This window comes from Clostridiales bacterium, from assembly GCA_017569285.1.
In the GTDB taxonomy this organism is placed as follows: domain Bacteria; phylum Bacillota; class Clostridia; order Christensenellales; family Aristaeellaceae; genus Aristaeella.
The window spans coordinates 633154-748496 of record CP069419.1; the positions used below are offsets into that span (position 1 = coordinate 633154).

At 57.7% G+C, this 115343-nt stretch carries 82 protein-coding genes and 1 riboswitch (2 of these 83 only partly in view); of the genes, 32 read left to right on the plus strand and 50 right to left on the minus strand.

Annotated features, from left to right (window positions below):
* From iorA (JNO48_02830) to JNO48_02845, 4 genes are all read right to left on the minus strand, one after another.
* Window positions 1–541: the 5' portion of an indolepyruvate ferredoxin oxidoreductase subunit alpha gene (gene iorA, locus JNO48_02830; protein ID QTE68859.1), read on the minus strand. 1211 nt of this gene lie to the left of the window's left edge; the window shows 541 of its 1752 coding nt (coding positions 1–541); the start codon lies at window positions 539–541; the stop codon falls past the left edge of the window.
* Window positions 542–598: 57 nt separating this feature from the next.
* Window positions 599–2233, minus strand: a complete 1635-nt coding sequence (locus JNO48_02835) for an acyl--CoA ligase (GenBank protein QTE68860.1) — start codon at window positions 2231–2233, stop codon at window positions 599–601.
* A gap of 115 nt (window positions 2234–2348) precedes the next feature.
* Entirely contained in the window at window positions 2349–3239 is an 891-nt protein-coding gene (locus JNO48_02840) for an RluA family pseudouridine synthase (protein ID QTE68861.1), read from the minus strand.
* 28 nt (window positions 3240–3267) lie between these two features.
* Window positions 3268–4176 carry a cation transporter gene (locus tag JNO48_02845; protein ID QTE68862.1) on the minus strand — a complete coding sequence of 303 codons (909 nt, stop codon included), beginning with the start codon at window positions 4174–4176 and terminating at the stop codon, window positions 3268–3270.
* 200 nt (window positions 4177–4376) lie between these two features.
* Between JNO48_02845 and JNO48_02850 the strand changes: the two genes are divergently transcribed.
* The 7 genes from JNO48_02850 to JNO48_02880 all read left to right on the plus strand — a co-directional run bounded on the left by JNO48_02850 (window position 4377) and on the right by JNO48_02880 (window position 13235).
* Complete coding sequence (locus tag JNO48_02850; protein ID QTE68863.1) at window positions 4377–5561, plus strand: GTP-binding protein; 1185 nt, start codon at window positions 4377–4379, stop codon at window positions 5559–5561.
* Window positions 5558–6508, plus strand: a complete 951-nt coding sequence (locus tag JNO48_02855) for a GTPase (protein ID QTE68864.1) — start codon at window positions 5558–5560, stop codon at window positions 6506–6508. Before JNO48_02850 ends, JNO48_02855 begins: the two co-directional genes overlap by 4 nt.
* Window positions 6509–6643: 135 nt before the next feature.
* On the plus strand, window positions 6644–7849 hold the full coding sequence (locus tag JNO48_02860) for an AI-2E family transporter (GenBank protein ID QTE68865.1): 1206 nt from the start codon (window positions 6644–6646) through the stop codon (window positions 7847–7849).
* Between the two features lie 147 nt (window positions 7850–7996).
* Window positions 7997–9235, plus strand: a complete 1239-nt coding sequence (locus JNO48_02865) for an NAD(P)/FAD-dependent oxidoreductase (protein ID QTE68866.1) — start codon at window positions 7997–7999, stop codon at window positions 9233–9235.
* Between the two features lie 54 nt (window positions 9236–9289).
* Complete coding sequence (locus JNO48_02870) at window positions 9290–10291, plus strand: exonuclease domain-containing protein (GenBank protein ID QTE68867.1); 1002 nt, start codon at window positions 9290–9292, stop codon at window positions 10289–10291.
* A 19-nt stretch (window positions 10292–10310) separates the two neighbouring features.
* Window positions 10311–11960 (plus strand): nucleoside kinase, encoded by a 1650-nt coding sequence (locus tag JNO48_02875; GenBank protein QTE68868.1) that lies wholly within the window; start codon window positions 10311–10313, stop codon window positions 11958–11960.
* Between the two features lie 54 nt (window positions 11961–12014).
* A complete protein-coding gene (locus tag JNO48_02880) occupies window positions 12015–13235 on the plus strand; it encodes an endo-1,4-beta-xylanase (protein QTE68869.1) in 1221 nt (406 codons plus the stop codon).
* A 189-nt stretch (window positions 13236–13424) separates the two neighbouring features.
* On the opposite strand, the gene gpmI is transcribed toward JNO48_02880, so the two are convergent.
* Entirely contained in the window at window positions 13425–15032 is a 1608-nt protein-coding gene (gene gpmI, locus JNO48_02885; GenBank protein ID QTE68870.1) for a 2,3-bisphosphoglycerate-independent phosphoglycerate mutase, read from the minus strand.
* Between the two features lie 221 nt (window positions 15033–15253).
* On the opposite strand from gpmI, the gene JNO48_02890 reads away from it, so the two are divergent.
* From JNO48_02890 to JNO48_02900, 3 genes are all read left to right on the plus strand, one after another.
* Window positions 15254–16294 carry a hypothetical protein gene (locus tag JNO48_02890; protein QTE68871.1) on the plus strand — a complete coding sequence of 347 codons (1041 nt, stop codon included), beginning with the start codon at window positions 15254–15256 and terminating at the stop codon, window positions 16292–16294.
* 67 nt (window positions 16295–16361) lie between these two features.
* A riboswitch (FMN riboswitch) is annotated at window positions 16362–16482 on the plus strand.
* Between the two features lie 89 nt (window positions 16483–16571).
* The gene (locus JNO48_02895) at window positions 16572–17159 is read left to right on the plus strand and encodes an ECF transporter S component (protein ID QTE68872.1); all 588 of its coding nucleotides are present in this window, start codon (window positions 16572–16574) and stop codon (window positions 17157–17159) included.
* Between the two features lie 20 nt (window positions 17160–17179).
* Window positions 17180–18919: an NFACT family protein gene (locus JNO48_02900; GenBank protein QTE68873.1), complete on the plus strand. Its 1740-nt coding sequence runs from the start codon at window positions 17180–17182 to the stop codon at window positions 18917–18919.
* Window positions 18920–18999: 80 nt separating this feature from the next.
* Here the strand turns inward: JNO48_02900 and JNO48_02905 are convergent, their stop codons facing one another.
* Window positions 19000–19656 carry an HAD family hydrolase gene (locus JNO48_02905; protein ID QTE68874.1) on the minus strand — a complete coding sequence of 219 codons (657 nt, stop codon included), beginning with the start codon at window positions 19654–19656 and terminating at the stop codon, window positions 19000–19002.
* 178 nt (window positions 19657–19834) lie between these two features.
* Here JNO48_02905 and JNO48_02910 point away from each other — a divergent pair, with 178 nt between their 5' ends.
* The 4 genes from JNO48_02910 to JNO48_02925 are packed head-to-tail and all read left to right on the plus strand — an operon-like array spanning window position 19835 to window position 22410.
* On the plus strand, window positions 19835–20038 hold the full coding sequence (locus JNO48_02910) for a 4Fe-4S dicluster domain-containing protein (GenBank protein ID QTE68875.1): 204 nt from the start codon (window positions 19835–19837) through the stop codon (window positions 20036–20038).
* 15 nt (window positions 20039–20053) lie between these two features.
* Entirely contained in the window at window positions 20054–21130 is a 1077-nt protein-coding gene (locus JNO48_02915) for a 3-methyl-2-oxobutanoate dehydrogenase subunit VorB (GenBank protein QTE68876.1), read from the plus strand.
* Window positions 21131–21132: 2 nt separating this feature from the next.
* Window positions 21133–21870 carry a 2-oxoglutarate oxidoreductase gene (locus tag JNO48_02920; GenBank protein QTE68877.1) on the plus strand — a complete coding sequence of 246 codons (738 nt, stop codon included), beginning with the start codon at window positions 21133–21135 and terminating at the stop codon, window positions 21868–21870.
* 3 nt (window positions 21871–21873) lie between these two features.
* A complete protein-coding gene (locus JNO48_02925; GenBank protein QTE68878.1) occupies window positions 21874–22410 on the plus strand; it encodes a 2-oxoacid:acceptor oxidoreductase family protein in 537 nt (178 codons plus the stop codon).
* 64 nt (window positions 22411–22474) lie between these two features.
* On the opposite strand, the gene JNO48_02930 is transcribed toward JNO48_02925, so the two are convergent.
* From JNO48_02930 to JNO48_02980, 11 genes are read right to left on the minus strand one after another with little or no spacing between them, the layout of a single operon-like run.
* Window positions 22475–23695, minus strand: a complete 1221-nt coding sequence (locus JNO48_02930) for an SGNH/GDSL hydrolase family protein (protein QTE68879.1) — start codon at window positions 23693–23695, stop codon at window positions 22475–22477.
* A gap of 16 nt (window positions 23696–23711) precedes the next feature.
* Window positions 23712–24527, minus strand: coding sequence for a c-type cytochrome biogenesis protein CcsB (gene ccsB, locus JNO48_02935; protein ID QTE68880.1), 816 nt, complete (start codon window positions 24525–24527; stop codon window positions 23712–23714).
* An 8-nt stretch (window positions 24528–24535) separates the two neighbouring features.
* Window positions 24536–25564 (minus strand): cytochrome c biogenesis protein ResB, encoded by a 1029-nt coding sequence (locus tag JNO48_02940; protein ID QTE68881.1) that lies wholly within the window; start codon window positions 25562–25564, stop codon window positions 24536–24538.
* 45 nt (window positions 25565–25609) lie between these two features.
* Complete coding sequence (locus JNO48_02945) at window positions 25610–28534, minus strand: flavocytochrome c (protein ID QTE68882.1); 2925 nt, start codon at window positions 28532–28534, stop codon at window positions 25610–25612.
* A 34-nt stretch (window positions 28535–28568) separates the two neighbouring features.
* Window positions 28569–30044 (minus strand): FMN-binding protein, encoded by a 1476-nt coding sequence (locus JNO48_02950; protein QTE68883.1) that lies wholly within the window; start codon window positions 30042–30044, stop codon window positions 28569–28571.
* A 12-nt stretch (window positions 30045–30056) separates the two neighbouring features.
* Window positions 30057–30851: an RnfABCDGE type electron transport complex subunit B gene (locus tag JNO48_02955; GenBank protein ID QTE68884.1), complete on the minus strand. Its 795-nt coding sequence runs from the start codon at window positions 30849–30851 to the stop codon at window positions 30057–30059.
* Window positions 30852–30865: 14 nt separating this feature from the next.
* On the minus strand, window positions 30866–31444 hold the full coding sequence (locus JNO48_02960; protein QTE68885.1) for an RnfABCDGE type electron transport complex subunit A: 579 nt from the start codon (window positions 31442–31444) through the stop codon (window positions 30866–30868).
* Window positions 31441–32199: an electron transport complex subunit E gene (locus JNO48_02965; protein QTE68886.1), complete on the minus strand. Its 759-nt coding sequence runs from the start codon at window positions 32197–32199 to the stop codon at window positions 31441–31443. The genes JNO48_02960 and JNO48_02965 overlap by 4 nt, the downstream gene beginning before the upstream one ends.
* Window position 32200: 1 nt before the next feature.
* Window positions 32201–33745, minus strand: coding sequence for an RnfABCDGE type electron transport complex subunit D (locus tag JNO48_02970; protein ID QTE68887.1), 1545 nt, complete (start codon window positions 33743–33745; stop codon window positions 32201–32203).
* Window positions 33742–35091, minus strand: a complete 1350-nt coding sequence (gene rsxC / locus JNO48_02975; protein QTE68888.1) for an electron transport complex subunit RsxC — start codon at window positions 35089–35091, stop codon at window positions 33742–33744. Before rsxC ends, JNO48_02970 begins: the two co-directional genes overlap by 4 nt.
* Window positions 35092–35125: 34 nt before the next feature.
* Window positions 35126–37027 carry a GGDEF domain-containing protein gene (locus JNO48_02980; GenBank protein QTE68889.1) on the minus strand — a complete coding sequence of 634 codons (1902 nt, stop codon included), beginning with the start codon at window positions 37025–37027 and terminating at the stop codon, window positions 35126–35128.
* A 217-nt stretch (window positions 37028–37244) separates the two neighbouring features.
* Here JNO48_02980 and JNO48_02985 point away from each other — a divergent pair, with 217 nt between their 5' ends.
* Complete coding sequence (locus JNO48_02985; protein QTE68890.1) at window positions 37245–38654, plus strand: leucine-rich repeat domain-containing protein; 1410 nt, start codon at window positions 37245–37247, stop codon at window positions 38652–38654.
* Window positions 38655–38706: 52 nt separating this feature from the next.
* Here JNO48_02985 and JNO48_02990 read toward each other — a convergent pair whose 3' ends face one another.
* From JNO48_02990 to JNO48_03055, 14 genes are all read right to left on the minus strand, one after another.
* Window positions 38707–39630: a lysophospholipase gene (locus JNO48_02990; GenBank protein QTE68891.1), complete on the minus strand. Its 924-nt coding sequence runs from the start codon at window positions 39628–39630 to the stop codon at window positions 38707–38709.
* A 195-nt stretch (window positions 39631–39825) separates the two neighbouring features.
* The gene (locus tag JNO48_02995) at window positions 39826–40956 is read right to left on the minus strand and encodes a flippase-like domain-containing protein (GenBank protein ID QTE68892.1); all 1131 of its coding nucleotides are present in this window, start codon (window positions 40954–40956) and stop codon (window positions 39826–39828) included.
* Between the two features lie 52 nt (window positions 40957–41008).
* On the minus strand, window positions 41009–43084 hold the full coding sequence (locus JNO48_03000) for an alpha amylase N-terminal ig-like domain-containing protein (protein ID QTE68893.1): 2076 nt from the start codon (window positions 43082–43084) through the stop codon (window positions 41009–41011).
* Window positions 43085–43121: 37 nt separating this feature from the next.
* The gene (locus tag JNO48_03005) at window positions 43122–43943 is read right to left on the minus strand and encodes a glycosyltransferase (protein QTE68894.1); all 822 of its coding nucleotides are present in this window, start codon (window positions 43941–43943) and stop codon (window positions 43122–43124) included.
* Window positions 43944–44082: 139 nt separating this feature from the next.
* Complete coding sequence (locus JNO48_03010; GenBank protein QTE68895.1) at window positions 44083–45645, minus strand: endo-1,4-beta-xylanase; 1563 nt, start codon at window positions 45643–45645, stop codon at window positions 44083–44085.
* Window positions 45646–45794: 149 nt separating this feature from the next.
* A complete protein-coding gene (locus tag JNO48_03015; GenBank protein ID QTE68896.1) occupies window positions 45795–52589 on the minus strand; it encodes a Cna B-type domain-containing protein in 6795 nt (2264 codons plus the stop codon).
* 103 nt (window positions 52590–52692) lie between these two features.
* A complete protein-coding gene (locus JNO48_03020) occupies window positions 52693–54606 on the minus strand; it encodes a Cna B-type domain-containing protein (GenBank protein ID QTE68897.1) in 1914 nt (637 codons plus the stop codon).
* A complete protein-coding gene (locus tag JNO48_03025; protein ID QTE68898.1) occupies window positions 54581–57106 on the minus strand; it encodes a Cna B-type domain-containing protein in 2526 nt (841 codons plus the stop codon). The genes JNO48_03020 and JNO48_03025 overlap by 26 nt, the downstream gene beginning before the upstream one ends.
* Window positions 57103–60330, minus strand: coding sequence for a Cna B-type domain-containing protein (locus JNO48_03030; protein QTE68899.1), 3228 nt, complete (start codon window positions 60328–60330; stop codon window positions 57103–57105). Before JNO48_03030 ends, JNO48_03025 begins: the two co-directional genes overlap by 4 nt.
* A gap of 52 nt (window positions 60331–60382) precedes the next feature.
* Window positions 60383–63796 carry a hypothetical protein gene (locus JNO48_03035; GenBank protein QTE68900.1) on the minus strand — a complete coding sequence of 1138 codons (3414 nt, stop codon included), beginning with the start codon at window positions 63794–63796 and terminating at the stop codon, window positions 60383–60385.
* 760 nt (window positions 63797–64556) lie between these two features.
* A complete protein-coding gene (locus JNO48_03040; protein QTE68901.1) occupies window positions 64557–65381 on the minus strand; it encodes a sugar phosphate isomerase/epimerase in 825 nt (274 codons plus the stop codon).
* 123 nt (window positions 65382–65504) lie between these two features.
* Window positions 65505–67862, minus strand: coding sequence for a hypothetical protein (locus tag JNO48_03045; GenBank protein QTE68902.1), 2358 nt, complete (start codon window positions 67860–67862; stop codon window positions 65505–65507).
* Window positions 67863–67940: 78 nt separating this feature from the next.
* Complete coding sequence (locus JNO48_03050; protein ID QTE68903.1) at window positions 67941–69839, minus strand: Cna B-type domain-containing protein; 1899 nt, start codon at window positions 69837–69839, stop codon at window positions 67941–67943.
* Between the two features lie 193 nt (window positions 69840–70032).
* On the minus strand, window positions 70033–71088 hold the full coding sequence (locus JNO48_03055; protein ID QTE68904.1) for a glycosyltransferase family 2 protein: 1056 nt from the start codon (window positions 71086–71088) through the stop codon (window positions 70033–70035).
* 176 nt (window positions 71089–71264) lie between these two features.
* Here JNO48_03055 and JNO48_03060 point away from each other — a divergent pair, with 176 nt between their 5' ends.
* Together JNO48_03060 and JNO48_03065 are read left to right on the plus strand one after the other, a co-directional pair.
* Window positions 71265–72647 carry a potassium uptake protein, TrkH family gene (locus tag JNO48_03060; GenBank protein QTE68905.1) on the plus strand — a complete coding sequence of 461 codons (1383 nt, stop codon included), beginning with the start codon at window positions 71265–71267 and terminating at the stop codon, window positions 72645–72647.
* Between the two features lie 18 nt (window positions 72648–72665).
* Entirely contained in the window at window positions 72666–73307 is a 642-nt protein-coding gene (locus tag JNO48_03065; GenBank protein QTE68906.1) for a TrkA family potassium uptake protein, read from the plus strand.
* 62 nt (window positions 73308–73369) lie between these two features.
* On the opposite strand, the gene JNO48_03070 is transcribed toward JNO48_03065, so the two are convergent.
* From JNO48_03070 to JNO48_03140, 15 genes are all read right to left on the minus strand, one after another.
* Entirely contained in the window at window positions 73370–73804 is a 435-nt protein-coding gene (locus JNO48_03070; protein QTE68907.1) for a hypothetical protein, read from the minus strand.
* A gap of 32 nt (window positions 73805–73836) precedes the next feature.
* Complete coding sequence (gene efp, locus JNO48_03075) at window positions 73837–74394, minus strand: elongation factor P (GenBank protein ID QTE68908.1); 558 nt, start codon at window positions 74392–74394, stop codon at window positions 73837–73839.
* Between the two features lie 43 nt (window positions 74395–74437).
* Window positions 74438–75511, minus strand: coding sequence for an aminopeptidase P family protein (locus JNO48_03080; protein QTE68909.1), 1074 nt, complete (start codon window positions 75509–75511; stop codon window positions 74438–74440).
* A gap of 127 nt (window positions 75512–75638) precedes the next feature.
* A complete protein-coding gene (locus tag JNO48_03085; GenBank protein ID QTE68910.1) occupies window positions 75639–77117 on the minus strand; it encodes a threonine synthase in 1479 nt (492 codons plus the stop codon).
* An 80-nt stretch (window positions 77118–77197) separates the two neighbouring features.
* A complete protein-coding gene (locus JNO48_03090; GenBank protein ID QTE68911.1) occupies window positions 77198–77608 on the minus strand; it encodes a twitching motility protein PilT in 411 nt (136 codons plus the stop codon).
* 98 nt (window positions 77609–77706) lie between these two features.
* A complete protein-coding gene (locus JNO48_03095; protein QTE68912.1) occupies window positions 77707–80982 on the minus strand; it encodes a PD-(D/E)XK nuclease family protein in 3276 nt (1091 codons plus the stop codon).
* 78 nt (window positions 80983–81060) lie between these two features.
* Entirely contained in the window at window positions 81061–81945 is an 885-nt protein-coding gene (locus tag JNO48_03100; protein QTE68913.1) for an SPFH domain-containing protein, read from the minus strand.
* Window positions 81946–82153: 208 nt separating this feature from the next.
* Window positions 82154–83017: a DegV family protein gene (locus tag JNO48_03105; protein ID QTE68914.1), complete on the minus strand. Its 864-nt coding sequence runs from the start codon at window positions 83015–83017 to the stop codon at window positions 82154–82156.
* Window positions 83018–83085: 68 nt separating this feature from the next.
* Window positions 83086–83721, minus strand: a complete 636-nt coding sequence (locus tag JNO48_03110) for a DUF4867 family protein (protein QTE68915.1) — start codon at window positions 83719–83721, stop codon at window positions 83086–83088.
* 64 nt (window positions 83722–83785) lie between these two features.
* The gene (gene tgt, locus JNO48_03115) at window positions 83786–84913 is read right to left on the minus strand and encodes a tRNA guanosine(34) transglycosylase Tgt (protein ID QTE68916.1); all 1128 of its coding nucleotides are present in this window, start codon (window positions 84911–84913) and stop codon (window positions 83786–83788) included.
* 12 nt (window positions 84914–84925) lie between these two features.
* On the minus strand, window positions 84926–85654 hold the full coding sequence (locus JNO48_03120; GenBank protein QTE69666.1) for an RNA pseudouridine synthase: 729 nt from the start codon (window positions 85652–85654) through the stop codon (window positions 84926–84928).
* Window positions 85655–85703: 49 nt separating this feature from the next.
* Window positions 85704–86567 carry a class I SAM-dependent methyltransferase gene (locus tag JNO48_03125; protein QTE68917.1) on the minus strand — a complete coding sequence of 288 codons (864 nt, stop codon included), beginning with the start codon at window positions 86565–86567 and terminating at the stop codon, window positions 85704–85706.
* A complete protein-coding gene (locus JNO48_03130; GenBank protein ID QTE68918.1) occupies window positions 86567–87865 on the minus strand; it encodes a hypothetical protein in 1299 nt (432 codons plus the stop codon). The genes JNO48_03125 and JNO48_03130 overlap by 1 nt, the downstream gene beginning before the upstream one ends.
* Before the next feature lie 30 nt (window positions 87866–87895).
* Window positions 87896–91021, minus strand: coding sequence for an isoleucine--tRNA ligase (locus JNO48_03135; protein ID QTE68919.1), 3126 nt, complete (start codon window positions 91019–91021; stop codon window positions 87896–87898).
* Window positions 91022–91128: 107 nt separating this feature from the next.
* Window positions 91129–93771: an ABC transporter ATP-binding protein/permease gene (locus tag JNO48_03140; protein QTE68920.1), complete on the minus strand. Its 2643-nt coding sequence runs from the start codon at window positions 93769–93771 to the stop codon at window positions 91129–91131.
* Window positions 93772–93960: 189 nt separating this feature from the next.
* On the opposite strand from JNO48_03140, the gene JNO48_03145 reads away from it, so the two are divergent.
* Window positions 93961–94629, plus strand: coding sequence for a hypothetical protein (locus tag JNO48_03145; protein ID QTE68921.1), 669 nt, complete (start codon window positions 93961–93963; stop codon window positions 94627–94629).
* A 64-nt stretch (window positions 94630–94693) separates the two neighbouring features.
* Here the strand turns inward: JNO48_03145 and JNO48_03150 are convergent, their stop codons facing one another.
* From JNO48_03150 to JNO48_03165, 4 genes are read right to left on the minus strand one after another with little or no spacing between them, the layout of a single operon-like run.
* A complete protein-coding gene (locus JNO48_03150) occupies window positions 94694–95665 on the minus strand; it encodes a carbohydrate kinase family protein (GenBank protein ID QTE68922.1) in 972 nt (323 codons plus the stop codon).
* 41 nt (window positions 95666–95706) lie between these two features.
* Window positions 95707–97077 (minus strand): GGDEF domain-containing protein, encoded by a 1371-nt coding sequence (locus JNO48_03155; GenBank protein QTE68923.1) that lies wholly within the window; start codon window positions 97075–97077, stop codon window positions 95707–95709.
* Between the two features lie 38 nt (window positions 97078–97115).
* A complete protein-coding gene (locus tag JNO48_03160; protein ID QTE68924.1) occupies window positions 97116–99083 on the minus strand; it encodes an ABC transporter ATP-binding protein in 1968 nt (655 codons plus the stop codon).
* On the minus strand, window positions 99076–100839 hold the full coding sequence (locus JNO48_03165) for an ABC transporter ATP-binding protein (protein ID QTE68925.1): 1764 nt from the start codon (window positions 100837–100839) through the stop codon (window positions 99076–99078). Before JNO48_03165 ends, JNO48_03160 begins: the two co-directional genes overlap by 8 nt.
* 195 nt (window positions 100840–101034) lie before the next feature.
* On the opposite strand from JNO48_03165, the gene JNO48_03170 reads away from it, so the two are divergent.
* The 14 genes from JNO48_03170 to JNO48_03235 form a co-directional block, all read left to right on the plus strand.
* Entirely contained in the window at window positions 101035–102306 is a 1272-nt protein-coding gene (locus JNO48_03170; protein ID QTE68926.1) for an O-acetylhomoserine aminocarboxypropyltransferase/cysteine synthase, read from the plus strand.
* A gap of 39 nt (window positions 102307–102345) precedes the next feature.
* On the plus strand, window positions 102346–102807 hold the full coding sequence (locus tag JNO48_03175) for a Na+/H+ antiporter subunit E (protein ID QTE68927.1): 462 nt from the start codon (window positions 102346–102348) through the stop codon (window positions 102805–102807).
* A 35-nt stretch (window positions 102808–102842) separates the two neighbouring features.
* Window positions 102843–103169 carry a sodium:proton antiporter gene (locus tag JNO48_03180; protein ID QTE68928.1) on the plus strand — a complete coding sequence of 109 codons (327 nt, stop codon included), beginning with the start codon at window positions 102843–102845 and terminating at the stop codon, window positions 103167–103169.
* Window positions 103162–103530: a monovalent cation/H(+) antiporter subunit G gene (locus JNO48_03185; protein ID QTE68929.1), complete on the plus strand. Its 369-nt coding sequence runs from the start codon at window positions 103162–103164 to the stop codon at window positions 103528–103530. Before JNO48_03180 ends, JNO48_03185 begins: the two co-directional genes overlap by 8 nt.
* Window positions 103527–103799 carry a DUF4040 domain-containing protein gene (locus JNO48_03190; GenBank protein ID QTE68930.1) on the plus strand — a complete coding sequence of 91 codons (273 nt, stop codon included), beginning with the start codon at window positions 103527–103529 and terminating at the stop codon, window positions 103797–103799. The genes JNO48_03185 and JNO48_03190 overlap by 4 nt, the downstream gene beginning before the upstream one ends.
* Window positions 103796–104746 (plus strand): hypothetical protein, encoded by a 951-nt coding sequence (locus tag JNO48_03195; GenBank protein ID QTE68931.1) that lies wholly within the window; start codon window positions 103796–103798, stop codon window positions 104744–104746. Before JNO48_03190 ends, JNO48_03195 begins: the two co-directional genes overlap by 4 nt.
* Window position 104747: 1 nt before the next feature.
* Window positions 104748–105152 carry a cation:proton antiporter subunit C gene (locus tag JNO48_03200; GenBank protein ID QTE68932.1) on the plus strand — a complete coding sequence of 135 codons (405 nt, stop codon included), beginning with the start codon at window positions 104748–104750 and terminating at the stop codon, window positions 105150–105152.
* On the plus strand, window positions 105149–106639 hold the full coding sequence (locus tag JNO48_03205; GenBank protein ID QTE68933.1) for a sodium:proton antiporter: 1491 nt from the start codon (window positions 105149–105151) through the stop codon (window positions 106637–106639). Before JNO48_03200 ends, JNO48_03205 begins: the two co-directional genes overlap by 4 nt.
* 51 nt (window positions 106640–106690) lie before the next feature.
* Window positions 106691–108184 carry a proton-conducting membrane transporter gene (locus tag JNO48_03210; GenBank protein QTE68934.1) on the plus strand — a complete coding sequence of 498 codons (1494 nt, stop codon included), beginning with the start codon at window positions 106691–106693 and terminating at the stop codon, window positions 108182–108184.
* Between the two features lie 17 nt (window positions 108185–108201).
* Window positions 108202–109659, plus strand: a complete 1458-nt coding sequence (locus tag JNO48_03215; GenBank protein ID QTE68935.1) for a proton-conducting membrane transporter — start codon at window positions 108202–108204, stop codon at window positions 109657–109659.
* Window positions 109660–109732: 73 nt separating this feature from the next.
* On the plus strand, window positions 109733–111820 hold the full coding sequence (locus JNO48_03220; protein ID QTE69667.1) for a sodium:proton antiporter: 2088 nt from the start codon (window positions 109733–109735) through the stop codon (window positions 111818–111820).
* Between the two features lie 130 nt (window positions 111821–111950).
* Window positions 111951–113759 carry an indolepyruvate ferredoxin oxidoreductase subunit alpha gene (iorA, locus tag JNO48_03225; GenBank protein QTE68936.1) on the plus strand — a complete coding sequence of 603 codons (1809 nt, stop codon included), beginning with the start codon at window positions 111951–111953 and terminating at the stop codon, window positions 113757–113759.
* Entirely contained in the window at window positions 113752–114324 is a 573-nt protein-coding gene (locus JNO48_03230; GenBank protein ID QTE68937.1) for an indolepyruvate oxidoreductase subunit beta, read from the plus strand. Before iorA (JNO48_03225) ends, JNO48_03230 begins: the two co-directional genes overlap by 8 nt.
* A 20-nt stretch (window positions 114325–114344) precedes the next feature.
* Window positions 114345–115343: the 5' portion of a phenylacetate--CoA ligase gene (locus JNO48_03235; protein QTE68938.1), read on the plus strand. It continues 237 nt past the right edge of the window; only the first 999 of its 1236 coding nucleotides appear in the window; the start codon lies at window positions 114345–114347; its stop codon lies beyond the right edge, outside the window.

Genomic DNA, 115343 nt, shown 5'->3' on the forward strand with positions numbered 1-115343 from the left:
CCTTCACCGGAACGTCCTCCCGCTCCCCGATATCCACAACACACTGGCTGTGGGCAATACGCGTGCACATCCGCAGCAGCACAGGTGTGTCATATTCCTCGCTCAGGGCGAAAGCGCTCTTTGCGAATGCATATGCCTCTGCGGAGTCGGAAGGCTCCAGCATCGGAACCTTCGCTGCAATCGCATAGTGCCGGGAATCCTGCTCATTCTGGCTGGAATGCATGGCCGGGTCATCCGCCACACAGATCACCATGCCGCCGGTCACGCCGGTATAGCTCAGGGTAAACAGCGGATCCGCTGCTACGTTCAGGCCGACGTGCTTCATCGCGCAGGCAGAGCGCATTCCTGCCAGGCTGGCGCCAAAAGCGACTTCCGTCGCAACTTTTTCGTTCGGTGCCCATTCAGAATGGATATCATCGTGCTTGGCCAGGAACTCTGTAATCTCCGTGGAAGGTGTGCCGGGATAGCTGGATACCAGTCCCAGTCCGGCATTGTACAGTCCCCAGGCCACCGCCTCGTTACCGATAACAAGTTTTTTCATTTTCACAAGCCTCTTTAACCGTAATATCTGTTCATCAGGTGCGTACAGCCTGCTTTGTCAGCTCCTGTTCTGGCTGTCCACCAGACCTTCGCCGCCGTACATTTTCCGCAGCTTCGGCTTTTCGATCTTGCCGGTGGCGTTCCGGGGAACAGGCGCCAGGATGATCTTCCGGGGCCGCTTATACCGGGGCATGCCCATGCAGAATTCCTGGATATCCTCTTCCGTGCAGGTCGCGCCGGGAACCAGTTCCACGATCGCCGCCGCGATCTCGCCCAGCCGGGCATCCGGCAGGCCGATCACCGCCACGTCCTTGATCGGCGGATAGGCCGCCATAAAGTTCTCGATCTCGACCGGATACAGGTTCTCACCGCCGGTAATGACCACATCCTTCTTGCGGTCCACCAGGTAGATGAAGCCTTCATCATCCTGCTTGGCCATATCGCCGGTCAGCAGCCAGCCGTCCTTCAGGGTCTCTGCGGTAGCCTGCGGGTTGTTGTAGTAGCATACCATAACGCCGGGGCCCTTCAGGCACAGTTCGCCAACCTCGCCCTGTTTCACTTCGGAGCCGTCCGGGTTGATAATCTTGACCTGCCAACCATATCCGGGGATACCGATTGCACCGACCTTCCGCACATTCTCGATACCCAGATGTACTGCGCCGGGGCCGATGGATTCGCTCAGGCCGTAGTTGGTGTCATACTGATGATTCGGGAAATACTTCAGCCAGCGGTGGATCAGGCTCTGGGGCACCGGCTGCGCGCCGATGTGCATCAGCCGCCACTGATTCAGCTGGTAATCCTCCAACCGCAGTTCGCCGCTGTCCAGCGCAGTCAGGATATCCTGTGCCCACGGGACCAGCAGCCATACGATCGTGCACTTCTCGTGGCTTACAGCCTCCAGGATTGTCTGCGGCCGGGTTCCCTTCAGGATCACTGCCTTGCTGCCGGAAATCAGGCTGCCGAACCAGTGCATCTTTGCGCCGGTGTGATAGAACGGCGGAATGCACAGGAAGCAGTCATCCCGGGTCTGGCCGTGATGTGCCTGCTCCACCCGTGCGGAATGGATCAGGCTCCGGTGCTTGTGCAGGATCGCCTTCGGGAATCCCGTTGTGCCGGATGAGAAATAGATCGCCGCGTCATCATCCTCGGTCAGTGTACACGGCGGGAAGCTGCTGCTGCTTTCATTGATCAGCTCAGTCAGGTCGTCCGCGAAGCTCGGGCAGCCGGCGCCTTCATATACCAGGGAAACCTGGGGAATCCTGTCCGCGATTTCCTCCACACGGCCGATAAACTCCGGCCCGAAAATCAGCATGTTGCTTTCGGACAGCTTCAGGCAGTATTCAATTTCATTTGCGGCATACCGGAAGTTCATCGGCACCACCACTGCACCGGTCTTCAGCACGCCGAAATAAATCGGCAGCCAGTCAATGCAGTTCATCAGCAGGATGGCCACTTTTTTTCCCTTGCCGATGTTGTGGCTCCGGAGCATATTCGCCACCCGGTTGGCTTTTTCGTCAAAGACAGCCCAGGTGATTTCCCGACGGTAATGGCGCTGTTTCACGCTGGGTTCCACCAGCTCAAAGTCATGCCATGTAACCCGGCGGGTTTCCGGTTGGTCCGGGTTAATTTCAATCAATGCTGTATCGTCCGGCCATTCCCGGGCGTTTCTCTCCAGCAGTTCGATGATGGTCATCCTGTTGTTCATTCCTTTCGGGTGCTGCGGTATTCAGTGTTGTCTTCCGTGCGGAATGACAGGCATCTCCGCGGACGGACACTGTAAATAACTATACAAATTCAACCCCGCAAAGTCAATCAAAGTCCATTAAAAGAACATCCGTTCCCGCCCAGTCCGGCACGGATGTGAATTGCATCTGTTCCCCGGTCACCGGATGTTTCATTTCCAGGTACGCGCTGTGGAGGGCAAACCTCCCCGCAAACCGTTCCGGGTCCTCGGTTCCGTACAGGAAATCCCCGTGGACCGGGCAGCCGATTGCACTCAGGTGAACACGGATCTGGTGGGTCCGACCTGTCCGGAGCTCCAGCAGGATCAGCGCGCCGCCATTTTCGGTCCCGCGCAGTACCCTGTACCGGGTGATGCTCCGTTTTCCGTCCGGTGTAATGATCCGTTTCACGGATGCCTCCGGCGCTTTGCCGATCGGGAGGTCGATCACGCCCTCATGCTCCGCCGGCATGCCGTCTGTCAGCGCAAGGTAGCGCCGGATAAAGTCCGGTCCGTGCAGTTTCCGCTGCATCAGGTGCTGCGCATAGGGGGTTCGGGCAACAACCATCAGCCCGCCGGTTCCCTTGTCCAGCCGGTTTACCGGCCGGTACACGAAATCCGCCGGGCATCCGAAATAACTGAACAGGGCATTCTCCAGGCTGTCGTCCGGATGGTTCCGGCTGCTCTGGCTGGCCAGCGGGGACGGCTTCACAACCACCATCAGGTGCTCATCGATGTATGGAATCTCCAGCGGAATATCATACGGCTTCAGTGCATATACCGGCCGGTCCTCTGCCGGAATGAACAAAACCGTATCCCCGGCCTGTACCCGGGCATCGGTATGCACAGGCTCGCCGTTCAGCAGGATCCGCCCGTTCCATTTGGCGCTCTTCATTGCGGAGTAGCTGATCTCCATCGAGCGCCGCAGGATATCCCGGATCCGCCGGCCGTCTTCTTCTGTTTTCACCCGGTATTCCATACGCTGCAGTATATCCTTCCTCCCCCGGTCAGGTATGCTCGCCGGTCGGATTAACGTGAATCATAATATGTTTGACCGCAGGGAATGCCTGCTCAATATCATTGTGCACCGTTTCGGCAATCTCATGGGCCTGCTGCAGCGGCATGCTGCCGTCCACCGAGATCTCCAGCTCGATATAGATCCGGTTGCCGAACTGCCGCGTCATCATCTTGTCGATATGCGCCACGTCCGGATGGTCCAGTACATTCTGCCGGATCGCCCGGTCGGTTTCCTCATCGCAGCTGTGGTCCACCATTTTGTCCACCGCGTCGCGGAAAATATCATAGGCGGCCTTCCCGATCATCACACAGATCAGCAGGCTGGCAATCGGATCCAGGATCGGAAGCCCCAGCCGAGCGCCGCCGATACCGATCAGCGCGCCGATGGAAGACAGCGCGTCGGACCGGTGGTGCCAGGCATCGGCCATCAGTGCACCGGATCCTGTTTCCTTCGCCGCCGCCCGTGTATAGTGGAACATGCCTTCCTTCACGGCAATGGAGACCACAGCTGCGATCAGGGCGAGCAGCCCGGGCACAGACGGCGGTGTCTGCTCCGCATCTGCAATCGTCCGGATCCCCTGCCAGCCGATCATCAGTCCGGTTGCAAGCAACATGCCTGCCAGGATAATCGCCGCCACGCATTCCAGCCGTTCATGGCCGTACGGATGCTCCCGGTCGGATGCTTTCCCGGCTGCGCGCATTCCGATCATCACGATCACAGTACTCAGCACATCCGACGCGGAATGCACCGCGTCCGAAACCATCGCGCCGGAACGGGCAATCAGGCCGGCTGCCAGCTTTAATACAGACAGGCCCAGGTTGATGAACATCGTCACCCGCGCCACCCGCATCGCTGTATGGGAATCTCCCCGGAGCTCTGTTTTCTCCGTTTGCTTCATATCTCTCTCTTCTTTCCGGCTCAACACCTTCCGATATTATATCCCGCCCCTTCCCGCTTGTAAACGGGCGTCATCCGTTCCGATTGTGACGAAATCCGGAAAAAGAGTCCAAAACTGTTGACATTATCCCGAAAAGTGAGTTATATAAGGAAAGCCGCCGGTAAAACTGAACCGGCAGGCGGGAAAGAAGGATGAATCAAATGGTAAAAATCAATGTAATTTCCGGTTTCCTCGGTGCGGGCAAAACCACGCTGATCAAGAAACTGCTGACCGGCAGCCTCCGTAATGAAAAAGTGGTCCTGCTGGAGAATGAATACGGTGAAATCGGTATTGACGGCGGCTTTATGAAGGACGCCGGAATCACCGTAACCGAGCTGAACGCCGGCTGCATCTGCTGCACCCTGGCCGGTGATTTCCAGGCCGCTGTGGACCAGCTGATCGATACCTACCATCCCGACCGGATCCTGGTGGAGCCCACGGGCGTCGGCAAGCTCAGTGAAATTCTGTCCGCTGTGGAAAAGGCGAAGGAACGCCATCCGGAAATCGAAGTCGGCGGCAGTGCCACCGTGGTGGACGCCGGCAAGTGCCGGATGTACATGAAAAACTTCGGCGAATTCTTCCTGGACCAGGTTAAGAGCGCTTCCACCGTCATCTTCAGCCGCACCCAGCTGCTGGATGCGGACCGTGTGGAAAAGAGCCGCCTGCTGATTGCCGAAGCCCATCCGGATGCCCGGATTATCACCACCCCCTGGGATGATATGACTCCGGACTTCATGCTGGACGTCATCGAAAACGGCAAGCCGATTTATTTCGCGCCGCTTGAGGATGATGACGATGATGACGATGATGAGGAAGAGCATCATCACCACCATCATGACCATGATGATGACGATGATGATGGCGATGAGCACGAACATCACCACCATCACGATCATGATGACGACGACGATGATGATGACGATGATGAGCATGAACATCACCACCATCACGGCCATGATGATGACGATGATGATGACGGCGATGAGCATGAACATCACCACCATCACGGCCATGAAGGCCATGAACATCATCACCATCACCACCATCACGGTGCGGATGACCATGATGCCGACGAAGTCTTCGACACCATCGGCCTGGAAACAGCCCGCCGCTACGAGCAGGATGAGATCCGCGCCATGCTGGACCGCCTGTCCGATGAAGAAGAATACGGCCGTGTCCTGCGGGCCAAGGGCATTCTCCAGAATGCCGCGGGTGAATGGTTCCAGTTTGACTATGTCCCCGGTGAAACCGATATGCGGAATGACAGCGCGGATTATACCGGCCGCCTGTGCGTCATCGGTACCAGCCTGAACGAGAAAGCGATTACGGAGCTGTTTCAGTTATGATTCGCAAATTCGTACCGGTTTACCTGATTACCGGCTTCATTGAAAGCGGAAAGACCACCCTCGGCCTCACGATCCTGGGCAACGAACGCTTTACCAACGGCGGCAAAACCCTGGTGATCTGCTGTGAGGACGGAGAAGCGGAATGGGATGACAAATCCCTGGAGAAAAACAACGGCGTCCTGGTGATGCTCGACAGCTCCGAAGAACTGAATTCCCGGCTCCTGGCAGACCTGGAAAACGAGCATAAGCCTTCCTGTGTCATCATGGAATACAACTCCATGTGGGGACTGGAAAAGCTGGACACCCTGATTCTTCCCCGCCTCTGGGACTGGGCGCAGGTGGTCACCACTGCCGACGGCACCACTTTTGAAAACTATATGACCAACATGCGGAAGCTTCTGACCGATCCCATGAAGACTGCCGATATGATCACGGTCAACCGCTGCGGTCCGGATTTCAACAAGAGTTCCTGGCGCAAGCAGCTGCGCGCGATGAACAACGCCGCCACCATCTTCTTCGAGAATCTCGACGGTACGGTGGATGACGGAATCCGGGATGAAGACCTGCCCTACGATATGAAGGCGGAAACCATCTCCATCGCGGAGGACCAGTTCGGCATCTTCTATGTGGACAGTATGGACCATCCCGAACGGTATGACGGCAAGAAAGTCCGGCTGGTCGGCCAGGCCTGGAAGCGCCCCGGATTCCCGAAGGGCTTCTACTACTTCGCCCGCAACGCGATGACCTGCTGTTCCAATGATATTGCGCCCTGCGGCTGGGTCTGCAAGGGAGAGCGCACACCGGACAACAAAACCTACTTCACCCTCACCGCACGCTGCAAAATGGTGCAGTCGCCGGATGGGCAAGTCGCGCTGATGCTCAATGAACTGAATGCAGAGCGCGCCAAGACGCCCCGCGAGGAACTGGTGTCCTTTGTCAACCTGTAATCACTGTTCATCTCCGACCGGCCTTCGGGCCGGTCTTTCCCTTTTCTCCGGCGCGGAAATGCTTGCTTTCCCCCGGGAAAAGGAATAGAATGAAATTTACAGAAAAAGCCATCATCCGGGAAAGGAGGCTGCGGCATGCTGAGTGAAGAGAGAAAAGCGTTTGAACGCCTGTCGTTCAAAGTGCTCATTGTTGTGCTCGTCCTGCTGGCAGCCTACTTCCTCGTCCCGCAGGTATGGGACAAACTTTCTCCCTTCTTCATTGCGATTCCGCTGGCTGCGATGCTGCAGCCGGTAATCCGCTTCTGTTTCAGGAAGCTGAAGCTGAAAAAGAGCATTTCCTCTTTCATCCTGGTCATCCTCCTGCTGGGGCTGGTCATCGGTATCCTGGTATGGCTGATCGGCCTGGTAACCAGCATGGTCAACCCGTTCCTCACCCAGTCGGAGGATATCGTCACCACCACCATCGGCACCATCCGCCAGGCAGTCAACAGCCTGATGCAGTATACGTCCGACAACTTCAGCCCGGAAGTCCAGGCGCAGATCAGCAAAGCAATGAACGACATGATCGGTGACCTGACAAAGTGGGGCATTTCCGTTTCCACAACGCTCGGCACTTATCTCGTTAACCTGGCCACCGGCTTCCCCTATTTCATCGTCTACACCACCTTCCTGGCGATGGCACTGTATTTCATCGCCCGGGATTATGATGATATCCGCAGCTACCTGCCGGGCGGAAAGCGCCGTAACCAGTCCAGCAACACCACCCAGCTGACCAACTCTGCCATCCGCAGCCTGATCGGCTACCTGCGGGTGCAGGGCACCTTCTCCCTGATGGTGCTGGTCGTCAGCCTGATTGTCCTCAACGCGTTCCGGTTCCCGTATGCCAGCGCCATCGCGATTGTCGCCGGCATCATGGAAATGATCCCCATGGTCGGCAGCGGCCTGCTCTATATCCTCATGGGCGTCATCTACCTGCTCACCGGCAATATTGCCGCGGCAATCCAGGTGCTTGCGCTCACTGCGGTGCTCCAGCTGGCGCGCCGCCTGCTTGAGCCGAAGCTTATGTCCAACTCCATCGGCATCACTCCCCTTGAAAGCCTGATTGGTATGTTTGTCGGCCTCCGGGTCGGCGGGATCATCGGCCTGATCGGCGGCCCGGTGGCGATGGCCGTGCTGGTCGGTGCCTTCCGCGGAAAGATTTTCGAATCCATGAAGCGGGATTTCTTCTGCCTGGTCACATACCTTCGGAACCGCTGGCGCCCGGCCGTGCCGGATCCCGCCCCTGTGCCGGATGGGCCGGCAGAGCCGGAATCGCCTGAACCTCCGGTCAAAGAAGAGTAAACTTGCATCCTGCCGGACCTTCGGGTCCGGTTTTTTCATCCTTCTCTTTCGGTCTTGCAAAAAAACGCCGTTCCCCGTATAATCTTTCAGGTTGCGGGCAACTGCCTGTACGAAAACAGAGTACAGTTTTTCCCGGGAGGATTCAGGATGGCGGATATCGTGGTAATCGGCGGCGGCGCGGCCGGAATGGCAGCAGCCCTGTTTGCCGCGCGTGCCGGCGCATCGGTGCTCCTGCTGGAGAAAAATGAAAAACTGGGAAAAAAGGTTTACATCACCGGCAAAGGCCGCTGCAACCTTACGAACGACTGTGATACCGATGAATTCATGGCCCAGGTTCCGCGCAACCCGCGGTTCCTCTACAGTGCCCTGAATTTCTTCTCTCCGCAGGATATGATGTCCCTGCTGGAAAGTGCCGGCTGCCCCGTGCAGGTACAGCGCGGCCGCAGGGTTTTCCCGGTTTCTGAAAAAGCCAGTGATGTCACGCGGGCGCTGCAGTCCTGCCTGCGGAATGCCGGCGTTACAGTCCGTCTGGGTGCAGGGGTTCAGTCCCTGGAGTCAGAGGGCGGCCGGCTCTCCGGCGTCCGCCTGGAAGACGGTTCCCTGGTTCCCGCCAGGGCGGTCATTGTCTGCACCGGCGGCATCAGCTACCCATCTACCGGTTCCACCGGGGACGGATACCGTTTTGCGGAAGAAGCGGGCCACACAGTGGTCCCCCGGTCTCCGGTCCTGGTCGGTCTGGAGACAGAAGAAGCCTGGCCCCGCATGCTGCAGGGGCTCAGCCTGCGCAACGTCACGCTGACGCTCTCCCGTAAGGGCAAAACGCTGTATTCGGAGCTTGGTGAAATGCTGTTCACGCATTTCGGCATTTCCGGTCCGATTGTGCTGGAAGCCAGCTGTCATCTGCCCGAGCCGCCCGCAGGCGCTTCCCTGGAAATCGACCTGAAGCCCGGCCTGACCGCGGAACAGCTGGACGCACGGATCCTGCGGGATTTCTCCGTGGCCGGCAAAAAGCTCCTGCGGAATGAACTCACTTCCCTGCTGCCGTCCCGCCTGGCGGATCTGTTTCCCCAGCTGTGCGGCATTCCGGCAGCTCTTCCCTGCAGCCAGGTCACCGCAGTCCAGCGCCAGCGCCTGGTTTCCGTGCTGAAGGCGTTTCCGCTCACAGTCCGCGCCCCGCGCCCAGTGGAGGAAGCCATCGTCACCCGCGGCGGTGTCAGTGTCCGGGAACTGGAACCCGGAACCATGCGCAGCAAGCTCGTTCCGAATCTCTTCTTCGCCGGAGAAGTCATCGATGTGGATGCGCACACCGGCGGCTACAACCTGCAGATTGCCTGGTCCACGGGCGCCCTTGCCGGCACCGGTGCCGCGGAGCAGGTCCTGTCCTGATATTGTTCCCCGGCATCATGCCGGATTGATTACGTTTCATCCACCGGAGGTACCATGACCTATATTGTTCTTGACCTGGAATGGAATCAGCCGATTTCCTACCAAAGCAGCACCTTCCGCAAGGTCGGTGACAAGCTCATGTTTGAGATGATCCAGATCGGTGCCGTCAAGCTCGACGCCAACCTCAACCCTGGCGAAGCGATCTCGATTCCGATCGCCCCGACGCATTATGTCCGCATCCATCCCCGCATCCGCCGGATGACAGGCCTGGATTCCGAAACGCTGGCCGGTGCTCCCGCTTTCCGGGAAGCGCTGCAGCAGTTTGCCGCCTGGTGCGGGGACGATTACACCCTGCTGACCTGGGGCATCGACGATGTCAGCGTGCTGTACCAGAATATCCATTTTTTCCACTGCGAGGATATCGTCCTGCCGCCCCTGTGCGACATCCAGCGCCTGTTCAGTACGGTGCACAACCTGAAGGACCGTTCCGGCCTGAAAACCGCCATGGAGCTGGTCAACATCACGCCGGATGATACCATGTCCTTCCACAACGCGCTGAACGATGCGTGGTATACCGCCCTGGTCTTCAAAACCCTGCCGGATCCGTCCGCTGTCCTGAACTATCCCCAGGAGCCCCGTCCGCTGATCCATTCCCGCCATATCACGCGGGAAAAAACGGAAGGTGAAGCGTTTGCATCCGTCCGCGATGCGCTGGCCAGCGAAACGGCAATTCATCCGGTTTGTCCGCGCTGCGGAAGGGTTCTCGCACTCGACGGCGAATATATAAAGCAGAGTGCCGATAAGTATATCGCGGTGGCAAAATGCAGGAACCATGGCCGGATCCTGATCCGTCTCCGTTTCCGGATCGATGATGACGGGAAAAAGATCATGAGCCGCACCACCGCCCCTGCCACCAGTGCCAACGTGGCGTATATCCATACCAAGCAGCTGCAGAACCAGCAGCGGCAGGCGCAGTACCTCGAATCACACGGCTCTCTGCCCGATCCGGATGAAGAGCTGCTGAATGCCGATGTGTCCAGTATGCCCTTCGATTAAACCCGAAGGAGGACGCCGCATGTTAATCAGATCCATTGACAATCAGAAAGAATTTCCCGAGGGAACGACCGTACAGGCGTGCCTGACAGGGCTGGACAATTTTCCTGTCGGTACGCTTGCCGCTTTATCCGGCGGTATTGTACGTGAGCTGAACGAGCCGATCCGTACGGACTGCACGCTGATTCCGCTGACCCTGGAGCATGAGGAAGGGCGCCGGGTATACGAACGCTCCCTGCGCTTTGTCATGCTGCTGGCCCTGCGTCATCTGTATCCCTATCAGCAGGTCAGAATTGAATATTCTGTCGGTTATGGCGTGTTTGTCCGCCTGCCGGGAGTAACGCTCCACCGCCAGGATATCGTTCGGATTGAAAATGAGATGCGCCGCCTGGTGGAGCTGAACCTGGCCTTCACCCGGAAGCAGTGGACCCGGGAGGATGCGATCCGCTACTTCGAGGAGGAGAAGCAGCCCGACAAGGTCGATCTGCTCCGCCACCGTCCGGTTCCCTATATCAATATGTACTGTATCGACGGCATGTGGGAATACTTCTACGGCGCCATGACGGTATCCACCGGCTATGTTCCGGTATTTACGCTGTTCGAACTGCGGGGCGGTTTCGTACTGCAGCTCCCCGCCGGATCGGACTTTGACCACGCCGCACCGTATATCTACCGTCCCAAGCACCTGGAGGTTTTCAACCAGAGTGCGGAATGGTGCCAGATTCTGGGAGTAACCAACGTCACGGACGTGACCCGTATGATCGAGGAAGGCCGCCTGCGGAATTTCATCCGCGTCAACGAGGCGCTGCATGAAGCCGCGCTGGATGGTATCGCAAAAAAGATCCATGAGCAGAACAAGCATATCGTCCTGGTGGCCGGTCCTTCTTCCAGCGGCAAAACCACCTTCTCCGGACGTCTTGCCGTTCATCTTCAGATGTACGGTCATCCGTCCCGCCGGATTTCCATGGATGATTTCTTCATCAACCGGGAGGATCTTCCCCTGCAGATTGACGGAACGCGCGACTTCGAAACCATCGACGCGCTGGATATCAAGCTCCTTGCGGAAACGCTCAACGCCCTGCTGAACGGTGAAGAGGTTTTCATGCCGGAATACGATTTCGAAACCGGCGAAAAAGATTACCTCACTTCACCGACCTCACTGGTTCCCGGTGAGATCATCATCCTGGAAGGCATCCACGGCCTGAATCCCCAGGTCTGCGAAATGCTGCCCGCCGATGAAATCTACAAGGTATTCGTCAGTGCCCTCACCTGCCTGAACCTGGATGACCACAACCGCATCCGGACCACGGACGTCCGCCTGCTGCGCCGCATCGTGCGTGATCAGCAGTTCCGCGCCTATCCGGCCGAAAAAACGCTCGAAATCTGGCCCAGCGTCCGCCGCGGTGAGGAAAAGTACATCTTTACCTATCAGGAAAACGCGGACAGCATGTTCAACACTGCCCTGCACTATGAACTGCCGATCCTGAAGCATTATGCCTACCAGATGCTGAAGGAAGTACCGTCCGATTCCCCGAACTACCTGCTTGCCCGCCGGCTGATCAAAACGCTGAATTATCTGCCGGATGTGGATCCGCAGCTGTTCAACGAAATCCCGCCGCTGTCCCTGCTCAGGGAATTTATCGGCGGCTGCACCTTCGACGAAGAGGACTGATATTACATCCGTCCATTCGGAATATTACTTTTTGCTACAGGAGGTTCCTTTCCCATGCACCGTTTTCTTTCCGTTGTCCTCGCCCTGGTTCTCTGCCTGATGCCCGTCCTTTCCTCTGCCGAACTGGCCGGTACGGTTTCTTCGGATTATGAGCCGCTATACCAGTTCGCTGAACCCTACGGTTTCAAACTCGGCGGTGCCTTCGGCTACTGGGATATGCGGAACACTGCCTTTATGGGTTTCCTGAATGACCATTTCAATTCCCTCACCTGCACCAATGAGACCAAAGCTTATTCACTTCTGAAGCAAAATCTTTGCAGGACAAGTCCGGATGGTATGCCCCGCATGGATTATTCCCAGGCCGACCAGATGCTCAAGTGGTGCCAGGCTCATGGAAAGTCCGTCCGCGGCCACGTGCTTGTCTGGGATGCAGTTATGCAGTATCCCTGGTTTTTCCATGAAGATTATAATGAGTCAAAGCCATTTGCCTCCCAGGAAGTCAACCGTGCCCGCCTGGCTTCTTATATCGACCAGGTCATAACCCACTTCGAGGAATCCTTTCCCGGTGTCATTTACTGCTGGGACGTGGTGAATGAGGCAATCGGCGACAGCTCATCCGACTGGCGCGCTTCTGATCCCCGCCATATCCGGATTGTCCGGGATGGCGGTCCGAACTACTTCCAGGCTTATGTGGGCGATGATTATGTGGAATATGCTTTCCTCTGCGCCCGCAACACCGTGGAAAAGCTGGGCGCTGATATCAAACTCTTCTATAATGACTACAATATGTTCATGACCGAAAAGCGGAATGCCGCGGTGGAGCTGATCAAAAGCATCCAGTCCTATGATCCCGACGGTCGTCCCCTGATCGACGGTCTCGGCATGCAGGGATATATCGGCGGATACGGCACCCAGTCCGGCTGCCTGCAGGAATCCCACATTTCCGATATCCGTACCTCCATCCGCACCTACAGCAGCCTGGGACTGGAAGTCCAGCTCACCGAGATGGCCGTTCGGAATTTCGATCAGTCCAAAGCAGCGGAGCATGCCGAATACTACGGCCGCCTGTTCTCCGATGTCTTCATGAAGGCCAACACGGAAGAAAACGCGCCGCTGACTGCCGTATGCATCTGGGGCCTGGTCGATGCGCCGGAAAACGACAAGAACTCCTATACATACAAGATGAACAGCCCTTATGGCTGTTTCCTCAATACGAAATACCAGATCAAGACCTGCTTCGATACCGTGTATCACGTCCTGAAGGGCGATCAATAATCATCCGGAAAGCACAGAAAGACCGCCTGCCATCTGGCAGGCGGTTTCGTTTGTACCAGAATATTTTCAGCATGCTCGTGCAAACCCATGTACCGAAGGGTTTCAGGGGCGATCGGAAAGCCCCTGAACATATTACATTATCGATGAAAAAACCGTCTGCTGCAGCAGACGGTTTTTTCCATCAAATAATTACTTCAGCATGCTCTTTTCCCAGCACTCATAGGGCTTCAGGCCCAGCAGCTCGACAACCGTCGGGGCGACGTTCGCCAGGCCGAAGGGGCTTTCGGTATCCATCTCGTGGCGGGCATCCTTGTCATGGATGATGAAGGGAACGGGATTCAGGCTGTGCGCGGTCCGTACGGAAACCTCACCCTTCTTGTTCTTCTCCAGCATCTGGTCGGAGTTACCGTGGTCCGCAGTTACCACCAGGATGCAGCCGTTCTCATCGCAGGCCTTCCGGATCCGGGTCAGGCACAGGTCCACGGATTCCACCGCGATTTCCGTCGCGTACAGGTTGCCGGTATGGCCGACCATGTCGCCGTTCGGGAAGTTGCAGCGGATGAAGCCGTACTTGCCGGATTCGATCGCGGCGATCACCAGGTCGGCAATCTCCGTGCCCTTCATCCAGGGGCACTCATCAAAGGAGCGCACATCGGAGGGAACCTCTTCCCAGGTCTCCAGCTCCTCGCTCACTTTTTCACTGCGGTTGCCGTTCCAGAAATAGGTCACATGGCCGTACTTCTGGGTTTCGGAGCAGGCATATTCGTTGATGCCGTTCTCCACCAGCAGTTCCGTCAGCGTGTGGCGGATCTGGGGCGGGCTGACCAGGTACTTGTGCGGGATATGCAGGTCGCCGTCGTACTCCAGCATGCCGGCGTATTTCACCTGCGGAACCACGCCGCGGTCAAACTTGTCAAAGGACGCATCGCCGTCAAACGCCATGGAGAGTTCCAGGGCACGGTCGCCACGGAAGTTGAAGAGGATTACACTGTCGCCGTCCTGCATGGCACCGACCGGCTTTCCGTTCTCCCCGATGACGAAGGCGGGCAGATCCTGGTCGATCACGCCGGGCTGTTCATTGCGGAAGGTCTCGATCGCTTCCCTGGCGCTGCTGAAGAAGGCGCCTTCTCCGTTAATTACATTGTACTGGCTCTTGCCGTGTACATGCACGTCCCATCCGGCCTTTACCATGCCCCAGTTGGCCTGGTACCGGTCCATGGTGATCTGCATGCGGCCGCCGCCGGAGGCGATCCGTCCGTCAAAGGAGCCATCGTTCAGTTCCTTCAGGGCATTCTCCAGCTGGTCCACATACTCCAGCGCGGAAGTGGCAGGCACATCGCGGCCGTCCAGCAGGATATGCACGCGGGCTTTCTTCACACCCTCCGCCTTGGCTTCCTTCAGCATCGCGATCAGGTGGGAGATATTGCTGTGTACATTGCCGTCGGACAGCAGGCCGATGAAATGCAGAGTGTTGCCGCCGGCGATCACAGATCCGGTCAGGTCCTTCCAGGTCTCGCTCTGGAAAATAGAGCCGGATTCGATGGACTCATTCACCAGCTTGGCGCCCTGGGAATAGATCTGGCCGCATCCCAGTGCATTGTGGCCCACTTCGCTGTTGCCCATATCGTCATCGGAGGGCAGGCCCACTGCGGTACCGTGCGCTTTGATAATCCGGAAAGGATCGTTGGCTTTCAGATCATCCAGGGTCGGCGTGGTCGCCTGCTTAACCATGTTGCCCAGCTCGGAAGGGGTTTCTCCGACGCCGTCCATCACAACCAGCACTACGGGTTTCGTCATGTTTTTCATCCTCCTGAAAAAAGTCAGTCGTTTCTTCTGATTCCGTCGGAAAGGATACCGCAAACAGGGGCAAATGTCAATCGGTTCAACGTTTTGCATCAACAGCAGGACAGGATTTCCCGGCACAGTTCCCCGGGTTTTCCGATTGATTCTTCACACCATGTGGGATACAATACCGGTAACACGATGAAATCAGGCTGCTCATGAATGGAGGCTGCTTTATGAATGCGATTCCCATTTCCTCAGATAACCCGAAGCTGCGTATCCTGGGACGTCTGGACCGTTCCCGCACTCCCCTTGCGCTGGACTGGACCGGCAGCGGCATCGAGGTACAGTTCCGCGGTTCTGATCTCTGGGCGGAGCTGGAAGCACCGGTGATGTCCCCGGTGATGTGGGTCGCTGTCCTGGCGGATGGCTGCCCGGTTGCCCGTTTCCCGGTGGAGCCCGGTATCCGCTTTTATCCGCTGGTACTTGGTATGGAGCCGGCCAACAGCCGGACGGTGACGCTGGTCAAGGAAACCCAGTGCATGCCGGACAATCCGGCTGCAACTGTCCTGGTGCACAGCCTTCGTATGAACGGCAGTCTCGAGGAGCTGCCCGCCCGGAATCTGAAGATTGAGTTTATCGGGGACAGTCTCACCAGCGGTGAAGGCGCGCTGGCCCCAAACGGAAATGATGAATGGATTCCGCTCTGGTTTACCGCCTGCGGCAATTATTCATTTATCGCCTGCCGGGCACTGAATGCAGAGCGCAGCGTGCTTTCCCAGAGCGGCTGGGGTGTCTGCTGGGACTGGGAGCATAATCCCGCCCACACAATGACCGAATTCTACGAACAGACTGCCGGTGTGCTGCAGGGGCCGGAAGCGGAAGCCCGCGGATGCGGAAAGCCCTGGGATTTCGCTTCCTGGCAGCCGGATATCATATGCATCCGCCTGCTGACAAATGACTGCGGCGGTATGAACCAGAAAAACAGCTTTGAACAGGACCGGGATACCGTTGTCCGCGGAGCGGCAGATTTCCTGAAAATCGTCCGCCGGAATAACCCGGCCGCGAAAATCGTCTGGATCCTGCCCGGTACCGATGTCCATCCCGAGCTGGCGGAGGAAGCCGTTGCCCTCGCCCGTCGGGAAGGGCTGGAGAACCTGTTCACCTTCGCGCTTCCGGATTACGGACCGGAGGATATGGGCGCCCGTTTCCACCCGAATGCTGAATATAACCGGAAAGTCGGCCTGCTTCTGGCTGAATTCCTGAAGGAGATATAATTCTTCTTCGGGATTGACGAAGCGGGATCGGGGGAATATAATACCACCGTACACAGCGTACCACTTAAAGCTTCTTCGGGGACGGGTGCAATTCCCTACCGGCGGTACAGCCCGCGAACTGAGCACAGCTCAGCCGATCCGGTCAGATTCCGGAGCCGACAGTATAGTCTGGATGAGAGAAGAAACGGTTATGCGTCCGGTGCTTTTGTGCCGGCCTTCCGCCCCTCAGAGCGAAGCTGCTTTGAGGGGCGCGCGCATTTTAAAGGAGGGGTTCATTATGAACACTACGGTAACTACCCGGAAATTCCTAACGGTCGGTAACATGACGCGTATCGCTATGCTGACCGCACTGGCCTGCCTGCTGGATCTGATTCCAGGAATCCCGATTGTCGGATTCTACAAGCTGGATTTCAGCCTGCTGCCTGTGATGCTTGGTAATTTCTCCATGGGACCTGTCGCCGGGACCGTCATTCTGGCGCTGAAATGCCTGATCGGCTGGGCCCATTCCACAACGATGGGAATCGGAAAGCTGGCTGACTTTATCATGGGTCTTGCCCTGATCATTCCTGCCGGGCTGATCTACGCAAGAAACAAAACACGGAAAACAGCCCTGATCGGTATGCTGATTGGGACCCTGTGCATGGTCGTTATCGGGGTGTTTGCGAACAAATTCATCCTGATTCCCTTCTATGCCCAGATGATGCCGATGGAGAAAATCCTGGCCATGTGCGGCGCAGACAGCGAATGGAAGCTGCTGCTGATTGCAACCGCACCTTTCAACCTGCTCAAAGGCGTTGTCCTGAGCCTGATTACCGGGATTATTTATAAGCCGCTGAGCCCCCTGCTTCACGCAAAAATCTGCTGATTTAAGGAGAGAAACAACCTATGCCGATGGACGGACTGACGGTAGGATTTGCCGCCAGGGAGCTGAACCGGATCCTGCAGGGCGGCCGGGTGGATAAAATCACCCAGCCGGAACGGGATGCGGTGATTCTGGTGATTCGTGCGGGAAGCGAAAATCACCGGCTGCTGCTCTGCGCCTCCCCGAATAATGCCCGCTGCCATCTGACAAAGGGTTCCTTTTCCAACCCGCTGGAACCGCCGGCGCTGTGCATGCTCATGCGGAAGCAGCTGACCGGTGCCCGTGTCACAGGGATCCGCCAGGTCGAAGGCGACCGGGTAATCCATGTGGACCTGGATGCCGTCAACGAAATGGGCGACCATGTGCTCCGCCGGCTGGTACTGGAAATCATGGGCCGCCATTCCAACCTGATGCTGCTGGATGAGAACGGCCGCATGCTTGAAGCCGCCCGCCACGTCAGTCCGGATATGAGCCGGGTGCGCCAGGTGCAGCCGGGCATGACCTATCTGCCTCCGCCCTCCCAGGGCAAGCTGAACCCGGAAGACCTGACCGGCGAAGCGCTTTATGAACGCCTGCGGGCTCTCGAGCCCGGGCGCTTCAGCCGTTCGATCGCGGATCATATTACGGGCCTCAGCCGTCCTGCGGCGGAAGAGCTGGCCATGCGCGTCCTGGCGCCGGGAGATACCTGGCCGGAAGACCTGCGCACTGCCTGTGACCGGCTGGCGGATCTGATTCACCGCCTGCCGGATATGGCGGATCCCCGCGTCCTTTTCAACCCCGACGGTACCGCGGAAGAGGTTTTCGCGTTCCCCTATTTCACCCGTGACCTTTCCGCACAGAAGGCGTATCCCACCCTGAGCGAAGCCATGGAGATCTGTTTCGGCAGCCGGGATGCCAAAGACCGGCTGAACCAGAAAAGCGCTTCCATGCTGCGGACGCTGAAAACGCATGTGGAGCGCTGTGAAAAAAAGCTGGCAATGCAGGAGGAGGAATTGGCCTCCGCTGAGCGCATGGAAGAATACCGGATGATGGGCGAAGCCATCAACGCGAACCTGTACCAGCTGAAAAAAGGCATGACCGAAGCGGTTCTCCCCGACTGGTTCAGTGCCTCGGGCGGTGAAATCACCGTACCGCTGGATATCCGCCTGACTCCCAGCCAGAATGCCCAGAAGTATTTCAAAAAGTACCAGAAGGCACGCTCCGCCCGGGAAACAGCCGCAGTACAGAAGGCAAAAACGCTGGAGGAACTGGATTACCTGGAGGGCATGCTGCTGGACCTGGACAAATGCACCGGTGAAAGCGAGCTCGAGGAAATCCGCCAGGAACTGGTGCGCACCGGTTATATGAAGCGGGTTACCAACCGCCGCCAGCAGCGCCAGCTGCCCCAGAGCCAGCCGTACCGTTTCCGTTCCGCCGACGGTATTGAAATCCTTGTCGGTAAGAATGCCGCCCAGAATGACCGCCTGACGGCGTCCGCAAAGCCAGACGAAATGTGGCTTCATGCCAAGGATATGCCCGGAAGTCATGTCATTATCCGCGCTGAAGGGGAAATTCCCCGCGATACGCTGATGCAGGCCGCGATCCTCGCCGCCTGGTACAGCAAGGGACAGCGCAGCTCCATGGTTCCCATTGACTACACCCGGAAAAAATACGTCAAAAAGCCTTCCGGCGCAGCGCCCGGAAAAGTGATCTACACGCATCACAAAACGGCCTACATCACAGCGGAAGAGGATGACGTCCGGAATATCCCGGTAATATCCTGATACATGAAGACGCCCGGTTTTCACCGGGCGTCTTCTTTATCCGGAACGCTGCCTGCGAAAAAGCGCAGGCGGTATCCGGGTTATTGATCCAGCAGCGGGATCAGTTCCATCGGTGCGGAAATCAGGTGCTCCGCACCGTTTTCTGTCAGTTCCTCCGCTGTGCGGAATCCCCAAAGTACGCCGATCGGGTGCATTCCTGCGTTTACAGCGCATTTCATGTCCACCGCCGTATCTCCCAGGTACATGAAGTGGTCCGGGGAAATCCCGATCTCCTGTGCAATTGCAATGGCTCCGGCCGGATCCGGCTTAATCGGCAGCTCCGTCTGTCCCAGGACTTTCGCGAACCGGATATCCGGGAAATAATGGGCAATCACATTCTTTGTATCCGGATCCGGTTTGTTGGAAAGGACGCACACCGGAATTTCCCGCGCGTTCAGTTCCCGAAGCAGTTCCGGTATCCCTTCATACGGACCGGTCTTTTCCTGGTTGTGCGCCTCGTACCATTTCTGGTACTCAGTGCCGACTTCCTCCGCCAGTTCCTGCTGGTCACGTACCGCCCGCTGGGCCAGGATCCGAACCCCGTTCCCGACCAGGTAACGATACTCATCCGTTTCCCACTCCGGCAGTCCGTACATTCGCAGTGCCCGGTTCATGGCATTCGCGATATCCTCCAGCGTGTTGGTCAGCGTTCCGTCCAGGTCAAAAACAACCGCCCGCTTTTCTTCCTGTTTCAGCATGTTCCCTCTCCAATCCTTGTTCTGCCTTCCGGCTCCGTATATTATAGGCATCTGTGCACGGGGATGCAAGCACACGGTGGATTGCATTCTTTCCGTCCTTTTGATTGTTCTGATGTTGACGAACAAAACCCGCAAAATTATAATGATCGTTAGCAATTACGTAAGGAGGCGGAACACCTTGGCCAAACTGACCATTGACCGGGAGACCTGCAAGGGCTGCGGCCTGTGTGCTGACGTATGTCCGAAACATCTCCTCGCCCTGAGTAAGGACATTAACGCCAAAGGGTATCACCCCATTGGCATTACGGAGCAGGATAAGTGCATCGGCTGCGCGTTCTGTGCCCGCATGTGCCCGGACGCCGTGATCAAAGTAGAAAAATAAGGAGGAAGCGTATCCATGGGTCAGAAAATGCTCATGAAGGGGAACGAGGCCATCGCTGAAGCCGCCATCCAGGCCGGATGCCGCTTCTTCTTCGGCTATCCGATCACTCCCCAGAACCAGGTTCCTGAATACATGTCCAAGCGGCTGCCGAAGATTGAGGGCGGCTGTTTCCTGCAGGCGGAAAGTGAAGTTGCCGCCATCAATATGGTCTACGGTGCGGCCGGTGCCGGTGCCCGTGTCATGACCTCCTCTTCCAGCCCGGGAATTTCCCTCAAGCAGGAAGGAATCAGCTATATCGTCGGTGCGGAACTGCCCTGCGTGATCGTCAACATGGTGCGCGGCGGCCCCGGCCTCGGTTCCATCCAGCCCGCCCAGAGCGACTATTACCAGTCCACCCGCGGCGGCGGCCATGGTGACTACCGGATGCTGGTACTGGCTCCCGCCTCTGTGCAGGAAGCCGTCGAGCTGACGATGGACGCCTTTGACCTGGCGGACCGTTATCGCAACCCGGTCCTGATCATGGGGGACGGCCTGATCGGCCAGATGATGGAGCCCGTTGAAATGCCGGAGCACAAGGTGCCTGCCGACCTGCCTCCCAAGACCTGGGCGGCTACCGGCTGGACCCCGCAGTCCGACCGCGAGCGCGCGATCATCAACTCCCTGTATATCGACCCCGCCGTGCTGGAAAAGCACGTCAATCACCTGTATGAAAAGTACGCCGTCATGGAACAGACCGAATGCCGCTGGCAGGAGGAAATGACCGATGACGCGGACTATGTCATCGTTGCCTACGGCACCACCGCGCGTATTGCCCGCAGTGCCATGCGCAAGCTTCGCGCGGAAGGCATCAAAGCCGGCCTCATCCGGCCCATCACCCTGTGGCCCTTCCCCAATGCGCCGATCGCCAAGGCTGCGGAGCATGCCAAGGCCTTCCTGACAGTGGAAATGAGCATGGGCCAGATGGTGGATGATGTCCGCCTGGCCGTGGACGGCAAAAAGCCTGTTCACTTCTTCGGCCGTACCGGCGGTATCGTCCCCACCGTACGCGAGATCATGACCCAGGTGGAAACGCTGGCAAAGGAGGGCAAATAATCATGGCTGTTGTGTATGAAAAAACCAAGCTGCTGACCGACAAGCCGCTGCATTACTGCCCCGGCTGCACCCACGGCATCATTCACCGCCTGGTGGCGGAAACGATTGACGAGCTCGGTATCCAGGGCAAAACCATCGGTATCGCGCCTGTCGGCTGCGCCGTATTCGCCTACGACTACTTCAACTGCGACATGATGGAAGCCGCCCACGGCCGTGCTCCTGCGGTCGCCACCGGCTGCAAGCGCGTGAACCCGAACAACATCGTCTTCACCTACCAGGGCGACGGCGACCTTGCCTCCATCGGTGCTGCGGAAATCACCCACGCGGCTACCCGCGGTGAAAACATCACCGTCATTTTCGTCAACAATGCCATTTACGGCATGACCGGCGGCCAGATGGCGCCCACCACCCTGCCGGGCCAGGTGACCACCACCTCTCCCTACGGCCGGGATCCCAAGCTGTGCGGCTATCCCATCCGGATCAGCGAAATGCTGGCCACACTGGATGGTCCCGCCTATATCTCCCGCGTTTCCGTCCACGATGTAAAGCACATCATGGAGGCCAAGAAAGCCATCCGGAAAGCCTTCGAGATGCAGATTGCCGGAAAAGGCTTCTCCCTGGTGGAAGTCCTCTCCGCCTGCCCCACCAACTGGGGTATGACGCCGCAGGAAGCGCTGAAGTGGCTGGAAGCCAACATGATCCCCCAGTATCCGCTGGGTGTGAAAAAGGAGGTTGAGTAATCCATGGAAGCTCAATTTCTGATTGCCGGTTTCGGCGGCCAGGGCGTCCTGCTCATCGGCCAGCTGCTGGCCAAGGCGGCCATGCATGAAGGGATGAACGTTTCCTGGATGCCGTCCTACGGTCCGGAAATGCGCGGTGGCGAAGCCAACTGCGCCGTGGTCATCTCCGATGAGCCGATCGGTTCTCCGCTCGTTACGGAAATCCCCTTCGCCGTCATCATGAACAAGCCCAGCATGATCAAGTTCACTCCGGCCATGGAAAAGGGCGGTATCATGCTGTACAACTCCTCCCTGATTGACATCACTCCTGACCGCGATGACATCGTCGCGATCCCGGTGGACTGCAACGGTATTGCGGAAGAGCTTGGCAATTCCCGTACCGCCAACATGGTTATGCTTGGTGCGATCCTGAAGAAGACCGGTGTGGTTTCCATCGATTCCGCCATGGAAGCCCTGAAAGCCACCTTCGGCCCGAAGAAGGAGCACCTGCTTCCCATCAACCGCCAGGCGATGGAACGCGGAGCGGCTGCTGTTGAGTAATTCTGTACTCTGTAAAAATACCCGTGGACGTTTCGTCCACGGGTATTTTTTATATCATCTTTTCTTACTTCACTGAAATTGCGGTAATCGTGAATTTCTTGCCGGGCTCCTTTACCTTGATCAGCACGGTATGCTCTGCGGCATTCTTCCCGTTCAGCACCAGTGCCACCTCACTCTGGTTCCATTTCCCGGGACCGCCCCGCAGAGTGACTGAAAGTTTGCCATCCACATATACCTCTGCTGCGCCAAAGCCGGCATCCGCCGAAGCCTTCCACGAAATCAGGCACTTCGAGAATACACCGGTCACCTTCAGCGGTTCATCCGGATCCTTGATGTCGTGGAAATAGTTTTTCCCGCATACCCAACCCACCGGCGTGTTCCGGTACGTCTGCAGGTCAATGCTGGCGAAGCCGCCGCGTTCCACAGTGATTCCTTCTTTGGTTTCCTCATCCGCATACAGCGTCTTCAGGCCCATAAAGTCCGTGCCGTATGCCGGCCAAACAGTCAGGTCAATATCCGCTGCGTCAGGTTCCTTTGCCGCGGCATCCGCGATAGCCTGCATCAGGCATTCCGCCATCATGCGGTGGCCGGTGGAGTTCGGATGGTACTCGTCGTGGAAGAAATCCTTCTTCTCCATTTCCTTCCCGACATGGCTGAACAGTCCGTCCGGAATCGATACCATCAGCAGGTCATACACGTCGCCGATTTTCCGCAGGTCACCCTGCAGGTTCCAGCCGTCATCCCGCATGGAGAACAGCAGGATCACAACCGGCTCATTGGGATACTCCAGCACTTCCTTCACCATCGACTCAAAGCAGTGGTGGTTGGTCGGCTCGCCCCAGTCATTCACAGCGAATTCAATAATCACCAGGTCCGGGTATCCGTCCGGATCCTTTTCACTGACCCGGCTGTTGATATCCCGGTTGAAGCGCATATAACCGAAAGCGGAAGGCGTTCCGCCGACGCCGGCATTCACCAGCTCCACATTGCTTCCGTTCGATACCCCGTAGGTGTTCCCGAAGCGCAGAGCAAAGCGGCTGGCCCAGCATTCTTTGTAATTGGAGGCGCCGGCGCCTTCGGTGATCGATCCACCCATGGTACCGATGGTGATATGCTCACCGGCCCTGGCCCGCTCAATCAGTTTGATCAGGCGGACATTGTTTCCCAGCCGCATTTCAGAATCTTTCAGTGCAGACTGGTACCATTCTTCCTTTGCGAATTCGCCCATTGCCGTTCCTCCGATAATCATAGTCAGTATCGCCAGAATCGCCAGAAAACGTTTCATTCAGGTTTCTCCCTTCTTATGCGTAGCTGTGAAGCCCCGGCAGGAATGTATTCACCCCGATATAGGTGAAAATCACACAGATAAATCCGACAACCGCGAATATGGCTGCCGCTTTTCCCTTCCATCCGCGCATGATCCGCAGATGCAGGTATACCGCGTAGATGATCCAGGTTACGAGCGACCATGTTTCCTTCGGGTCCCAGTTCCAGTAGCTTCCCCAGCATTTCTTGGCCCAGAAGGCTCCGGTGATAATCGTAATCGTCAGGAACAGCAGGCCCAGGCATACGCTGCGGTATTCAATCACATCCAGCTTGTCCCGGTCCGGTATATGCTGGTCCATAAATCCGTCCTTCCGGATTTTTTCCCGCACCAGGAAAATGAATCCCAGCACAAAGCTGACACCGAAGGCTCCGTAGCTCAGGATGGCCGTGGAAACATGGAATACCAGCCAGTTGCTCTGCAGGGCCGGCATCAGCGCGTGGATCTCCCGGCTCTGCATGGCGGCATACCCCATAATCAGGAAAACCACCGGCGCGGCAAACACGCCGAGAAAACTGAACCGGTACTTCGCGATGAAGATCAGGCTCACAAGGCACAGTGCCCATGCGAAACAGGTGGCGAACTCATACTGGTTGGTCATGGGAACCCTGCCTGCCGCAATTCCGCGCACAATCAGTGCCGCCGTATGGGCAACCAGGCCGCCGGTCTGGATCAGGGAAGCTGCTTTTGCCGCTGCGTTTTTCTTCAGCCCGGCAAACACAAAGTACAGCAGCATCGCCAGGAAGTATCCGGCCATGGCAATCGTAAACAGGATATTCTCCGCCTGTTCCATTCACATCGTCACCTCTTTCGCAGATAGAAAGCCATTACCAGCCCGGCCATCACGATGGCGGCACCCAGCATGGCCAGCCAGGAAAACCGGTCCCGTTTCACCATCAGCAGCGTGTAGTTGGATGGATTTCTGAACCGTACGGTGTATTCCTGGTCAATGGTTATCTCGTCATCCGCCTCCAGCACGTTCATCCCCCGGACCTCTCCCTGGTAGAAAACCATATACAGGTATCCGGGTTTCTCCGGACGGGTGGATGCCATCGGGGATACAGCTCCCGTCTCCCCGTCATAATTCGGATAAAAGTTGTAGAACATCACCACAATATCGGGGTCATCCGCCAGCGGCATATATTCCTGCACGCACAGGGTTTTCTGCTGCAGGATCTCCCCGTTCTTCTCCACGGTCACGTCTGCTGCCCATCCGGCGGAATTCTGGAAAAATTCATATCCGCAGAGTTCCGCGGGATGGTTCACGCTGGCAGTCCCGTGCTCCTCTGTTCCGTCAGCACCGCATACTGTCAGCTCCGCGGTATACTGCCCGGCTGTTCCGTCTTCACGCCAGTCGATCGTAAAATCATCCACCGTTACCTGCAGGCCGGTTTCTGCCAGCGGTACAGTGTTCCCGGGCAGCCCGCTGATCGTATATTCCTCCTGGGTCATCTGCCCCATCGCAAATCCGATAATCAGCAGCAGGATTCCCAGGTGGCACACCCAAGCGCCCCAGATTCCGGCGAAGTTTCCCGGTTCCTTCCGGGTACGCCGGATCAACGGCCTGATCCGGATCAGGTTGCACATCAGCAGGCTCAGGCAGAGGAATCCGCTCAGGGTCAGGAACCACCAGCTGTGGTAAGCGTCATCGGCATGCAGGGCAGTAATAACTGCTGCCATTCGCTCACCAAACTGGCCGGAATACCACTCAAAAGTCTGTCCCTGGGGCACTGCTGAACTTAAAGCGCATGCCGCTGCGAGCATCACCAGGAGGGTGATGGCCAGCGGCATGGAGCCCAAGATCATTCTGATTTTTTTGAGTATCTTCATACTTCTCCGTGTTCAATACGGCAGGGGGCTTTCGCCCCCTGTTTTTCAGGTGTCCTGTTTTTCTCCGAGCAGCGTCAGCGCCTCGTTAATCTTTGCCTCGGAAGTCTCCAGGCAGGACAGCGACAGCGCAGAGTTGTGCGCTCCTTCGGAGTTTTCCACATAGCAGAAGTCAAAGAACCATTGGGCCTCCCGATGCAGTTTCCGCACCGCGTCCAATTCTTCCGCTCCAAGCTTTCCATCTGCCGCCGCGGCAGTCAGGGCGTCCTTCAGCCCGCTCAGCTTATTGCCGACCTCGGTTTCCCGGGCTGTAACCTTTGCCTGGATCGTCTGCACAAGCGAAATCACGTTGTCTGCACTGCCATGGCATTTTGCGCAGGAATTCAGCAGAACCTCATTCTGCAGCGGACTGACAAAGTAGTGGCTTCTGTATTCAATACCGTCATCCGTAGTTGCCTGCGGCATATGGCAGTCCGCACATGTCAGGTTAAAACTCGCCGCGTGTTTTCCGCCCAGTACTGTCTCCATTTCCGGATGCTGGGCTTTCAGCATTTTTGTTCCGGTTCCCGGCTGCTCCCAGTCATAGAATCCCATGGCATCATAGTAGGCCAGGATCGCCTCCGGGGTCATCTCAGCTTTGCTGTGATAAGGCATCATAGTCTCGCTGTCCGACGGCGTGAAATAATACTCGATATGGCACTGCCCGCAGGATAGAATCGCAGCGGGAATCTCGGACACCGCGTCTCCCAGTGCAGTATTCACATAGCTGTGGGTTACCGCCAGCTGCCCATCCATCCCCATACCGTCGCCATGGCAGGTATAGCAGGAAATGGTGTTTTTCATCTGGGGCATCACTTCGTCAAATGCCATTGAATAAACCCCAATGCCTTCCGTATTGACGAGCCGGGCAAAATCATCTGTCTTGCAGGTAATGCAGTTTGCTTTCGGATGAGGCCGCAGCGTCTTGGATACGTCCTCCAGGGTGTAGGTATGGCCGCGGGCGCTGCCGTAATCCTTCGCGAATCCGAATCCCTCATAAATGTTCTTCAGGTACGGATCCTGCTCCAGGTAGTCGGTCACAATGTTGTTTTCAGTATTCTGGCCCATGGTTACCGCAATACCGGAGACCACAGATGTCGGAACCTTGGATGCTTCAGCCGCAGCCGTTTCGCCGGCTGCTTCTTCCTTTGCTTCCGCTGCAGGCATAGCTGCGGCATCATTCATTTCAGCCAGTGCGGTTTCCGCCGCAATCCGGCCGAAGATCACGATATCCGCCACCGCGTTGCCGCCCAGTCGGTTTCCGCCGTGCACACCGCCGGTCACTTCGCCCGCCGCATACAGTCCGGGAATCACTTTCCCTTCAGTATTGATCACATGTGCGGATGTGTCGATCTTCACGCCGCCCATCGTATGATGAATACCGGGAGCGATCTTGATCGCGTAATACGGAGCGGTTGTCAGATCTGCATTCATACCGGTCGTCCGGCCGAATTCCGGATCCTCCTGTTTCTTCACGCACTCGTTCCAGTCTGCCAGCGTCTTGGCCAGCACAGCGGGATCTACGGAGATCAGTTCCGCGAGTCCTTCGATGGTATCTGCCTGGACGGTAATCCCCGTCTTGACGTATTTCTCGACCGCCTTCAGGTGATCCCGCAGGTTCTGGTCGAAGATAATATAGGCATAATGGCCTTCCTGTGCCAGTTCCGCGGCGGATACCGCATCCCGGGTCAGCAGCTCGTTGGTGAAACGGACACCGCTCTGGTTCACCAGGATCGCGCCGTCACCCCGAACGGATTCGGTAATCAGCATGGAAGTCGACTGCTCCACGGTGGGATGCAGCTGGATCTGCTCGATGTCCACCAGATCCGCACCGAGCGCCTGGGCCATCACAATACCGTCGCCGGTAGCGCCCGGGGCATTGGTAGTCACCGTACCCTTCAGATCCGGCCGGTACTGGGTGTACATTTCCTCATTGGCGCCGAAGCCGCCCGTCGCAAGGATGACCGCTTTGCAGTTGAATACGTAGTTGCAGTCCTTACCTTCCGCCTTTACGCCGCAGACCTTTCCGTCCGCGTCTGTCAGAAGTTCAGTTGCTTTCGTATTGTACATGGTCTCCACGCCCAGCTCATCCAGCTTGGCGCTGAAGCGCTCCACCAGGAACTCACCCACACCGGAACCGTCCGCCGGGGCATGAATCCGGTTCACGGATGCGCCGCCGGAGAAGGAAATCTTCGGCAGTTCCGCGCCGATGGAATCCAGCCAGTCAATGGCATTGGCGGATTCTTTCGCCATCACTTCCACCAGGGCCGGATCATTCAGGTCATGGCCGCCCTTAATGGTATCCGCAGCGAACAGTTCAACCGAGTCTTCAATTCCCTGTTCCTTCTGGTAATGCGTTTCCGCCGCGTTCATGCCGCCGGTTGCCTTGGTGGTGTTGCCGCCCGCATAGGGCATCTTTTCCAGCAGCACGAAATCCTCGCCCGCCTGCTTCACCATGATAGCCGCGGTCATTCCGGCGCCGCCGGCACCGATGATTACAATCCCGGTGTCAATAACTTTTTCTTCCTTGCTTCCCTTTTCACCGATATCCCTGCGGTTTGCGTCCAGCACGGCAATATCCGCGCCCGCCGCTGTCAGGGCCTCCGTTGCGGCCTTGATCACGGCGTTGCTGGTAACCGTCGCGCCGCTCACAGCGTCCACATTCGGGGTCTGGGCTTCCACAATCTTTGCGGACAGCATACCTGCTGCCACACCGCCCAGCGTTTCAGTTTCGTCTGTAGCGTCAATCAGTACGGTGGTAATTTCTGTTTCGTCCACTGTGATCAGAACCTTCACGGTGCTCAGCATTCCCTGTGCTTCAGCCTGATAGGTTCCAGGAGTAAACAATGTTTCCGCGGGCGCCGATTCAGCCGGTGCGGATACGGCGAACAGCATGACTGTCATGGCCATCAGCAGGCAGATCAGTTTTTTCATGATGGTCCCCCTCCTCGTGGGTTCAGGTCGTCACTTACTGGATTCTTCCCAGGATTTCATTCACCGCGTCAACAACCGCTCCTGAAGAAATCTTCAGCGTCGCGCCTGTGATCGCGTCAACATCAGCTGTTCCGTTTTCAACAATTGTTTTGGCCCAGGTATCTTTGATCTCGTCTGTCAGGAAATCGCTTCCTTCCATTTTTGCTTCAGACGTAATCTTGCAGTCGGTGATCTTGCCGCCCTTGGAGTTGATCATCACCTTGATGGTGCTGAAATTGGTCTCCCGCTTCGCCGTATAGCTGCCGTAATATACACGGCCGGCTTCCTCAGCAGGCTTTGCATCTTCCTTCTGCTCTTCCGCGGCGGGTTCCGCACCGGGGAACGCCTGGTTCAGTGCCTTCAGCACCGCGTTGGAGGTCACAGTCGCGCCGGAGAGCGCCTCAATGCCATTTTCACCATAGGTGAACGGGCCTTCTTTGCCGATAAACTGGCTGGTGAACGCTTCCTCGGAAGCCTTCTGGCCCAGGCCAGCGGTTTCATTCGGAGTATCGATGGACAGGGCTTTAACCGTCGTTCCATCCAGCGTTGCCTTGACCGTCACTTCACCGCCGAAGCCCTGTTCGGACTTCTCAATCTCGGTTCCGGCAACTGGTTCGGCAGCCTTCTCCTCCGCCGCAGGCGCTTCTGCGGCAGGTTCCGAAGCCGTTTCAGCGGGGAATGCCTTGTTCAGGCCCTCCAGCACCGCAGTTGAGGTCACGGTCGCACCGGTAATCGCTTCAACGCCGTTCTCGCCGTAGGTGAACGGGCCTTCCTTGCCGATAAACTGGCTGGTGAACGCTTCCTCGGAAGCCTTCTGGCCCAGGCCGGGTGTTTCATTCGGAGTATCGATGGACAGTGCCTTGACTGTCTTTCCATCCAGCGTTGCCTTGATCGTCACTTCACCGCCGAAGCCCTGTACGGTTTCTTCTACGGTCGTGCCGGCAGCCTCCGGTTCAGCGGCGGATTCCTCCGCTTTGGGGTCTTCCGTTGTTTCCTGGACAAGCTCTTCCTTCACTTCCGCTTTGGGTTCTTCCGCCGGTTCCGCGGCATCCTCGCCGGTGATTGCTCGGTTCAGGGCTTTCAGCACCGCATTGGAAGTCACAGTCGCGCCGGAGAGCGCGTCAATCCCGTTCTCTCCGAAGGTGAACGGGCCTTCCTTGCCGATAAACTGGCTGGTGAAATCTACTTCGGATGCCCGCTGACCCAGCCCGGGCGTTTCGTCCGGTGTTTCAATGGTCAGTGCCTGTACGGTCGACCCGTCCAGTGTTGCCTTCACCGTCACCGTACCGCCGAAGCCCTGTTCGGTTTCTTCGACAGCGGTTCCGTTCACCGCCGGGCCGTTCGCTTTTTCCGCCAAGTTATAGGTCATGTGTTCCCCGCCGATGATCCCCGTCAGAAACAGGGAAACGGCAATCAGTACCAATGCGCAGAGTATCAACCGGACCCACTGTCTCTTTTCAAAGTTATTCATGGCCATCTCTCCTTATACGGCGGTCGTGGTAATTGCTTTCACCGGGCATTTCGCCGCGCACTTTCCGCACAGCGTGCATTTGTCCGGATTGATCCGGGCAAGCGTTCCGTCAAATTCGATCGCGCCGAATTCGCACTGTTTCGCGCACAGGCCGCAGCCAATGCATCCGGCAGTGCAGACTTTCTTCACCTGGGGTCCCTTGTCCTTGTTCGAGCACTGCACCCGGATGATCCGGCTTTCCGGAATCAGGGTAATCAGTCCCCGCGGGCAGGTTTTGGCGCACAGGCCGCAGCTGACACAGCGGTTCCGGTTCACAACGGCAACACCGTTCCGGATGGAAATCGCCTGTTCCGGGCACACATCCACGCAGGAGCCAAAGCCCAGGCAGCCATAGTTGCAGTCGGTGATATTGATGCCGGCCATCACAGCAGCCCGGCAGTCCTTGATTCCGATATAGTTCCCCTGGTTGTGCGTGACGTCGCAGGTGCCTTTGCACGCAACAAAAGCGACCTTGCGTTCCATGGCTCCCGCCCGGGTACCCATGATATCGCCGATAGCTTCCGCTGCGGCTGCACCGCCTACCGGGCAGGCATTCACCGGGGCTTCTCCCTTGGCGATGGCTGCCGCCAGCGCGTCACATCCCGCGTATCCGCAGGCGCCGCAGTTGTTGCCGGGCAGTTTGGAACGAACCGCTACTTCCCGTTCATCCACTTCAACAGCGAATTTCTTCCCTGTGAAAACCAGACCCGCACCGACGCAGATTCCGATGACCGCAATGACCAGTGTGGTTGCCAGAATGATATTCATTCGTTCACACCTCCTCAGTGCGGCAGCCCGCCGAAGCCCATAAACGCGATGGACATCAACGCGGCGGCAATCATGACAATCGGGGCGCCCCGCAGCGGGGCCGGCAGGTCCTTCTCATTGATCCGGGTACGGATTCCGGCCAGCAGGATGATGGCAATGGTGTAGCCCAGTGCCGTACCAAAACCGCTGGTAACGCATTCAATGAAGTTGTACCCATCCTGCACGTTGTTCAGGGCAACGCCCAGCACTGCGCAGTTGGTGGTGATCAGCGGCAGGTAAATACCCAGCGCCTGGTACACCCCGGGGGACTTCTTCTTCAGGAACATTTCCACAATCTGGACCAGCGCGGCAATCACCAGGATGAAAATGATGGTTTTCATGAAGTCCATGCCCAGCGGATTCAGCACATAGTCATACAGCAGGCTGGCCACGGCGCTGGCAATGGTGATAACGAAGATGACAGCCACGCCCAGGCTGGCGGAAGCCTTCATCTGTTTGGAAACACCGAGGAAGGAACAGATTCCCAGGAACTGGTTCAGCACGACGTTGCTGATCAGGGCACTGCCCACCATAATCATGATCAGTCCGTTCACTTCACCTCGCCTCCTTCCTTCACGGCGGCCTCAATGGCCTTGGGTGCCTCCTGCAGCGCTTTCGGCTGCTCTTCCGCACCGGCGGTTTCTTCCTTCCGGTCACTGCACACGGTGGAGCACAGTGCGCAGTTGCCGTCGCATCCGCTCTCCACCAGCTGGCGCTGGCGGGTTTTGATGCCGATGGCGTTCATCACAGCGATGATCAGTGCGAATACCAGGAACGCTCCCGGAGGCTGGATGAAGATCGTCATTCCGAAGCCTTCCGGCAGGAGCTGGAAGCCGAAGATCTTTCCGGCGCCCAGCAGTTCACGGATCGCACCGGCAATCGTCAGTGCGACTGTAAAGCCGATACCCATGCCGATACCGTCCATCACGGAGAGCAGCGGCGTATGCTTGTTGGCGTAAGCTTCCGCACGGCCGAGGATGATGCAGTTCACCACGATCAGCGGAATGTAGATGCCCAGCGCTTCATAAATGCTGGGGATATAGGCTTTGATCAGCAGTTCCGTCACCGTCACCAGGCTGGCAACAATCACAATATACGCGGGCAGCCGTACCTGGTCCGGAATCACCTTCCGCAGCAGGCTGATCACCAGGTTGCTCAGCACCAGTACCGCCAGGGTGCTCAGGCCCATGCCGATACCATTCATCGCCTGGGTGGATACCGCCAGGGCCGGGCACATGCCCAGCATCAGGACCAGTACCGGGTTTTCCTTGACCAGGCCGTTCCAGAGGCGCTCGAAATACTTTTTCATCTCAATTGCCTCCCTTCGTTGCTTCTTCGCAGAACGCAAGTCCGGCGTTCACACCGTTCACCACAGCCGTGGAGGTAACCGTCGCGCCGGTCAGTGCACTGATTTCCTGTTCTCCTGATGCAGTACCCTTGATCAGGTTCAGCTCTCCGCTCCTGCCGGTAAACTGATCCTTGAAGGGCGCTTTGTCCGCCTCCATGCCCAGGCCGGCTGTTTCATTCAGTTCCGTGAAAGCAATCTTCCGGACCGCGCCGTCGGGCGTCAGGCCCAGCGCCATGGTTACATCCCCGCCGAATCCCTTGGCGGTTACGCTCGCGGCATATCCGGCCACCTGGCCGTCCGCAGTCTTGCCAACGTAGAATTCGTTGATCTTCGGGGAAGCTTTCTCATCCTGCTTCGCAATCAGTTCCTCCGCCGCGTCCACCAGTTCAAAGGTTTCCGCTTCCGGGCACACTTCCTTGTATGCGGCAGTCTTCTTCTGCAGCTCCTGCAGGTCGATGGTTCCCTTGGTCATGGAGTAAACGCCGCTCAGCGCCACACCGGCGATTGCCGCAATCAGCGTCAGGGCGATCACAGGTTTCGGAATCCGGAACGGCTCCCGCTTTACCGGGCGGGTCCTGCCGATCTTCCGGTAAGCCAGCGGCTTCTGGACGATGTAGGTATCAATCAGGGGCGTGCATACGTTGCCGATGATGATCGCGTAGCTGAAGGAGTCCGCCGTGTTGCCGTACAGCCGGAACACGCCGCCCAGCACGCCGATCAGGCAGCCGTAGATAAACTGTCCCAGCCGGCTGACCGGGCTGGTCACATAGTCGGTCGCCATGAAGAACGCGCCCATCACCACGCCGCCGCCGCACAGGTGCGCCAGCAGGAATTTGATGTCGAAGCCCTGTCCGCCGAACAGCGCAAGAAACAGGGTAAATCCGCCCAGCACGGAGAAGCAGCAGATCTGGCCGTGGATGATGTCCATGCTCCACAGCACCAGGCCGCCGATCAGCAGCGCCAGGATGGAACTTCCGATTACGCCGTCCGCGGTGCCGAGGAACATCCGGGTGATGTCCACGGTTCCGTTCATCCTCAGCACGCCCATGGGGGTCGCGGAAGATGTCGCGTCCAGGATCGGGGAAATGCTCATCGCGTTGGCAAAGGAGATCAGCAGGAAGCAGCGTGCCGCCAGCGCCGGGTTGATGAAATTCTTGCCCAGTCCGCCGAAGCAGCCCTTGACAACCGCGATTGCGAACACGGAACCGATCACCGGCAGGTACAGAGGCGTCCGCGGTCCCAGGGACAGCGCCAGCAGCAGGCCGGTCACAGCTGCGCTGCCGTCCCAGATCGTATTCGGTTTATGGACGATCTTGTTGAATACCCATTCGGTCAGTACAGCTGAAATCACAGCCAGCGCGACAATCGCGAATGCCTGCCAGCCGTATGAAATGATTCCGACACAGGTGGCCGGCATCAGGCTCAGCAGCACGACCCGCATGATATACGGGGTTGTCCATCTGTCCCTTACATGGGGAGAAGAGGAAATATTCAGCGCCTCGCTCATTTCTGGTTCCCCCCTTCCCGCTTTTTCGCGGCGGTAATTTCCGCCTTGGCTTGTTTGAACACCTGCATCAGCGGCCGTTTCGCCGGGCAGATGAAGGTGCAGCTGCCGCACTGGATGCACTCCAGTCCGTACAGCTTCTTCTCATACCGGGCCAGGTCCCCGGCGATCGCCGCGTCGGCCATCAGCTGGGGCATCAGCCCGACCGGGCATACCGTGGTGCAGCGTCCGCAGTGCAGGCAGGCGGTCATCAGTTTCTCCGCGTCCTCCACCGGGTCTTCCGCCATCACGGTCAGTCCGTTGTTCTGCTTCTGGATCGGAATATCCAGGCTTCCGATCGCAACGCCCATCATCGGGCCGCCGGCCAGCGCCTTGGCCGCTTTGCATTCTTCCTTGATGCCGCCGCATTCCTCCAGCAGCTCCGCGTAGCTCGTGCCGACCCGTACAAAGAAGTTGCCGGGTTCCTTCACCGCATCGCCGCTCACCGTGAAGCACTGGCTGAACAGCGGTTCATGGTACAGCACCGCGCGCTGGATCGCGTACAGCGTCCCTACGTTCTGCACAATGCATCCCACGTCCGCCGGCAGCTTGCTGATCGGGAAATCAACGCCCGTCACCGCCTGGATCAGGCTGCGTTCACCGCCCTGCGGGTACTTTGTGATCATTTCCTGCACCCGGATCTTCGGCTTGCCGGAAACGGCAATCTGCATCGCGTGGATCGCTTCGGGTTTGTTTTCCTCAATGCAGATTACGCCCTCCGCGTTCGGGAAAAGGCGGAGTACCAGCTCCAGGCCTTCCGCGATCGCCGTGGACTGGGTGCGCATCAGCTGATCATTGCAGGTCAGGTACGGTTCACATTCCGCGCCGTTTGCAATGATGTACTGGATTGCGTCCGGATCCTTGGGCTTCAGCTTAACATGCGTCGGGAATCCAGCGCCGCCGAGACCTACAATACCTGCTTCCTGCACACGGCTGATGATATCATCGTTGGACAGGTGGGACGCGCTCTCCTTCTGCGTGAAATCCGCAAAGGGAGTAAACTGCCCGTCGTTGTCAATCACGATGCAGTCAATCATGCCTCCGCCAAGCACCCGGCGCTTCTCGATCGCCTTTACCTTGCCGGAACAGCTGGAGTAGATATGGGCGGAAACAAATCCGTCCGCCTCCGCAATCTTTTGTCCTGTCAGCACCTCGTCTCCCCGTTGGACCAGCGGCTTTGCGGGCTTCCCGATATGCTGCTGGAGCGGAAATACCATTTCCCCTTTCGGGTCAAACAGGCGCAGCCGGGCCTCACGGCTCAGCTCCTTCCGCTCCTCCGGGTGCACCCCGCCGCGAAACGTGTTTCTCACTGTGATACTGGCTCCTTTCCATTGCGATTTTGATTTATCTTCCGGCTTTCCGCTCGGTTTTGACTTCGTACATCCGGGCGTCGGCGACTTTGATACAGTCGTCCATCGTCTTTCCTTCCGAAGCCTCCGCACTGCATGTGCCGATGGAGAATCCAAGCTGGAACGGCATTCCGGAACTGCGGTTATAGTCATCCGCAGCTGCCAGGATCCGTTCTTTCAGGTCTTTCTCGTCCCATTGGGCAATGATCACAAATTCGTCGCCGCCATACCGGATAATAACGTCTTCCGGATCACAGCACTCCGACAGGATCCACGCGGATGCTTTCAGCGCCTCATCGCCCGCGTTATGGCCGTACAGGTCATTGGTCAGCTTCATGTCATCCATATCCGTGAAAAGAACCTGGGCGCCGCCGTCCCGTTCCATCAGCCAGTCAAATGTCTCCTGCCCGAAGCGTTTCAGTCCGAACCGGTTATACAGGCCGGTCAGGCTGTCCCGCACGTACAGCTCATCCAGCGTCTCATTGAACTGGCGGAGAAGTTCCTTCTTCCGCACGTTTTCAATGGCGATTTCCAGGAAGTTGAATATGCTTTCATGCAGGTTCATCTTCGCTGCGTCGCTGATTCCGTCCAGTGCGATATATCCGATGGAATAGGTGTTGTAGTGCAGCGGATAGAACATCATGAACCGTTCCCGTTTCAGCAGGGTTTCCGGCAGGAGTTCCCCGGTCGGGAAGCGGATAAATTCGTAATTTTCGTTACCGTTTCCGCACGAATGTCCACTCTTCCGGACCGCCAGGATCATTTCCTCGCCGAAGGGCTTCTCCTCCTCCGGCCACTCGCTCTTGTCAAAATGGTCGAAGTAATAGTCGTTGAAGCACAGGTAGATATCCTGGCATCCGAAAATCCGGCGGTTCTTGCCGACGGTTTCCACCAGTTCCTGCAGGTTATTGGCTTCGAACAGGTCTTCAGCCATCTGCCCCTGCAGGTTGTAGAAATCCTTCAGGAAGCGGGTCTGCTGGAAATACAGTTCCCGGATCGTCCCCGGCCGCGCCGTTTCGGAACATCCGCAGGATTCGGAACAAACCACATGAAAGTCGGTAAGGATTTCCTTCCGGGAATCCTTCCCGTCAATCAGGCTGATCAGCAGATCCATCGCCTGGTAATTCTGGGCCTGGTTGTCCCCGCCCACCGTGGACAGGCGGGGGCTGGAAAGCTCCGAGCTGGACAGATTGTCAAACCCGGTTACAATCACGTCCTGCGGAATCCGGATTCCGCGGTTTTTCAGGGCAGTCATCAGGCCGATGGCCATTTCGTCATTCGCGCAGATAAACGCGTCCGGCATTTCCCGTTTTTCCCGAATCCAGGTGTCCGCAAGGTCTGTACCGTCGCTCGTGCGCCATGTGGCGGGAACAATCTGCACGTCCTGCTTCGGGATCCTGTTTTCCTCGCATGCGTCTTCAAACCCGTCCAGTCGTTCCCGGGCTTCCGGGCTGCCGTTGTCGGTATTTCCGGTCAGGTAAACCAGCCTTTGTGCGTGATGATCGCGGATCACATGGTTTACAATTGCCCGCTGGGCGGCGCGGTTGTCAAAGCGGATTAAAGAGCACCCTTCCATCGGTGCCCCGATGCTGACCGCCGGGACTCCGGCTTCCACAATCCGGCGTTCAATGGCATCCCGTACCCGTTTCAGCACAATCTGATTTCCCTGCACCAGTACCCCGTCAAATTTGCGCAGGTCCGGCAGGTCAAAAATGATGTATTCGCTTCTGTCCTTTGCGTTGTCCAGGTCCTTGCCCAGACAGTCAAAAATATAGATATATACGTTCTCATGGTCATCCGCATACCGCTTCAGGCCATGCAATGTGCTTTCAACCAGTTCATAATTCCAGTCAACCGTAAAAAAGGCGATCCGGTACTGTTGCTTGCCTGGACCCATGCTTCAGTCTCCTTTTTGATCTCCTGTTTTTGGGACCCCTGTTCCCGGTTGAAAAGGGGATGTCCGGAATATATTTTACGGTCTATTTATTGTAAGATGAATTGCCCGCAATGTCAATATTTGATTAGGGTCCTGCCCTGTTTCCGGGAGCGGAAATCCATTGACGGAACCATCAAAAACCGATATCATAATGATGCTTAATTGTGAGGTGAAGACCATGCGGAAACTTCCGGCATTGCTGCTGGCATGTATGCTGTGCCTTCTTTCCGTATGCCCTTCTGCCGGGGCCGCTTCACCGGATAACGGGATCCTCATCAGCGGGGATTACGAATACATTCTCCAGGGCAACGGAACTGCCATGATTACGCGTTTCACGGGAGACGCGGATGTGGTGGTTGTACCTGCCCGGCTGGACGGTATCCCGGTCTCCTCCCTGGGGGAAAAATCCTTTGCATGGTGTCCTTCACTGCTGGATGTCACAATTCCCGAGGGCATCACATCCATCGGCGATTATGCTTTCCTCTACTGCACCGGCCTCGCGGCCGTCTTCCTGCCGGATACCCTGAACGATATCGGCCGGAACCCGTTTACCGCGTGCGGCATGCTGGCAGATATCATTGTTTCGGAAGATCATCCGGCGCTTCTGTGGGATGACGGTGTGCTTTTCAGCCGCCAGGACCACCGGCTGGTCACCTTTACTGCGGTGCGTCCCCGCGGATCCTATACCGTTCCGGTTGGTATGACCACTATCGGGGCGTCCGCATTCTATGCGTGTGATAACCTCACAGAGCTGATTCTGCCGGATTCCGTTACCACCATCGGGCAGAAGGCTTTCGGCCTCTGCACCGGCCTGCGTTCCGCCGTACTGCCGGACAGCATTGATTTCATCGGCGCATCTGCGTTTTACGGCTGCCATTCCCTGCGTTCACTGATCATTCCGGAGTCCGTCACTTCCATCGCGGAAAAGACATTCGAGGACTGCACAGGCCTCCGGGAGCTTCTCCTTCCGAGGTCTGTCAGAACCATTGGGGAGCGTGCCTTTTACAACTGTTCCGCACTGGAAACAGTCGAACTTCCTCCGCGCCTGAAAGTCATCAGCCGGAGCGCCTTCGCCGGGTGCCGGAGTCTGGTCCGCGTCACCCTGCCGGGGAAGGTCACCCGGATTGAAGACGGTGCTTTCCTGAACTGCATCGGACTGGAAGGCATCGATCTTCCCGTTGGCATTCGTTCCGTCGGCGCTAATGCGTTCTCCGGCTGCTACAGCCTCCGGGAAGTCATCCTGCCGCCTGAATGTGCGGAAATCGGCACCGGTGCATTCCGGAGCTGTTTCGCACTCACCTCTTTCAGGGTTCCGGAATCTGCGGAAGAAGTCCCGGATGAGCTGTTTGCCGGATGCACCGGCCTGACTGAAATCCTTTTCCCATCCGGTCTCCGTTCCATCGGTGCCCGCGCGTTCCTGGCCTGTGGGCAGCTTGCGGAAGTCATCATCCCGGACAGCGTGCGTTCCATCGGTCCGCAGGCATTCCTGGGCTGCCGGAACCTGTTCCGCGTCTCGCTGCCGGTTCCGTCCGCGGATATTGCGCCCGATGCATTTGAGCAGTGTGACAGCCTGGCCGGGATTCCGTAAATAACTTCTTCAGAAGTACAGGCGCCTGCCATTCCGGCAGGCGCCTGTTTTTTTATTTTTCCTTGATCCATGCGGCAATATCGGCCATGACTTCGTCCCGGTTCAGTTCATTCAGGACCTCATGCCGGCATTCCGGATAGATTTTGGTGGTCACGCGCGTATGTCCGCTCTCCTTCAGCATCTCCGCAACCTTCTGTACTCCGGCTCCGTAATCCCCCACCGGGTCCAGCCCGCCGCTGATCAGCAGGATGGGAAGTTCCGGCGGAATTCCCCTGGCCCATGCCTCTGTGTTGGAAGCAGCATTGACCCGAACCAGGTCGCTCATGCCCTGTACCGTAAACAGGAATCCGCAGTATGGATCCGCCATATATTTGTCCACGATTTCCCGGTCACGGGTCAGCCAGTCAAACGGGGTCCGCCCTTCAAACTTTTTCCCGTATGTGCCGAACGCCATGGTGTTCATCAGATTGCTCTTATGCTTTTTCCCGCGTACCGCACCGATCACGGCAGCCGCCGCTTTTCCCGCACCTGCTGCCGGATTGGGGCCGCCGGTTCCCATAAAGATCGCGCCTGTAAATCCATCCTGCGGATAGCGGGATACATACATCCGCACGATGAATGAGCCCATGGAATGCCCCATCACAATGATCCTGCAGGACGGATGCTCCTGCTTTGCGCGCAGCACCATTTCCCGGTAATCCTCAATCAGCGCATTCCAGCCATTCCGCTTTCCGAACCAGCCCTTCAGTTCCGGGTCCTGGTTGGATTCACCGTGGTTGGCCATGTCATGCATGTATACCGCAATCCCGTGATCACACAGGAATCGGATGTATCCCTCATATCTTTTCTGGTGTTCCGCCATGCCATGGTGAATCACCATCACGGTTTCGAAATATCCGTCTTCCGGCGTATAGATATGGGCGCTGATTTCACACACACCCGTCTTGGACGGAAAATGAAACGGTATGTTCTTCATGGCTTGTCCCTCCCCGTTATGGGTTTTATGGTTTTTGTCTCTTGCCCCATTTGTACCATATTTTGCCGGAATGCGCAACCGTTTCTGCTGCTTTCGTCCGGTTCGCAGCGTCCCATCATGCCCGGGTGTGGAAAAACGGATGCCCCGCTGATCCGGGGCATCCGTTTCGTTGGCATATTTACTGCCGTTATATGTTCATTCCTGGGTTTCGTCTTCCGTTCCGCCGGCCGTTTCCGGGGCTGCGTTATCCGCTTCCCCCGGAGTATCCGCCGCTCCGGACAGGCGCTCTTCCGCCTGTTTCCTTTTCTTCTCCTGCCGGATCAGGCGCTTGTCGTTCAGCACGGTCCCTACGCCCACAATCAGGAACATATAATAGGTGAAGAACCGCCAGATCAGCAAGCCGACACCGATTGTACCGTCCGTAAAGATCCCGGCGAAATAGGCCATGAAACCGCCTTCCTGGGCGCCGCTCGCACCGGGCAGGGGCGTATAGCTGGCCGATACAAACAGCAGGCAGCTCATCGTCAGGATCTGGTACCACGGTGTTCCGCTCAGCCCGAACGCATAATAGGTAAATACAATCGATCCGGTCATTCCCAGCATGCTCAGCGCACTGAACAGGATCTGCATCAGGATCTGCCCGGGGGAATGGATCAGGGCAATCATGGCGGCATGATAGGAATCCAGGATCTCGGTGATTTTGGCAACGGTGGCTTCCTTGTCCCGTACCAGGTGCATTTTGTGCAGAAGCGAGATCAGCCACTCAATCACCGCCTGGATCAGGTTCCGTTTGAACGCGGCAAGCAGCACCAGCGGAACCGCGATAAAGTTAATCGCCCAGCCGATCCGTGCCGCCCAGATCAGGCCGCCCAGCTGATTGTAGGCAAATGTCCGGTTGGCAATCAGGAGGCCGAGGGTCATCATGCAGATGGTCAGCTGGTTGGAAACAAAGCGGATTGTCACTGCAGTGGTGCCGTAGGCCACCGGAATTCCCGCCTTCCGCAGGCTGTTCACCTGCATCGGCTGTCCGCCGGCAGCGCTGGGGGTAATATTGCTGTAGTAGAATCCGATCAGGGCCACGCCGATAACCCGGCCGAGGTTGATCTTATATCCCTTGGACCGCAGGTAGCTCCATGTACCGCAACCTTCAAATCCGGCATATGCTGCCCAGCACAGGAACAGACCGAGCACCCACTTGAGATCCATGGAAGCAAGCGCCTTCCAGGCGTTCTTCATCTCGGGGTTGCTGAAAGCGATAATAATCACTGCAGTGATGGAAATAATAATCACCAATGCACTGAGTACCCGCTTGATCGTGCGATTCATGTCTGACTCCTTGCTGTTATTGTTCCATTTATAGCATATACCGCTCTTCGCCTTATTCCCGGTTCGAGATAACGGCTGCGGAATACGGCGGTATGTTGAATGCCAGGTAACCGTCCGTCACGGTTCCCAGCGGTGCACATTCCGTCTCGTGCGCTTCCTGGGTGGTCAGGATCCGGCGGAAGTAAGCCTCCCCTTCCTCCGCGCCTGCGTCCCGGACAAACAGGCGGAAATCGGTCCATCCGCCCGTGTTGTTCACGGCGGTAATGCACCGGCAGTTTCCGTCAAACCGTGCGTACGCGATTCGTCCGTAATCCGCCAGCAGCGGTTTCAGGCTGCCGTGTGCCAGTACGGGCAGATCCTTCCGCAGGGCAATCAGGTCCCGGTGAAGATCAATCAGGCTCTGATCCTCATGCCCCCAGGGATATGTCCGCCGGTTGTCCGGATCGGTCCAGCCCACCTGGCCCGCCTCGTCCGCATAATATACGGTCGGTGCGCCCGGCCAGGTCATCTGGATCGTTACCGCTTCCCGGAAAATGCCCTTGTTGATTCCGGCAGCAGCCGCGCCGGATCCGACCGTTGTCATCCGGCCGACCATCCGGTTGGTCCGTGTCAGGAACCGGGAATGGTCATGGTTGCTCAGCTCATTCATTGCGGTAATCAGGCTCGGATACTTCAGGTGCGCCATCTTTTCCCGCATAATGCCAAAGAACGCGCTGCCGTTCTGGTACAGGTCATCCCGGTAGGAATCGGAATGTTTTTCCATCCCGGTCAGGAACCAGGATACCGGTTCCATGAATGCATCGTAATTCATCACGGTATCCCATTCCCGGCCGTTCAGCCAGGGGGTGGGATCGCCGTAGTGCTCCGCGATAATCAGGGCATCCGGATTCACCGCTTTCACCCGCTTCCGGAAATCCTGCCAGAAGCTGTGGTTGCATTCCTTGCTGTGTCCCAGGTCCGCCGCGACATCCAGCCGCCATCCGTCGATGCAGTACGGCGGTGCCATCCACTTCTCGGCAATCTTCAGGATCTGCTCCCGCAGTTCCGGCGATCCCTCGTAGTTCAGCTTCGGCAGGGTGGAATAACCCCACCAGCCTTCATACGCGGGCGACCGGCCGTTGCCGGATTCGTTGAAGTGGAAGTAGCTCCGGTAGGGGCTGTGAACGCTCTGGAACGCGCCCGGCAGGAAACCGGCTTTCCCCAGGTAAATTCCCTCGTGGTCCATCCATTTGTTGAAGGATCCGCAGTGATTGAACACGCCGTCCAGGATGATGCGCATCCCACGCCGGTGCAGTTCCTCGCACAGCCGGGCAAACAGCGCATCGCTCTTTTCCAGGTTTTCGGTGGAGGTCACCCGCCGGATATACCGGGGGGCGTAGCCGTTATGCTTCTCCCACAGCTGCATCTCATGCTCAACATCGTCGGTAATCACACCGAAATGGGGATCCACATGTTCGTAATCCTGGGTATCGTATTTGTGGCTCGAAGGCGAAACGAAGATCGGGTTCAGGTAAAGCACCTCAATCCCGATTCCCTGCAGGTAATCCAGCTTGTCCATAATCCCCTGCAGGTCTCCGCCGTAGAATGAACGGATATCCGTGTCGGTCGGCAGCGCATCCCAGTCGCTGATATGCTTCGCGTGCCCGATCGTATAATAATACTCATTGTCCGTCACGTCATTCGACGGATCCCCGTTGAAGAAACGGTCCGTGAAGATCTGGTACTGTACGGCGCCCTTGGCCCATTCCGGCACATGGAATCCGGGAACAAAACGGAAGGCGTATACCGGGTTAAAGTCCAGCGTGGTGCCTTCTTCCACCCGTGCGCCGCTCTTGTCATAGGCAATTCGGCCGTCATCATGGCACTCAATCAGGAACCGGTACATTACCTCCTGGTCATTGCAGACCAGGCTGGTTTCATAAAAATCGAAATAATCATCGCTGCGGGTTTTCTCCATCTGGGTACCCACGTTCATGGAATCAAAAAGGATAATCACCCGTTTTGCGCTGTTTTTGGCCACCCGGATCCGGATGGTAACGGAATCTTCCGGATCCGGCTCAGCCGGAAACCGGTAATCCGGCGTTTCATCGCTGAACACAGCGGATAAAACGTTCTGACTTACAACCATGAATGCCTGCTCCTTGTAATCCAAATCTGTACAGCCGTCACTTGTCCAGTCCGACCTTGAACAGATAAAGCCACAGTTTCTTTTTGTATTTCCCGTACTCATTCCGGAAGATGTACATATCCCGCATGGAATGGTACAAGCGGATCTTGGTATTGATATTCCGCAGCGGATGCGTTACGCAGCTGAATGCCTGCCGGAACGTCATGCTGCCCATGGACCGATGATAATCGTACAGGTACTCCTTTACAAAGGAAACCCGCTCCGCTTTCTTCAGGTAGGTAACATGGAACACAAAGTCTTCCCCGTATGTCAGTCCGTCCTGGAAAGCCAGCCCCATATCTTCAATGATATCCCGCCGGAACAGCTTGTTCCACAGTACGCCGTAAAAGTATGTGTTTGCCTTCCGGCACAGCATCGGCAGCATATCCGTCACGCTCATCGTGTCGTCCCGGTTTTCCAGGTTGAATCGGAATTCGCGGGTTCCCAGGCATTCCTTGTACCCGCCGATCACCAGGTCAGCGGCCTCTTTTTCCGCTTTGTTCACCAGGATCTCGGTGGATTCCGGCGGCAGGGTGTCATCCGCGTCCAGGAAGCGGATATATTTTCCCGTACAGAACCGCATCCCGGTATTCCTTGCCTGGGACACACCCCCATTTTCCTGGGTATGCACCTGGATCCGGTCATCCCGTTCCGCAGCCTCACGGGCAATCTGCAGGGTATTGTCCCGGCTGCCGTCATCCACCAGGATAATCTGGATATTCCGCCAGGTCTGGCCAATAACGCTGTCCAGCATGCGTTTCAGCGTTTTTTCCGCATTGTACGCCGGAATCACAATACTGACAAGCGGCTGTCCTTCCAACTTCGCGCACCTCTCTGATAAGGGATCGTGTGCAAATGCATACAGGTTATTGTACCATGGTTTTCCGGGAAAAGGAAGTGCAAATAAAACAGCAGGGGCCGGATGCCCGGTCCCCGCTTTCTGTTGCAGATGTCGCTTCTCAGTCTTCCAGCCCGGCTTCGATCACGCCGAAGAATGCAGGTTTCGGATTCATGTTCTTGTCAAACAGCAGCGGATATCCGTCCCTGCGCCAGCTCATGATGTCCGTCACGCCCCACACCTGGACCGCTTCGGTCTGGTCCTTGAACCGGAGCATCAGCTTCATCACCTGTTTATACTTGTTCTTCTGGGATTCGAAGTTTTTCTCCGTCGCCTTTCCGGCGTTGATGTCCAGCTCGCTCACACGCAGCCGCAGCCCCAGCGATGCTATTTTCTCCACCGCCCGGGTAATCATATCCATGGACGGTTCACCCAGGCTGTGGTGCATCTGGAATCCGTATCCGTCGATATTGCCCTCGGCAATCAGGCTCTCCAGCAGTTCCACAATCCCGTACAGCTTGCCGCCGTATGCGGTATTGTAATCATTGTAGTACAGCAGTACGCCTTCCGCCGCGTATTTCCGGGCATATTCAAACGCGCGTGCCAGGTAATCCGGTCCGACGGTCTTGTACCAGTTGGCACCGGTCCGCAGCTGGTTCGTCCCGTCGTCGATTGCCTCGTTCACCACATCCCAGGATACGATCACACCCGGGTAATTCTCTTCGGTCCAGGTCAGCACTTCGCGGATGTAATTTTCCATCCGGCCCAGCATCACTTCCCGGCTGGCCATCGGCTTGGTGGTATCATAACCTTCGTGGAAAAGGGCTTCCGGGGTCTGGTTGTGCCACAGCAGTGTGTGGCCGTGCACCTTCAGGCCGTTGGACTGTGCAAACCGCAGCAGCGTCTTGCATGCTTCAAACCGGACAGCCACCGCTGTCTCGTCCTTCTCCGCCAGTTTCTTGCTGCCGTACACATCCAGGATTGCATCCGGCTTCATCTCGTTTTCCGGCGTCAGGATGTTGAACTGGTCCTTTACCAGTCTCAGCAGCTGGATATCATTGAACGCATTCCGGGGCAGCGCCGTACCGAAATCGAATTTGCCTGCGTACACATCCTTCAGGGAAGGCATTTCTCCTTCCGGAACAGCCTGTGCGGCCGGTGCGGCTGTGGGCTGCACATCCGGCACTCCGTCCGGTGCCACCACCCGGAAATTCCGGATTTCATAGCTCAGCTCCGGTGCCCCGACGGTTTCCACATACAGGATATATTCGTCGGAAGGATCCGGCGTGTAGCTGCCCGCCAGGGTGGTCCACTCGCCTTTCTTCGCTTCTCCCTTGAAGAGGTTCTTCCAGTCCGGTGATCCGTCTTCTTTGGTCACCTGGGCAGAAACCATCAGCGTGGCTGTTTCCGCGTCATTCTGGAGCACTTCAACGCTTATGTCATATTTGGTCCCGGCAGCCAGTTCAAAGTTCCGTCCCGGGGAATTCCAGTCGCTGGTCCGTCCTTCGGTCCGGAGGGTTGCCTCCGTTGTGTGGTAAACCTTCTGGGCGCCCCTGGCATACCAGAGATCTGTTCCGGCTCCGAAAGTGGAGGCATATACCAGTGTCTCCTGCCCGGCCTGGGCAGCGGTCATTCCCGTCATCATCAACATCATGGCTGTCAGTATGATCCCGATCCTTCTCATCGGTCGATCCTTTCTCCGGTCAATCCGGCTTTTGTATATCCATATGATACACGGAATCTCCATCCGAATCAAGATTTGTTCGTACAAATTTTTTCGAAAAAAACAGTCAGAAAAGCCCCTTTCCCTGCGGAAAGGGGCCTCGGTTTCTGTTAGTCGAAGCAGTCGCCCACGTGGTTGATAATCGTCTGTACTCCCAACGGGGTATCGTACTCTTCGAATCTCTCCCATGTGCCGTCCGGAACGGTCGGCTTCTTCGGGAGATCCGGAACCTTCGGGATCTGGGTGAAGCTGTTCGTGAAGATCGTGGTGTTGCCCTGCTGTTCCACCTTGCTCTGCTTGTAGGCAATCACCGTCTGCTCCGTCCATGTATAGGTGACGGGCTGGCCGTTCACCCGGGTGGGCAGGTTGTTGATCGTCGCGGTCCAGCCGTTCTCCTCGCTCAGGAGTACGGTGGTTCCGTTGCTCAGCATCACATGGATGCTGGACGGTCTCATCTTCTCGGCGTTGTTGTTGTCATCCCATACCTTCCGGACCGTTGCGCTGGTCACTTCCGGCACGTAATTGTTCCGGATGTTGAATCCGTTGATCTCAGCCGTGTACCAGGCTACCGGATCTTCGGTGATGGTGTAGTGGATCTTCTCCTCGCCGTTGTAACGCGGCAGGCCGGTGAATACCGTACCCCATCCGCCGGCGGCGGTCAGCTCGGCGCTGGCGACTTCCGTTCCGTCAGCCAGCAGGCGTACCGTAATGCTCGCCGGCCGGTTGCCGTCCTTGTTTCCGTTGTCATTCCAGGTCTTGGTAACCGGGATATCCATCGGAGTATTGTCCGGCTCATCGGGTTCGATTTCGCCAAACTGGAAGTTCTTTTCGATGATCAGTTTGCCGCGTTCCAGCACGTTCCGAATCACAAATCCGGTCTTGGCATTGCCGCTCACAGCTGCCTGATAGCCTTCCGGCACTTCCAGCTCTTCCACCGTGTAAATGATTTCCTTCGCGTGCCCGGTCTGGCAGTCTTCATTGACGAACTTGTCCAGTCCGGTCCATTCAGCTTTCCAGCTGTTTGCCGCGTTCAGCGCAACCGCGTCACCGCAGGCTTTACCGTCCGCGTACAGCTGGACTTTGATCTCGGCAGGTCTGGTCTGGTAGGCATTGTTGTCATCATCCCAGGTCTTCTGCACGCTCAGTCCGGTTGTCTCCGGCGGCAGGCTGTTGGTAATGGTGGTCAGGGTACCCTTCTTCTCCTGGCTGGTCAGCGTGTATCCGTTGCCGGGTGCTTCTTCTGCCCAGGTGTATTCGATATCCTTCTGTTCACCGTCCACCATCGGCAGGTCATTGATCACTGCCATCCAGCCATTCGCCATGCTCAGCACAACGCTGTCAACCTTCACACCGTTCGCCAGCAGGTTCACTCTCACGATGAGCGGCCGTACGCCGTCCTGGTTGTTCCCGTCGTTCCATACCTTCTTCACCGCGGCAGGAACTTTAAACATGGCGTCTTCCACCAGCAGAATACCGTCTTCGGTCACCGTACCGGTCGAGGTCACATTGCCCAGTTCGTCAATGGTGAATGTGGTGTCTGTCGCGATATCGTATCCGTTCGGAGCTACAGTCTCGCGCAGGATATACTCGGTACCCGTCAGCAGGCCTTCGATCACGTGGGTGTTGTCCTTCTCGGATGTCCACTTATCCACGACTTCATAGGTCTTGCCTTCGATTTCGACGTATTCCTTGCCGGCCTCCTTCTCCTCGTCGCCCTTGACTTCCTTCAGGATCTGGATCTCAGCGCCCGGCAGTTCCTCGCCGTTCGCGATGTCGACCTTGCTCACTTCGATATGGGTCTTCGCGTCTTCCACCAGCAGGATGCCATCTTCGGTCACAGAGCCAGTGGAGGTCACTTTGCCGTTCTCATCAATTGTGAAGGTGGTGTTCGTCGCGATGGTGTATCCTTCCGGAGCCACCGTCTCACGCAGCGTATACTCGGTATCTGTCAGCAGGCCTTCGACCACGTGGGTGCTGTCCTTCTCGGATGTCCACTTGTCCACGACTTCATAGGTCTTGCCTTCGATTTCGACGTATTCCTTGCCGGCCTCCTTCTCCTCGTCATCCTTGACTTCCTTCAGGATCTGGATCTCAGCGCCCGGCAGTTCCTCGCCGTTTGCGATGTCGACCTTGCTCACTTCGATATGGGTCTTCGCGTCTTCCACCAGCAGGATGCCATCTTCGGTCACAGAGCCAGTGGAGGTCACTTTGCCGTTCTCATCAATTGTGAAGGTGGTGTTCGTCGCGATGGTGTATCCTTCCGGAGCCACCGTCTCACGCAGCGTATACTCGGTATCTGTCAGCAGGCCTTCGACCACGTGGGTGCTGTCCTTCTCGGATGTCCACTTGTCCACGACTTCGTAGGTCTTGCCTTCGATCTCGACGTATTCCTTGCTGTCGTCCTTCTCCTCGTCGTCCTTGACTTCCTTCAGGATCTGGATCTCAGCGCCTTCCAGCTCTTCGCCGTCGGCAATGTCAACTTTGCTCACTTCGATATGGGTCTTCGCGTCTTCCACCAGCAGGATGCCATTTTCGGTCACAGAGCCAGTGGAGGTCACTTTGCCGTTCTCATCGATTGTGAAGGTAGTGTTCGTCGCGATGGTGTACCCTTCCGGAGCCACCGTCTCACGCAGCGTATACTCGGTATCCGTCAGCAGGCCTTCGACCACATGGGTGCTGTCCTTCTCGGACGTCCACTTGTCCACGACTTCGTAGGTCTTGCCTTCGATTTCGACATATTCCTTGCTGTCGTCCTTCTCCTCGTCGTCCTTGACTTCCTTCAGGATCTGGATCTCAGCGCCTTCCAGCTCTTCGCCGTCAGCAATGTCAACCTTGCTGACCTCAATGTGGGTCTTGGCATCCTCTACCAGCAGCACGCCGTTGTCACTGACCGTGCCCGTGCTGGTGACTTTGCCGTTCTCATCGATTGTGAAGGTCGTGTTCGTCGCGATGGTGTACCCTCCCGGAGCCACCGTCTCACGCAGCGTATACTCGGTATCCGTCAGCAGGCCTTCGACCACATGGGTCTTGTCCTTCTCGGACGTCCACTTGTCCACGACTTCATAGGTCTTGCCTTCTATTTCGACGTATTCCTTGCTGTCGTCCTTTTCCTCGTCGCCCTTGACTTCCTTCAGGATCTGGATCTCAGCGCCTTCCAGTTCTTCGCCGTCAGCGATGTCAACCTTGCTGACCTCAATGTGGGTCTTGGCATCCTCTACCAGCAGCACGCCGTCTTCGGTCACTGTACCGGTGGAGGTTACCTTGCCGGTTTCGTCAATCGTGAAGGTCGTCGTTGCTGCGATCGTATATCCATCCGGAGCCACTGTCTCCTTCAGCTTATACTCAACGCCCGTCTTCAGGCCCTTTACAACATGCGCTTCCTTCGTGGAATCCCATTCTGTGACTACCTTGCCTTCGCTGTCCAGAATCTGGATATGCGCACCTTCAAGCTCGGCACCGCCGGCAATGTCTACCTTGCTGACCTTGATGCTGGTCTTCGCATCTTCCACCAGGATGACCGTGTTTCCATCATCATCGATGATTGTCTTTGCTTTTGTTGTTACATTACCAGCTTTGTCAACTGCAAAAGTGATATCCGTTGTGACTGTGTACCCATCTGGAGCTATTGCCTCACGCAGTGTGTATGTCGCGCCTGCATCCAGGTTCTTGATGATGTGGTCGCCTTCCGCCTTGCTCGACGTCCAGCTGTCTACGACCTTGCCGTCCTTATCCAGCACGATCAGTACCGCGCCTTCGACTTCTTCGCTGCCCGCGATGTCCGTCTTCCGCACTTCGATATCCAGGAGCGCATCCTTCACCAGGATGACCGTGTTCCCTTCTTCGTCCGTCGTGGTGGATCCCTTTGTCGTTACACTGCCATCCTTGTTCACCGTGAACTCGATGTCTGTCGCATACGCATATCCGGTCGGCGCCACCGTCTCACGCAGCGTGTAGCTTTCGCCCGCGTTCAGGTGCTCGACCACATGAGTCTTGCCTTCCTCGGAGACCCAGCTGTCGACTACCTTCTCGTCCTTGTCCAGAACAACCAGTGTCGCGCCTGCAACTTCTTCGCTGCCCGCAATATCGGTCTTCTTCACCTCAACATGGATGAGAGCATCCTTCACCAGAATGACCTGGTTTCCGTCTTCATCATGTGTCAGTGCATTTCCGGCATCTACTGTGCCGTCTTTCTTCACCGTGAACTCGATATCTGTCGTGTACGCGTAGCCTTCCGGCGCCACTGTCTCACGCAGCGTGTAGTTTTCGCCTGCGTTCAGGTGCTCGACCACATGAGTCTTGCCTTCCTCGGAGACCCAGCTGTCGACTACCTTCTCGTCCTTGTCCAGAACAACCAGTGTCGCGCCTGCAACTTCTTCGCTGCCCGCAATATCGGTCTTCTTCACCTCAACATGGATGAGAGCATCCTTCACCAGAATGACCTGGTTTCCGTCTTCATCATGTGTCAGTGCATTTCCGGCATCTACTGTGCCGTCTTTCTTCACCGTGAACTCGATATCTGTCGTGTACGCGTAGCCTTCCGGCGCCACTGTCTCACGCAGCGTGTAGTTTTCGCCTGCATTCAGGTGCTCGACCACATGGGTCTTGCCTTCCTCGGAGACCCAGCTGTCGACTACCTTCTCGTCCTTGTCCAGAACAACCAGTGTCGCGCCCGCGACTTCTTCGCTGCCCGCGATATCGGTCTTCTTCACCTCAACATGGATGAGAGCATCCTTCACCAGAATGACCTGGTTTCCGTCTTCATCATGTGTCAGCGCATTTCCGGCATCTACTGTGCCGTCTTTCTTCACCGTGAACTCGATATCTGTCGTGTACGCATAACCTTCCGGCGCCACTGTCTCACGCAGCGTGTAGCTTTCGCCTGCGTTCAGGTGCTCGACCACATGGGTCTTCCCTTCCTCGGAGACCCAGCTGTCGACTACCTTCTCGTCCTTATCCAGAACAACCAGCGTCGCGCCCGCGACTTCTTCGCTGCCCGCGATATCGGTCTTCTTCACCTCAACATGGATGAGAGCATCCTTCACCAGAATGACCTGGTTTCCGTCTTCATCATGTGTCAGTGCATTTCCGGCATCTACTGTGCCGTCTTTCTTCACCGTGAACTCGATATCTGTCGTGTACGCATAACCTTCCGGCGCCACCGTCTCACGCAGCGTGTAGCTTTCGCCCGCGTTCAGGTGCTCGACCACATGGGTCTTCCCTTCCTCGGAGACCCAGCTGTCGACTACCTTCTCGTCCTTATCCAGAACAACCAGCGTCGCGCCCGCGACTTCTTCGCTGCCCGCGATATCGGTCTTCTTCACCTCAACATGGATGAGAGCATCCTTCACCAGAATGACCTGGTTTCCGTCTTCATCATGTGTCAGCGCATTTCCGGCATCTACTGTGCCGTCTTTCTTCACCGTGAACTCGATATCTGTCGTGTACGCATAACCTTCCGGCGCCACCGTCTCACGCAGCGTGTAGCTTTCGCCTGCGTTCAGGTGCTCGACCACATGGGTCTTCCCTTCCTCGGAGACCCAGCTGTCGACTACCTTCTCGTCCTTATCCAGAACAACCAGCGTCGCGCCCGCGACTTCTTCGCTGCCCGCGATATCGGTCTTCTTCACCTCAACATGGATGAGAGCATCCTTCACCAGAATGACCTGGTTTCCGTCTTCATCATGTGTCAGCGCATTTCCGGCATCTACTGTGCCGTCTTTCTTCACCGTGAACTCGATATCTGTCGTGTACGCATAACCTTCCGGCGCCACCGTCTCACGCAGCGTGTAGCTTTCGCCTGCGTTCAGGTGCTCGACCACATGGGTCTTCCCTTCCTCGGAGACCCAGCTGTCGACTACCTTCTCGTCCTTATCCAGAACAACCAGTGTCGCGCCCGCGACTTCTTCGCTGCCCGCGATATCGGTCTTCTTCACCTCAACATGGATGAGAGCATCCTTCACCAGAATGACCTGGTTTCCGTCTTCATCATGTGTCAGTGCATTTCCGGCATCTACTGTGCCGTCTTTCTTCACCGTGAACTCGATATCTGTCGTGTACGCATAACCTTCCGGCGCCACAACTTCATGCAATTTATAAGTTTTGTTTGTCACAAGGCCTGTGATCTTTTTAGGTTCGTTACCAGAAATCCATTCCTTGAACGCATTGCCTTCGGCATCCAGAATCTGAATTTTCGCACCAGGCAATTCTTCGCTCTTTGCGACATCCTGCTTACTAACGCTGATTTCTGTCTGGCTGTTTGTGATGGTATATGCCCATATGTCTTCAGAAATCTTATGAACAACAGGCGTCTTATAACCCGGAACCTGTACTTCGGACACCGTATACTCGATCTCCGCGCCGCCTTCGTACTTGTTCAGGCCAGTCCACACATGCTTCCACTCATTACCCGCGTTCAGCGTCACTTCGCCGGCTTCCTCGTTATTCGCCAGCAGTTTTACCGTCACGCTCGCCGGACGGAAGCCGTCATGGTCCTCACTGTCGTTCCAGACCTTCACAACAGACGCTTCGGTATGCTTCACGTCATAGCTGTTCGTCAGCGTCGTCACCGTGCCGTTCACGCTCGTGTCGGTCAGGCTGTAGCCTTCCGGCATATTGCCTTCAGCCCAGCTGTATGTAATTTCCTGGCCGCCGCTGTACTTGTCCAGGCCGGTAATCGTCTTCTTCGCCCAGTTGTCTTCAGACGTCAGCGTCACGCTCTTGTCCGTCGCCTTGCCGTTCGCCAGCAGCGTCACGGTCAGCGTCGCCGGACGGAAGCCGTCATGGTCCTCACTGTCGTTCCAGACCTTCACAACAGACGCTTCGGTATGCTTCACGTCATAGCTGTTCGTCAGCGTCGTCACCGTGCCGTTCACGCTCGTGTCGGTCAGGCTGTAGCCTTCCGGCATATTGCCTTCAGCCCAGCTGTATGTAATTTCCTGGCCTGGCCGCCGCTGTACTTGTCCAGGCCGGTAATCGTCTTCTTCGCCCAGTTGTCTTCAGACGTCAGCGTCACGCTCTTGTCCGTCGCCTTGCCGTTCGCCAGCGCGTCACGGTCAGCGTCGCCGGACGGAAGCCGTCATGGTCCTCACTGTCGTTCCAGACCTTCACAACAGACGCTTCGGTATGCTTCACGTCATAGCTGTTCGTCAGCGTCGTCACCGTGCCGTTCACGCTCGTGTCGGTCAGGCTGTAGCCTTCCGGCATATTGCCTTCAGCCCAGCTGTATGTAATTTCCTGGCCGCCGCTGTACTTGTCCAGGCCGGTAATCGTCTTCTTCGCCCAGTTGTCTTCAGACGTCAGCGTCACGCTCTTGTCCGTCGCCTTGCCCGTCGCCCCGAGGGTCACGGTCAGCGTCGCCGGACGGAAGCCGTCATGGTCCTCGCTGTCGTTCCAGACCTTCACAACAGACGCTTCGGTATGCTTCACGTCATAGCTGTTCGTCAGCGTCGTCACCGTGCCGTTCACGCTCGTGTCGGTCAGGCTGTAGCCTTCCGGCATATTGCCTTCAGCCCAGCTGTATGTAATTTCCTGGCCGCCGCTGTACTTGTCCAGGCCGGTAATCGTCTTCTTCGCCCAGTTGTCTTCAGACGTCAGCGTCACGCTCTTGTCCGTCGCCTTGCCGTTCGCCAGCAGCGTCACGGTCAGCGTCGCCGGACGGAAGCCGTCATGGTCCTCACTGTCGTTCCAGACCTTCACAACAGACGCTTCGGTGTGCTTCACGTCATAGCTGTTCGTCAGCGTCGTCACCGTGCCGTTCACGCTCGTGTCGGTCAGGCTGTAGCCTTCTGGCATATTGCCTTCAGCCCAGCTGTATGTAATTTCCTGGCCGCCGCTGTACTTGTCCAGGCCGGTAATCGTCTTCTTCGCCCAGTTGTCTTCAGACGTCAGCGTCACGCTCTTGTCCGTCGCCTTGCCGTTCGCCAGCAGCGTCACGGTCAGCGTCGCCGGACGGAAGCCGTCATGGTCCTCACTGTCGTTCCAGACCTTCACAACAGACGCTTCGGTATGCTTCACGTCATAGCTGTTCGTCAGCGTCGTCACCGTGCCGTTCGCGCTCGTGTCGGTCAGGCTGTAGCCTTCCGGCATATTGCCTTCAGCCCAGCTGTATGTAATTTCCTGGCCGCCGCTGTACTTGTCCAGGCCGGTAATCGTCTTCTTCGCCCAGTTGTCTTCAGACGTCAGCGTCACGCTCTTGTCCGTCGCCTTGCCGTTCGCCAGCAGCGTCACGGTCAGCGTCGCCGGACGGAAGCCGTCATGGTCCTCACTGTCGTTCCAGACCTTCACAACAGACGCTTCGGTATGCTTCACGTCATAGCTGTTCGTCAGCGTCGTCACCGTGCCGTTCACGCTCGTGTCGGTCAGGCTGTAGCCTTCCGGCATATTGCCTTCAGCCCAGCTGTATGTAATTTCCTGGCCGCCGCTGTACTTGTCCAGGCCGGTAATCGTCTTCTTCGCCCAGTTGTCTTCAGACGTCAGCGTCACGCTCTTGTCCGTCGCCTTGCCGTTCGCCAGCCGCGCCACGGTCAGCGTCGCCGGACGGAAGCCGTCATGGTCCTCACTGTCGTTCCAGACCTTCACAACAGACGCTTCGGTATGCTTCACGTCATAGCTGTTCGTCAGCGTCGTCACCGTGCCGTTCACGCTCGTGTCGGTCAGGCTGTAGCCTTCCGGCATATTGCCTTCAGCCCAGCTGTATGTAATTTCCTGGCCGCCGCTGTACTTGTCCAGGCCGGTAATCGTCTTCTTCGCCCAGTTGTCTTCAGACGTCAGCGTCACGCTCTTGTCCGTCGCCTTGCCGTTCGCCAGCAGCGTCACGGTCAGCGTCGCCGGACGGAAGCCGTCATGGTCCTCGCTGTCGTTCCAGACCTTCACAACAGACGCTTCGGTATGCTTCACGTCATAGCTGTTCGTCAGCGTCGTCACCGTGCCGTTCACGCTCGTGGTCGGTCAGGCTGTAGCCTTCCGGCATATTGCCTTCAGCCCAGCTGTATGTAATGTCCTGGCCGCCGCTGTACTTGTCCAGGCCGGTAATCGTCTTCTTCGCCCAGTTGTCTTCAGACGTCAGCGTCACGCTCTTGTCCGTCGCCTTGCCGTTCGCCAGCAGCGTCACGGTCAGCGTCGCCGGACGGAAGCCGTCATGGTCCTCACTGTCGTTCCAGACCTTCACAACAGACGCTTCGGTATGCTTCACGTCATAGCTGTTCGTCAGCGTCGTCACCGTGCCGTTCACGCTCGTGTCGGTCAGGCTGTAGCCTTCCGGCATATTGCCTTCAGCCCAGCTGTATGTAATTTCCTGGCCGCCGCTGTACTTGTCCAGGCCGGTAATCGTCTTCTTCGCCCAGTTGTCTTCAGACGTCAGCGTCACGCTCTTGTCCGTCGCCTTGCCGTTCGCCAGCAGCGTCACGGTCAGCGTCGCCGGACGGAAGCCGTCATGGTCCTCACTGTCGTTCCAGACCTTCACAACAGACGCTTCGGTGTGCTTCACGTCATAGCTGTTCGTCAGCGTCGTCACCGTGCCGTTCACGCTCGTGTCGGTCAGGCTGTAGCCTTCCGGCATATTGCCTTCAGCCCAGCTGTATGTAATTTCCTGGCCGCCGCTGTACTTGTCCAGGCCGGTAATCGTCTTCTTCGCCCAGTTGTCTTCAGACGTCAGCGTCACGCTCTTGTCCGTCGCCTTGCCGTTCGCCAGCAGCGTCACGGTCAGCGTCGCCGGACGGAAGCCGTCATGGTCCTCACTGTCGTTCCAGACCTTCACAACAGACGCTTCGGTGTGCTTCACGTCATAGCTGTTCGTCAGCGTCGTCACCGTGCCGTTCGCGCTCGTGTCGGTCAGGCTGTAGCCTTCTGGCATATTGCCTTCAGCCCAGCTGTATGTAATTTCCTGGCCGCCGCTGTACTTGTCCAGGCCGGTAATCGTCTTCTTCGCCCAGTTGTCTTCAGACGTCAGCGTCACGCTCTTGTCCGTCGCCTTGCCGTTCGCCAGCAGCGTCACGGTCAGCGTCGCCGGACGGAAGCCGTCATGGTCCTCACTGTCGTTCCAGACCTTCACAACAGACGCTTCGGTGTGCTTCACGTCATAGCTGTTCGTCAGCGTCGTCACCGTGCCGTTCGCGCTCGTGTCGGTCAGGCTGTAGCCTTCTGGCATATTGCCTTCAGCCCAGCTGTATGTAATTTCCTGGCCGCCGCTGTACTTGTCCAGGCCGGTAATCGTCTTCTTCGCCCAGTTGTCTTCAGACGTCAGCGTCACGCTCTTGTCCGTCGCCTTGCCGTTCGCCACGCGCGTCACGGTCAGCGTCGCCGGACGGAAGCCGTCATGGTCCTCACTGTCGTTCCAGACCTTCACAACAGACGCTTCGGTATGCTTCACGTCATAGCTGTTCGTCAGCGTCGTCACCGTGCCGTTCACGCTCGTGTCGGTCAGGCTGTAGCCTTCCGGCATATTGCCTTCAGCCCAGCTGTATGTAATTTCCTGGCCGCCGCTGTACTTGTCCAGGCCGGTAATCGTCTTCTTCGCCCAGTTGTCTTCAGACGTCAGCGTCACGCTCTTGTCCGTCGCCTTGCCGTTCGCCAGCAGCGTCACGGTCAGCGTCGCCGGACGGAAGCCGTCATGGTCCTCGCTGTCGTTCCAGACCTTCACAACAGACGCTTCGGTATGCTTCACGTCATAGCTGTTCGTCAGCGTCGTCACCGTGCCGTTCACGCTCGTGTCGGTCAGGCTGTAGCCTTCCGGCATATTGCCTTCAGCCCAGCTGTATGTAATTTCCTGGCCGCCGCTGTACTTGTCCAGGCCGGTAATCGTCTTCTTCGCCCAGTTGTCTTCAGACGTCAGCGTCACGCTCTTGTCCGTCGCCTTGCCGTTCGCCAGCAGCGTCACGGTCAGCGTCGCCGGACGGAAGCCGTCATGGTCCTCACTGTCGTTCCAGACCTTCACAACAGACGCTTCGGTATGCTTCACGTCATAGCTGTTCGTCAGCGTCGTCACCGTGCCGTTCACGCTCGTGTCGGTCAGGCTGTAGCCTTCTGGCATATTGCCTTCAGCCCAGCTGTATGTAATTTCCTGGCCGCCGCTGTACTTGTCCAGGCCGGTAATCGTCTTCTTCGCCCAGTTGTCTTCAGACGTCAGCGTCACGCTCTTGTCCGTCGCCTTGCCGTTCGCCACCCCGGTCACGGTCAGCGTCGCCGGACGGAAGCCGTCATGGTCCTCACTGTCGTTCCAGACCTTCACAACAGACGCTTCGGTATGCTTCACGTCATAGCTGTTCGTCAGCGTCGTCACCGTGCCGTTCACGCTCGTGTCGGTCAGGCTGTAGCCTTCCGGCATATTGCCTTCAGCCCAGCTGTATGTAATTTCCTGGCCGCCGCTGTACTTGTCCAGGCCGGTAATCGTCTTCTTCGCCCAGTTGTCTTCAGACGTCAGCGTCACGCTCTTGTCCGTCGCCTTGCCTTGCCGTTCGCCAGCAGCGTCACAGTCAGCGTCGCCGGACGGAAGCCGTCATGGTCCTCACTGTCGTTCCAGACCTTCACAACAGACGCTTCGGTGTGCTTCACGTCATAGCTGTTCGTCAGCGTCGTCACCGTGCCGTTCACGCTCGTGTCGGTCAGGCTGTAGCCTTCCGGCATATTGCCTTCAGCCCAGCTGTATGTAATTTCCTGGCCGCCGCTGTACTTGTCCAGGCCGGTAATCGTCTTCTTCGCCCAGTTGTCTTCAGACGTCAGCGTCACGCTCTTGTCCGTCGCCTTGCCGTTCGCCAGCAGCGTCACGGTCAGCGTCGCCGGACGGAAGCCGTCATGGTCCTCACTGTCGTTCCAGACCTTCACAACAGACGCTTCGGTATGCTTCACGTCATAGCTGTTCGTCAGCGTCGTCACCGTGCCGTTCACGCTCGTGTCGGTCAGGCTGTAGCCTTCCGGCATGCTGCCTTCCTTCCAGGTGTACACAATCTCCGTACCCGCTGCGAACTTCTCCAGGTTTTCAACTGTTTCTTCCCAATTGTTATCTTCGCTCAGCGTAACGGTTGTTACCTTCGTCTCGCCGTTCATCAGGTCGACGCTCAGCGTCTCAGGACGTATGCCGTCCTGGTCATTCGCATCGTCCCAGACCTTCTTCACTGTCGCAGACGTCTTTTCCGTTGTACGGCTGTTCGTCAGGGTTGTGATCGTGCCTTCCTTATCCGTGCTGGTCAGGCTGTAGCCTTCCGGCATGCTGCCTTCCTTCCAGGTGTACACAATCTCCGTACCCGCTGCGAACTTCTCCAGGTTTTCAACTGTTTCTTCCCAGCTGTTATCCTCGCTCAGCGTAACGGTTGTTACCTTCGTCTCGCCATTCATCAGGTCGACGCTCAGCGTCTCAGGACGTACGCCGTCCTGGTCATTCGCATCGTCCCAGACCTTCTTCACTGTCGCAGACGTCTTTTCATTTATGTGCGTGTTCGTAACAGTCGTTTTACTTCCAATCGTTGTAGCAGCAGTTGAGTATGTTACTGTATAATTGTCATTCAGATCACCATTGTTTTCTATTGGATTGCCAATAACATCCAGTTCTTTTACTATATAGACAATTTCAACACCGCCAAAGGCATTCTTGTCCAGATTTTCCCACTTATAATACCAGTTGTTGGCAGAATTCAGTGTGACAGGAGCTCCATGTGTGACAGTGCCTTCATAAAGTTGTACCTGAATGCTTCCGAGCCGCTTTCCGTCATTGTTATCAGAGTCATCCCATGCCTTCTCAACTTCAATATTTGTTTTCTTTTTATTATGTGTATTTGTTATTGTGATCTTTTTGCCATTTTCTGTAGTAGCAGTAGAATATATAACCTTATAATCATCATTCAGGTTATTATTGTTATTTATAGAATTGCCGTTGCTGTCCAGTTCCTTTACCGTGTATACAATCGGAGTACCGTCAGACTCTTCTTTTTCCAAATTTTCCCATTTGCAATACCAGTTGTTGCTCTGGTTAAGCGTCACAGGATCCCCTTTGGGTGCAGAACCTTCATACAGCTGAACCCGGACACTCGTCGGACGCAGATTGTCATGGTTGTTCGCATCTACCCAGACCTTTTCCACTTCGATGGTAACATCTGCTTTTTTCGTATTTGTAAATGTACCAACATTGGCTTCCGTTCCGGAAATCTGTGTCCAGCTGGATGCATTCGACGGTGTCGTCGTCTTTTCCAGTTTCATGGTAACATCCTGCTGGTGTCCTTGTGCGGTTAATCTAATATAAATGTAATGATCATCAGGAATTATGTTGCTGTCGTTGCATTCTTCCTGAATTCTGTAATATCTGGTAATTGTCTGCCAGCCGCTAATATTACCATTAGATTCAGTTCTGAAGTCCGCTTTACTGATATGGAACGCTTTTTCAAAAGTAATAGTACCTGCTGTACCCTGTGCTGTGGCAAACAGCTCTGTCGGCTCCATTGTTCTTTCATCAAGCCGGTAAATTTTGAAAGTAAATGTTTTTTGCAGATCTGATGAAGATACCTGGCTTCCATCCTGCTTAACAAATCTCTTGGTGATACTGACACCCGTTTCAACATGAGCATCATAAGGTCTAATACGGCGATAAAAATGGAACTCAATTTCGGGTGAATCAAATGTTTTCCTAGTGACAACCCAACCTGCACCCGCTCCGTTTACCTGCTTGACATTTGCATTTGGCGCAAGAAATATGCCTGCAGCTGTATCAATCTGCAATTCACCTCGAAAATTATACATATTGAAAACGATACGGCTGAGGATATATGTATCAACATCTCTGTTATGGTCTTTGTTCTGATCCTTTTGCGAGGTAGCACTCTTCACGGTAATCTTGTGAGAGCCATCAGGATTCTTTACGTCTACCTGAAGCTGTTTAATCAGATATGTTCCATTTGTGTCACTGATATTAAATACAACAGTTTGATCTTCGTACTTTATTATCGTCCACCCATCCTGCTTCATAACATTTTTCATGTTTCTGCAGTCTACATAGATGGTGCCCGACGTTGGAAATCCAGGTGCAGTCAGGTCAATTGTCTTATCCCATTCTGACGTGAATGTTGGAGTACATGTTGCAGTTTTGCCATTTAGAATTCTTGATGAATTCTCGGCATAATCCAGAAGGTAATCCACATATGCGTTTATTTCTTCCTTTTCACGTCCATACACATTTGTTGCATGATCCAGATCCGAATACTGGATATACGGCGCATCATGGATATCTGGTCCTGGATTCTTATGGTCATCCTGCTTAAATCCTTTATGCGTTTGATCTTTATTAATATAAATATCAAAGTCGATATTCGTATCTTGACCATTCCAGAATACAGTATTGTTAACCAGTTCTCCGATATAGAAAGGAATGGAATCTGTATCTTCAATAAAAATCTCAATGGCTCTTCTGTCCATTTCGAACTGTTTTACGGCAAAATTAGTTTCTGTATGTCCTTTTTGCTTATATTTATTTGCGATTACGCCAAAGTTGACACCAGGCCCCAGAATTGCTTCTGGCGACAACGCTCCTTCCGGAAAATCCACCGGAAGTTCACTTTGATATACCGCTTCATTGCCGTCGCTCAGAGCGCCGGCGGGCAACATGACGTTCAATATCATTAATACTGCTGACCAGAGTGAAATGATTCTCTTTATGCTGCGATTCATAATGAAACTCCTCTTTTCGTCAATTTAGGCACAAGGTTTAGTCTCATTTCGTTCATTCTCTGGCAGTTATCAGTTTAACGATGACTTTCCAGAAATAATTCCCGTTTTCAGTGTCGACCACATAGCTGAATTCAAGATCATTTGCATCTTCTATTTCTTTGTATTCTTCGCCATCCGGACTATACTGCCAGCTGACTTCATACTGATCATCTTCAGTGAAGTTGACCAGTTCAGCTGTAAGCTCAATCTTTGTCCCGACAAACAGCATGTTCAGGATCGTTCCGTCCATATTGGAGTGGATGACAATTTCTCTTGTTGGCAGTTCTTCCATTCCTTCGGGCTTCAGCGTTGCAATAATATCTACCAGGTTAATATAACGGGCTGGTACGCTTTCATCAGGATCGAAGATGAAAGCACGTTCTGCGGCTTCAATCAGTTTCACCCACAGGTCGGTGCCAACATCCAGATGAGCAACAACATCATCTCCGTCAATGCTTCCGTACACATTCGCACCGATATCGATAGCCGCGTACACTTTGATATAGCCCATCTCAAGCATTTCTTCATCGGAAAGCATCTGCTTCTCAATATCAGCCAGAAGGATGTACTGCAGGATATCGTCACCAGTATAGATCTCAGCCCAGCCTTCAGCTTCGGTATCCTTAATCCAGAGTTCACTTTCAAAGTCAGCATGGCCGGCTACGGCTGCTTCTTCTTTAGTGCCGTCGTAGAAATCCACGCCGTTCTGGTTCAGGATCTGAATCTTCCGATATCCCAGTTCGATCAGCTGTTTTTCTGTCAAAGGCTGCTTTTCGGTCTCAGCAGGTTTGAGGAATTTCTGAACTTCATCTTCAGTATAGATCTCAGCCCAGCCTTCTACTTCGGTATCCTTGATCCAGAGTTCAGCACCGGTTTCAGCAGTGCCGATCACTGTGGCTTCTTCTGTGGTGTTGTCATAGAGATTGGTACCGTTCTGGTTTACGATCTGGATCTTGCGGTATCCCAGTTCAATCAGCTGTTCCTCGGTCAGGGGTTTTGCTTCTTCCTCTTCGGTTTCCTCTTCGGTTGCTTCCTCTTCTGCTTCTTCAGTCTCTTCTTCAGATTCAGTTTCTTCTGCTGTTTCCTCTTCTGCCTCGGCTTCTTCTTCAGTCACTTCGGTCTCGGTCGCTTCTACGATCACTTCGGTTTCAGCAGCAGCTTCTTCCGTTTCTTCCACCGTTTCTACTACTTCTTCGGAAACAACCGCTTCAGTTTCAGCAGTTTCTTCAGCAACTACTGCTTCGGCTTCTTCAGTGCCTACATCAGAAGCGGTTTCTTCTTCGGTCTCTTCAGAAACAATCGTCTCTTCTTCCGCTTCGGTTTCCGCGGGGATTTCTTCAATTACTTCTTCGGTTTCTTCTTCCGCCGCCTTCACAGTCGCGTGGATCTGGTACTCGGGAGAGAATTCTCCGTCAGCCAGTTTGAAGCGGAAGAAGTTGTCCGCGTTTTCTTCCGTTACTTCTACCGTCAGTTTCAGGCCGTAGCCGGCTTTCTTCCATTCCTCGCTGTCTGCGGAACGGGTCTGCCAGACAATCTGGTTATCCAGTTCGATATCCGCATTGGCGTAAACGGTGACGGTTCCTTCTTCTTCGTTATTATTGGCAGTTACCCAGGTATTGATTTTCGGCTTGCTTGTTTCTGCCGGTTTTTCTTCAGCAGGCTCCGTATTTTCATTGCTTGCTGTTGCTTCTTCTGCATTGTTTTCAACGGTTTCTGCGATTACCGCCTGGGTATTTTCCGTATTTTCGACTTCGGTCTGTTCCGTTTCAGTGGTGCCATTTTCAGACGGTTCGGCGGGTACTTCCGCATCTGTGGCGGGCACTTCGTCAGTCGTCTGTGCAGGTTCGTTGTTCAGGCTTTCGTTATTTTCCGTATTTCCATTCGTTTCAGTAGTCTCGGTGATTTCTTCAGCAGTTTCACCTTCGACTACAGGCGCTTCATTCTGCTCATCGACTGTTTCGGTTTCTTCGTCAATTTCTTCTTCGATTTCTTCCGGTTCTTCAACGACCTTCACCTCAGCGCTCAGCTGGAAAGCGCCCTGGCCGGAAATCCCAATGATGTAGGTTTGATCATACTGAACCTTCATCTCATAGGATTTGGTTCCGTCTTCATTATCGATGAAGTTCACAGCGCGCTCATTGATCCGCACCTGGATATTCCCGTTTGTCTGCAGAACCAGAATGATGTTCTGGGTCCGGGCGGCTTTGATGTAATACAGGGTCTCGTCCACACCCGCAGATCCGGAGACCGTGGAGCCGACCTTCATCTCAGTAATATTCTCATATTTCATTTCCGGGGTAATTTCCGGGAAATTCTCCGCGATGTATTCCGGGTCAATATATCCGCCATTGTCTTCCAGTTCTACCAGTTCATCTTCACTGTAGTTCGCAGGTTCATTTGCAAGCTCATCAATTCCATCTGCAGGTGTATTTTCTTCAGTAACGACGGCTTCATCACTGTTCGCATTGTTTTCTTCGGCAGGAGTAGTGTCTTCCTGAACGGGGGCAGCATTCAGGTCGGCAGCATCTTCCTGGGCAGGAGCAGTTTCCGCAGCAGAACCATCGTTCTGTGCAGGTGTTTCTTCCACGGTTTCAGGACTGGTTTCCTGCGCGGGAGCTTCTTCCGTGGTCACAGGAGTGGTCTCCTGGGCAGGAGTTTCTTCCACGGTCACAGGAGCAGTCTCCTGGGCAGGCGCTTCTTCCGTGGTCGCGGGAGTGGTTTCCTGGGCAGGAGTTTCTTCCGTCGTCACAGGAGCGGTCTCCTGCGCGGGAGCTTCTTCCGTGGTCACAGGAGCGGTCTCCTGGGCAGGGGTTTCTTCCGTGATCACGGGAGCGGTTTCCTGGGCAGGAGTTTCTTCCGTGGTCACAGGAGCGGTCTCCTGCGCGGGAGCTTCTTCCGTGGTCACAGGAGCGGTCTCCTGGGCAGGCGCTTCTTCCGTGGTCACGAGAGCAGTCTCCTGGGCAGGTGCTTCTTCCACGGTCACAGAAGCGGTCTCCTGGGCGGGAGTTTCTTCCGTGGTCGCGGGAGCGGTCTCCTGAGCGGGAGCTTCTTCCACAGTCGCGGGAGCTTCTTCCACAGTCGCGGGAGCAGTCTCCTGGGCGGGAGCTTCTTCCACGGTCGCAGGAGCGGTCTCCTGGGCCGGAGCTTCTTCCACAGTCGCGGGAGCAGTCTCCTGGGCCGGAGCTTCTTCCACGGTCGCGGGAGCGGTCTCCTGGGCCGGAGCTTCTTCCACAGTCGCGGGAGCAGTCTCCTGGGCGGGAGCCGCTGCTGCTTCAGTATTGTCGGTCGCATTCGCTTCCGCCGCAGGTTCCTGTACTACGGGCAGTTCCGCTTCAGGATCCCCGTTCGCAAACACCGTCGCAATGCTGGAAACCAGCAGTGCGATAATGCACAGCGCGGAAAGCAGTTTCTTGAACCGTTTTGTCATGTTGCCTACCCCTTTTTCCGTCGTCCTGGTAATAACTTCTTCCGGTTACGCTTTTCAGGCTCTCAGCCTGGGTCCGTTACATAAAAGTTACATTTTGGTGGTTTTTCGTGTTTCATCATGCCTAAAAATGGGCATACTGAGCCACTGAAATCATACCATATAAATAAACGATTTGCAACCATTTTGCCAGTATATATTGTATATGTGGCGTTCTTATGCGGTTTTTGCCCGCCAGGCTTTGGTTCTCAAGGGTTTGAAAATTGCATTTGCTCGTTTACTCTTGCTGTTTGCATTTATTTTTCATGTAACCGTTTTGTAGCCAAAATGCGCAAATGTCATTCAAAGTTTGTCTTTGGTGTAACTGAAAAAAGGTGATTTATGGTCCGTTTTCTCCTGTTTTTCGACATCTTTTGGGCAAGTTCTGCTATGTCTGAAAACGTTTGAAAATTGAAGAAACCTTGATATTCCGTCATTGGTATCGGTTCCATAATTTTCGTTTCAATTCTGTTGCTTTTCAAATTGCAATATCTGTTCAAGTGTTGCATATCGTGCGAAATGAAACTATTTCCTGTAAAAGTTGTACGTATGATAAAAAACAACTCCGAACCTTTGAATATCAAGGGTTCGGAGCATTGGGGAAAATTGTTTTTTCTTTGTTTTCATCGGGCGTGAATGGAAAAAGTTGTTCGTCTGTTTTGCTTTGTTCATTCTATGTTGTATCAAATGTTTTTTGCCGCGTGTTTTCTATGCCGACAATCGTTTATGTCAGCCGGCCCAGGCGGGCATGCGCCCACTCGAACTGCTCATTCAGCATATCCGTGTGGACCGTTCCCTCTTTGTCGAAACCCGTTGCTTCAAATGTAAATGTGTCCCGGTATCCGATCTGCTCAATGAATGCAAAGAAACGGTCAAAGTCTATATGTCCTTTCCCGGGCGCAAGGACCTTCAGGTTGCTCCAGTCCATATATCCGCCGCCGTAATCATTGATATGATAGTGGCGGATATGGTTCCCTTTCCATAGCCAGTCATATTCCGGCAGGTAGAGCAGATCCATCTGGCGGTGGAAATCCGCCATCTTCGTATCATATATAAAATGGATGTCCGGATATTCCCGGTACAGCTCCACCCAGTGGCTCATGGGATCCTCCAGGCAAACCACATTTTCCACCAGCAGGTCGATCCCATATTCCTCGGCTGTCTTTCTCAGGCCGCCGTAGGCTGCCAGGTTGTTTTCAAAGCGGGTATCCGAAATCAATCCGTTCCAGAGATGAAGTACCATCTTCTTTGCGCCAAGGCCGGCCGCCATACGGCAGTTGAGATGGAACAGGCGGAAAGCTTCCTGCAGTTCCTCTTCCCCACCCCTGGAGATGTGCTCCGCCAGCGATTTCTCACAGTGCAGAACCGGAATATTCAGCCGCAGTCCCTGCAGGTAGGGCAGCATTTCATCGATCTGCGGATACCAGGTATCGTACATCATGAATTCAAAGCCATCGCAGCTGAGTTTCGGTGCCAGGGTTTCCAGCAGATGGTAATCCCGTCCGTTCGGACGGCCGATCAGCGCACCGGTGGAGCACAGAATCTGCATGTGTTTCTTCCTTTCGGGACTGCCAGGAGGCAGTTTGATCTGGACCTGGAAAAAGATTCACCGGGCGAGGCTTCGCCCGGTGAATCTGAATGTGTTTTTTACTGCTTGCCGTCGGTTTCCGGATCAATCAAAGACTGCTTCGTCCTCTCCGATTGCTTCCACCTCTTCAGCAGGCGCTTCCGTCTCCGGCAGACCGAAGTATGCCAGCAGGATTGCCTGGGACCACGTCACCTGGGCGGTGATCACGTAGTTCTGCAGGTAGGGAGTGTAGAAGTCGTAGTAGATGTTCGAGTAGACCGGGATGGTCGGCAGCACCTCGTTATAGCGGCGCTGGAAGGACATCCACTTGCTGACATACTGGAACACATCGCCGGGCTCTGTCTTCCGCATGTCCACAGCCAGGTCGAACAGGTACTCGTCATCGGAATACGTGTTGTTCCACTGCATATGGCCGACGGTCTTGTCCGTGCTGTAGGTGATGGCCGGGTCCACGATCACATGGAAGTTCGTGGCCAGGTAGATCATATCCGTGGTGCGGTCCGCTTCGCGGTAGTAGGACTTCAGCAGTTCTTCCATGGCGGTGGGCACCAGTGTCAGCTTGATGCCGACCTGCGCCAGGTTGTCCACGAAGTTGCCTTCCTCAGACATGAAATCCGCCATATGGTTGCCGGCCGGATACATCATCTTCAGATCCAGGGCAACCAGCTCATCGCCGATCATCTTGCAGCGGACGTCGTCCGTCTCGGGATTGAATGTTTCGCCGTTCCGGTTCAGTGTCCAGCCGGCACGGTCCAGCAGTTTCCGGGCCTGATCCAGGTCCACCGTGTACTTGGTCAGCAGGCTTGTTTCACCGTCGTCCCACTCATCCGCCAACGCGTCCCATGCCTTGACAGCCGCTTCGTATTCGGCTTCAGAGCGGACCCAGCGGTTCTTGAGCTTCAACATCCGGTCCAGTTCGTCTTCTTCATATTCGATGGGTGTTCCGATTGCGTCGACCTCCGGCAGGAAGTTCACCGGGAATCCGATCCGCCGGGTCAGCAGCTGATATTCCCACTGTTCCAGTCCGAAATAGCCGTCCACGCGCAGGCCGTTCGCTCCGCAGTATTCCTCAGTCAGCAGATCCCGGTCCATGCACCAGGCAATCGCCTGGCGGACTTCCTTCTCATTGACGGTCTTCCAGTCATAGGTAAAGGTCAGGAAAGCCAGACCGATCCGCGGATAAGCCTGATACTCAACAGCTCCTTCGCCTTTTCCGGCAAGTCCCTTTTCAACGGTTTCCTTATAAGTCACCTTGTTTACCAGGTGCTTTTCACCCGCGGCGATCTCTTCGATCACCGTGTCGTTGTCCGCAACGGTGAAAGCGATCTTTTCAATGGAGGGAAGGACCAGTTCAATATCATTGCCTTCCGCGTCCTGTACGGGATTGCCGAAGGAATCCGTATCCTGCACCACACGGCCCTGTTCCCGGGCCTTTTCCCACGCGTTCGCAAGCGCGCCGCCGGGCAGGTTGTTGACCATCCAGGCGCCCTTGAATTCGGGGTTGATCTCAAAGTGGCCGGTCACACCGTCCCAGGATTTGATCACATAGGGTCCGGATACCTTGGAGGGGAATGTGTTGTACCCGGTTTCAGGATCCAGGATCGTCTTCTTCAGGAGGTCCGCCGTATAAATGGGAGCGGATTTCTCAGCGATCCGGTAGCCCACGGTCTCACCCTGCTCGTTCAGCACGGGTTCTTCCACGGAATCTTCCGCGTTGACGATCTTGATGCCCAGGGGGTTGTCCTCCAGGTCCTTGAAGCCGTAAACCACCTTGCATCCGGGAGCGATTACGTCGATCGGATACGGGACGGTCATCAGCAGGCCGATCTCAAAGAAGTAAGGAAGAAAGTCCGGATCCAGCCAGATCCGCAGCTGGTAATCGCTCAGCACGGTCACCGCGGTCAGGTAATCCAGGTCCTTGTCGGGATCCAGGGTTTCCCCGGCCATTGCCTTGCGGCGGGCCGCAATATATTCATCGTAATCCACCAGGTGCTCAGCCCGGTAGATTTTTCCGCCGATTTCTTCAATTTCGGGGCTCATCATGAGCAGGAAGGAGAAGGCATAATCCCACGCGGTGATCGGCGTTCCGTCGGAATACTTCAGGTTGTCCGCAATCCGGAGCGTGTACTGCCGGTAACCGTCATTGTCCGTTCCGACGATCACTTCCCGTACCACGCTCGGATCAAACACATAGGTGCCCTGGTTCTGGTCCCAGTTGACCAGGTTGTATCCGTGAATCAGCGCACGGACGTCGATATCCGCGGTATCATTGCCGAACATTTCGGTGAAGAAGTCGCCCTTGGTAATCGTCGGATGGGAAACGATCAGCTCATCCGGAAACTCGATTTCCTCCTGCGTCTCTTCCGCAGCCGCCAGCGGCAGGCAGGACAGCAGCAGCATGGCAGCCAGCAGCATGCTCAGGATTTTTTGCAGCTTGTTCACGTTAATCAGACCCTTTCTAATATATTGCGTCGGAAAAAAGAAACATCTTCTGGAATCCAGCCGGTTCTTCTCCGGGAATCAGTCGAAGCAGTCGCCCACGTGGTTGATGATCGTGTTGATACCCAGTGCGGTGTCGTATTCTTCAAAGTAGGCGAAATTGCCGCCCGGAACAGTCGGCTTCTTGCCGCCGTTCGGGGGTTCGGGAATCCGTGTGATCCGGTTGGTGAAAACGGTCGCATTTCCGTTGATCTGCGTGTTCTCGAGGACATAACCGACCGATTCCTGTTCTTTCCAGGAATACTCCACCGGTTCTCCGTTGATCTTCACTGGCAGTCCAGTCGCTGTAAACGTCCATCCGTTGGTTTCATCCAGCACATAAACCGTGCCGACCGGCTGCAGGATCATCGCCAGGGATTTCGGCCGGATCCGCTGGAAGTTGTTTCCGTCATTCCAGACCTTGCTCACCGTGGCGGTGGTTGTTTCCGGTGTATAGTTGTTCGTGATGTTGTATCCGTTCACCTCAGCGGTATACCATTCGACCGGATCCTCGTTCACGGTGTACCGGATCTCGTTGCCGTCCGCGTAGTAGCGGGGCTTTTCCGCAAAGGTAGCCACCCAGCCGCCGTTCGCGGTCATCACCGCGGAATCGACCTCTGAGCCGTCCGCATACAGCCTCACCGTGATGGACTGCGGGCGGTTGCCGTCCTTGTTGTTGTTATCGTTCCAGGTCTTGGTCACCGGGATGTCAATGATTTCGATTTCCGGTTCCGGGGTCGGGGTGGGTGTGTAGCGGTTGAACAGGACGGCAGCCGCCGTTCCGGTGCCGACCGTAATGCTCATGCCGGTCACGCTGTCGCTGGTCAGGGTATAGGCCTGCACCAGGTTTTCGGCATTCCGTTCCACTACGTAATAGGTGCCGGGAACCAGGTTGTCCAGGGTATACTGGCCGCCCGTAAACTGGCTGTAGGTCACCGTCATCGGCATCCGGGGGTCTGGTCCGTTGATTTCAAAGCTCAGCGCGCCCGTGGAAGCCATCGGATCCTCGTTCGGTTCCGCGGCCACCGGCTCACGGTAGGCATAGCGGAAGGAAAGCGTTGCGGACTCCCCGCTCTTCACCAGTACGGCATCACCGACACGGCTGTTCGCGGGATCCATCTCATAGCCTTCCACCAGGGAATCGGCGTTCTCTTCCTGCACCACATAGGCGCCGGGCAGGACGCTGCCGAAGCTGTAGGTGCCGCCGGAGATCTGTCCGTAGGTCAGGGTCACCGGCATTTTCGGGTCGGGGCCGGTCACCGTCAGCTTCAGTCCGCTGACGTCCGCACCCGCCGGGGCACCGGAAACCGCCGCCTGCAGGGACAGGGTCCCGGTCTGCAGGGTGTTCACAATCGTCAGTCCGGAAACCGACGCGGTATATCCGTCAGGAATGGTTTCCTCCACGGAATAGGCAATCGCGTTCGTTTCGCCCTTCTTCGTCACAGGAAGGTTTTCCCAGGTGACTTTCCAGCCGTTGCCGGCGTTCGCGGTCTTCTCCGCGCCGAAGGGCTTCCCGTCCGCCAGCAGGCGCACCTGCACGGAGGTCGGCCGCACTGCGGCAGCGTTTTCATTGTCGTTCCAGGTGACCGCCGCGGCCGCGACGGTCTTCTTCACCGCGTGGGTATACGTGACCACGGTGATATCCTTACCAGAGGAAGACTTGACATATCCGGCAACATCGGGGATTTCCCATTCGCTGCCGGCCGGGGCGGAAGCCTCGCCTGTCCAGCTGTTCGCGACGTTCAGGACAACAGCCTGCCCGCCGAGCGACACCGATACGTCTTTCCGCAGGTTATCGTAATTGTCCTCATCCGCCCACTCCACGGTGATGTACCGGGTTACGTTGTCCGTGCCCTCCGCCATGGAAGAGCAGACTCCGCAGCCGATCATCAGCGCAAATGCGCACACGACAGACACAATCCTCTGCAGCTTTCTTTTCATCTTTTTATCTCCCTTCGGTGATACTCCGAAAAGCATTGATGGATAAACAGACACTCATTATGGATATACAAACTCGAAATTAATTATATGCGAATGAACCGCAAAAAGCAAGTACAAAAGAAACAGCTCCCGGCACATTCCGGCAACCTTTTTGGCCGGATTGCACCGGGTGCTGCATCTGCAAATTGTTTGTTTATTGTTTATTCTCTGTTTCTTCAGGGGATGAAGCTTTCCTTCCCCGCCGGCTTCCGCTGTTCTGCCCTGCGGCCGCCTGCTCAATCCACCGCCGTCCGGAAGCTTCCCAGGTACGCTCGGAAATGATGTACCGGGGCCGGTGTTTGGTTTCCATATAGGTCTTCCCGATATACTGTCCGATCACACCCAGGCTAATCAGCTGGATGCCGCCCAGCAGGCAGATAATGCAGATGGTGGAGGCCCAGCCGGCCACAGCATTCCCGGTGGCCGCCTGGATCACCGCCCAGACCATCAGGATCAGGCCGATCACGCTGAAAATCAGGCCCGCCCCGGTGATCAGGGTGATCGGTTTCACGGACAGGCTGGTAATTCCGTTGAAGGCCAGCGCGATCATCTTCCGCAGGGGGTAATGGCTTTCGCCGGCCAGCCGGGCCGACCGCTCGTAGTACACCTTCGTGGACGGGAACCCGACCAGCGGCACCATGCCGCGCAGGAAGATGTTCACTTCCTCAAAGTCCGCGAATTCCGCGAGTACGCGGGCGGAGATCAGCCGGTAATCCGCGTGGTTGAACACCACCTCGGCCCCCATGGTCGTCATCAGCTTGTAGAATCCCTCGGCGGTCACCCGCTTGAACCATGTGTCGGTATCCCGCTTGGAACGGACGCCGTAAACCACCTCATACCCGGCCAGGTACTGATCCACCATCTCGTCCATCGCATTGATATCATCCTGCCCGTCGCAGTCGATGGATATTGTGATATCACAGCGGTCCTTCGCTTCCATCAGCCCGGCCAGCACCGCGTTCTGGTGTCCCCGGTTCCGGCTCTGGCTGATGCCGATGCAGCGCTCGTCCGTCTTCGCCAGCTCCCGGATAATCTCCCAGGTCCGGTCAGAGGATCCGTCGTTCACAAACAATACCCGGCTGTTCCGGCTGATCCGGCCGCTGTCTGCCAGCTGGGTCAGCTTCTGGGTAAACACGGGTGCTGTCAGCGGCAGCACCTTTTCTTCGTTATAGCAAGGGATAATCATCCACAGAATCGGTCTTGCTTCCATGTTTCCGGTCCATCCTTCCGGGCAGCCGGGAAACCTCCTGCGGCTTCCGCGCCCTGTTTCTTTCCGGTTATATAACGTCCCGGATATTATATTCCATCCCGGCCGGGGATTTCAAGCCCGCTTGATTCCGCGGGCCGGTATAGTGTATACTGTTTTCCCGGAAGGAAGGGAAAACAATGGCCACAGGAAAGCAGACCCGTCGCCCGAAAAAGCAGTGGAAGCACCGCCGTGCTGTCAGCATCAGCCGGATCATGGCGTTTGCCTTCCTGGGCATTATCCTGGTGGGCACGCTGCTGCTGAACCTCCCGGCTGCTTCCCGTTCCGGCCGTTCCGCAGGGATCATGACCTCCCTGTTCACCGCCACGTCCGCCACCTGCGTAACCGGCCTTGTGCTGCGTGATACCTGGACCCAGTGGAGCCTCTTCGGCCAGCTGGTGATCCTGCTGATGATCCAGGTCGGCGGCCTCGGCTTTATGTCCGCGGCTTCCCTGGCCTACATGACGCTCCGCCGGAAGATCGGCATGCGGGAGCAGATGGTCATGGCGGAAGCCATCGGATCCAGCAGCATGAGCAACATCGTCGGCCACCAGCGCCGCCTGCTGGCCCGCGCCTTTGCCGTGGAGGGCATCGGTGCCGCCATCCTGACCGCGCGCTTTTCGGTGGATTATCCGTTCGTCCAGGCGCTGAAGCTGGGCGTTTTCCATTCGATATCCGCTTTCTGCAACGCCGGCTTTGATATCCTGGGTTTCCGGGAACCCGGCGTCAGCTTCATGCAGGTGCATACCGATCCGGTCATCTGCGTTACCGCCGCCGCGCTTGTGATCCTCGGCGGGCTCGGTTTCCTCGTCTGGGATGATGTGCTGCGGGAGAAGAATCCCCGCCGCTGGAATGTATATACCCGCCTGGTCCTGGTCACCACCGGTGTCCTTCTCCTCGGCGGCATGCTTTCTGTCTGCCTGCTGGAGTGGAACAATCCGGCCACCCTTGGTCCCCTGCCCCTCGGGGAGAAGCTGCTGGCCGCCTTCTTCCAGTCCATGACGCTCCGTACCGCCGGGTTTGCCGGGCTGGACCAGTCCCTGCTGACTCCTGCCGGAAAAGCGGTCTCCATCTTCCTGATGCTGATCGGCGGTTCCTCCGGTTCCACCGCGGGCGGCCTGAAAACCGTTACGTTCGTGGTCCTGCTGATGTTCCTGTGGAACCGGATGCGCGGGCGGTACACCGTCAGCGTTTTCCACCGGACCATTTCGGACGATCATGTGCTGAACGCCATCACGATCTTTATCCTCATGATCACGCTCAGCTTTATCGGCGCCACCGTGATCTGTGCCACCTCTGAGGTGGATTTCGGGGACGGCCTGTTTGAAACCGTATCGGCGCTCGCGACCGTCGGCCTGTCCGCCGGGGGAACTCCCCGCCTGAGCCTGCCGGCACGGATCATGATCATCATCTTTATGTACTTCGGCCGGGTCGGCGTACTGACGCTCAGCGTCGGCTTCCTGAAGAAGAAACCGGCCGGCGAGAAATATACCTATGCCCATACCGATCTGCTGATCGGGTGACGGAAGGAGTTTTAGCAAATGAAGTCCTACATTGTCATTGGCCTGGGCCGCTTCGGCGCGGAAATGGCCGTCAAGCTCTATGAATGCGGCGAGGATGTGCTCGCGATCGACACGGATGAAGCGCTGGTCGACAAGATCGCGGACCGGGTCACCCGGGCGGTCGCGGCGGACGCCAAGGATGTGGATGTGCTGAAAAAGCTCGGCGCCGGCAATTTCGACCGGGCAGTCGTGGCCGTCGGATCGGACCTGGCGGCTTCCGCCCTGATCACCATGAACCTCAAGTCCCTGGGTGTGCCGTACATCCTGTGCAAGGCCCATGATGACACCTACCGGGAAATCCTGGAAAAGCTCGGCGCCACCCGCGTTATTATCCCCGAGCGGGAAATGGCGGACAAGCTGTCCCTGGGCCTCACCTCCGCCGGCATCATGGAATATATTGAGATTTCGGACGAATACGGAATCGTGGAAATGGCCCCGCCGGAAGCCTGGATCGGAAAATGCATCCGGAACCTGGACCTCCGCCGGAAATACAATGCCAACGTCATCGCCCTGCGGCAGGGGGATGACCTGTGCATCCCGCCGGATATCGACGCAGAGCTGGATGAAAATACCACCCTCGTCATGCTCGGCAGCTATGATATGATCAACAGCCTGAAGTAATTCTCCCGGAAGCAGGAAAAGAGCGGAAGCATCGCTTCCGCTCTTTTGCTTTGTTCAGTCAGTTAATCTTCGCCTTCGTTGTCCTGCTCTTCTTCCGCGTCATCCGGGAGCTCCGGGAAAAGCTCTTTCCCGCATTCCGGGCACAGGCATTCCTCGTCGAAATCCACGTCGTCCGCGTCGATCTGCACAGTTGCGCCGCAGTGGGGGCATTCATACTCGATGAAGCCTTCCCCGAATTCCCCGTCCTCTTCTTCGGCCAGGTCTTCGTTCTCGTCGTCGTACAGGTCCGCTTCCAGGTCCGCCAGATCCTCGTCGATGCTCTCCACGTAATCGCTCAGTTCGCCGTGGGATTCTGCCAGGGCTTCAAAGGAATCCCCCACCTCGCCCAGCACGTCCAGAATCTCCAGGATCAGCCGGTTGGAATCCTTCTCGGGATTCAGCTTCATTCCTTCCGCAAGTCCCTGCAGGTAACTGATTCTGTCTGTCAGCTTGCTCATGGTTCGTTTCCTCCGTATCGGGTGTCGGTTGCTCAGGCGCGCTTCAGGTATTCACCGGACCGGGTGTCGATCTGGATCTTGTCGCCGGTGTTGATGAACAGCGGCACCTGCAGGCTGAAGCCGGTCTCCAGCGTGGCGGGCTTATAGGTGTTGGAGGCGGTGTCGCCGGCGAAGCCGGGCTCGGTGTCCGTCACCTCAAGCACAACGAAGTTCGGCGCTTCCACGGAGAAGGCGCTGCCCTTGAAGAAGCGGACGGTCACGTTGGTGCCTTCCTTCACGAAGGGAATGGCGTCTTCCACCTGGTCCTTGCTCAGGGGCAGCTGCTCGTAGGTTTCAACGTCCATGAAGTAGTACAGGTCGCCGTCGTTGTATACGTACTGCATTTCCTTGGTCTCGATCATGGCCTTGGGCATTTTGTCCGTGGGGTTGAAGCTGCGCTCCACCACGGCGCCGGTCATGACGTTCTTGATCTTGGTGCGGACAAAAGCCGCTCCCTTGCCGGGCTTCACGTGCTGGAAGTCCACGATGTTCCATACGCCGCCGTCCCACTCAATGGTGATGCCCTTTTTGAAATCTCCCGCTGTAATCATTCGCTCTTTCCCTCCGTTTTAATATTCGTTCTTTCCCTTTATGTTACAGGATGATCAGATGCTTATCCGCCGTCGTCAGCGGTACGCAGCCGTTTTCCTTTACCAGGCATGTGTTCTCAATCCGCACGCCGCCGAGTCCCGGAATGTAGATACCGGGCTCCACCGTGATGACCACCCCGGCCTTCAGCACGTCGCTGCAGGCGGTGCTCAGGCGCGGCTCCTCGTGGATGTCGATTCCGACCGAATGGCCCAGCCCGTGGCCGAACCTTCCGGCGTATCCCCGCGCGTCAATGTAGTCCCGCGCGAGCTTGTCGATATCGGAGCAGACCTTGCCGGCTGCCAGCGCGTCTTCGCACATGGACTGGGCCCGCAGTACCGTCTCATAGATCTTTTTCATCTCGTCGGACGGTTTTCCAAACGCCACGGTCCGCGTCATATCCGCGCAGTAGTGGCCGACCTTCGCGCCGAAGTCCATTGTGATCATGTCTCCCGCACGGATCGTCCGGTCACCGGGAATCGCGTGCGGCAGGCTGCCGTTCTCACCGGAGGCAATGATCGTGCTGAACGCCAGTTCTTCAGCGCCCAGGCGGAACATTGTAAAGTCCAGTTCCACCTGCAGTTCCTTCTCGGTCATTCCCTCGCGGATCTTCGGCAGAATTGCGCTGAACGCTTCCGATGTGATGTCGCATGCCTTGCGGATCGCCACCACTTCCGCCGGGGTTTTCACCTGGCGCAGCTTCTGGGGTGCCTGGTTCAGCGGAACGAAGGAAACTTCCTCTCCCACCGCGGCGTGCAGCGCCTCGTAGCGGTCCACAGAGAGGTAATTGGTTTCCGCCCTTACCTCCGTGATCCCGGCGGAGTGAACCAGTTCCGCCACAATCTGGGTGGCCCGCCGGTCCTTGTCGGTCATCATGACCTCAAATCCCGGTGCCTGCCGTTCTGCCTGTTCGGTATAGCGGAAATCTGTGACAATCACCCGGCGTTCCGCTGAGATGTAAACCAGGCCTTCCCCGGAGTACCCCTCCGTCAGGTAGAACATATTGGACGGATCGTGCACCACAACGGCCGTTTTGGGCCCCAGGTGGAGCAGATCCAGCAGTCTGTCTGTTGCAGCCATTTAAACCTCGCCTTTCCGGCATGCCCGCACGCGAACACACCTACCGTGTATTTTAACATATCCGGGCCGTTTTGAAAAGAAAAAAATGACAGGACGAAAATCCGCCCTGCCATTGGTTTCATTCGGTTTATTCGCCGAGGATCGCTTCCGCCATTTTGTCCCGGTCGCACACCGCTGTATGGCGTACCGGAAGCTCCTTCAGCCGGCGCACCTGCTCCGGCATCGGAATACCGGTCCGCTTCTCCAGCTCCTCGCTGGCAGCAAACGGATCTTCCGTTTTTTCGCCGCCGATCGCTTCCAGCACATCCGCTGCGAACTTGTACGGGCTGGCCGTACCCACAATCACGGTCGGGGTGTCGTCACTGGTCTCCTCCCGGTATTTGCGCAGCACATGTCCGGCCACTGCCGTATGCGGATCCATCAGGTATCCGTCATGCGTATACCGGCGGCTGATCTCCGCCACGGTATCCTTGTTGTCGGCATAACCGCCCCGGAAGACGTTCCCCAGCCAGTCGCGGCGCTGTTCGCCTACGGAATAGCTGCCGGATTCCTTCAGCTGCTTCATCCATACGCGGATCAGGTCGCCGTTCCGGTCCGCCGCTTCATACAGCAGGCGCTCGAGGTTGGAGGAAACCAGGATGTCCATACTCGGGCTCAGCGTTTTGAAGAACGTGCGGTGGGTGGAATAGATGCCCGTGCCGAAGAAGTCCGTCAGTACGTTGTTGCGGTTGCTGGCGCAGATCAGCTGGTTCACCGGCAGTCCCATGCACCGGGCGTAATAGCCGGCCAGGATGTTGCCGAAGTTGCCCGTCGGCACGCAGAAGTTCACCGGATCACCGACCACGATTCCCCCCCGGCGGATCAGGTCCGCGTAGGCGGAGAAGTAATAAACCACCTGCGGTACCAGCCGGCCCAGGTTAATGCTGTTGGCGGAGGAAAGGACTTTCCCCTTTTCGGCCATCTTTTCCGCGAAATCCGCGGAACCGAACAGTTCCTTCACACCGGTCTGGGCGTCGTCAAAATTGCCCCGGACAGCGATCACCCGCGTGTTGCTGCCACCGGTGGTCACCATCTGCAGCCGCTGCACGTCGCTCACACCGTCCAGCGGATAGAACGTGATGCAGCTGGTTCCCTCCACATCCCGGAATCCTTCCAGCGCCGCTTTGCCGGTATCTCCGCTGGTTGCCACCAGGATGCAGATTTCCCGGTCTTCATGGTTCTTCCGGGCGGACAGGCGAATCAGGTGCGGCAGCAGCTGCAGCGCCATATCCTTGAACGCCAGCGTCGGCCCGTGGAAAAGCTCCATCACCCAGGTGCTGCCGTCCAGCTTTTTCAGCGGCGCGACCGCAGGATCATTGAAGCGATCCCCGCCGTAGGCGGCTTTCACGGCCTGTTCGATCTCCGGAATGGTGAAATCCTCCAGGAAGAGCTTCAGCACGTTGACCGCGCGGCTGATATAGTCCATATCCGTCATCTCGGAAATCTTGCTAAGGCTCACCGGCGGAAACATGGCCGGCACATACAACCCGCCGTCCGGCGCGATACCCTGCAGGATTGCCTGGCTCGCCGTAACGCAGTTTTCGCCGCGGGTGGAAAAGAATGACATGGAATCAACCATCCTCTCTGCAAAAAAGAGGCGTGCGTGATACCGCCGCCTCTTTCGGGATCGGGTTTATGCGGTATTCGTCAGATCAGATAGGCCTTCAGGAACTCCGGCACGTCCGCCGGATCCGCGCTCAGGCTCAGCACGAAATCAACGTCGTGCTTGCTGCCCAGCTCAGCCAGGGTCTTCACAACGGGCTCCGTGTCCTTCAGGTCGGTATGGCACAGGTTCAGAAAAGCATCGATGAACACGGTGCCGATATCAAAATTGGACGAGAGCATGCCGCACAGGAAGCCGATAAACATATCAGCATTGTGAATATGATAATCTTCGGCGTTGATAAAACGGACCTTGTGGTCCACGTCGAACATATAGCGATTGTCATCATCCAGGAAAACGACATCGTGTACCGCTTCCCGGGCCGTGGTATTGGTCAGGTCAATCAGCCGCTTCGTTTTGCCGGAGCCCTTCTTGCCTGCGATTACCTGTATCATGGGGATACGCCTCCTTTTATGGGTTTTTCTCTGCGGTCATTATACGCTATTTTCTTTCTTTGCGCAACGTGTTTTTCCCGCCGTTCCGTCTGTATGCCTCACTCGTTGTCCCGCGGGCGTTCATCGCCCCTGCGCGCGTGGCACACCGTCCGGTAATCACAGTACCGGCACGCAGTATCGTCACCGCTTCCCCGGGGTTCGGCCTCCACACGGCCCTCCCGGATATCCCCGCACAGTTCCGCGGCTTTTTCCACTGCGGCGTTCATCATCTCCCGCATGGCGGATTCGTCCATCGCCCACCAGATGCCTTTGGCCACCGAACCGTCATTGTTGAACACCTTGTCGATGGAATACGGCCGGATATCCCGGTCCATGGCGGCCACCACATCCGGGTCCGCGGTCACCATTCCCTTCATCCGCACATTTTTCAGCCGTTCCTCTTCCACCGCAGCCGGATTCGTCTCCGTTGTGCCGGTCTCCTTGTCCGTCACCGGGAAGAACATAGCGCCTGCCGGCCTGGATCCGGGATAGGCATCCGTCGCTGCCTTCAGGTAAATCATCAGCTGCAGCTGTTCGCCGGTCGCCATCCGTTCCGGATCCGGCTTCTTCTCGCGGCTCTTGTTGTCCACCACCCGCAGCCAGATTCCCTCGCCGTTTTCGTAGGTATCAATCCGGTCAATGGTTCCGCGGACCGCTACACGGCTCCCGTCCTTCATCGGCAGCATCAGCGGGGGCAGTGAGCCGTCCCCCGTTCCGAAGCTCCGCTCCGTTGCGATGGTCCGGAAACTGCTGTTGGCGGCAAACCGCGTCAGGGCCCATGCCGCATGGTGCACCCGGCGCTGGTAGCTTTCTCCCTGCCAGATACCGAGGGCATCCTCCTTCAGGGGACCCTCCGACCATTCCGCCGTCAGCGCGTCGCAGATCCGGTCCATTATCCGGTCCGCATCCTCATGGCTGATATCCGGCCATCCCAGCGTTATTCCCGCAGTCTGCATATACCGGTCCAGTGCCGCATGGAAGAACGTTCCGGCGTCACTGGCTTCAAAGTCAAACGTTTCCCGCTGTGCAGGCCGCAGCCCGTATTCGATGAAGTGCCGGTACGGGCATGCCGCGTATCCTTCCAGCCGGCTGATGGACATCTGGTCTGTAATGAACAGCCGCCGGGCCGTTTCCGGTTCAATGGTCTGCCCGCCCCGTTCGTCCCGGGCATTCCGGATCATGCCGGATACGGTCCGCCCGTAGGTTTCATCATGCAGCAGGCTGACCAGTGCCTGCTCCCATCTGGTACGGTCCGGTACGTTTTCGCCTTCCCGCACCGCACCGAGGAACATGCCAGCCTCTTCCGCTGCCGCTTCCCGGCTTTCCGGGCAGGGACCGATCCCGCCGTCCATCGCGCTGCCCTCCTCCTTCAGTGAGGGGAACAGCCGCCGCACCATGCCAATCAGGCCGTCCTCCGGCCGCACGGTGCCTTTCTCATCCCGCAGGCTGCGCGTAATCCTCAGCCGTTTTTCCGGCAGCGACAGGGTCCGGTAATAATCGCACCGGCGGATCATGCTCCGCCGCTCCCGGCTCGCGCCGATTTCCCGGCCGGTTGCGCTTTCCATGTCGGCGCGTTCCCGGTCTGTCAGCCATCCGCTGGCCGGTGCCGCCATAATGCCTTCCTGTACGCCGGTCAGGATCAGCGCGTCCACGTTGCCCGCCAGCATGTGGCCGACCTCGCCGATCTCCACGCCGTTCTCATGCTCCGGCAGCACCGCCACCGTTGCGCTTTCCAGCGCGGTCTCCAGGAGACCCCGCATATCCCGGATCGATGCCCGCCGCTGTCCCAGCAGTGCCCACAGCTGGTCCAGCAGTTCCATCAGCATCTGCCACACCTGCCGGTCCACCACCGCTTCGCGGTACATTCCCCGCGCAAGCAGCCGCTCCTCGCGTTCCTTCAGCCGGTTCCATACGTTCTCCGCCTCCAGGAAGTGGACCACCGCTTCCACGGATTCCGCTGCGGTCCGGGCTTTTTTCAGTTCCTCCCGCAGCGCTTCCAGCGGCCGGATCAGGCGGTTCCGCAGCATTTCCGCCTCCACGGCGTCTTCGCCCCGGGTAAACGGCCCCTGCCACTGGTTCCGGCTGATTCCGTGGGCCGCCGCGTAATTCTCCAGCCGCCAGGCTTCCTCATCCGCCAGCGTGCTGAAACCGCTCTGCGCCACATCCATCACGGTATCCGTCTGGTATCCGTCGCTCAGGCACCGCATCGCACCCAGCAGCATCCGGCATACGCCGTGGGAGGCTGCCGGGGTCTTTTCCGTGCAGAAGAACGGAATTCCGCTCAGTTTCAGCCGGGCCAGGAGGATACTGGCAGATCCGGTCCCTGCCGGAAGCGCCACCGCCATCCGGTGCCACTCGATTCCCTCCCGGTGCCATTCCAGCAGCGTTTCGGCAGCGTCCGCCGCTTCCTCCGCCGGTCCGGCAGCAGCATACAGCGTGATGGCCCGGCCGGTATCCCCGTCCCACGGATGTTCTTCATCCGCAAACAGGTAACGGTCCAGCCACCGGAGTGCTTCCGCCTGTCCGTCCCGCTGCCGTTCAGTCCGGATCCGTTCCGTTTCCCCGCCGGCTTCCTTCAGCGCCCGCTCCAGGGCGTCCACGCTCCGCCGCTGTTCGTCGAACACCCGGCCGTCCGGCGCTTCCTTTCCGTCCATCATCAGGAACACCGTCACCCGCGCTGCCTGTGCGCTGACGCTCACCAGCAGTTCCCGCAGGTCCGGACGAATGCTGTCAAATCCGTATACCAGCACCTCATTCCCGCTCCACAGGCGGTAATGTTCCATCTGGTTCACCATCCGGGTCCACGCGGTTTTCTCGTCCTCAAAGCGTTCCGCCGCCAGTTCCCCGTATGCCTTCCGGATCCGGCACAGGTCTTCCAGCCTGGCCTTTTCCGCGCCCTTTGCCTTTTCCTCTGCGTACCGGGCCAGTTCCTCCCCGGTCATGCCGCTTTCCTGCAGCTCGTCCAGTGCCTCCTGCACCCGGCTGACAGCACCCGGCATATCACCGGTGCCCCGGTAATATACCAGCTCATCCGCCTGCTCGGTCATCGCCCGATGAATGGCCATCGACCGGCCGAAAGCATCCAGGGGCCGCAGGTCCCCGGTGCCGGCGGTTTCCTGCACCTGCCTGCGCAGCTTTTTGGGGCTGATGACGTCCATATCCAGCAGTCCGGGCAGATGCAGGCCCGTAATCAGGCCGCGTTCCGCCTGCAGCGTCAGCTGTTCCGGCACATACAGAACAACCGGGCGTCCTTCCCGGCGTCCTTCTGCCGCTGCCTGCAGCACCTCCGGCCACAGCCTGCCGTTCCGTCCTTCGACGATCCGGATCTTCCGCATACTGCCCCTCCCTGTGAAAAGAATCAGGAGGAGATCCCCGCCCGGCGCCGCGCCGGGCAGGAAATCTCCTCCGTCCTGTTATTCGTTGGTTCCTTCCGTGCCGTTTTCCTGTCCGAACTGCAGCACCGGAATGGTCGTGCCGCCTTCACCCGCCATGTATACGGGCAGCTTGCCGTCCCAGGACTTGATCTCGTTCGCGCGGATCAGGTTCTCGGTCAGGCTCTCCGCGATCATCTTGTTCGCCTCGGCTTCCGCCTCACTGCGAACCTTCATCGCGTAAGCGTCCGCGTCCGCATTGATCTTCGCCACATTGGCCGCCGCTTCCGCGTTGATGCGCTGCCGTTCCGCCTGCTGCTGCGTTTCCATGGTCATCTGGGCCTGCTCGATCTCCGCCTGCAGTTTCCGCTGCGCCGCGACTTGCTTCGCCTCAACCGCGTCGGTGAAAGCGTCGGTGAAGTCGATATTTTCAATGCTCAGGCTGATCACGTTGATGCCGTAGCTCTGAAGTTCCTCGCTCAGGCCGTCCCGGATCGATTCGCTCAGCTTCTGGCGGTTCGCCACCAGGTTCTCCGCGGTATACTTGCTGAACACGCCCTTGGTAATCTCCAGCATCCGGGGATAAACCAGCTTGTTGAAGTAGTCCGTGCCGACCTCTTTGAAGAGGTTCATGGCCGTGCTCTTGTTGATAGCGTAGTTGATGCTGCCGGTGATGTTCACCTGCTGGATATCGCTGGAGAACGCCTCGGTTGTGAAGGTCGTCTTCTGCTCCCGGTTATCCATCGAGATGATCTGCTGGAAGGGGCTCTTCAGGTGCAGTCCGGCTTCCAGGGTCATGTTCTCCACCTTGCCGAAGGTGGTCACAATACCGGTATATCCGGTCTGTACCGTTGCCGTGCACAGTGTGCCGACCAGTACCAGTGCGAGCACCACAACACCCGCAATAATCAGTCCTTTTTTCTTCATGGCCTTTCTCTCCTTTTCCGTGTTGCCGTGTCCGGCATGCCTCCCCGGATCACGTGTTTATTATATCCGCTCCGCTGCACCGGATAAACGGCTGCTTCGGAAAATTAACATGCATTATTTTTCTTCCGCGGTACCGCAAAGAAGAAGGCGTGGTCCCGTTCCGGGATACTCCCTTCGCGGGGCTCACGCCTCCGGTTCGTTCACAATGTCATCTCTCGGTGCCTCTGAAGAACAGGGCCAGCGTCCCGGGACCCGCGTGCGCGCCGATCACCGATCCGATATCGGTAATCATCGTCACGTCCTTGTTGTATTCCTCTTTCAGGATCTCCTTCAGCTTTTCCGCGTCTTCCATGCAGTCCGCCTGGGAGATGAAAATCGGGGAACCGTCCAGGATCGTCGCGCCCAGTTTCTCTGCCATCGTGCGGATGGATTTTTTCCGTCCGTGCACCTGGGTAATCTTGATCAGGTGGCCTTCATTGTCCACATGCAGGACCGGCTTTACGTTCAGCGCGGTACCCAGCAGGGCTGTCGCGGCGCTGATCCGTCCGCCCCGCTTCAGGTACTTCAGGTCCTCCACGGTGAACCAGTGGCAGATGTGCAGCTTGTCGGCTTCCAGCGCATCCGCGTTCTCGTCCAGGCTCATTCCGTTGTCCTTGTTCAGCTTGCCCAGGTAGACAAACAGGCCCTGCCCGGCGGATGCCGCCAGGGAATCCACCACGCGGATCTTCCGTTCCGGATATTTTTCCGCCAGGGCATTCGCCACTTTTTTGCCGTTTTCGCAGGTCACGCTCAGCCCGGAGGAAAAGCCCAGGTACAGGATATCCTTCCCGGCTTCCAGGATCGGGGTGAACAGGTTGAAGAACGCGTCCTCATTCACGGCGCTGGTCTTGGCGACCCGGCCGCTCCGCATCCCGGCATAGAACTCTGTCAGCGGCTGCTCATGTTCCTTTTTCTCGACTCCGTCGTCGGTGAAGAGATACGCCAGGCATATCAGCCCGATGTCCCATTCCTTCAGCGTTTCCGGTGAAAGATCACACCCGGAATCGGTAACCAGTACATACTCAGCTCCCATGGCAGGTTCCTCCGTTTCTGTTCTCTGTGCCTCGCAGCATCAGGGTTAGTTATAACATACTTGGCCGATTAAATCAAATCGGCGATGTCGGTGTTCACACCCTTGATCAGAACCTTCGCGCCCTGGGCCGCTTCGGCGGAGTCTGCATGGGCCAGCAGCCACTTGTTGGCCGCCCACAGGATGCTGTCCTCATCGTTCTTCACAGCAATTTCCGGCTTGGCCAGGTTTGTGCCCTTCGGCAGCACCACGATCACCTTGAAGCCGTCGCCCTTCTTTGCGCTGCAGGGCGCATAGTGCAGGGTCGTGGCGTACACTTCCACCAGCACGCCGGCCGGGCATTTGTAAGCGACCACCTTTTCGGTGTCCAGCTCGCCGTTCACCAGGTCTTCGCGCTTGGCCAGCAGCAGAATGAAATCCTTCGTGCCGACGTTCAGTTCGCTGTCCCGGTGATACTCCAGGCAGTTCAGCTTCGTGTTGTGGCCGTTGCACCAGCCGATCTGGATGGGCATTCCGCCGTACGCGTTGTTCTTCAGTTCTTCCGCGACCGGCAGCGCCATCAGCTCCGCCTGTTCCGGCACATAGTCCACGCCGTCCGGCAGGGGGGTCACCTTGTCCAGGGTCGCCAGCAGTTCTTTCACGTCATAGCCGCCCAGCACCTGGCCGTAGTTCTGGAAGGAAGGATCCATTACCGACAGGATTTTCATGTTTGTTGCCTCCTTTTTTTATCCGGTTGGGGGTATCCCCCAACTGAGTTTCCGTTATGTTCCGTCAGAAATTCTTCGTCAGGTCATACCGCTCGTAGAATTCCTTCCGGTAGTCCAGCAGGCGGTCCTCCGCGATTGCCTCCCGGATTTCCTCCATCATGTGGATCAGGAACCGGAGGTTGTGGATGGACGCCAGGCGCCCGGCCGTAATCTCCTTTGCGTTGAACAGGTGGCGGATATACGCGCGGGTGAAATTCCGGCACGCATAGCAGTCACACGCCTCATCCAGCGGGGAAAAGTCATGCGCGTACTTCCCGTTTTTCACCACCACGCGCCCGCGGCTGGTCATCACGGAGCCGTTCCGGGCGATTCGGGTTGCCAGCACACAGTCGAACATGTCCACCCCGCGGATCACGCCCTCAATAAAGCAGTCCGGCGTGCCCACGCCCATCAGGTACCGGGGCTTTTCCTCCGGCATGTAAGGCATAATCTCATCCAGCATCTCATACATCACAGGCTTCGGCTCGCCGACACTCAGCCCGCCGATGCCGTATCCGATGAAATCCATATCCCGCAGGGCCTTGGCGCTTTCCACCCGCAGGTCCTTGTAGAACGCGCCCTGCACGATGCCGAACAGCGCCTGGTCTTCCCGGGTATGGTACGCCTTGCAGCGTTCCGCCCACCGGTGGGTCCGCTCCATGTTGACCTTGGCCGTCTCCCAGTCGCACGGATACGGCGAGCAGACGTCAAAGGCCATCGCGATATCGGATCCCAGCGTCTCCTGGATATGCATGGATTCCTCCGGGCCGATAAACTGCCGGGACCCGTCCAGGTGGCTCTGGAAGGTAACGCCTTCCTCTTTGATCTTCCGGATCCCTGCCAGGGAGAAAACCTGGAATCCGCCGCTGTCGGTCAGGATGGGCTTGTCCCATCCCATAAAACGGTGCAGCCCGCCGGCCTCGCCGATCAGGTCCTCGCCCGGCCGCAGGTGCAGGTGGTAGGTATTGCTCAGCAGGATCTTCGTGCCGATCTCTTCCATCTCCCGCGGCGTCATCGCCTTCACACAGGCACTGGTGCCTACCGGCATGTAGATCGGCGTGGGAATATCCCCGTGCGGCGTATGCAGCACGCCCAGCCGGGCGCCGGATTGTCTGCATACGTGCTTGACTTCATAGCTGAATAACTGGCTCACGCGTTTCCCCCGTCACAGCAGTTCGTCGGTTTTCACCGGCGGGAATTTATCGAACTCCTCCAGCTTCTGCACAACCTCTTCCTGGATGTGGATCTGGTCGGGTTCCCGTTTCTCGTCAATATCTTCCGGAATCGTCAGCTGGTCCGCGTACAGGTTCCAGATGCTCCCGTCCGGCATGGCATGGAACGTCATGATTTCATGGCTCACCGGGTGCTCAAAGGTCAGCTTGTAGCCCCACAGGGCGATCTGCTGCCCGGCCATCCCGCTGCCGTACCGGTTGTCGCCCCACAGGGGCAGTCCGGCATTGCTCATCTGCGCCCGGATCTGGTGCTTCCGCCCCGTTTCCAGCCGGATGGCCACCAGGCTGGTTCCCTCCCGCCGGTCAATGCACCGGCCGTGCAGGATGGCCAGCTTGCTTCCTTTTTCGTCCGCCTCGCACACAACCTCCCGGTTCCGGATCTCATCGTGGATCAGGTAATCAGTCAGCGTAAAGGTGTCCGGCGCTTCGCCGACAGCCACACAGAGGTATTCCCGGCCCATATCATGCTCGCGCATCTGGGCGGACAGGCGGCCGGCTGCCTTGCTGGTGCGGGCGAAAACCATCAGCCCGCCCACCGGGCGGTCCAGCCGGTGCACCAGTCCGAGATATACGTTTCCGGGCTTGTGGTATTTCTCCCGGATGTATTCCTTCAGCAGCGTCAGGATGTCCGTATCCTGGGTATGGTCCGCCTGGGAAAGCATGTTCGGCGGTTTCACAGCCACCAGCACATGGTTGTCCTCGTACAGGATATCAGGCACGCTGCCACCTCCCGCTGGCGCCGCAGGGTAGCACCCCGCCGGTCGTCACCGGCAGGCAGAGTTCCTGGCTGTCCACATAACCGCCGTAGCGGTTCACCACGCACTTCGTCAGCATATTGCTCAGCACGCTGGCCTGGAAGCCGGTGGTATAGCTGTTGATCAGGAAGAATACCGGTTCTTCGGACAGCGCCTGCGCACTGGTTTCGATCAGTCCGTACAGCTCGTTCTCAAGCTTCCATACCTCGCCGGATGGTCCCCGCCCGTAGCTGGGCGGATCCATCAGGATGCCGTCATAGCGGTTCCCGCGGCGGATTTCCCGCTGCACGAAGCGCAGCGCGTCCTCCACGATCCACCGGAAGGAGGTCTCCGGCAGCCGGTTCAGCTCCCGGTTCTCCTTGGCCCAGCCGACCATGCCCTTGGCCGCGTCCACATGGGTCACATGCGCGCCTGCGGCCGCGCAGGCCAGCGTCGCCGCGCCGGTATAGCCGAACAGGTTCAGCACCCGCAGGTCCTTCCGCCCGTCCTTCCGGATCCGTTCGTCCATCCAGTCCCAGTTTGCCGCCTGTTCCGGAAACAGCCCCGTATGCTTGAATCCCGTCGGGCGCACATAGAAGGACAGGTCGCCGTGGCGCACCGTCCATCTCTCCGGCAGCTTCTGCAGGAATTCCCATTCCCCGCCGCCGCGGTCGCTGCGGTGATAATGCGCCTGGGCCTGTTTCCACAGCCGCTCATCGGCCTTCGGCCAGATGGTCTGCGGGTCCGGTCGGCGCAGGATCACCCTGCCCCACCGCTCCAGCTTCTCGCCGTCGCCGGTGTCAATCACCTCATAGTCCGTCCATGAATCCGCTAAAAACATCACGGTTCTCCCAGCATATCTTCGTTCAGTCGGATCAGTGCTTCCACAACATCCTGGCAGTACAGGCGGTCCAGTCCGCCGAGCGCCGGATCGTTTTCCACATACTCCCGCAGCGCGCCCGGATCTCCCATGGCCGCCCGGGCCGCCAGCCGGTTGGCGACGTCAATTTCCGCCATTGTCTCCGCCAGCGCGTCCGGAATCCGGATTCCGCGTTCCTCTGCTTCGCCGTCCTTCAGGCACAGGGTCGTTTCAATCACCGCTTCCCGCGGCAGCTGCGGCATTTCCCCACCGTTCCTCCGGGTCACAGCCGGATAATCGCCCGTCTCCTTCCGGATCAGGGCCAGGGCCAGCCGCATCGGCCGGATGGGCGGCGCCTTGGAAAGAAGCAGCAGCTGCGCCATTGCGCCTTCCCCGGCGTCCGCGCCCTGCTCCCGCACCGTGTTCATATACAGGATGCGTTCCTTCCGCCGTTCCACGGTCTCGCCGAATTCCGGTTTCTCATCCGGAATATAGTCCGGCTGGGCCGGCAAAAACTCCGCATGGTCCGTCACATCCCCCGCAGGGACCGCGTCCCACCATCCAAGCCACCGCCGGCTGAGGCTTCCGAGCTCCCCGTTTGCCGCCGCCTTTTTCAGTTTCGGCATCAGGTCGCCCGCGCCGTCCCGGATTTCCGTCAGGAATGCGAATCCGGGCAGTCCGGCGGTTTCCGCCTTCAGGTTTTCCGGCGTGATCTGCAGCCTTTTCGCGTACGTGTCCACGCCGTTGGCGCCCTTCATGGGCGTCCGTCCCATTCCGAAGCACCGATATCCCCGGTTCAGGAATACCGCGGTGGTCCGGGCCATGGGCTGTCCCAGGTTGATCACAACCGTCCCGGGGCAGTACGTATCTATATCATCGCACAGGCGCATAACCGCCTTTCCGGCACGCAGCGCATGCATCAGGCCCTCGATTCCGCCGTTGACCCGCGCCTGGTCCGTCAGTCCCGGATTGTCCTCGTCATCGCTCCCCAGTGCGTTCCGGTCCATAAAGAACCGGCTCGCGGCCTGGGGATCCCCGGCGTAGATCACGCAGTCCGCATCCCGCAGGACTTCCCCGCGTTCCGCGCTGACCGTGATTCCGCCGCGGGCTCCGGCTTTGCGGAAAACGGCTTCCCCGTAGCCCTGCAGCACGTCGCGCATGGCCGGGTTAGTTTCCTCTGCAAAGACGTCTGCGTCCGTTTCCTTTCCGGCAAACAGCAGGTCCGCCAGCAGGGCGGGCAGGAGCATCGGGATGTCCTGCCCGATCAGTGCGATCTTCATGGTTTTCCTTTCCTTGTCCTGCCGCGCGGCTTATGCCTTCTGCACCGCCAGCACGGCCTTCTTGCCGTTGATATCCCACTGCTGCCCGGCAGCGCCTTCCGGCGCCTTTCCGCGTGTGATGGAAGTGGCCAGGGTGGTCCGTCCGATCATGTCCCGGTACTCTTCCAGCGCGGCAGCCAGTTCGTCGTCGCATTCATAGTACAGGCTGATGCGGTCCGTCACTTCGAACCCGGTGTCCTTGCGCATGGTCTGCACCTTCGAAATGACCTCACGGGCATAACCTTCCCGGATCAGCGCGTCGCTCAGGTTCGTATCCAGCACCACGGTCACGCCGCGGTCTTCCGCCGCGATGAAGCCGGGCTTGTTCATGGGCGTGGTCAGCACGTCGTCCTTGCCCAGCTTCACTTCGGTATCATCGATCATGAAGGAGACTTCCTCTCCCCGGTTGAAGGCGTCCACCGCGTCGTTGCCGTCCATCTGCGCCAGGTACTGGCCGATTTTGCCCAGCAGCTTGCCGTACTTCGGTCCAAGCGTCCGCATCTGCGGCTTTAGCTGGTAGGTGGTGAAGGCGCGTGCGTCATCGGTGAAGATCACTTCCTTCACGTTCAGCTCGTCCTCGCACAGCTCCTGGTAGGCCTTCTCAAACTTCGCGCCCTTCACATACAGCTTCTGCACGGGCTGGCGCACCTTCAGGTTCGCGGTGTTGCGGCAGACACGGCCCAGCTGGATGGCTTCCACCAGGGCGTCCATCTGCTCTTCGATATCCGGGTTCACCGCGGCTTTGTCGCTCACCGGGAAATCGCACAGATGCACGCTCTCCGGTGCGCCGGGCACGTTGTTCACCACCAGGTTCTGGTAGATCTCTTCTGACAGGAACGGGATAAACGGCGCGCTCAGCTTCGCGAAGGTCACCAGCACGTGGTACAGTGTGGCGAAAGCGGCTTCCTTGTCGCCGGCCATTCCCTTGCCCCAGAACCGTTCACGGCCCCGGCGCACATACCAGTTGCTCAGTTCGTCCACGAATTCTTCCAGTTTGTTGGCGCTTTCCGTAATCCGGTAGTTCGCCAGGTCATCGTCCACACGGGCGATCAGGGTATTCAGCTTGCTCAGGATCCAGCGGTCCATCAACGTCAGCTCGGTCTTTTCCAGCGGATGCGCCAGCGGGTCAAACCCGTCGATCTGGGCATACATGGCAAAGAAGGCGTAGGTATTCTGCAGCGTTGCCAGGAATTTCCGCTGTCCTTCCTGCACGGCCTCCTCGCTGAAACGCTTGGGCAGCCACGGTGCAGAAGTGGTGTAGTAATACCAGCGCACCGCGTCCGCGCCGAATTTATCCAGCACGTCAAAGGGATTCACCACATTCCCCAGGTGCTTGGACATCTTGCGGCCCTCGGCATCCTGCGTGTGGCCCATGACGATACAGTTCCGGAAGGGAGCCCGGTCAAACAGCAGGGTGGAGATCGCTTCCAGGGTGTAGAACCATCCGCGGGTCTGGTCGATGGCTTCGGAGATGAAATCCGCGGGGAAGTTGCTCTCGAACATCTCCTTGTTTTCAAAGGGATAGTGCCACTGCGCGAAGGGCATGCTGCCGGAGTCGTACCAGCAGTCGATAACCTCCTTCACCCGGTGCATTTCCCTGCCGCATTCAGGGCAGCGGATGGTCACCGCGTCGATGAAGGGACGGTGCAGCTCGATATCCGGGCCGGGATCGGTAACAGCCATTTCCCGCAGTTCCCTGATGGAACCGATTACGTGCATGTGGCCTTCCTCGCACTTCCATACCGGCAGGGGCGTGCCCCAGTAGCGTTCCCGGCTGAGGCCCCAGTCGATCACGTTCTCCAGGAAGTTGCCCATCCGGCCGTCCTTGATGTTGTCCGGCAGCCAGTTCACAGTCCGGTTGTTGCGCACCAGGTTGTCCCGCAGTGCGGTCATCTTGATGAACCAGGTGGGACGGGCGTAGTACAGCAGGGGCGTGTCGCAGCGCCAGCAGAAAGGATAGTCATGAGCAAAGGGCACCGCTGCAAACAGCAGGTCCTTTTCTTTCAGATCTTTCAGGATCACGGGGTCCGCGTCCTTCACAAACATGCCGGCCCACGGGGTTCCTTCCACAAACTTGCCCTGGGTATCCACCAGGTTGACGAAGGGCATGTTGTTCTCCCGGCAGACCCGGTTGTCATCCTCACCGAAGGCGGGAGCGATATGTACGATGCCGGTACCGTCTTCCATGGTGACGTAGTCATCGCACAGCACAATCCAGGCGCCCTTGATATCCCCGGCATAGGGGAACAGGGGTTCGTATTCCATCCCCTTCAGATCGGTGCCGGTGCACTCGGATTCAAAGGCCAGTTCCTGTCCCTCGAATACCTTTTCGGTCAGGGCTTTGGCCATGATGTATTTCTTTCCGTCCGGCGCGGTGAACTTCACGTAGGTGTCCCGCGGGTTTACGCACAGCGCCAGGTTGCTCGGCAGGGTCCACGGGGTGGTGGTCCAGGCCAGCAGGTAGGTGTTTTCCTCGCCCTTCACGGCAAAGCGGACAAACGCGGAGGTTTCCTTCACGTTCTTGTAGCCCTGGGCCACTTCGTGGCTGGACAGGGCGGTTCCGCAGCGCGGGCAGTAGGGCACGATCTTGTGTCCCTGGTACAGCAGTCCCTTTTCATGGATCTGCTTCAGGCTCCACCACTCGCTCTCGATATAGTTGTTTTCATAGGTGATATAGGGATGCTCCATGTCCACCCAGTAGGCAACCTGGTCGGACATTTTTTCCCACTCGTGCAGGTATTTCCACACGCTCTTCTTGCATTCGCTGATGAACGGCTCGATACCGTACTGCTCGATCTGGGGCTTGCCGTCCAGACCCAGCGCCTTTTCGACCTCCAGCTCCACCGGCAGGCCGTGGGTATCCCATCCGGCCTTGCGCAGAACGCTCTTTCCCTTCATGGTCTGGTACCGCGGGATCAGGTCCTTGATGGCCCGGGTTTCCACGTGGCCGATATGCGGCTTGCCGTTGGCGGTCGGCGGACCGTCAAAGAATGTAAAATGCTCGTTTCCGTCCCGGTGATGGAAGGACTTGCGGACGATGTCCTTCTCCTTCCACATTTCAGTAACCTGCTTTTCCCGGGCTACAAAGTTCATGTCTGTCGCAACCTTGTGATACATAACCCTACGCCTCCTGTGTATTTGCCAACCTTATATACTTCTCCGGTATTTCGGATATTTCCTGCTGTCCGGCCCCGCGGGCCGCTCTTTCCTTTTCCCGGCCCGGATCACTCGCTTCGGAGTGCCACCACCGGATCCTTCCTTGCCGCGATCCGCGACGGGATAATCCCGGCGATCAGTGTCAGCGCCATCGATATCAGCACCAGGATCACCGCGCCTGCCGGAGGCAGCTGCGCGATTCCGGTAATGCCCGTCACACCCTGCAGGATGATGTTCACCAGCAGCACCAGCAGCAGTGTCACACCGATGCCGATTGCCCCGGCCGTAAAGCCGATAATCAGCGTTTCAGCGTTGAATACCCGGGAGATATCCTTCCGGGACGCGCCGATAGACCGCAGGATACCGATCTCCTTGGTCCGCTCCAGCACGCTGATGTAGGTGATAATCCCGATCATGATCGAAGATACCACCAGGCTGATCGCCACAAAGGCAATCAGCACATAGCTGATCGCGTTGATAATCGTGGTTACGGACGACATCAGCAGCCCGACGTAGTCCGTATACCGGATTATCTGCTCGTCCGCTGCCTCCGCGTTGTACCGGTCGATGATCTCCGTCACCCGCTCCTTGGCTTCAAAATCCCGCGGGTAGATGTAGATCGCGCTCGGGCTGTCCGCGTCGCTGACGCCCAGCGTCTTCAGGTTCTTCCCGGCGGAGCCTTCCACACCGGCAGCCCCGCTCTGGGCCATCAGCCGGCGGATCATATCCTTGTTCAGCATTTTCCGGTAGGCGGCCGGAATCGTGTCCGCGCTGATCAGTCCCATTTCTTCCAGCTTTGCCAGGAACTCATCCGTTTCCATTTCATCCAGCATTGCCAGGATTTCATCCATCCCGCCGGCAAACGGCATTCCCGTAAAAACGTCGATGTTCGGCTTTTCCTGCTGTTCCCGCACAATCTCGCTCTGCGCGACCTGTGCGAGCAGGTATTTCATCAGCTCCGGCCGGTATCCGATTGCCCCGGTTGCTGAGGTCGCCACCGCGTCCCCGGACGGGCGGATGATCCCGACCACCCGGATTTCCAGGGCTTCTTCCAGCTTCCGTGCAATGTAGCCGGCGTCGTCCCGCCGGTCTGCCCATCCGCTGCCGTCACGTTCAAAGTAATCCGTGTTTACCATCAGCCTGAACCGCATCGCCATCAGCTCGTCATAGGTATATTCCTTTTCCTCGCTTTCGATGGCGTTTCCCTGCATCAGCTCGTTGAACTGGCCCCGCAGTTCCGCCTGGTCCTTCAGTCCCAGGGAATACAGCGTGTAGTCGCTCAGCTCATTCCGGCTGTTCACGATCAGCACCACTTCATCCATCTTTTCCGGCATCCGGCCTGCCAGAATGTCATACTGGGCCTTCAGCAGTTCCGGATTGTCCAGCAGTGCGTCAAATACGTTCATACGCCGCATGGACGCGTTCATCATCGTGTCCTGGAATCCCGTTGCGGCGGATGCGTTCACCATATCCATCATGCCGGTTGCGCTCATCGCCGTGGAAGGATTCACCTGCATGATGTGTTCCGGATCATCCGTCCGGTAAATCGTCAGCGGGGTATCATACTCGTACTCAATTCCGGATACCAGCTCCTGGATCCCGTTCCCGGGATCATCGATGAACGCTTTCAGGCTTTTCAGGTCATTGGTCGCGATCCCGCTCATCCACGCGCTCATCAGCTGGGTCATCCGGCTGCCGGAGTACACCTTCCCGTCTTCATGCTCCCGGGCGTCCTTCCGGATATCCATCAGCGACGCCATCGTGTCCGACATGTCCACCGTCTGCAGGTCAATCTCAATCGGATACGAGGACAGCGCATCCCGCTGCACCCGGTCGATATAATTATTCACCCCGTTCGACAGGCTCATGATCAGTGCGATGCCGATAATCCCGATGGATCCGGCAAATGCCGTCAGGAGGGTCCGTCCCTTCTTGGTCAGCAGGTTGTTCAGGCTCAGTCCCAGTGCTGTCCGGAAGCTCATGGACGTTTTCTGTTTCCGCTCCCCGGGTTCCGGCTTCTCCATACTGTCCGTCTTCCCGCCGCCGGTATCGCTTATCACTTTCCCGTCCAGCAGCCGGATCGTGCGGGTCGCGTATTTTTCCGCCAGGTCCGGGTTATGGGTGACCATAATCACCAGCTTGTCCCGGGCGATCTCCCGCAGGATGTCCATCACCTGCAGGCTGGTTTCGCTGTCCAGCGCGCCGGTCGGTTCATCCGCCAGCAGGATATCCGGGTCGTTCACCAGTGCCCGGGCAATTGCCACCCGCTGCATCTGGCCGCCGCTCATCTCGTTGGGGCGTTTCTTCAGCTGGTCTCCCAGTCCGACCCGTTCCAGCACTTCCGTCGCGCGCCTCCGCCGTTCCTCCCGGCTCACGCCGGCTAGCGTCAGCGCCAATTCCACGTTGGCCAGAACCGTCTGGTGCGGAATCAGGTTGTAGCTCTGGAACACAAATCCGATCGAATGATTCCGGTATACATCCCAGTCCTTTTCCCTGAACTGCTTCGTGCTCCGGCCGTTGATCAGCAGGTCGCCCGTCGTATACCGGTCCAGTCCGCCGATGATATTCAGCAAGGTGGTCTTCCCGCATCCGGACGGACCGAGAATGGCAGCAAACTCACTTTCCCCGAATTCCAGATCAATACCGCGCAGGGCTTCCACCCGGGTGTTTCCTGCTGCGTAATCCTTTGTAATTCCCCGTAAAGTCAGCATGCTTCCATCCACCCCCTTTCGTACAATGCGTATAGATATGATATTTTATCACAAACATATGCGGTTAAGCAATGATTTATTGCTTCACTGTGATAGAGGGAAAATGCGATCCGCGGCGAATAGAACAATAGACGCTTTATTTTCATACGACCGGCGGGTCCGGGCTTTGTCCCGGAAGGAGGAACCGATATGCTGCAGTTCTGGGGAGACGGTTCTCAGCAGGCAAAAGACCTGGTCAGTGCCATCCGGGTCCGGAGCACGGAGAATTTCAACTGGACCTTCATTTTTATCCTGGCAGTGGTTTTCTACATTTACTGGTCCGAAATCCACAAAAAGAACACCGAAGTGGTATGTGCCGGCCTTGCGCTGTACGCCGTTCACTGGCTGTATGAGATCTGCAATGCGGTCATCGGCCATTTTGCCGGTTACCCTCTCTGGTCGGTGTCCAACGAATCCACCACGTTTATCCTGCTCATCGGCGTCTGCTGGGAACTTTCCATGATGTTCTCCGTCGCCGGTATGATTTCGTTCAAGATGCTGCCGCAGGACCGTACAAAGCGGTATTTCGCCCGCGGCGGAAAGGGCGGCGTCAGCTGCCGGCTTGTCGGTGCCCTGGAGATGGCGCTTCTCTTCGCGCTCTTTGAATCCTTCCTGGCCGGCACCTCCAACCATTCGTTCATCTGGGTTTATCCGTGGTGGGGCGTCATTCCGGTTTTCATCACGACCTATGTCCCGTTCTTCCTGGCCAGCAACTATATCCCGGATCTGGAGCCGAAAAAACGGAAAACCGTGCTGATCACGCTGTGGGCCCTGGTGGCCGTCCTGCTGGCGTTCCTGATCCCCCTCGGAATCATCTGATCCGCTGCCTGCACAGAAAAGAGGGCGCCTTCCGGCGTCCTCTTCTTCATATCATCACGGACTGTCATTTTCCGCAAACCTGTTTCTTCAGCTCCGTGTACCGGGCTATGGGTTCATCCGCGGACCGGATTCCCTGGTTTGCCCCCGCAGTTTCCACAATGCAGGAGGCCGCCGCGCAGGCAAACAGCCCGCAGTCTGCCGGCGTCATTCTCCGGCTCAGCCCGTACACAAAACCGGCGGCAAACGCGTCCCCGGCCCCGGTGGTATCCACCGCCCGGGATACGGGATATGCCGGCAGCTCCAGCAGCTCATCCCGGGTGGCAATCACACACCCCCGCGCGCCGCGCTTGATCACCGCGCATCCCACGCCGGCCTCCGTAAACAGCCGTGCGTTTTTCCGTGCGTCCGCCTCGCCGGTCAGCAGTTCTGCCTCCGCCTCATTCGGGAAAATATAATCGATCATGGGCAGGATGCCGCGGAGGTCCTCCAGTTTTTCCCCGTTCTTGGCCTTCGTCATGTCGGCGCACAGGATCCTTCCCGGCTTCTTCCGCGCTTCCGCGACAACCGCTTCCATCGCCGGAATGTCCATCTCCCGGGATACAAACATTCCCGGAAAACATATGATATCACCGGCGGACGCCAGGAACGGCAGGTAATCCTCCCGGCGGATCCGCCGCATGCTTCCGTGCGGATCCGTCAGGAAATACCGTTCTCCCTGCGGGTCAACCAGCACGATGTTCACGCTCGTCGGCGCATCCGCCGCGCGGTTGATTCCGGCACCGGAAATGCCTTCCTTTTCCAGGAAACGAACCAGTCGGTCTCCCGTTTCATCCTGCCCGACGCTGGATATCAGTTCCACATGCGCCCCGAGCCTGCGCAGCACGACCGCTTCGTTCAGTGCGTCCCCGCCGTACGCAATGCGGATATCCTCCATCGGCAGGGAGCCGGTATGCAGCTTTCCGAAATCCACCGGGCGGGTCGTCACATCCACGTTGACCGGCCCGAAAACGGAAATCTTTTCCTCCGGATATTCCATGCCTGCTCCTGTTCCGCCTTCGGGTTCCCCGACGGCGTTTTTTATTCCCCGTATATCCGGCAGCCCAGCTTGCCGTTCTGTTTCATCTGCAGCAGGGCTTTGTCCGCGTCCTTCAGGATGTCCGGTCCCGGGTTTTCCCGGTCCCAGAACGCGGCGCCGACGCTCACGGAGATCGGCGGCATTCCCTTCCGCCGCTCCTTCACCAGTTCCTCGTTGATTTCATCAATTTTCAGCTTGATATCCTCGGACTGGGCACTTCCGGTGTTCTTCATGATAATCACGAATTCGTCCCCGCCGATCCGGCTGATATGGTCTTCCTTCCGGAATTTGGACCCGATGGTTTCCGTCACGCGGCGAAGCACACGGTCGCCCACGTCATGGCCGTATACGTCGTTGTAGTGCTTGAAGCCGTCCACGTCGACAATTGCAATGCCGATCCGGTCATTCCGGCACCGGTCATACTCCCTGTCGAACGCTGCCCGGTTGTATACGCCGGTCAGCGCGTCATGGGTCGCCGAGTATTCCAGCTCCTCCTGCTTTTCCGTACTGTCCCGCAGTACCTCGTTATAAACCCGGGCAAGGTTGCGCATCTCAAAGCTTCCCTGCTCCGGAATCTCTTCCCGGTTGTCCAGGTTGCTCACGCTCCGGTTGATCGGCAGGATAATCAACAGCAGGTTGGACAGCATCGCCAGCACCGCGATCACCAGGAAAATCACCCCGAATGTCCGGAGCAGCAGCAGTTCCTGCCGTATCCGGGCGGTGGTCACGCCCATCTGCTGCTGAACCGTTTCGGAAGCGGCCCGGTGGCTGGCATCCACGCGGTCGGACAGCCGGCTCCGGATTGCGCTGTAATCCGTCCGGTCCAGGATCTCCTGCGCCTTTGCAAGCTTCTGTTCCGCGTCCAGTATAGCGTCTTCCGGGCGGATTTCCGTTCCGGCAAATTCCGCCGGGTAGGAACCCAGGCTCACCGGCAGCGTTTCCGCCTTCAGGCGCATGGCGTAGGCGTCCTGCTCCGCCAGTGTCCGGAAAGCTTCCACCGCTTCCTCCAGGTACCGGTCCGAAGCAGCGGTGCCTTGGGCTCCCGCCGCTCCGCTGCCGTCAAGCTGCCGGCGGATCACGTCCATCTGGCTGTAGAAGGCCATCACATGGGCGGGGTCCCCCGTCTGCAGGAAGCTGCGGCTCTCGCTCAGCATGCTGCCGGAAAACTCCTCAATCATCCCGGCGTCCTGCTGGGTGTTGATGTACTTTCCCGTCTCTTCGATCAGCTGCTGGTACGCGGAATTCAGCCGGTTCGTGGCAATGATTATGCCGATCGAACCGATCACGGTCACCGCAAGCAGCACGATATTCACCCGGCTCAGCCTGATGCCGTGCCGGGCCGCACCGGACAGCCTGTCCCGAATGGCTCCCACGTTCGTCCCTCTTTTCAGTTTTCCGGGTCCCTCTGTGCTTACTCCAGTTCAAACGCGCCGGTATAGAGCTGGTAATACTGCCCCTTCTCGGCAATCAGCTGGTCATGGCTGCCCCGCTCGATAATCCGGCCATGGTCCAGCACCATAATCACGTCGCTGTTCTGTACGGTGGAAAGGCGGTGGGCAATCACAAATACCGTCCGTCCCTGCATCAGCCGGTCCATGCCGCGCTGCACGAGCGCTTCTGTCCGGGTATCGATGGAGGAAGTTGCTTCATCCAGGATCATCACCGGCGGATCCGCCACGGCCGCCCGGGCGATGGAAATCAGCTGGCGCTGTCCCTGGCTCAGTCCGCTTCCGTCTCCCTTGAGCACGGTGTTGTAGCCGTCCGGAAGGCGGGTGATAAAGTCATCCGCGTTCGCCAGCTTTGCCGCGGCAATGCACTCCTCGTCCGTGGCATCCAGCTTGCCGTAGCGGATGTTGTCCATCACGGTGCCGGTAAACAGGTTCACATCCTGCAGCACCACACCCAGGCTCCGCCGCAGGTCATTCTTGCAGATCTTGTTGATGTTGATCCCGTCATAGCGGATCTTGCCGTCCGCAATGTCGTAGAACCGGTTGATCAGGTTGGTGATGGTTGTCTTGCCCGCGCCGGTTGCGCCGACAAACGCCACCTTCTGCCCGGGCCGCGCATACAGCGTAATATCATGCAGTACGGGTTTCTCCGGTTCATAGGCAAAATCCACATGTTCCATCACCACGTCGCCGCTCAGCCGGGTATAGGTCACGGAGCCGTCGGCGCTGTGGGGATGCTTCCATGCCCACAGTCCGGTGTGTTCCTCCGTCTCAACCAGTTCGCCGTCCACCTCGCGCGCGTTCACCAGATGCACATAGCCCGCGTCCGCTTCCGGTGCCTCATCCATCAGGGCGAAGATCCGGCCCGCGCCTGCCACGGCCATAGCGATGAAGTTGATCTGCTGTGCCATCTGGTTGATCGGCTGCATGAAGTTCCGGCTCAGGGTCAGGAACGCCGCGATATTGCCCAGCGTCAGGGTGCCCATGCCGGCCAGGCTCAGGTTGCCCATGCCGGCAATCGCCATCGCGCCGCCCGCGATCGCGAGCACCACATACAGCAGGTGGCCCATGTTGTTGTTCACCGGGCCGAGGATGTTGCCCAGCTTATTCGCCTCGGTGGCGTTTTCGGTCAGCTCATCGTTCAGCTCATCAAACTCTTCCTTGGCTTCCGGCTCATGGTTGAATACCTTCACGACCTTCTGGCCATTCACCATTTCCTCAATATAGCCGTTCAGGGAAGCCAGCGATGTCTGCTGCTTCACAAAATACTTGGCGCTTCCGGATCCGATCTTCATCGTGACCTTCAGCATCACCATCGTTCCGATGATGATCAGGATCGTCAGCCACACGCTGCAGCGCAGCATCGAGATCAGCACCACCACCAGCGTGATGATGGATGAAATGCTCTGGGGGAGCACCTGGCTCACCATCTGCCGGAGCGTATCGGTATCGTTCGTGTAATGGCTCATGACCTCGCCGTGGGTATGCGTGTCAAAGTACCGGATCGGCAGTGTCTGCATATGGTCGAACATTTCATCCCGCACCTTGCGCAGTACACTCTGGCTGACAACCGCCATAATCCGGGCCTGCACATAGACGGCCGCAATGGCCAGCAGGTACAGCGCCGCCATTCTCAGGATTGCCGCAAGCAGGGGGCTGAAATCCTGGCTGCCGGATGCCAGCATCGGGGTGATATGGTCATCGATGATGGTTCCGAGGAAAGTAGCCGCTGCGGCGGTAGCCACCGCGTTGAGGATGATGCAGCACATCACCACCAGCAGGCGGGGCCAGTACGGCTTCACGTATCCCATCAGGCGCTTCAGGGATTCCTTGTTGATCGGCTGGCGGGGACCCATTGCCCGCGGTCCCCGGGGACCGCCGCCCATGTTCTGGGACGGCTGCCTCTGCGGGCGCCTTTTCTGCTCACTCATGATCCTCGCCTCCCTTCGTCTGGGAATCATGGACCTCGCGGTAGATTTCGCAGCGTGCAAGCAGTTCCTCATGGGTGCCTGCGTCAACCACCCGGCCGTTGTCCAGCACGATGATCAGGTCTGCGTCCTTCACGGATGCCACCCGCTGCGCGATGATCAGTTTGGTTGTGTCGGGAATGTAGCTGCGGAAGCCCGCGCGGATCAGGGAATCCGTCTTGGTGTCCACTGCGCTGGTGCTGTCGTCCAGGATCAGGATCTTCGGCTTTTTCAGCAGGGCCCGCGCAATGCACAGCCGCTGCTTCTGTCCGCCGGACACGTTCGTGCCGCCCTGCTCAATCCAGGTGTCATACTTGTCCGGGAAATCCTGGATAAAGGAATCCGCCTGGGCCAGCCGGCACGCTTCCTCGATTTCCGCATCCGTCGCATTCTCGTTGCCCCAGCGCAGGTTGTCCTTGATCGTCCCGCTGAACAGTTCATTCTTCTGCAGTACCATGGCCACGCTGTCCCGCAGCGCAGTCAGGTCATATTTCCGCGTGTCAATTCCACCGACGCGCACCGCGCCGTCCTTCACGTCATACAGGCGCGGAATCAGCTGCACCATCGAGGACTTGCCGCTGCCGGTACCGCCCAGGATGCCCACCACCGCGCCGGACGGGATGTGCACGTCGATATCGCTCAGCGTATCCCGTTCGCTCCGGCTGGCGTAGCTGAAATTCACATGGTCAAAGTCGATGGATCCGTCCCGGATCTCCGTTACCGCGTCCTCCGGGGAAACAATGTCCGTCTTCTCGTCCAGCACTTCCACAATCCGCTGTGCGGAGGCCCGGCTCATGGTGATCATCAGGAAAACCATGGATACCATCATCAGGCTGGACAGGATCTGGATCACATAGGTAATCAGGCTCATCAGCTGGCCGGTGGTCATGCCGGCGGCCGGGTTGTTGCCCGAAGCGATGATTGCCTTCGCGCCCAGCCAGGAAATCAGCAGCGTGCAGGTGTAGATGCACACCATCATCAGCGGTGACATCAGCGCGATGTTCTTCTCCGCCTTGATGAAATCCCGGTAGATGGATCCGGATATCCCGTTGAACTTTTCCACCTCGTAGTCTTCGCGCACGAAGCTCTTCACCACGCGCACGCCGCGGAGGTTTTCCTGCACCACATTGTTCAGCTTGTCGTAGGTCTGGAACACCCGGCGGAAAATCGGGTGCGTCCGCGTCATGATCAGAGCGATTCCCAGTGCCAGCACCGGAATGGTATACACAAACACCATGGAAATCCGGGCGTTGATCGTCATCGCCATGATCATGGAGAAAATCAGCGTCAGCGGTGCCCGCACCGCCATGCGCAGGATCATCTGGAAGCTGTTCTGCACATTGCTCACGTCGGTCGTCAGCCGGGTAATGATGGAGCTGGTGCTGAATTTGTCAATATTGGAAAAGGAGTAATCCTGGATGGTGTAGTACATGTCATGCCGCAGGTTCCGGGCAAACCCGGCGGAGGCGACAGCCGCCATCCGGCCGCTCATCACGCCGGATACCAGCGAAACAAACGCGGTCACCAGCAGGGCTCCTCCGTACAGCAGGATGTTTTCCATGCTGCCGCTGCCGCCGTTGCCCTGGATACCCCGGTCGATCAGCCAGCTCATAATCAGCGGAATCAGCGCTTCCATTGCCACCTCGCCCACCATAAACAGGGGCGTGGCAACGGCCTGCCTCTTGTATTGGCGGACCCTTGCCGCCAGTTTCTTGATCATCGGCTTTGTTTCCTTCCTTGTATATAAGACTGCATACAGATAATTCTATCATACGAAAGTGCACGAATCAAGGGATTCATTTCCGGATGGATTCCTGTTTTTCCGGTGGTCTCATTTTGGTTTTTTCACTTGTTCCTTTTCCTGCGTAGTGGTAAAATATTTTGGATTGAAATCTTTCAGAGGAGGACGATTTCCATGCCGAACATTGAAACGCTCTGTGTCCAGGCCGGGTATACGCCGGGGAACGGAGAACCCCGCCAGATCCCGATCATCCAGTCCACCACCTTCAAGTACAACACCAGCGAGGATATGGGCAAACTCTTCGACCTGGAGGCTTCCGGTTATTTCTACACCCGCCTTCAGAATCCGACCAACGATATGGTCGCCGCGAAGATCTGCGCCATGGAAGGCGGTACTGCCGCGATGCTGACCTCTTCCGGCCAGGCCGCGAACTTCTTTGCTGTTTTCAATATTGCCACTGCCGGGGACCATGTGGTCGCTTCTTCCGCCATTTACGGCGGCACCTACAATCTCTTTGCCGTCACCATGCGGAAGATGGGTGTGGAATTCACCTTCCTCTCCCCGGACTGCACGGCGGAAGAACTGGATGCGGCTTTCCGGCCCAACACCAAAGCGGTTTTCGGCGAAACCATCGCCAACCCCGCCCTGACTGTTCTCGATATCGAAAAGTTCGCGGATGCTGCGCACCGTCACGGCGTGCCGCTCATTATTGACAACACCTTCGCCACTCCCGTCAATTGCCGGCCGATTGAATGGGGCGCGGATATCGTCACCCATTCCACCACCAAATATATGGACGGCCACGGCGCTGCCGTCGGCGGCTGCATCGTGGACAGCGGAAAGTTCAACTGGATGGCGGACCCGGAAAAATTCTCCGGCCTCACCACCCCGGATGACAGCTATCACGGAATCGTATACGCGGAGAAATTCGGCCTGGCCGGTGCCTTCATCACCAAGGCAACCGCCCAGCTGATGCGTGACTTCGGTTCCATCCAGAGTCCGCAGAACGCGTTCCTGCTCAACCTCGGCCTGGAAAGTCTGCATGTCCGTATGAAGCGTCACTGTGAAAACGCCCAGGCTGTCGCGGAATTCCTGGCTTCAAATGAAAACGTCTCCTGGGTCCGCTACTGCGGCCTGCCGGGGGATAAATACTACAGCCTCGCGCAGAAATACCTGCCCAACGGTTCCTGCGGCGTCGTTTCTTTTGGCGTAAAGGGCGGCCGCAAAGCAGCGGAAGCCGTCATGAAAAAGCTGAAGCTGATCGCGATCGAAACCCATGTCGCGGATGCCCGCTCCTGCTGCCTGCATCCCGCCTCCGCCACCCACCGCCAGATGAATGATGAGGAGCTGAAGGCCGCCGGTATTTCTCCGGACCTTATCCGCCTGAGCGTCGGCCTGGAAAGTGCCGAAGACCTGATTGCGGATCTTGCGCAGGCACTCGCTTAACCGTACTCAATTCACCATTCCCGGAAAGGAGGGTAACCCATGGTGCTTGCGCTGTTCGTTCTCTGGATGCTGCTGGAGGGCCGCTGGACCGTTGAAATTGTGGTGACCGGCATCGTCCTCAGTGCCCTTATCTGGCTGTTCTGCTGGAAGTTCCTGGATTATTCTCCCCGCCGGGAATGGGAGTTCATCCGCCGTCTTCCCCGGGCAGTTGGTTACCTGGCCTGGCTGATCGGCCAGATCTTCATTGCCGGTTTCAAAACGATGACCCGCATCTGGTCCGGCCGGGAGATCCAGCCCCACCTGATCAGCTTCCGGACCGCGCTGCGCACGGATACCGGCAGGGTGCTGCTGTCCCAGTCCATTACCCTCACGCCGGGTACACTCACCGTGGACCAGCGGGACGGACGGTTCCTCGTCCACGCCCTGGATGATGCCTTTACGGAAGGCCTCCGGGATTCGGAAATGGAAAAGCGGATCCGGCGGCTGGAAAACAACGGATAATCCCGCAAACAGATCAGGAAAGGAGGAATCGGCGGATGACGGTGGATCAGGCATACCGCATTCTGTATGTGATCGCAGCCGCAGTCATCGGCGGGCTGCTGGTATTCGTGTTCCTGCGGACCGTGCTCGGTCCACGTATTGCGGACCGGGTTGTGGCGGTCAATCTCACCGGCACGCTGGTAACCCTGCTGATCTGCGTGCTGGCTTACCTGATGGCGGAAGACTACCTGGTGGACATCTCCCTGATCTACACGACACTGAGCTTTCTCGCCGTGGTTCTCCTGACCAAGATCTATATGGGTGTCTACCGCCAGAAGCGGCATCAGGAAAAAACCGGAGGGGAGGATGCGCACGATGCTTGACTGGATTCGTTTCGCGCTCTCCGCGGTGCTTACGGTGTTCGGCCTGTTTGTGCTGGTCACCGCCACGCTGGGTCTCTTCCGTTTCCATTATGTGCTCAACCGGATTCACGCCACCGCCCTGGCGGATACGCTGGCAGTCCTGACCATCCTGGCCGGGCTGGCGCTCGCCTGGGGTTTTACGCCGGTTACCCTGAAGTTGCTGGCTGTCGTGGCCTTCCTCTGGCTCACCAGTCCGGTAGCCTCGCATCTGATCGGCCGGCTGGAGGTCACGGTCAACGACCAGCTTCCGCAGGAAATGCAGGTGGAGGACAGCCGTTTTGTGGCCATTGAAAAAGAAGCGGATCAGGAGGTGCGCAGATGAACGTACTGATGATCCTGCTGCTGGTCCTGATCATATCCTGCGCCGTCTGCGTCGCGTTCACCAAAAACCTGCTGGTGGCCGCCGTTGTCTTTATGACCCAGAGCCTCCTGCTGAGCCTGGTCTGGATTCTCCTGCAGTCTCCGGATCTCGGCATCACGGAGGCGGCCGTCGGTGCGGGGATCGACAGTCTGCTGCTCTTTGTCGCGCTCAAGAAAATCCATGCAATCCACCGGGAGCACGGCAGCCGGACGAAGGAGGCGGATCTATGAGTAAACTCACGGAACGTCTTCGCCGGATGCTGCACGCGGATGACCGGCTCGACCGGGAAATGGCCGCTGAATGGGAGGATGCTCCCGCCGGACAGCCGGCTCCCCTGCCGCCGCAGGAGGAAGAAGCGGATAAACCGGCCGAACAGCCAGACTGGTGGATTACCGTCCCCTTCCGCCAGGGCAAAGGCCTTCGCCGTCTGCTGGTGGTGCTGTCCGTCCTGCTGTGCGTGGGAATTATCGGTATTCTGGTGATTACCGCGCAGTATCTTCCGCCTTTCGGCCATCCGGAAAATCCTGCCAACAATGAGGTCTCCCGCCGATATATCGAAAACGGTATGGAGGAAACCGGTGCGGTCAACATCGTAGCCGGTATGATCCTGGATTACCGTGCTTTCGATACACTCGGCGAGAGCAATGTCCTGTTCACCGCCGTCTGTGCGGTCATGCTGCTGCTCCGGGTAACGGCGGACAAGCGTCGCAGTGCTGCCTATCAGCTGGTGCTGGAAACGGACGACCGCATGTACGAGCCGAAAAACGACCTGATCCTTCAGAAGGTTGCGCGCCTGCTCATCCCGTGCATTCTGCTCCTGGGCATGTATATCATCCTGAACGGCCACCTGTCTCCCGGAGGTGGTTTCTCCGGCGGTGCCGTCATGGGAGCCGGGCTGATCCTGATGCTCAATGCCTACGGTTTCCGCCGGATGGAACGTTTCTTTACCATCCGTCTTTTCCGCGCGGTCACGGTATGTGCGCTGAGCTTTTATGCCCTCAGCAAGGCATATTCCTTCTTCACCGGCGCCAATCACCTGCCCAGCATCATCACGCCGGGTACGCCGGGCATGATTTTCTCTGCCGGGCTGATCCCCTACCTGAACATCGCGGTGGGGCTGGTGGTCTGCTGCACCATCTATTCCCTGTACACACTGTTCCGAAAGGGGGACCTGTAAGATGACCCTGTTCGGAATTGACTTCACTAATTATGTGGAGCTGGCCGCCATGATCCTGTTCGGCATCGGGCTGGTGCTGCTCCTGGTGGACAAAAACCTGATCAAGAAGAACATCGCCTTTGCCATGACGGACAGCGCAATCTACCTGTTCCTGGCCGCAAAGGGGTATATCTTCGGCCGCCGGGCCCCGATTGTTGAAAACGGCGTGACCTCCATGGAGGCATATATCAACCCGATTCCGGCCGGTCTTGTGCTGACGGGGATCGTTGTGTCGGTTGCCTGCTCCGCCGTCATGCTGGCGCTCACGGTCCGGCTGTACCGCCGGTATCACAGCCTGGATATTGATGAAATTATCGCCCTGTCGCAGAAGGAACGGGATCAGGACGGAACAGGAGGGAATGCATGAGCCTGTGGCAGTCGATTCCCTTTGCCTGTATCCTGCTTCCGCTGGCCGCGGCGGCGCTGACGGCTGCGCTTCCCACCCGGCGCGCACGGTATGTCACCGGCTTTGTCCTGCTGGTTCAGACGGTGCTTTCCGCCCTGTTGGTGGCGCAGATGGCTTCCGGCAATGAAAGCTACGTATACATGATGGGCCATTATCCGGCTCCCTGGGGCAATGAAATCCGTGTCGGCCTGCTGGAGTCGGTCATCGGCCTGTTCTTCTCCCTGGTCATGACGCTGAGCGTCCTGGGCGGCCTGTTCGTCCTGGAGCAGGAGCTCCTGCGCGACCGCCATTCCCTGATGTCGGCCCTGCTGCTGCTTCTTTCCTCCGCGCTGCAGGCGGAGGTGTATACCAACGACCTGTTTACCGCCTATGTGTTCGTGGAAATCATGACCATCTCGGCCGTCAGCCTGATCGCCGCGCATGACACCGGCCGCGGGCAGGTGGCCGCCATGCGGTACCTGATCATGAACCTGATCGGTTCCGCCCTGTTCCTGCTCAGCATCATCCTGCTGTACGATCTAACGGGGCATCTCCTGATGTCCCCGATCCATGATTCGGTGGCCGGCCTGCGCAAAAGCGGCGCCTACCGGCTGCCGCTGACCGTCGTTGTCGCGCTGATGTGCGGCGGCCTGGCGATCAAGAGTGCGCTCTGGCCCTTCCATACCTGGGTGCCGGATGCTTACGGCACTTCCACCCCGGCTGCCTCGGCAATCCTCTCCTCGCTGGTCAGCGAAGGATACGTCTTCCTGATGGTCAAGCTCATCTGGCGGATGCTCGGTCCGGAAACCATCACCGCCACCCACGTGAATGACGTAATCCTGGTTTTCGGCATCATCGGCATGATTTCCGGCTCCGTCGGGGCCATCCGCCAGGTGAACATCAAGCGGCTCATCGCCTGGTCCTCCGTCGCCCAGATCGGGTATATGTATATGGGGATCGGACTGGGAACAGCCGCCGGCCTGGAAGCTGCCTGCTTCCATATCCTGAGCCACGCGGCCGCAAAGGCGCTCCTTTTCCTGTCCGCCAACAGCCTGCACGCCGTCAGCGGCAGCTACCGGATGGAATATATCCGGGGATCCGGCCGGCGCGCGCCGCTTGCGGCAGCAGCCTTCCTGGTGGGCGCCCTGTCTCTGATCGGCATCCCCTTTACCGCCGGTTTCGCGTCCAAATGGTTCTTCGCGCAGGCAGGCCTGGCTTACGGCAGCCTGCGGATGATCCTGGTCTTTGCCGCACTGGTCATATCCACCGCGCTGAATGTGGTTTATTTCATGGGCGCGGTCATCCGGATCTTCAGCCCCGCGGAAGACGGGCTTTCCCGTCCCGATAAGCGCGTCGGTCCCCTGCGGTATATCGCCCTGGCCGGCCTGGCCGGCCTGACGGTCCTGCTGGGCTGTATCCCCGGCCGGATTATGGCATGGATTGCCGAAGGTCTGTCCCGCTTCGGCTGACAAATCCCCCTGTCGTAAATTCCCCATCAACATGTTTTGTGGAGGTCTGTTATGCTGCCATCCTGGTATCTGTTGGTTCCCATCCTGTTGCCGGTCATCGGCGGTCTGGTGGTGGGTCTGTGCGATCCGATCGGAAAGAAAGACCGTCCGCGTACATGGTGGACCGGCTCAGTGCTGGCGCTTTCGCTGCTGTCCGTACTGCCGGTGCTGTTCTCCCCGGCGCTGGAGCTTCCGCTCTTCCGCCTGTCGGACAACCTTCCGGTTTTCCTCCGGTCTGATGATACGGGCAAGTATTTTGCCGCGGTTATGTCGTTCGTCTGGTGCATGGCCGGGTTTTATTCCTTCGGCTACCTGAAGGGAGAGGAACACCTTCCCCGCTATTATGCCTTCACCCTCATCACCATGGGCGTGCTGATGGCGCTGTGTTTCTCCGGCAACATCATCACCTACTACATGTGCTATGAGCTGATGACGCTTCTCACCGTACCGCTTGTCATGCACGAGATGACGCCGGATTCCGTGGCAGCCGGCATCAAATACCTGATTTTCTCGGTCATCGGCGCGTCCCTGGTGCTGCTCGGCATCTTCCAGCTGGCGCCGTATATGTCCTCCTGGAGCTTCGCTCCCGGCGGAATCCTCGATGCGGAAAAAGTAGCCGGCCATGAGAACACCGTCGTTGCCATCGCGCTGATCATGGCGCTCGGTTTCGGTACCAAGGCGGGTATGTTCCCGCTCCACGGCTGGCTGCCCACGGCCCATCCGGTTGCCCCGGCATCCGCCTCCGCCGTGCTCAGCGGCATCATCACCAAAGCCGGTGTGCTGGGCATCCTCCGCTCCGTCTATTTCCTCATCGGGCCGGATCTGCTCCGGGGCTCCTGGATGCAGATCACCTGGATGGTCCTGACCCTGCTCACCGTCTTCATGGGATCGCTGCTGGCCTTCCGGGAAAACCTGCTCAAAAAGCGGCTTGCCTGGTCGTCTGTCAGCCAGGTCAGCTATGTGCTCTTCGGCCTGTCCACCATGCATCCGGTCGGGGTGGTCGGCGCCCTCCTGCATGTGGCGGCACACGCGCTGATCAAGAACACACTGTTTATGTCCGCCGGCTCCATTATCCGGCAGTCGAAGCACACCCGGGTGGAAGAGCTCGAAGGCATCGGGAAGCGGATGCCCGTCACCATGTGGTGCTTTACGCTCGTATCCGTCGGCCTGGTTGGTATTCCGCCGTGCCTGGGCTTTGTCTCCAAGTGGTACCTGGCGCAGGGCGCCCTGTCCATGAGCGGGGTCCCGGGCTTCTTCTCCTGGCTCGCTCCGGCCATCCTGCTGATCTCCGCCCTGCTCACCGCGGGCTATCTGCTCACCGTCTCCATCCGCGCCTTCTTCCCCGGCAAAAAGGAGCACACTCCCTCCCCGGTATGGGAAAAATGTGAGGCGCCGTGGATCATGCTGGTTCCCATGCTGCTGCTCACCGCCCTGTCCATCCTGCTGGGCATTTTCCCCGGCGCCCTGATTCGTTTCTTTGAAGGGCTTGCCGGACTTGTCATGTAATTCACCGCGAGGTTCGTATGCTGATTGTCTGTATCCTGCTCCCGCTGCTGGGCGGAGCGCTGCTGCCACTGGGCCGGTTTCCGGAGCGTTCCCGCCTTCGCGGGGTCCTGACGGAGGCGGTGGTCTGCCTGACCTCCGTCCTGATTGCCGTTGCGCTCATCCGGGGCATCCCGCTGGAATGGACGCTGTGGGAAGTATTTCCCGGTGCGGTCATTGCGTTCCGGTGTGACGGGATGTCGTCCGTTTTCCTGGGGCTCATCGCCTTCCTCTGGCCGCTCGCCTCGCTTTACGGCTTCTCCTACATGGAGCATGAGCATCGTCCCAATGCCTTCTTCGCGTGGTATACCATCTGTTATGGCATCACCGTCTGCGTGGCATCGGCCGGCAATCTCTTCACAATGTATCTCGCTTTTGAAGCGCTGACGCTCATTACACTGCCGCTTGTGTGGCATAAATGGAATGAGGAGAGCGTCGCCGCAGCCCGCAAATACGCCCTTTATGTGCTGGGTGCTGCCGCACTGGGCTTCCTTGCGCTCGTATCGCTCACCGCCCTGGGCGGCGGGGATTTCCGGCCGGGCGGCATCCTTCCGGCGGAAACCTGGGCCGCGCACGGGGATCTCCTGCGCGCACTGTATGTGCTGGCATTCCTCGGTTTCGGGGTCAAGGCAGCTGTGCTTCCCTTCTCCTCCTGGCTTCCGACCGCTTCCGCGGCGCCAACGCCGGTCACAGCCCTGCTCCATGCGGTGGCGGTTGTCAATGCCGGCGCGTTCTGTGTCGCCCGGGTCACCTGGTTCTCCTTCGGTACGGAAATGCTCACCGGCACCTGGGCCCAGACCGCGGTACTCCTCACCGCCTGCTGCACTGTCGTATTCTGCTCGGCCATGGCCGTCCGGGAAAATCATCTGAAGCGCCGTCTGGCCTGGTCCACGGCGTCCAACCTCAGCTACATCCTGGTCGGTGTCGCGCTGATGACCGGCGAGGGACTCACCGGTGCCCTGAGCCACCTGGTCATCCACGGACTGATGAAAATCGTCCTCTTCTTCGCCGCCGGGGCGATCCTGGTCCGGAGCGGAAAAGAATATGTATCCGAGGTGCGCGGCTTTGCCCGTCCCATGCCGTTTGTCTGTGCCTGCTTCGCGGTATGCGCCGTCTCGCTGGTCGGCATTCCGCCGCTTTCCGGTTTCGTCAGCAAGTGGATCCTGCTGGAGGCCGCAATCCATACCGGCCGGGCCGACGGCATATTTGCCGGGGCCTGCCTGATCATCTCCTCGGTGCTCACTGCTGTCTATGTGCTGTCCGTTGTGACAGCGTTCTATTTCCGCCCCCTGTCCGGGGAAAACCTCACCTGGGGTGCGGAATGCCATGATCCTGACCTGCGGATGAAGCTTCCCATGGCCCTGATTGCCGCGCTGGTAGTCATCCTGGGCTTCTGGTCCGAACCGCTGGTCACGTTTATCCGGTCTCTGGTTCCGTAAAGAATTCCCCTGTATCTGAATTTACAGGAAAGGAGGGTGAAACATGCTGCTGCCGCTGCTCTGTTTCGGTCCGATGGTGCTTGCACCGTTCGTCTGGCTGGCCGGCCGGAAAAATGACCGCGTACGCGACCTGCTCGCAGCGGTCATCTGTGCGCTGGCGCTGGGCGGCTGTCTCACGCTTCTTCCCGGTGAAACGCGCTTCAGCCTGGACGGCTTCTGCGGTCTCGGCCTGCACCTGCGGGCCGATGGATTCCGCAGCCTGTACGCGTCGGTGGCCGCCTTCATGTGGCTGGTCAGCGATGTCTTTGCCCCGGAATATATGCATCACGACGGGATGCGCAACCGGTACTGGCTCTTCAATCTCTGGACCCTCGGCGCCACGCTCGGCGTTTTCCTGTCGGATGACCTGTATACGACGCTGATCTTCTTTGAGATCATGTCCCTCACCAGCTATACCTGGGTGGCGCAGGAGGAAACGCCCGGCGCCATGCGGGCCGCGGAAACCTACCTGATGGTCGCGGTCATCGGCGGCCTGACCACCCTGATGGGTCTGTTCATGCTGTACCGGCAGACCGGCACACTGTCCTTCGACGGCCTGCGGGAAGCCCTGGAGGGCGGAACTCCGTCCCCCGCCGTTACGACAGCCGTCTGGCTTACGCTCTTCGGCTTTGCGGCCAAGGCCGGCCTGTTCCCGCTGCATATCTGGCTGCCCAAGGCGCACCCGGTCGCTCCGGCGCCTGCATCTGCCCTGCTCTCCGGTATCCTGACCAAGAGCGGGGTGTTCGGCATGATTGTCCTGTGCGCCAATATCATGCCCGGCGTCCGCTCCTTCGGAAATACACTGTTGGTACTCGGCGCCGTCACAATGCTGCTTGGCGCCCTCCTGGCGCTGTTTTCCGTGGATCTCAAGCGTACGCTCGCCTGCTCCTCCGTCAGCCAGATCGGCTTTATCACGGTCGGTCTTTCAGTCATGACCCTGCTGGGGGAAGAAGGCTCCCTGGCCGCCTATGGTACGCTGGAGCATATGATGAACCATTCCCTCATCAAGCTGTGCCTGTTCCTTTGCGCCGGCGTGGTGTATATGAACCTGCACCGGCTGGACCTGAACGGCGTCCGCGGCTTCGGCCGGGGCAAGCCGCTGCTGCACACCTGCTTCCTGTCGGGGGCGGTCTCCATTGCCTGTATTCCGCCGCTGGGCAGCGGTTTCAATTCCAAGTCCCTGCTGCACGAAGGCATCCTGGAGCTCATCGCGGAGCTTTCCGCGCACGGGCTCACCGTATGGCCGTACCGGGTGCTGGAGCTTCTGTTCATCTTCTCCGGCGGACTGACCGTCGCGTATATGACCAAGCTGTATATCTGCCTGTTCATCGAGAAGAACGCGGATCCGGAGCTGCAGGCAAAGTATGACGCGATGAACGGCCGGTATATCCGGAAACCGGCGGCAGCCGCCCTGCTCGCCGCGTCGGTTCCCCTTCCGTTCCTGGGGCTGTTCGGTTCCGCCCTGCTCAGTCCGTGTGCGGAACGGTCCATGCCGTTCTTCGGCCAGGGTTCTCCCGGGCATATCCATTATTTCTCGGGTGAGAACCTGATCGGTGCGGCGGAAAGCATTGCCGTGGGCGCGCTGGTTTACCTGCTGGTGGTCCGTCCGCTCCTGATGGCGTCATCCGCAAATCAGTCCGCATTCGGGAAACGCGTATATGTCAACCGCTGGCCTGCCTGGCTGGACCTGGAGGACAAGGTCTACCGTCCCCTGCTCAGCGCGCTGACAGCCGGCTCCTCCTTCGTGTTCCGTTTCATTGCGTCCATTCCGGACAGTAAACTCATCCGCGTATGGATTCCGGCCGCGTTTACCGCGTTTTTCCGGTTCCTGGCCGCCGCCCCGGAAAGCCGTCCGGTTCTTGTATGGATTCCCCGGCTGCTGACTGCGGCCACCCGCTTCCTTTCGGAGATTACCGATTATGTCGCCCTGTTGATCCGCAGGCTGCTGGATTCTGGCCGTGCCCGGACGCAGGATTCCCCGTCCGGCGGTTTCCTGCCGGCGGAAAGAAGGCGGCTGATCACGCTCGCCGGCCACAATGTCGGCCGGAGCCTGACCTTTGGCCTGATTCTCACTGCAGCCGGACTGCTGCTCATGATTGTCTATCTTCTCATTCGTTTCTGATCATATTTCCGTTCCCGGATATGCCGGCAGGGCCTGCCGGCATATTTCATGTTTTTTTCCGGCAGTTTTCTTCTCATCCGTATGGTTTTGTGCTATTCTTTTGCGCAGAGATTCCTGAAGGAGTGAACGTATGCATACCGCCTTTCTGATGGGGAATGAAGCCATCGCGATGGGGGCGCTGGCGGCCGGTGTCAACCTGGTCTGCGGCTATCCCGGCACCCCCTCGACCGAGGTTCTGGAAACCGTTGCCAAAAACCGCGGCGATTCCGTCTATGTGGAATGGTCCGTCAATGAAAAAACCGCCATGGAAGTGGCGGCCGGTGCGTCCTATGCCGGCGCCCGGGCACTGGTCACCATGAAGCAGATGGGCCTCAACGTGGCGTCCGATCCGCTGATGTGCCTGGAGTATATCGGTGTAAAGGGCGGCCTGGTTGTCCTCGTTGCGGACGACCCCGGTCCCATCTCTTCCCAGACCGAACAGGACACCCGCAGCTTTGCCTCTTTCTCCAAGGTTCCTGTCTTCGATCCTTCCTCCGCGCAGGAGGCATACGATATGATGCGCGAGGCGTTCGCCTTCTCCGAGGAATACCACACCCCGGTTTTCCTCCGGCCGACCACCCGCGTTTCCCACGGCTATGCCTCCATCCGCGTGCTGGATGCGGAAGAGTACGAAATCCACACGCCGGACGGGTTTGTCCGGGATCCGGCCCGATGGGTCATCTTCCCGCGCTTTTCCTTTGCCAGCCACCGCAGGATTGAGGAGCGCAACACCGCGCTCTCCGATGTCCTGTCGGATTATGCCCCCAACCGGATTGAGCCCGGGGATCCGGCCTGCCGCAAAGGCATCGCCACCGGCGGTATCAGCTGGACGTATGTCATGGAAGCCCGGGAAAAGCTCGGCAAATGCCGGGTGCTGAAAGTCGCGACGCCTTTCCCGTTCCCGGAAAAGAAAGCCGTTGAGTTCCTCTCCGGCCTGGATGAAGTGCTCTGTGTCGAGGAACTGGATCCCGTTATTGAGCGGGCACTCATCTATGTCTGCGGAAAGTACGGCCTCTCTATCCGGATTCTCGGAAAGCAGACCGGCCATATCCCGCTGTCCGGCGAAAACACCCGGGACAGCGTGGCCGCCGCGGCTGCGGCTTTCCTGGATCTCCCGCTCCCTGCCGTTTCCGAATCCACTCCGCCTCCCCTGCCGGTCCGTCCGCCGGTGCTCTGCGCCGGCTGTCCGCACCGGGCCTCCTTCTATGCCGTCAAGCAGGCCATGAAGGGCCGGAAAACCATCTTTTGCGGGGATATCGGCTGTTACACACTCGGCAATGCCATGCCGCTGGACATGGTGGATACCTGCCTGTGCATGGGCGCCGGTCTCGGTATCGCCCAGGGCATCCGCCATCTGGAGGCGGATCGTACCTGCTTTGCGTTTGTCGGGGATTCCACATTCTTCGCCTCTGCCCTGCCCGGTGTCGTGAATGCCGTCTATAATCAGGCAGAATTCACTCTGGTGGTGCTGGACAATTCCACCACCGCGATGACCGGCCATCAGCCGCATCCCGGTACCGGCCGCACCATGATGGGCGAAGTGGTTGAAAAAGTCAGCATTGAAAATGTCCTGCGCGGCATCGGCGTCACGGAAGTGGTCACCGTGGATCCGCTGGATCATGCCCGTGCTGTGGAAGCGGTCCGGGGCATTGCGGACCTTCCCGGCGTCAAGGCGGTTATTTTCCGCTCCCCCTGTATCGCGCTCTCAAAGCCGCAGGGGTGCCTGTCCGTGGATGCTGCAAAATGTATCGGCTGCAAAAAGTGTATCCGGGAGATCGGCTGCCCGGCCCTCAGCATATCCGGCGGCAAAGCGGTCATTGACCCGGCACAGTGCACCGGCTGCGGCCTTTGCGCGCAGCTCTGCCCGGTCCATGCAATGGAGGTGAGTTCCCGTGCGTAAGGATATTATCCTCTGCGGCGTCGGCGGCCAGGGAACCGTCCTGGCTTCCCGCCTCATTTCTGCCGCCGCCATGGCCCGAAGCATCCCCGTCATGTCCGCGGAAACCATCGGCATGGCGCAGCGGGGCGGCAGTGTGTTCAGCCATCTGCGCATGGGGGAAGGCATTTATTCCCCGATGATTGCCCGCGGTGAAGCAGACCTGATCATCGGCTTTGAACCCGGAGAGGCGGTCCGCCTCCTGCCCTTCCTGAAGCCGGGCGGACAGATGATCGTGTCCGACCGGGCCGTGATGCCGGTCACCGCTTCCCTGTCCGGTACCGAATACCAGGCGCAGGATATGCTGGATTACCTGTCCGCGCATGTGGCGGACCTCCGCGTGATCGACGCGGAACGTGCCATGCAGGAAATCGGCTCCCCGAAGGTGCTCAACCTGATCCTGCTGGGCGCTGCCGTCCGCGGCGGCGCGCTGGGGCTGGATGAAGCGGACCTGGAAGCCGCCGTCCGTTCCCGGATCCCGCAGAAATTCCATGAACTCAATCTCCGGGCGCTGGCCTGGGCAAAATAATACGAAAGAAGGAATCTGTCATGCGTATTTCCGAATCCCAACTGCAGCTGGTCAACAGGCAGATTTCAGCACTGCGCGCTGCAAAGAATTTCTACGGCCGCAAGCTGGAAGATGCCGGCATCACCGGCGTCTCCTCCCCAGAGGAGTTCGAAGCCCTGCCCTTCTCCGAGAAGAATGACCTGCGGGAAGCTTATCCCCTCGGCCTGATGACCGCGCCGGAGGATCAGATCGTCCGCATCCATTCCTCCTCGGGTACCACCGGCCTTCCCGTCATCATTCCCTACACCGCGAAGGACGTGGAAGACTGGGCCATCATGTTTGCCCGCTGCTATGAGTACGCCGGCATCACGAACATGGACCGCATCCAGATTACACCCGGTTACGGTCTCTGGACGGCCGGCATCGGCTTCCAGGCCGGTGCGGAGCGTCTCGGCGCCATGGTCATCCCGATGGGCCCCGGCAACACGGAGAAGCAGCTGCAGATGATGCAGGACATGGGCTCCACCGTGCTCTGCTCCACCTCCTCCTATGCGCTGCTCCTCTCCGAGGAAATTGAGAAGCGCGGCCTGAAGGACAAGATCCACCTGAAGAAAGGTGTCATCGGGTCCGAACGCTGGAGTGAGAAAATGCGCACCCGCATTGCGGAGTCCCTGGGGATCGAACTGTACGATATCTACGGCCTCACGGAAATCTACGGCCCCGGCATCGGCATCAACTGCAAATACAATACCGGCATGCACTACTGGGATGACTACCTCTACATCGAGATCATCGATCCGCATACCCTGAAGCCCGTTCCGGACGGGGAAATGGGTGAGATCGTCATCACCACCCTGGTCAAGGAAGGGGCGCCGCTCATCCGTTACCGCACCCATGACCTGTCCCGCATCATCCCCGGCGAATGCCCCTGCGGCAGCAAACATCCCCGCCTGGATACCATCATGGGCCGCACCGACGATATGATGAAGATCAAGGGCGTCAACGTCTTCCCGAGCCAGATCGAGGAAATCCTCCAGTCC

Excerpts from the sequence above, each read along its gene's own strand:
- JNO48_03095 (QTE68912.1), bottom strand. The coding sequence starts at position 80,982 with ATGCGGAAGATCCGGATCGTCGAAGGACGGAACGGCAGGCTGTGGCCG.
- JNO48_02940 (QTE68881.1), bottom strand. The coding sequence starts at position 25,564 with ATGAAGATACTCAAAAAAATCAGAATGATCTTGGGCTCCATGCCGCTG.
- JNO48_03160 (QTE68924.1), bottom strand. The coding sequence starts at position 99,083 with ATGAGTGAGCAGAAAAGGCGCCCGCAGAGGCAGCCGTCCCAGAACATG.
- JNO48_02920 (QTE68877.1), top strand. The coding sequence starts at position 21,133 with ATGGCTGTTGTGTATGAAAAAACCAAGCTGCTGACCGACAAGCCGCTG.
- JNO48_03070 (QTE68907.1), bottom strand. The coding sequence starts at position 73,804 with ATGAGCAAGCTGACAGACAGAATCAGTTACCTGCAGGGACTTGCGGAA.
- JNO48_02900 (QTE68873.1), top strand. The coding sequence starts at position 17,180 with ATGCCGATGGACGGACTGACGGTAGGATTTGCCGCCAGGGAGCTGAAC.
- JNO48_02990 (QTE68891.1), bottom strand. The coding sequence starts at position 39,630 with ATGAAGAACATACCGTTTCATTTTCCGTCCAAGACGGGTGTGTGTGAA.
- ccsB (QTE68880.1), bottom strand. The coding sequence starts at position 24,527 with ATGGAACAGGCGGAGAATATCCTGTTTACGATTGCCATGGCCGGATAC.
- JNO48_03010 (QTE68895.1), bottom strand. The coding sequence starts at position 45,645 with ATGAGAAGGATCGGGATCATACTGACAGCCATGATGTTGATGATGACG.
- JNO48_03150 (QTE68922.1), bottom strand. The coding sequence starts at position 95,665 with ATGGAATATCCGGAGGAAAAGATTTCCGTTTTCGGGCCGGTCAACGTG.
- JNO48_02840 (QTE68861.1), bottom strand. The coding sequence starts at position 3,239 with ATGGAATACCGGGTGAAAACAGAAGAAGACGGCCGGCGGATCCGGGAT.
- JNO48_03065 (QTE68906.1), top strand. The coding sequence starts at position 72,666 with ATGAAGTCCTACATTGTCATTGGCCTGGGCCGCTTCGGCGCGGAAATG.
- JNO48_03090 (QTE68911.1), bottom strand. The coding sequence starts at position 77,608 with ATGATACAGGTAATCGCAGGCAAGAAGGGCTCCGGCAAAACGAAGCGG.
- JNO48_03185 (QTE68929.1), top strand. The coding sequence starts at position 103,162 with ATGCTTGACTGGATTCGTTTCGCGCTCTCCGCGGTGCTTACGGTGTTC.
- JNO48_02880 (QTE68869.1), top strand. The coding sequence starts at position 12,015 with ATGCACCGTTTTCTTTCCGTTGTCCTCGCCCTGGTTCTCTGCCTGATG.
- JNO48_02945 (QTE68882.1), bottom strand. The coding sequence starts at position 28,534 with ATGAAAAAACTGATCTGCCTGCTGATGGCCATGACAGTCATGCTGTTC.
- JNO48_03195 (QTE68931.1), top strand. The coding sequence starts at position 103,796 with ATGAGTAAACTCACGGAACGTCTTCGCCGGATGCTGCACGCGGATGAC.
- JNO48_02835 (QTE68860.1), bottom strand. The coding sequence starts at position 2,233 with ATGACCATCATCGAACTGCTGGAGAGAAACGCCCGGGAATGGCCGGAC.
- JNO48_02860 (QTE68865.1), top strand. The coding sequence starts at position 6,644 with ATGCTGAGTGAAGAGAGAAAAGCGTTTGAACGCCTGTCGTTCAAAGTG.
- JNO48_02915 (QTE68876.1), top strand. The coding sequence starts at position 20,054 with ATGGGTCAGAAAATGCTCATGAAGGGGAACGAGGCCATCGCTGAAGCC.
- JNO48_03220 (QTE69667.1), top strand. The coding sequence starts at position 109,733 with ATGGTGCTTGCACCGTTCGTCTGGCTGGCCGGCCGGAAAAATGACCGC.
- JNO48_02850 (QTE68863.1), top strand. The coding sequence starts at position 4,377 with ATGGTAAAAATCAATGTAATTTCCGGTTTCCTCGGTGCGGGCAAAACC.
- JNO48_03170 (QTE68926.1), top strand. The coding sequence starts at position 101,035 with ATGCCGAACATTGAAACGCTCTGTGTCCAGGCCGGGTATACGCCGGGG.
- JNO48_02905 (QTE68874.1), bottom strand. The coding sequence starts at position 19,656 with ATGCTGAAACAGGAAGAAAAGCGGGCGGTTGTTTTTGACCTGGACGGA.
- JNO48_03100 (QTE68913.1), bottom strand. The coding sequence starts at position 81,945 with ATGAAGAAAAAAGGACTGATTATTGCGGGTGTTGTGGTGCTCGCACTG.
- JNO48_03120 (QTE69666.1), bottom strand. The coding sequence starts at position 85,654 with ATGCTTTCCCAGGCGGACCATACCCAGGATACGGACATCCTGACGCTG.
- JNO48_02875 (QTE68868.1), top strand. The coding sequence starts at position 10,311 with ATGTTAATCAGATCCATTGACAATCAGAAAGAATTTCCCGAGGGAACG.
- JNO48_02965 (QTE68886.1), bottom strand. The coding sequence starts at position 32,199 with ATGAAAAAGTATTTCGAGCGCCTCTGGAACGGCCTGGTCAAGGAAAAC.
- iorA (QTE68936.1), top strand. The coding sequence starts at position 111,951 with ATGCATACCGCCTTTCTGATGGGGAATGAAGCCATCGCGATGGGGGCG.
- JNO48_03110 (QTE68915.1), bottom strand. The coding sequence starts at position 83,721 with ATGAAAATCCTGTCGGTAATGGATCCTTCCTTCCAGAACTACGGCCAG.
- JNO48_03050 (QTE68903.1), bottom strand. The coding sequence starts at position 69,839 with ATGAAAAGAAAGCTGCAGAGGATTGTGTCTGTCGTGTGCGCATTTGCG.
- JNO48_02950 (QTE68883.1), bottom strand. The coding sequence starts at position 30,044 with ATGAATAACTTTGAAAAGAGACAGTGGGTCCGGTTGATACTCTGCGCA.
- JNO48_02995 (QTE68892.1), bottom strand. The coding sequence starts at position 40,956 with ATGAATCGCACGATCAAGCGGGTACTCAGTGCATTGGTGATTATTATT.
- efp (QTE68908.1), bottom strand. The coding sequence starts at position 74,394 with ATGATTACAGCGGGAGATTTCAAAAAGGGCATCACCATTGAGTGGGAC.
- JNO48_02980 (QTE68889.1), bottom strand. The coding sequence starts at position 37,027 with ATGGGTCCAGGCAAGCAACAGTACCGGATCGCCTTTTTTACGGTTGAC.
- JNO48_03085 (QTE68910.1), bottom strand. The coding sequence starts at position 77,117 with ATGTCATTCTTTTCCACCCGCGGCGAAAACTGCGTTACGGCGAGCCAG.
- JNO48_03080 (QTE68909.1), bottom strand. The coding sequence starts at position 75,511 with ATGGCTGCAACAGACAGACTGCTGGATCTGCTCCACCTGGGGCCCAAA.
- JNO48_02930 (QTE68879.1), bottom strand. The coding sequence starts at position 23,695 with ATGAAACGTTTTCTGGCGATTCTGGCGATACTGACTATGATTATCGGA.
- JNO48_03015 (QTE68896.1), bottom strand. The coding sequence starts at position 52,589 with ATGCCGGAAGGCTACAGCCTGACCGACACGAGCGTGAACGGCACGGTG.
- JNO48_03055 (QTE68904.1), bottom strand. The coding sequence starts at position 71,088 with ATGGAAGCAAGACCGATTCTGTGGATGATTATCCCTTGCTATAACGAA.
- JNO48_03180 (QTE68928.1), top strand. The coding sequence starts at position 102,843 with ATGACGGTGGATCAGGCATACCGCATTCTGTATGTGATCGCAGCCGCA.
- gpmI (QTE68870.1), bottom strand. The coding sequence starts at position 15,032 with ATGACGAAACCCGTAGTGCTGGTTGTGATGGACGGCGTCGGAGAAACC.
- JNO48_02865 (QTE68866.1), top strand. The coding sequence starts at position 7,997 with ATGGCGGATATCGTGGTAATCGGCGGCGGCGCGGCCGGAATGGCAGCA.
- JNO48_02925 (QTE68878.1), top strand. The coding sequence starts at position 21,874 with ATGGAAGCTCAATTTCTGATTGCCGGTTTCGGCGGCCAGGGCGTCCTG.
- JNO48_03125 (QTE68917.1), bottom strand. The coding sequence starts at position 86,567 with ATGTTTTTAGCGGATTCATGGACGGACTATGAGGTGATTGACACCGGC.
- JNO48_03200 (QTE68932.1), top strand. The coding sequence starts at position 104,748 with ATGACCCTGTTCGGAATTGACTTCACTAATTATGTGGAGCTGGCCGCC.
- JNO48_03130 (QTE68918.1), bottom strand. The coding sequence starts at position 87,865 with ATGAAGATCGCACTGATCGGGCAGGACATCCCGATGCTCCTGCCCGCC.
- JNO48_02970 (QTE68887.1), bottom strand. The coding sequence starts at position 33,745 with ATGAGCGAGGCGCTGAATATTTCCTCTTCTCCCCATGTAAGGGACAGA.
- JNO48_03000 (QTE68893.1), bottom strand. The coding sequence starts at position 43,084 with ATGGTTGTAAGTCAGAACGTTTTATCCGCTGTGTTCAGCGATGAAACG.
- JNO48_03040 (QTE68901.1), bottom strand. The coding sequence starts at position 65,381 with ATGCAGATTCTGTGCTCCACCGGTGCGCTGATCGGCCGTCCGAACGGA.
- JNO48_03140 (QTE68920.1), bottom strand. The coding sequence starts at position 93,771 with ATGCTGACTTTACGGGGAATTACAAAGGATTACGCAGCAGGAAACACC.
- JNO48_03105 (QTE68914.1), bottom strand. The coding sequence starts at position 83,017 with ATGGGAGCTGAGTATGTACTGGTTACCGATTCCGGGTGTGATCTTTCA.
- JNO48_03190 (QTE68930.1), top strand. The coding sequence starts at position 103,527 with ATGAACGTACTGATGATCCTGCTGCTGGTCCTGATCATATCCTGCGCC.
- JNO48_02855 (QTE68864.1), top strand. The coding sequence starts at position 5,558 with ATGATTCGCAAATTCGTACCGGTTTACCTGATTACCGGCTTCATTGAA.
- JNO48_03030 (QTE68899.1), bottom strand. The coding sequence starts at position 60,330 with ATGAATCGCAGCATAAAGAGAATCATTTCACTCTGGTCAGCAGTATTA.
- JNO48_02985 (QTE68890.1), top strand. The coding sequence starts at position 37,245 with ATGCGGAAACTTCCGGCATTGCTGCTGGCATGTATGCTGTGCCTTCTT.
- JNO48_02845 (QTE68862.1), bottom strand. The coding sequence starts at position 4,176 with ATGAAGCAAACGGAGAAAACAGAGCTCCGGGGAGATTCCCATACAGCG.
- JNO48_03145 (QTE68921.1), top strand. The coding sequence starts at position 93,961 with ATGCTGCAGTTCTGGGGAGACGGTTCTCAGCAGGCAAAAGACCTGGTC.
- JNO48_03205 (QTE68933.1), top strand. The coding sequence starts at position 105,149 with ATGAGCCTGTGGCAGTCGATTCCCTTTGCCTGTATCCTGCTTCCGCTG.
- JNO48_03135 (QTE68919.1), bottom strand. The coding sequence starts at position 91,021 with ATGTATCACAAGGTTGCGACAGACATGAACTTTGTAGCCCGGGAAAAG.
- JNO48_02895 (QTE68872.1), top strand. The coding sequence starts at position 16,572 with ATGAACACTACGGTAACTACCCGGAAATTCCTAACGGTCGGTAACATG.
- JNO48_03215 (QTE68935.1), top strand. The coding sequence starts at position 108,202 with ATGCTGATTGTCTGTATCCTGCTCCCGCTGCTGGGCGGAGCGCTGCTG.
- JNO48_03035 (QTE68900.1), bottom strand. The coding sequence starts at position 63,796 with ATGACAAAACGGTTCAAGAAACTGCTTTCCGCGCTGTGCATTATCGCA.
- JNO48_03175 (QTE68927.1), top strand. The coding sequence starts at position 102,346 with ATGGTGCTTGCGCTGTTCGTTCTCTGGATGCTGCTGGAGGGCCGCTGG.
- JNO48_02890 (QTE68871.1), top strand. The coding sequence starts at position 15,254 with ATGAATGCGATTCCCATTTCCTCAGATAACCCGAAGCTGCGTATCCTG.
- JNO48_03165 (QTE68925.1), bottom strand. The coding sequence starts at position 100,839 with ATGATCAAGAAACTGGCGGCAAGGGTCCGCCAATACAAGAGGCAGGCC.
- JNO48_02870 (QTE68867.1), top strand. The coding sequence starts at position 9,290 with ATGACCTATATTGTTCTTGACCTGGAATGGAATCAGCCGATTTCCTAC.
- JNO48_02955 (QTE68884.1), bottom strand. The coding sequence starts at position 30,851 with ATGAATATCATTCTGGCAACCACACTGGTCATTGCGGTCATCGGAATC.
- JNO48_03060 (QTE68905.1), top strand. The coding sequence starts at position 71,265 with ATGGCCACAGGAAAGCAGACCCGTCGCCCGAAAAAGCAGTGGAAGCAC.
- JNO48_03210 (QTE68934.1), top strand. The coding sequence starts at position 106,691 with ATGCTGCCATCCTGGTATCTGTTGGTTCCCATCCTGTTGCCGGTCATC.